The 111,733-nt window shown below is 71.5% G+C and carries 106 protein-coding genes and 2 pseudogenes (1 of these 108 cut by a window edge); 51 read left to right on the top strand and 57 right to left on the bottom strand.

The features are described 5' to 3' along the window. The 6 genes from D1369_RS38495 to D1369_RS38520 form a co-directional block, all read left to right on the top strand. Positions 1 to 344 carry the 3' portion of a YciI family protein gene (locus D1369_RS38495; RefSeq protein WP_037902977.1) on the top strand. It extends 13 nt beyond the left edge of the window, so the window shows 344 of its 357 coding nt (coding positions 14–357); the start codon falls outside the window, past its left edge; its stop codon occupies positions 342 to 344. Further along, entirely contained in the window at positions 344 to 1,513 is a 1,170-nt protein-coding gene (locus D1369_RS38500; RefSeq protein ID WP_118082946.1) for an RNA polymerase sigma factor, read from the top strand. Before D1369_RS38495 ends, D1369_RS38500 begins: the two co-directional genes overlap by 1 nt. Before the next feature lie 120 nt (positions 1,514 to 1,633). Continuing rightward, a complete protein-coding gene (locus tag D1369_RS38505) occupies positions 1,634 to 2,956 on the top strand; it encodes an aldehyde dehydrogenase family protein (protein ID WP_007379824.1) in 1,323 nt (440 codons plus the stop codon). 176 nt (positions 2,957 to 3,132) lie between these two features. Next, the gene (locus D1369_RS38510) at positions 3,133 to 3,873 is read left to right on the top strand and encodes a tRNA-dependent cyclodipeptide synthase (RefSeq protein WP_007379823.1); all 741 of its coding nucleotides are present in this window, start codon (positions 3,133 to 3,135) and stop codon (positions 3,871 to 3,873) included. Positions 3,874 to 3,960: 87 nt separating this feature from the next. Next, complete coding sequence (locus D1369_RS38515; protein WP_118082948.1) at positions 3,961 to 4,845, top strand: NAD(P)-dependent oxidoreductase; 885 nt, start codon at positions 3,961 to 3,963, stop codon at positions 4,843 to 4,845. A gap of 39 nt (positions 4,846 to 4,884) precedes the next feature. Next, positions 4,885 to 5,307 carry a PPOX class F420-dependent oxidoreductase gene (locus D1369_RS38520; RefSeq protein ID WP_007379821.1) on the top strand — a complete coding sequence of 141 codons (423 nt, stop codon included), beginning with the start codon at positions 4,885 to 4,887 and terminating at the stop codon, positions 5,305 to 5,307. Positions 5,308 to 5,378: 71 nt separating this feature from the next. On the opposite strand, the gene D1369_RS38525 is transcribed toward D1369_RS38520, so the two are convergent. Next, complete coding sequence (locus D1369_RS38525) at positions 5,379 to 6,173, bottom strand: IclR family transcriptional regulator (RefSeq protein ID WP_007379820.1); 795 nt, start codon at positions 6,171 to 6,173, stop codon at positions 5,379 to 5,381. Positions 6,174 to 6,398: 225 nt separating this feature from the next. Between D1369_RS38525 and D1369_RS38530 the strand changes: the two genes are divergently transcribed. After that, a complete protein-coding gene (locus tag D1369_RS38530; protein ID WP_007379819.1) occupies positions 6,399 to 8,177 on the top strand; it encodes a sugar phosphate isomerase/epimerase and 4-hydroxyphenylpyruvate domain-containing protein in 1,779 nt (592 codons plus the stop codon). A gap of 54 nt (positions 8,178 to 8,231) precedes the next feature. Continuing rightward, entirely contained in the window at positions 8,232 to 9,137 is a 906-nt protein-coding gene (locus tag D1369_RS38535) for an oxidoreductase (protein WP_037898854.1), read from the top strand. Between the two features lie 13 nt (positions 9,138 to 9,150). Here D1369_RS38535 and D1369_RS38540 read toward each other — a convergent pair whose 3' ends face one another. Continuing rightward, complete coding sequence (locus D1369_RS38540) at positions 9,151 to 9,597, bottom strand: pyridoxamine 5'-phosphate oxidase family protein (RefSeq protein WP_037898852.1); 447 nt, start codon at positions 9,595 to 9,597, stop codon at positions 9,151 to 9,153. Positions 9,598 to 10,449: 852 nt separating this feature from the next. Continuing rightward, positions 10,450 to 11,160 carry a dienelactone hydrolase family protein gene (locus D1369_RS38545; RefSeq protein WP_007379816.1) on the bottom strand — a complete coding sequence of 237 codons (711 nt, stop codon included), beginning with the start codon at positions 11,158 to 11,160 and terminating at the stop codon, positions 10,450 to 10,452. A gap of 178 nt (positions 11,161 to 11,338) precedes the next feature. Between D1369_RS38545 and D1369_RS38550 the strand changes: the two genes are divergently transcribed. Together D1369_RS38550 and D1369_RS38555 are read left to right on the top strand one after the other, a co-directional pair. Then, the gene (locus tag D1369_RS38550) at positions 11,339 to 11,731 is read left to right on the top strand and encodes a VOC family protein (RefSeq protein WP_007379815.1); all 393 of its coding nucleotides are present in this window, start codon (positions 11,339 to 11,341) and stop codon (positions 11,729 to 11,731) included. 43 nt (positions 11,732 to 11,774) lie between these two features. Further along, entirely contained in the window at positions 11,775 to 12,854 is a 1,080-nt protein-coding gene (locus tag D1369_RS38555) for an adenosine deaminase (protein ID WP_118082950.1), read from the top strand. On the opposite strand, the gene D1369_RS38560 is transcribed toward D1369_RS38555, so the two are convergent. The 3 genes from D1369_RS38560 to D1369_RS38570 form a co-directional block, all read right to left on the bottom strand. Then, positions 12,836 to 13,351, bottom strand: coding sequence for a DUF664 domain-containing protein (locus tag D1369_RS38560; RefSeq protein WP_007379813.1), 516 nt, complete (start codon positions 13,349 to 13,351; stop codon positions 12,836 to 12,838). The genes D1369_RS38555 and D1369_RS38560 overlap by 19 nt on opposite strands. A 28-nt stretch (positions 13,352 to 13,379) precedes the next feature. Continuing rightward, positions 13,380 to 14,939, bottom strand: a complete 1,560-nt coding sequence (locus tag D1369_RS38565) for a carotenoid oxygenase family protein (protein ID WP_118082952.1) — start codon at positions 14,937 to 14,939, stop codon at positions 13,380 to 13,382. Positions 14,940 to 15,067: 128 nt separating this feature from the next. Next, a complete protein-coding gene (locus tag D1369_RS38570) occupies positions 15,068 to 15,946 on the bottom strand; it encodes a LysR substrate-binding domain-containing protein (RefSeq protein ID WP_007379811.1) in 879 nt (292 codons plus the stop codon). A 124-nt stretch (positions 15,947 to 16,070) separates the two neighbouring features. Here D1369_RS38570 and mgrA point away from each other — a divergent pair, with 124 nt between their 5' ends. Then, positions 16,071 to 17,066 carry an L-glyceraldehyde 3-phosphate reductase gene (mgrA, locus tag D1369_RS38575; RefSeq protein ID WP_118082954.1) on the top strand — a complete coding sequence of 332 codons (996 nt, stop codon included), beginning with the start codon at positions 16,071 to 16,073 and terminating at the stop codon, positions 17,064 to 17,066. A 114-nt stretch (positions 17,067 to 17,180) separates the two neighbouring features. Here mgrA and D1369_RS38580 read toward each other — a convergent pair whose 3' ends face one another. Beyond that, positions 17,181 to 17,465, bottom strand: a complete 285-nt coding sequence (locus tag D1369_RS38580) for a DUF1905 domain-containing protein (RefSeq protein WP_007379809.1) — start codon at positions 17,463 to 17,465, stop codon at positions 17,181 to 17,183. A gap of 72 nt (positions 17,466 to 17,537) precedes the next feature. Continuing rightward, a complete protein-coding gene (locus D1369_RS38585) occupies positions 17,538 to 17,918 on the bottom strand; it encodes a nuclear transport factor 2 family protein (protein ID WP_007379808.1) in 381 nt (126 codons plus the stop codon). A gap of 332 nt (positions 17,919 to 18,250) precedes the next feature. Between D1369_RS38585 and D1369_RS38590 the strand changes: the two genes are divergently transcribed. The 4 genes from D1369_RS38590 to D1369_RS38605 all read left to right on the top strand — a co-directional run bounded on the left by D1369_RS38590 (position 18,251) and on the right by D1369_RS38605 (position 22,602). Then, positions 18,251 to 18,661: a hypothetical protein gene (locus tag D1369_RS38590; protein WP_007379807.1), complete on the top strand. Its 411-nt coding sequence runs from the start codon at positions 18,251 to 18,253 to the stop codon at positions 18,659 to 18,661. Between the two features lie 87 nt (positions 18,662 to 18,748). Further along, positions 18,749 to 21,082 carry an FHA domain-containing protein gene (locus D1369_RS38595; protein WP_007379806.1) on the top strand — a complete coding sequence of 778 codons (2,334 nt, stop codon included), beginning with the start codon at positions 18,749 to 18,751 and terminating at the stop codon, positions 21,080 to 21,082. Positions 21,083 to 21,089: 7 nt separating this feature from the next. Beyond that, a complete protein-coding gene (locus D1369_RS38600) occupies positions 21,090 to 21,635 on the top strand; it encodes a hypothetical protein (protein ID WP_007379805.1) in 546 nt (181 codons plus the stop codon). Continuing rightward, positions 21,625 to 22,602, top strand: a complete 978-nt coding sequence (locus D1369_RS38605; RefSeq protein WP_007379804.1) for a serine/threonine-protein kinase — start codon at positions 21,625 to 21,627, stop codon at positions 22,600 to 22,602. The genes D1369_RS38600 and D1369_RS38605 overlap by 11 nt, the downstream gene beginning before the upstream one ends. A 232-nt stretch (positions 22,603 to 22,834) precedes the next feature. Here D1369_RS38605 and D1369_RS38610 read toward each other — a convergent pair whose 3' ends face one another. After that, complete coding sequence (locus D1369_RS38610; protein ID WP_007379803.1) at positions 22,835 to 24,112, bottom strand: streptophobe family protein; 1,278 nt, start codon at positions 24,110 to 24,112, stop codon at positions 22,835 to 22,837. A 170-nt stretch (positions 24,113 to 24,282) separates the two neighbouring features. Here D1369_RS38610 and D1369_RS38615 point away from each other — a divergent pair, with 170 nt between their 5' ends. Further along, on the top strand, positions 24,283 to 25,533 hold the full coding sequence (locus D1369_RS38615; protein WP_007379802.1) for a DUF6777 domain-containing protein: 1,251 nt from the start codon (positions 24,283 to 24,285) through the stop codon (positions 25,531 to 25,533). An 87-nt stretch (positions 25,534 to 25,620) separates the two neighbouring features. Beyond that, positions 25,621 to 26,082, top strand: coding sequence for an ATP-binding protein (locus D1369_RS38620; RefSeq protein ID WP_007379801.1), 462 nt, complete (start codon positions 25,621 to 25,623; stop codon positions 26,080 to 26,082). 116 nt (positions 26,083 to 26,198) lie between these two features. On the opposite strand, the gene D1369_RS38625 is transcribed toward D1369_RS38620, so the two are convergent. Further along, positions 26,199 to 27,095, bottom strand: a complete 897-nt coding sequence (locus D1369_RS38625; protein ID WP_007379800.1) for an RNA polymerase sigma factor SigF — start codon at positions 27,093 to 27,095, stop codon at positions 26,199 to 26,201. A gap of 218 nt (positions 27,096 to 27,313) precedes the next feature. After that, on the bottom strand, positions 27,314 to 28,093 hold the full coding sequence (locus tag D1369_RS38630) for a class I SAM-dependent methyltransferase (protein WP_037898848.1): 780 nt from the start codon (positions 28,091 to 28,093) through the stop codon (positions 27,314 to 27,316). 88 nt (positions 28,094 to 28,181) lie between these two features. On the opposite strand from D1369_RS38630, the gene D1369_RS44630 reads away from it, so the two are divergent. Continuing rightward, positions 28,182 to 28,610, top strand: a complete 429-nt coding sequence (locus tag D1369_RS44630; protein ID WP_007379798.1) for a helix-turn-helix transcriptional regulator — start codon at positions 28,182 to 28,184, stop codon at positions 28,608 to 28,610. Positions 28,611 to 28,628: 18 nt separating this feature from the next. Here D1369_RS44630 and D1369_RS38640 read toward each other — a convergent pair whose 3' ends face one another. The 3 genes from D1369_RS38640 to D1369_RS38650 form a co-directional block, all read right to left on the bottom strand. Further along, positions 28,629 to 29,231, bottom strand: a complete 603-nt coding sequence (locus tag D1369_RS38640; RefSeq protein ID WP_007379797.1) for an ATP-dependent Clp protease proteolytic subunit — start codon at positions 29,229 to 29,231, stop codon at positions 28,629 to 28,631. A gap of 1 nt (position 29,232) precedes the next feature. Further along, positions 29,233 to 29,856 (bottom strand): ATP-dependent Clp protease proteolytic subunit, encoded by a 624-nt coding sequence (locus D1369_RS38645; RefSeq protein WP_037718662.1) that lies wholly within the window; start codon positions 29,854 to 29,856, stop codon positions 29,233 to 29,235. A gap of 123 nt (positions 29,857 to 29,979) precedes the next feature. Continuing rightward, positions 29,980 to 31,176, bottom strand: a complete 1,197-nt coding sequence (locus tag D1369_RS38650; RefSeq protein ID WP_007379795.1) for an epoxide hydrolase family protein — start codon at positions 31,174 to 31,176, stop codon at positions 29,980 to 29,982. A gap of 123 nt (positions 31,177 to 31,299) precedes the next feature. On the opposite strand from D1369_RS38650, the gene D1369_RS38655 reads away from it, so the two are divergent. After that, the gene (locus D1369_RS38655) at positions 31,300 to 31,782 is read left to right on the top strand and encodes a VOC family protein (RefSeq protein WP_007379794.1); all 483 of its coding nucleotides are present in this window, start codon (positions 31,300 to 31,302) and stop codon (positions 31,780 to 31,782) included. Positions 31,783 to 31,785: 3 nt separating this feature from the next. Here D1369_RS38655 and D1369_RS38660 read toward each other — a convergent pair whose 3' ends face one another. Then, the gene (locus D1369_RS38660; protein ID WP_007379793.1) at positions 31,786 to 32,694 is read right to left on the bottom strand and encodes a hypothetical protein; all 909 of its coding nucleotides are present in this window, start codon (positions 32,692 to 32,694) and stop codon (positions 31,786 to 31,788) included. 233 nt (positions 32,695 to 32,927) lie between these two features. Between D1369_RS38660 and D1369_RS38665 the strand changes: the two genes are divergently transcribed. Beyond that, entirely contained in the window at positions 32,928 to 33,728 is an 801-nt protein-coding gene (locus tag D1369_RS38665; RefSeq protein ID WP_007379792.1) for a VOC family protein, read from the top strand. On the opposite strand, the gene D1369_RS38670 is transcribed toward D1369_RS38665, so the two are convergent. Then, a complete protein-coding gene (locus D1369_RS38670; protein ID WP_118082956.1) occupies positions 33,725 to 34,510 on the bottom strand; it encodes a class I SAM-dependent methyltransferase in 786 nt (261 codons plus the stop codon). The two genes, D1369_RS38665 and D1369_RS38670, sit on opposite strands and share 4 nt — an antisense overlap. Positions 34,511 to 34,584: 74 nt before the next feature. On the opposite strand from D1369_RS38670, the gene D1369_RS38675 reads away from it, so the two are divergent. Further along, a complete protein-coding gene (locus D1369_RS38675) occupies positions 34,585 to 35,166 on the top strand; it encodes a TetR/AcrR family transcriptional regulator (protein ID WP_007379790.1) in 582 nt (193 codons plus the stop codon). A 23-nt stretch (positions 35,167 to 35,189) separates the two neighbouring features. Continuing rightward, positions 35,190 to 35,888 (top strand): ribonuclease H, encoded by a 699-nt coding sequence (locus D1369_RS38680; protein WP_007379789.1) that lies wholly within the window; start codon positions 35,190 to 35,192, stop codon positions 35,886 to 35,888. 21 nt (positions 35,889 to 35,909) lie between these two features. Here D1369_RS38680 and D1369_RS38685 read toward each other — a convergent pair whose 3' ends face one another. The 3 genes from D1369_RS38685 to D1369_RS38695 all read right to left on the bottom strand — a co-directional run bounded on the left by D1369_RS38685 (position 35,910) and on the right by D1369_RS38695 (position 37,645). Next, positions 35,910 to 36,362 carry an SRPBCC family protein gene (locus tag D1369_RS38685; protein WP_007379788.1) on the bottom strand — a complete coding sequence of 151 codons (453 nt, stop codon included), beginning with the start codon at positions 36,360 to 36,362 and terminating at the stop codon, positions 35,910 to 35,912. Between the two features lie 81 nt (positions 36,363 to 36,443). Beyond that, a complete protein-coding gene (locus tag D1369_RS38690; RefSeq protein WP_007379787.1) occupies positions 36,444 to 37,268 on the bottom strand; it encodes a tyrosinase family protein in 825 nt (274 codons plus the stop codon). Between the two features lie 32 nt (positions 37,269 to 37,300). Further along, entirely contained in the window at positions 37,301 to 37,645 is a 345-nt protein-coding gene (locus D1369_RS38695; protein WP_037898841.1) for a tyrosinase cofactor, read from the bottom strand. A gap of 333 nt (positions 37,646 to 37,978) precedes the next feature. Between D1369_RS38695 and D1369_RS38700 the strand changes: the two genes are divergently transcribed. The 3 genes from D1369_RS38700 to D1369_RS38710 all read left to right on the top strand — a co-directional run bounded on the left by D1369_RS38700 (position 37,979) and on the right by D1369_RS38710 (position 41,378). After that, a complete protein-coding gene (locus D1369_RS38700) occupies positions 37,979 to 39,196 on the top strand; it encodes an FAD-dependent monooxygenase (protein WP_007379785.1) in 1,218 nt (405 codons plus the stop codon). A 92-nt stretch (positions 39,197 to 39,288) separates the two neighbouring features. After that, entirely contained in the window at positions 39,289 to 40,767 is a 1,479-nt protein-coding gene (locus D1369_RS38705) for an MFS transporter (RefSeq protein WP_037898838.1), read from the top strand. Next, positions 40,764 to 41,378, top strand: a complete 615-nt coding sequence (locus tag D1369_RS38710) for a TetR family transcriptional regulator (RefSeq protein ID WP_205574502.1) — start codon at positions 40,764 to 40,766, stop codon at positions 41,376 to 41,378. Before D1369_RS38705 ends, D1369_RS38710 begins: the two co-directional genes overlap by 4 nt. On the opposite strand, the gene D1369_RS38715 is transcribed toward D1369_RS38710, so the two are convergent. Continuing rightward, positions 41,375 to 43,072: a cholesterol oxidase substrate-binding domain-containing protein gene (locus D1369_RS38715; protein WP_037898836.1), complete on the bottom strand. Its 1,698-nt coding sequence runs from the start codon at positions 43,070 to 43,072 to the stop codon at positions 41,375 to 41,377. The two genes, D1369_RS38710 and D1369_RS38715, sit on opposite strands and share 4 nt — an antisense overlap. A gap of 152 nt (positions 43,073 to 43,224) precedes the next feature. Here D1369_RS38715 and D1369_RS38720 point away from each other — a divergent pair, with 152 nt between their 5' ends. Continuing rightward, positions 43,225 to 44,208: an aldo/keto reductase gene (locus tag D1369_RS38720; RefSeq protein WP_007379781.1), complete on the top strand. Its 984-nt coding sequence runs from the start codon at positions 43,225 to 43,227 to the stop codon at positions 44,206 to 44,208. A gap of 76 nt (positions 44,209 to 44,284) precedes the next feature. Then, on the top strand, positions 44,285 to 44,770 hold the full coding sequence (locus D1369_RS38725) for a DUF6328 family protein (protein WP_037898833.1): 486 nt from the start codon (positions 44,285 to 44,287) through the stop codon (positions 44,768 to 44,770). Here D1369_RS38725 and D1369_RS38730 read toward each other — a convergent pair. The 4 genes from D1369_RS38730 to D1369_RS38745 form a co-directional block, all read right to left on the bottom strand. After that, positions 44,691 to 45,383: a DUF2238 domain-containing protein gene (locus D1369_RS38730; RefSeq protein ID WP_037898830.1), complete on the bottom strand. Its 693-nt coding sequence runs from the start codon at positions 45,381 to 45,383 to the stop codon at positions 44,691 to 44,693. The genes D1369_RS38725 and D1369_RS38730 overlap by 80 nt on opposite strands. 94 nt (positions 45,384 to 45,477) lie before the next feature. After that, on the bottom strand, positions 45,478 to 45,915 hold the full coding sequence (locus tag D1369_RS38735) for an SsgA family sporulation/cell division regulator (RefSeq protein WP_007379778.1): 438 nt from the start codon (positions 45,913 to 45,915) through the stop codon (positions 45,478 to 45,480). Between the two features lie 61 nt (positions 45,916 to 45,976). Then, entirely contained in the window at positions 45,977 to 47,032 is a 1,056-nt protein-coding gene (locus D1369_RS38740) for a hypothetical protein (RefSeq protein WP_037898827.1), read from the bottom strand. A gap of 94 nt (positions 47,033 to 47,126) precedes the next feature. After that, the gene (locus D1369_RS38745; RefSeq protein WP_007379776.1) at positions 47,127 to 48,098 is read right to left on the bottom strand and encodes an LLM class F420-dependent oxidoreductase; all 972 of its coding nucleotides are present in this window, start codon (positions 48,096 to 48,098) and stop codon (positions 47,127 to 47,129) included. An 86-nt stretch (positions 48,099 to 48,184) separates the two neighbouring features. Between D1369_RS38745 and D1369_RS38750 the strand changes: the two genes are divergently transcribed. Next, entirely contained in the window at positions 48,185 to 49,600 is a 1,416-nt protein-coding gene (locus D1369_RS38750) for a serine hydrolase domain-containing protein (protein ID WP_007379775.1), read from the top strand. Between the two features lie 7 nt (positions 49,601 to 49,607). On the opposite strand, the gene D1369_RS38755 is transcribed toward D1369_RS38750, so the two are convergent. The 7 genes from D1369_RS38755 to D1369_RS38785 form a co-directional block, all read right to left on the bottom strand. Continuing rightward, positions 49,608 to 51,248, bottom strand: a complete 1,641-nt coding sequence (locus D1369_RS38755; RefSeq protein ID WP_118082958.1) for a serine/threonine-protein kinase — start codon at positions 51,246 to 51,248, stop codon at positions 49,608 to 49,610. Positions 51,249 to 51,400: 152 nt separating this feature from the next. Continuing rightward, positions 51,401 to 52,360: a threonine/serine dehydratase gene (locus tag D1369_RS38760; RefSeq protein WP_007379773.1), complete on the bottom strand. Its 960-nt coding sequence runs from the start codon at positions 52,358 to 52,360 to the stop codon at positions 51,401 to 51,403. A 71-nt stretch (positions 52,361 to 52,431) separates the two neighbouring features. After that, the gene (locus tag D1369_RS38765; RefSeq protein WP_118082960.1) at positions 52,432 to 53,406 is read right to left on the bottom strand and encodes a polyprenyl synthetase family protein; all 975 of its coding nucleotides are present in this window, start codon (positions 53,404 to 53,406) and stop codon (positions 52,432 to 52,434) included. Then, the gene (locus D1369_RS38770; RefSeq protein ID WP_118082962.1) at positions 53,403 to 54,443 is read right to left on the bottom strand and encodes a tetratricopeptide repeat protein; all 1,041 of its coding nucleotides are present in this window, start codon (positions 54,441 to 54,443) and stop codon (positions 53,403 to 53,405) included. Before D1369_RS38770 ends, D1369_RS38765 begins: the two co-directional genes overlap by 4 nt. Before the next feature lie 171 nt (positions 54,444 to 54,614). Further along, positions 54,615 to 55,292: an AIM24 family protein gene (locus D1369_RS38775; RefSeq protein ID WP_007379771.1), complete on the bottom strand. Its 678-nt coding sequence runs from the start codon at positions 55,290 to 55,292 to the stop codon at positions 54,615 to 54,617. A 56-nt stretch (positions 55,293 to 55,348) separates the two neighbouring features. Continuing rightward, the gene (locus D1369_RS38780) at positions 55,349 to 56,728 is read right to left on the bottom strand and encodes a CAP domain-containing protein (protein WP_118082964.1); all 1,380 of its coding nucleotides are present in this window, start codon (positions 56,726 to 56,728) and stop codon (positions 55,349 to 55,351) included. 68 nt (positions 56,729 to 56,796) lie between these two features. Beyond that, entirely contained in the window at positions 56,797 to 58,005 is a 1,209-nt protein-coding gene (locus tag D1369_RS38785) for a serine hydrolase domain-containing protein (protein WP_162951048.1), read from the bottom strand. 175 nt (positions 58,006 to 58,180) lie between these two features. On the opposite strand from D1369_RS38785, the gene D1369_RS38790 reads away from it, so the two are divergent. From D1369_RS38790 to D1369_RS38805, 4 genes are all read left to right on the top strand, one after another. Beyond that, on the top strand, positions 58,181 to 59,356 hold the full coding sequence (locus D1369_RS38790) for an ROK family transcriptional regulator (protein WP_118082966.1): 1,176 nt from the start codon (positions 58,181 to 58,183) through the stop codon (positions 59,354 to 59,356). Between the two features lie 65 nt (positions 59,357 to 59,421). Then, complete coding sequence (locus tag D1369_RS38795; protein ID WP_007379766.1) at positions 59,422 to 61,200, top strand: carbohydrate-binding protein; 1,779 nt, start codon at positions 59,422 to 59,424, stop codon at positions 61,198 to 61,200. 20 nt (positions 61,201 to 61,220) lie between these two features. Continuing rightward, positions 61,221 to 63,563 (top strand): glycoside hydrolase N-terminal domain-containing protein, encoded by a 2,343-nt coding sequence (locus D1369_RS38800; RefSeq protein WP_007379765.1) that lies wholly within the window; start codon positions 61,221 to 61,223, stop codon positions 63,561 to 63,563. Next, positions 63,560 to 64,765, top strand: a complete 1,206-nt coding sequence (locus D1369_RS38805) for an SGNH/GDSL hydrolase family protein (RefSeq protein ID WP_007379764.1) — start codon at positions 63,560 to 63,562, stop codon at positions 64,763 to 64,765. Before D1369_RS38800 ends, D1369_RS38805 begins: the two co-directional genes overlap by 4 nt. 7 nt (positions 64,766 to 64,772) lie before the next feature. Here D1369_RS38805 and D1369_RS38810 read toward each other — a convergent pair whose 3' ends face one another. The 5 genes from D1369_RS38810 to D1369_RS38830 all read right to left on the bottom strand — a co-directional run bounded on the left by D1369_RS38810 (position 64,773) and on the right by D1369_RS38830 (position 71,783). Further along, positions 64,773 to 67,715, bottom strand: coding sequence for a helix-turn-helix transcriptional regulator (locus tag D1369_RS38810; RefSeq protein WP_037898821.1), 2,943 nt, complete (start codon positions 67,713 to 67,715; stop codon positions 64,773 to 64,775). A gap of 113 nt (positions 67,716 to 67,828) precedes the next feature. After that, positions 67,829 to 68,182, bottom strand: coding sequence for a UBP-type zinc finger domain-containing protein (locus D1369_RS38815; protein WP_007379762.1), 354 nt, complete (start codon positions 68,180 to 68,182; stop codon positions 67,829 to 67,831). After that, a complete protein-coding gene (locus tag D1369_RS38820; RefSeq protein WP_007379761.1) occupies positions 68,179 to 69,636 on the bottom strand; it encodes an ATP-binding protein in 1,458 nt (485 codons plus the stop codon). The genes D1369_RS38815 and D1369_RS38820 overlap by 4 nt, the downstream gene beginning before the upstream one ends. Continuing rightward, positions 69,633 to 71,309, bottom strand: a complete 1,677-nt coding sequence (locus D1369_RS38825) for an FAD-dependent oxidoreductase (protein ID WP_118082968.1) — start codon at positions 71,307 to 71,309, stop codon at positions 69,633 to 69,635. The genes D1369_RS38820 and D1369_RS38825 overlap by 4 nt, the downstream gene beginning before the upstream one ends. A gap of 120 nt (positions 71,310 to 71,429) precedes the next feature. After that, the gene (locus D1369_RS38830) at positions 71,430 to 71,783 is read right to left on the bottom strand and encodes a VOC family protein (RefSeq protein WP_037898818.1); all 354 of its coding nucleotides are present in this window, start codon (positions 71,781 to 71,783) and stop codon (positions 71,430 to 71,432) included. A gap of 67 nt (positions 71,784 to 71,850) precedes the next feature. On the opposite strand from D1369_RS38830, the gene D1369_RS38835 reads away from it, so the two are divergent. After that, positions 71,851 to 72,723 (top strand): universal stress protein, encoded by an 873-nt coding sequence (locus tag D1369_RS38835; RefSeq protein WP_037898816.1) that lies wholly within the window; start codon positions 71,851 to 71,853, stop codon positions 72,721 to 72,723. Between the two features lie 2 nt (positions 72,724 to 72,725). Here the strand turns inward: D1369_RS38835 and D1369_RS38840 are convergent, their stop codons facing one another. The 3 genes from D1369_RS38840 to D1369_RS38850 form a co-directional block, all read right to left on the bottom strand. Continuing rightward, on the bottom strand, positions 72,726 to 73,967 hold the full coding sequence (locus tag D1369_RS38840; protein WP_007379758.1) for a DUF4032 domain-containing protein: 1,242 nt from the start codon (positions 73,965 to 73,967) through the stop codon (positions 72,726 to 72,728). A gap of 41 nt (positions 73,968 to 74,008) precedes the next feature. Then, positions 74,009 to 74,755: an MBL fold metallo-hydrolase gene (locus D1369_RS38845; RefSeq protein ID WP_007379757.1), complete on the bottom strand. Its 747-nt coding sequence runs from the start codon at positions 74,753 to 74,755 to the stop codon at positions 74,009 to 74,011. A gap of 474 nt (positions 74,756 to 75,229) precedes the next feature. Beyond that, positions 75,230 to 75,859, bottom strand: coding sequence for an alpha-ketoglutarate-dependent dioxygenase AlkB (locus D1369_RS38850; protein WP_118082971.1), 630 nt, complete (start codon positions 75,857 to 75,859; stop codon positions 75,230 to 75,232). Positions 75,860 to 75,973: 114 nt separating this feature from the next. On the opposite strand from D1369_RS38850, the gene D1369_RS38855 reads away from it, so the two are divergent. Beyond that, complete coding sequence (locus D1369_RS38855; protein ID WP_037898814.1) at positions 75,974 to 76,600, top strand: TetR/AcrR family transcriptional regulator; 627 nt, start codon at positions 75,974 to 75,976, stop codon at positions 76,598 to 76,600. A 17-nt stretch (positions 76,601 to 76,617) separates the two neighbouring features. Continuing rightward, positions 76,618 to 78,291 (top strand): FAD-binding dehydrogenase, encoded by a 1,674-nt coding sequence (locus D1369_RS38860; RefSeq protein ID WP_118082972.1) that lies wholly within the window; start codon positions 76,618 to 76,620, stop codon positions 78,289 to 78,291. Between the two features lie 201 nt (positions 78,292 to 78,492). On the opposite strand, the gene D1369_RS38865 is transcribed toward D1369_RS38860, so the two are convergent. Then, positions 78,493 to 78,843, bottom strand: a complete 351-nt coding sequence (locus D1369_RS38865) for a DUF488 family protein (protein WP_118082973.1) — start codon at positions 78,841 to 78,843, stop codon at positions 78,493 to 78,495. A 140-nt stretch (positions 78,844 to 78,983) separates the two neighbouring features. On the opposite strand from D1369_RS38865, the gene D1369_RS38870 reads away from it, so the two are divergent. Genes D1369_RS38870 through D1369_RS38890 form a run of 5 tightly spaced genes read left to right on the top strand, consistent with a single transcriptional unit; the run spans position 78,984 to position 84,197 of the window. After that, complete coding sequence (locus D1369_RS38870) at positions 78,984 to 80,369, top strand: M1 family metallopeptidase (RefSeq protein WP_037898811.1); 1,386 nt, start codon at positions 78,984 to 78,986, stop codon at positions 80,367 to 80,369. Between the two features lie 41 nt (positions 80,370 to 80,410). Continuing rightward, complete coding sequence (locus tag D1369_RS38875; protein WP_007379752.1) at positions 80,411 to 81,154, top strand: L,D-transpeptidase family protein; 744 nt, start codon at positions 80,411 to 80,413, stop codon at positions 81,152 to 81,154. 19 nt (positions 81,155 to 81,173) lie between these two features. After that, on the top strand, positions 81,174 to 81,875 hold the full coding sequence (locus D1369_RS38880) for a response regulator transcription factor (RefSeq protein ID WP_007379751.1): 702 nt from the start codon (positions 81,174 to 81,176) through the stop codon (positions 81,873 to 81,875). Beyond that, positions 81,872 to 83,689: a HAMP domain-containing sensor histidine kinase gene (locus D1369_RS38885; RefSeq protein ID WP_007379750.1), complete on the top strand. Its 1,818-nt coding sequence runs from the start codon at positions 81,872 to 81,874 to the stop codon at positions 83,687 to 83,689. The genes D1369_RS38880 and D1369_RS38885 overlap by 4 nt, the downstream gene beginning before the upstream one ends. Positions 83,690 to 83,747: 58 nt before the next feature. After that, complete coding sequence (locus tag D1369_RS38890; protein WP_007379749.1) at positions 83,748 to 84,197, top strand: DUF6098 family protein; 450 nt, start codon at positions 83,748 to 83,750, stop codon at positions 84,195 to 84,197. Between the two features lie 37 nt (positions 84,198 to 84,234). Here D1369_RS38890 and D1369_RS38895 read toward each other — a convergent pair whose 3' ends face one another. Both D1369_RS38895 and D1369_RS38900 read right to left on the bottom strand, forming a co-directional pair. Further along, on the bottom strand, positions 84,235 to 84,489 hold the full coding sequence (locus D1369_RS38895; protein ID WP_007379748.1) for a WhiB family transcriptional regulator: 255 nt from the start codon (positions 84,487 to 84,489) through the stop codon (positions 84,235 to 84,237). A gap of 110 nt (positions 84,490 to 84,599) precedes the next feature. Next, positions 84,600 to 85,820 (bottom strand): saccharopine dehydrogenase C-terminal domain-containing protein, encoded by a 1,221-nt coding sequence (locus tag D1369_RS38900; RefSeq protein WP_118082975.1) that lies wholly within the window; start codon positions 85,818 to 85,820, stop codon positions 84,600 to 84,602. A 106-nt stretch (positions 85,821 to 85,926) separates the two neighbouring features. Here D1369_RS38900 and D1369_RS38905 point away from each other — a divergent pair. Further along, positions 85,927 to 86,644: pseudogene (locus D1369_RS38905) on the top strand (TetR/AcrR family transcriptional regulator). On the opposite strand, the gene D1369_RS38910 reads toward D1369_RS38905, so the two are convergent. Beyond that, positions 86,627 to 87,520 carry a LysR family transcriptional regulator ArgP gene (locus D1369_RS38910; RefSeq protein ID WP_037902969.1) on the bottom strand — a complete coding sequence of 298 codons (894 nt, stop codon included), beginning with the start codon at positions 87,518 to 87,520 and terminating at the stop codon, positions 86,627 to 86,629. The pseudogene D1369_RS38905 and the gene D1369_RS38910 sit on opposite strands and share 18 nt — an antisense overlap. Before the next feature lie 68 nt (positions 87,521 to 87,588). Between D1369_RS38910 and D1369_RS38915 the strand changes: the two genes are divergently transcribed. Further along, positions 87,589 to 88,206 carry a LysE/ArgO family amino acid transporter gene (locus D1369_RS38915; RefSeq protein WP_007379744.1) on the top strand — a complete coding sequence of 206 codons (618 nt, stop codon included), beginning with the start codon at positions 87,589 to 87,591 and terminating at the stop codon, positions 88,204 to 88,206. Positions 88,207 to 88,314: 108 nt separating this feature from the next. After that, the gene (locus D1369_RS38920) at positions 88,315 to 89,643 is read left to right on the top strand and encodes an MFS transporter (protein WP_007379743.1); all 1,329 of its coding nucleotides are present in this window, start codon (positions 88,315 to 88,317) and stop codon (positions 89,641 to 89,643) included. A 74-nt stretch (positions 89,644 to 89,717) separates the two neighbouring features. Here the strand turns inward: D1369_RS38920 and D1369_RS38925 are convergent, their stop codons facing one another. The 3 genes and pseudogenes from D1369_RS38925 to D1369_RS38935 form a co-directional block, all read right to left on the bottom strand. Beyond that, positions 89,718 to 90,173 (bottom strand): cyclic nucleotide-binding domain-containing protein, encoded by a 456-nt coding sequence (locus D1369_RS38925; RefSeq protein ID WP_007379742.1) that lies wholly within the window; start codon positions 90,171 to 90,173, stop codon positions 89,718 to 89,720. Between the two features lie 311 nt (positions 90,174 to 90,484). Continuing rightward, a pseudogene (locus tag D1369_RS38930) lies at positions 90,485 to 90,974 on the bottom strand (ornithine decarboxylase); the annotation flags it as partial. A 59-nt stretch (positions 90,975 to 91,033) separates the two neighbouring features. Continuing rightward, positions 91,034 to 91,243 (bottom strand): hypothetical protein, encoded by a 210-nt coding sequence (locus D1369_RS38935; RefSeq protein WP_007379740.1) that lies wholly within the window; start codon positions 91,241 to 91,243, stop codon positions 91,034 to 91,036. A gap of 217 nt (positions 91,244 to 91,460) precedes the next feature. Between D1369_RS38935 and D1369_RS38940 the strand changes: the two genes are divergently transcribed. The 5 genes from D1369_RS38940 (at position 91,461) to D1369_RS38960 (ending at position 94,560) form a co-directional block, all read left to right on the top strand. Further along, complete coding sequence (locus D1369_RS38940) at positions 91,461 to 91,904, top strand: ATP-binding protein (protein WP_007379739.1); 444 nt, start codon at positions 91,461 to 91,463, stop codon at positions 91,902 to 91,904. A 204-nt stretch (positions 91,905 to 92,108) separates the two neighbouring features. Next, entirely contained in the window at positions 92,109 to 92,966 is an 858-nt protein-coding gene (locus D1369_RS38945; RefSeq protein WP_118082977.1) for a SigB/SigF/SigG family RNA polymerase sigma factor, read from the top strand. A gap of 19 nt (positions 92,967 to 92,985) precedes the next feature. Next, a complete protein-coding gene (locus D1369_RS38950; protein ID WP_007379737.1) occupies positions 92,986 to 93,204 on the top strand; it encodes a DUF5133 domain-containing protein in 219 nt (72 codons plus the stop codon). Between the two features lie 62 nt (positions 93,205 to 93,266). Further along, positions 93,267 to 94,097, top strand: coding sequence for a DUF1206 domain-containing protein (locus tag D1369_RS38955; RefSeq protein ID WP_007379736.1), 831 nt, complete (start codon positions 93,267 to 93,269; stop codon positions 94,095 to 94,097). A 28-nt stretch (positions 94,098 to 94,125) separates the two neighbouring features. Continuing rightward, positions 94,126 to 94,560, top strand: coding sequence for a hypothetical protein (locus D1369_RS38960; protein WP_007379735.1), 435 nt, complete (start codon positions 94,126 to 94,128; stop codon positions 94,558 to 94,560). A gap of 10 nt (positions 94,561 to 94,570) precedes the next feature. On the opposite strand, the gene D1369_RS38965 is transcribed toward D1369_RS38960, so the two are convergent. The 3 genes from D1369_RS38965 to D1369_RS38975 all read right to left on the bottom strand — a co-directional run bounded on the left by D1369_RS38965 (position 94,571) and on the right by D1369_RS38975 (position 98,537). After that, positions 94,571 to 96,784 (bottom strand): FUSC family protein, encoded by a 2,214-nt coding sequence (locus D1369_RS38965; protein WP_240436129.1) that lies wholly within the window; start codon positions 96,782 to 96,784, stop codon positions 94,571 to 94,573. Positions 96,785 to 96,862: 78 nt separating this feature from the next. After that, positions 96,863 to 97,075: a DUF4287 domain-containing protein gene (locus tag D1369_RS38970; RefSeq protein ID WP_007379733.1), complete on the bottom strand. Its 213-nt coding sequence runs from the start codon at positions 97,073 to 97,075 to the stop codon at positions 96,863 to 96,865. Between the two features lie 94 nt (positions 97,076 to 97,169). Then, positions 97,170 to 98,537 (bottom strand): NAD(P)/FAD-dependent oxidoreductase, encoded by a 1,368-nt coding sequence (locus D1369_RS38975; protein ID WP_037898798.1) that lies wholly within the window; start codon positions 98,535 to 98,537, stop codon positions 97,170 to 97,172. A 277-nt stretch (positions 98,538 to 98,814) separates the two neighbouring features. On the opposite strand from D1369_RS38975, the gene D1369_RS38980 reads away from it, so the two are divergent. Further along, on the top strand, positions 98,815 to 99,174 hold the full coding sequence (locus D1369_RS38980) for a hypothetical protein (RefSeq protein ID WP_037898797.1): 360 nt from the start codon (positions 98,815 to 98,817) through the stop codon (positions 99,172 to 99,174). 21 nt (positions 99,175 to 99,195) lie between these two features. On the opposite strand, the gene D1369_RS38985 is transcribed toward D1369_RS38980, so the two are convergent. Together D1369_RS38985 and D1369_RS38990 are read right to left on the bottom strand one after the other, a co-directional pair. After that, positions 99,196 to 99,600: an ATP-binding protein gene (locus D1369_RS38985; RefSeq protein WP_037898793.1), complete on the bottom strand. Its 405-nt coding sequence runs from the start codon at positions 99,598 to 99,600 to the stop codon at positions 99,196 to 99,198. Between the two features lie 151 nt (positions 99,601 to 99,751). Next, on the bottom strand, positions 99,752 to 101,656 hold the full coding sequence (locus tag D1369_RS38990; RefSeq protein ID WP_118083179.1) for an AMP-dependent synthetase/ligase: 1,905 nt from the start codon (positions 101,654 to 101,656) through the stop codon (positions 99,752 to 99,754). Positions 101,657 to 101,808: 152 nt separating this feature from the next. Here D1369_RS38990 and D1369_RS38995 point away from each other — a divergent pair, with 152 nt between their 5' ends. Then, a complete protein-coding gene (locus tag D1369_RS38995; protein ID WP_037898791.1) occupies positions 101,809 to 102,042 on the top strand; it encodes a DUF6480 family protein in 234 nt (77 codons plus the stop codon). A 3-nt stretch (positions 102,043 to 102,045) separates the two neighbouring features. On the opposite strand, the gene D1369_RS39000 is transcribed toward D1369_RS38995, so the two are convergent. The 6 genes from D1369_RS39000 to D1369_RS39025 all read right to left on the bottom strand — a co-directional run bounded on the left by D1369_RS39000 (position 102,046) and on the right by D1369_RS39025 (position 110,900). Beyond that, positions 102,046 to 103,134: a glutamate--cysteine ligase gene (locus tag D1369_RS39000; RefSeq protein ID WP_007379727.1), complete on the bottom strand. Its 1,089-nt coding sequence runs from the start codon at positions 103,132 to 103,134 to the stop codon at positions 102,046 to 102,048. 100 nt (positions 103,135 to 103,234) lie between these two features. Then, positions 103,235 to 105,442, bottom strand: coding sequence for a 1,4-alpha-glucan branching enzyme (gene glgB / locus D1369_RS39005; RefSeq protein WP_118082981.1), 2,208 nt, complete (start codon positions 105,440 to 105,442; stop codon positions 103,235 to 103,237). Positions 105,443 to 105,445: 3 nt separating this feature from the next. After that, positions 105,446 to 106,807, bottom strand: coding sequence for a maltokinase (locus D1369_RS39010; RefSeq protein WP_037898788.1), 1,362 nt, complete (start codon positions 106,805 to 106,807; stop codon positions 105,446 to 105,448). A gap of 26 nt (positions 106,808 to 106,833) precedes the next feature. Next, entirely contained in the window at positions 106,834 to 108,552 is a 1,719-nt protein-coding gene (gene treS, locus D1369_RS39015; RefSeq protein ID WP_007379724.1) for a maltose alpha-D-glucosyltransferase, read from the bottom strand. Continuing rightward, a complete protein-coding gene (locus D1369_RS39020) occupies positions 108,549 to 110,525 on the bottom strand; it encodes an alpha-1,4-glucan--maltose-1-phosphate maltosyltransferase (RefSeq protein WP_007379723.1) in 1,977 nt (658 codons plus the stop codon). Before D1369_RS39020 ends, treS begins: the two co-directional genes overlap by 4 nt. A 75-nt stretch (positions 110,526 to 110,600) precedes the next feature. Next, positions 110,601 to 110,900, bottom strand: coding sequence for a DUF5133 domain-containing protein (locus D1369_RS39025; protein WP_007379722.1), 300 nt, complete (start codon positions 110,898 to 110,900; stop codon positions 110,601 to 110,603). A 315-nt stretch (positions 110,901 to 111,215) separates the two neighbouring features. Between D1369_RS39025 and D1369_RS39030 the strand changes: the two genes are divergently transcribed. After that, complete coding sequence (locus D1369_RS39030; RefSeq protein WP_007379721.1) at positions 111,216 to 111,710, top strand: hypothetical protein; 495 nt, start codon at positions 111,216 to 111,218, stop codon at positions 111,708 to 111,710. Positions 111,711 to 111,733: the final 23 nt, after the last annotated feature.

A 111,733-nucleotide genomic window follows, 5' to 3' on the forward strand; every position in this document is an offset into this window, starting at 1 on the left:
TGCTCAACGTCATGCAGCCCGGCTGGGACGAGGTGCCCGCCCCCGAGGAGCTGGCCGAGATCGGCAAGCGGCTCGACGCCTTCCACCAGGAGCTGCGCGAGGCCGGGGCCTGGGTCTTCGCCGGGGGACTGCACAACCCCGACTCCTCGACCGTGCTGCGGCCCCGCGACGGCGACGTGCTCATCACCGACGGCCCGTACGCCGAGGGCAAGGAACAGCTCGGCGGCCTGTGCATCGTGAAGGCGCCCGACCTGGACGCGGCCCTGGAGTGGGGGCGCAAGGCGGCCCTGGCCACCACCCTGCCCATCGAGGTACGCCCCTTCCAGCACCAGTCCGAGGACTGATGACCCTGGACATCGAGGGCGTCTTCCGCGAGGAGTACGGCCGTGCGGTCGCCGTCCTCGTACGCTTCCTCGGCGACATCGACCTCGCCGAGGAAGCGGTCCAGGACGCCTTCACCACGGCCGTGCGGCGCTGGCCCGAGACCGGTGTGCCGCCGAGCCCGGCCGGCTGGATCATCACCACCGCCCGCAACGCCGCGATCGACCGGCTGCGCCGCGAGTCCACCAGGCAGGCCCGCCACGCCGAGGCCGCCCTGCTGCACGCCCCCGACGCACCGCCCGAGGAGGGCCCCGTGCGCGACGAACGGCTCCGCCTCGTCTTCACCTGCTGCCACCCCGCACTCGCCCCGCAGGCCCGGGTCGCCCTCACCCTCCGGCTGCTCGGCGGCCTCACCACCGGGCAGATCGCCCGTGCCTTCCTGGTCCCCGAGCCGACGATGGCCCAGCGTCTCGTCCGCGCCAAGGCCAAGATCCGCGACGCCCGCATCCCCTACCGCGTCCCCCGCGACGCCGACCTCCCCGACCGGCTCAACGGAGTGCTCGCGGTCGTCTACCTCGTCTTCAACGAGGGCTACGGCGGCACACCCGAACTGTGCGCCGAAGCCGTCCGCCTGGGCCGGCTGCTGACCGAGCTGATGCCGGACGAGCCCGAGGCCACCGGACTGCTCGCCCTGATGCTGCTCATCGAGTCCCGCCGGGCCGCCCGCACCGACGACCGCGGCGAACTCGTACCGCTGTCCGAGCAGGACCCGGCCCGCTGGGACCGCGCGCTCGTCGCCGAGGGACAGTCACTCGTACGGCGGTGTCTGCGCCGGAACCAGCCGGGGCAGTACCAGATCCAGGCGGCCATCCAGGCCGTGCACAGCGACGCGCCCACCGACTGGGGACAGGTCCGCCGGCTGTACGACCAGCTCATGGCCGTGGCGCCCAGCCCAGTCGTGGCCCTGAACCGGGCGGTCGCCGTGGCCGAGACCGAGGGACCCGCGCGGGCCCTCGCCCTGGTGGACGCGCTGGACCTGGACGGCTACCACGTCCTCCACGCGGTCCGGGCCGACCTGCTGCGCCGCCTCGGACGCGACACGGAAGCCGCGGACGCCTACGCGAAGGCGGCGGAACTCACCGAGAACCCGGCGGAGCGCACCTATCTCGAGCACCGTCGCCGGTCGCTGTGACCCCCGTCGCGCAAAGTACCGGCCGCGGCCCGGAATTTACCCGACCGGGAAAAGGTTGCAATATACATCTGACCGTCGAGACCCAGGCCGCAAGGCCCGCGCACCCCCAGCGAGGCATCCGTGAACCACCCCGTCCCCGAGCAGCCCGCCGACGTCGTCGCCCGACTGCGCGCCACCTTCCGCAGCGGCCGCACCAAGCCCGTCGAGTGGCGTACGACCCAGCTGCGCCGCCTGCGCGAGCTGCTCACGGAGAACGGCACAGAGCTGGCCGCCGCCCTCCACGCCGACCTGGGCAAGAGCTCCACCGAGGCCTTCCGTACCGAGATCGACTTCACCGTCCGCGAGATCGACCACACCCTGGACCACCTCGCCGACTGGCTGCGCCCCGAGTCCGCCCCGGTCCCGGCCCACCTCGGCGCCGACGCGAGCGCCTGGACGCAGTACGACCCCCTCGGCGTCGTGCTCGTCATCGCCCCGTGGAACTACCCGGCCCAGCTGCTGCTCGCCCCGGTGGTCGGCGCCCTCGCCGCGGGCAACGCGGTGGTCGCCAAGCCGAGCGAACTGGCCCCGGCCACCTCCGCCGCCGTGGCCCGGCTGCTCCCCGCCTACCTGGACACCGACGCGGTGGCCGTCGTCGAGGGCGGCATCCCCGAGACCACCGCCCTGCTCGCCGAGCGCTTCGACCACATCTTCTACACCGGCAACGGCACGGTCGGCCGCGTCGTCCTGCGCGCCGCCGCCGAGCACCTGACCCCGGTCACCCTCGAACTGGGCGGCAAGTCCCCGGCGTTCGTCGACCGCGACGCCGACCTCACCGTCGTCGCCGACCGCCTGGCCCGCGGCAAGTTCCTCAACGCCGGGCAGACCTGCGTCGCCCCCGACTACGTCCTGACCGACCCGGAGACGGCTTCCGCCCTGGAGCCCCTGCTGAAGGACGCCGTCGACGCGCTGTACGGCAGCGACCCCGCCGACTCCGGCGAGTACGGCCGCATCATCAACGAACGGCACTTCGACCGGCTCACCGGACTCCTGGACTCGGGCCGCACGGTCGTGGGCGGCACGAGCGACCGTACGACCAAGTACATCGCGCCCACCGTCCTCGCCGATGTGGACCCCGAGTCCCCGGTGATGCAGGAGGAGATCTTCGGCCCGATCCTGCCGATCGTGACCGTGCCCGGCCTCGACGAGGCCATCGACTTCATCACCGACCGGGACAAGCCCCTGGCCCTGTACGTCTTCACCGACTCCGACACGACACGGCGCCGCATCGCCGACGAGACCTCCTCCGGCGGCCTCGGCTACGGCCTGCCCCTCGCCCATCTCACCGTCTCCGACCTGCCGTTCGGCGGGGTCGGGGAGAGCGGCATGGGCAACTACCACGGCCGCTACTCCATCGAGACCTTCAGCCACCGCAAGGCGATCCTGGAGAAGCCGCTCGGCTAGTCGCCCCACGCAGTGCGAGGCGCGGCACGGCCCGGCAGGCTCCCGAGACCCTGCTGGGCCATCTGCGCGAGTTCCGCATCGACGGGCCGACAGGGCCACCGGCTGCTTCTAGTGTCGATGGCGACGACCGGACAACCAACGGCGCACGGACCGCGCGCAGGACGGGGGACGTATCGATGCACGACTGGGCGATGCCGGCGGCCTGGGCCCCCTCGACCGAAGCCCGCTCGGGGGACGGCTTCCTCGCCACCCCCTTCTCCGAGCGCTGCGCCGGCCTCGTCGACGCCGGACACCACGTGTTCCTCGGAATCAGCCCCGGCAACGGCTACTTCTCCGAGGACCGGCTCCTCGCGCTGCTGCGCTGGGCCGCCGCCCGCTTCACCCGGATCGAGATCGCCCACCCCGACACCGACACCGTCGCCTGCACCTACCTCGGCCGCGGCTACGAACCCCGGCACGCCCGCGCCCGCGCTCACCGCGACGTACGCCAGACCGCCAACCGGATCTCCCGCGCCGTGACCAGCGCGCGGATCGAACCGCCGCGGCTGCGTGTCGCGCGGTTCTCCGACTTCTACGACACCCCGGCCTACCGCACCGCTCTCGAGCGCGTCACCCGCGCGCACCGGGAGCAGCCCGCGTTCCGCACCACCCACACCCGCATGGTCACCGGCGTCCTGCGCACCACGATGCCCGCCGACTGGACCCCGAGCGCCGGCCAACTGGCCGCCGGCGCGGAGTACTTGGACCGCGAACTGCCCTTCCTCCTCGACACCCCGGCCATCCTCGGGGTACCGGCGTCGGTCTTCGCCTACCGCGCCACCCCGGCCCTCGCCGGTTTCCTCTACGGCCCGGACGCGCCGCTCCCGGCCGTCGAGACGCAGGGATTCGTCACCGTGGAACCTCTCCCGGCGACGTGACCGCCCACCCGCCCGGGCTCCTCGGGACCGTATCCGGCAAGCTCGGTGCCCGACAGAACATCCGCACCCCCGCAGGGAGTTGACGTCATGACCGACAAGCTCACCGTGAGCGTCCTGGGCACCGGCATCATGGGTGCCGCGATGGCCCGCAACCTCGCCCGCGCAGGACACACCGTCCGCGCCTGGAACCGCAGCGAGGCCAAGGCGCGGCCGCTGGCCGCGGACGGCGTCGAGATCGCCGCCAGCCCCGCCGAGGCCGTGCGCGGCGCCGGTGTCGTCCTGACCATGCTGTACGACGGCCCCGCGGCCCTGGACGTCATGCGCCAGGCCGCCGAGGGACTCCGCCCGGGCGTCGCCTGGGTGCAGTCGACCACCGCCGGCGTCGAGGCGATCGCCGACCTGGCCGCCTTCGCCCGCGAGCACGGGCTGGTCTTCTTCGACGCGCCCGTCCTGGGTACCCGACAGCCCGCCGAGGCCGGCCAGCTGCTGGTCCTCGCGGCCGGACCGGTCGAGGGGCGCGGCGCCGTGAGCCCCGTCCTCGACGCGGTCGGCGCCCGCACGGTGTGGACCGGCGAGGACGGTGCCGAGGGCAGCGCGACCCGGCTGAAGCTGGTCGCCAACAGCTGGGTGCTCGCGGTGACCAACGCGGCCGGAGAGGCCCTCGCCCTCGCGAAGGCCCTCGGTGTGGACCCGCAGGGCTTCTTCGACGCCATCGACGGCGGCCCCCTCGACATGGGCTATCTGCGGGCCAAGTCGGGGCTGATCCTCGACGACCGGTTGTCACCGGCCCAGTTCGCGGTCTCCACCGCCGCCAAGGACGCCCGGCTGATCGTCGAGGCCGGTGAGCGGGGCGGGGTGCGCCTGGACGTGGCCGCCGCGAGCGCCGAGCGGTTCGAACGCGCAGCCGCCCAGGGCCACGGCGACGAGGACATGGCCGCCGCCTATTTCGCGAGCTTCGACGAGAAGGCCTGACCCCGACACCGCAACACCCGACCCCGAGGAGGACCCCGCATGTCCAAGCCCCCGCTGCCGCCCGAGGCCGTCGACCTGCTGCGCCGCCCCAACCCCTGCGTGATGGCCACCCTGCGCTCCGACGGAACGCCGGTGTCGACCCCCACCTGGTACCTCTGGGAGGACGGCCGTGTCCTGATCAACCTGGACGAGGGCCGCATCCGGCTGAAGCACCTGCGCCGCGACCCCCGTGTCACGCTCACCGTCCTGGACGGCGACAACTGGTACACGCACATCACGCTCATCGGCCGCGTGATCGAGACGTACGCGGACGAGGACCTCGCCGACATCGACCGCCTCTCCATCCACTACGGCGGCCGTCCCTATCCGAACCGGGTCCGGGGCCGCGTGAGCGCCTGGATCGAGGTCGAGCGCTGGCACGGCTGGGGCGAGATGAAGGACAACGACCAGGCCTCCGGCTGACGGCACGACGGTGGGGGAGGGTGAGGGCACCGACCGGGCCCTCACCCTCTCGCGCGCCCGCGTCCCGTGCGTCAGGCGTCACTGCTCAGGGGGTGGCTGAAGCCCTGGTCGGAGATGAGGCGGGCACCCTCGGCGAGCTCCGTGGCGAAGCGCTCGACGGCCTCGTAGGGGAAGCGGTGGCTGGGGCCGCTCAGGGAAAGGGAGGCGACGATCCTGCCGATGCGGCCCGTGACCGGGACCGCCACCGCGGTGAGCCCCTCGTCGAACTCGCTGCTGCTGACGGCGTAGCCGCGCTCGGCCGCCTCCGTGACCCACGCCCGCAGCCGCTCGACCTGTGCCTCGCCCTGCGGTGAGGCGGCCGCGACCCGGCGCAGGAAGGCCTCTGAGGCGCCCCGCAGCAGGATCTTCGAGGAGGCGCCGGCCCACAGCGGCTGCTCGTCGCCGACGTCGACGACATGGCGCAGCGGATGCGGACTCTCCTCGTGGGCGACGCAGATGCGGTGGACACCCCGGGCGACGAACAGGTTGACGGTCTCGCCGAGCCGGTCCGCGAGCTCACGCATGACCTTCCGGGTCTCCTGCGGCACCTCCCACTGGCCGCGCGCGAGATACGCCCAGCGCCACAGCGCGGGCCCCGCGGTGTAACCCGACGGGTGCGAGCCCAGCAGGCCGGTCTCCTCCAGCGTCTGCACCAGCCGCAGCGCGGTCGTCTTGGCGAGCCCGGTCGCGCCGGTGATCTCCCGCAGAGTGATCACCGGCCGGTCCGCGCTGAGGAGGGCGAGGATGTCGAAGGCCCGCCGCACACTGCGCACCCCGCCCACGTGCTGGTCGGCGTCGCCCCCCGCCGACGTCTGTCCGTCGCTCACCCGCTGCCTCCCGTACGGTCCCCACGGCCCTCGGCCGATGCTGCTGCCTCCGACCGTAGTCCGCTCTGCGGACCGAGAAAACCGACCGCGCCCTTGGATGGAGGAGGTGTGGGCACCTAGGCTGACCGCACAGTGGACCAGTTGGACCATCTGCTGGTCCTACTGACATCTTCTCCGTGACCGCCGGACGGGCCGGGAAGACCTGGATCGACCTCAGGAGCGAGCATGCGCAAGTCCATCGCGACCGTCTGCCTCAGCGGCACCCTCACCGAGAAACTGACGGCCGCCGCACGGGCCGGCTTCGACGGCGTCGAGATCTTCGAGAACGACCTCCTCGCCAGCCCCCTCGCCCCCGAGGAGATCGCCGCCCGCACTGCCGACCTGGGCCTGCGCATCGACCTCTACCAGCCCATGCGGGACATCGAGGCCGTCCCTGAGGAGCTCTTCGCCCGCAACCTGAGGCGTGCCCGGCACAAGTTCGAGCTGATGCGCAGGCTCGGCGCCGACACCGTCCTCGTCTGTTCCAGCGTCTGCGAGCAGGCCGTGGACGACGACGCCCTCGCGGCCGAGCAACTGGGCCGACTCGCCGACCTGGCCCAGGAGTCCGGCATCCGGGTGGCCTACGAGGCACTGGCGTGGGGACGGCACGTCAGCACGTACGACCATGCCTGGCGGATCGTCGAGGCCGCGGACCATCCGGCGCTCGGCACCTGCCTGGACAGCTTCCACATCCTCTCCAGGGGCTCCGATCCCAAGGGCGTCGAGGACATCCCCGGCGACAAGATCTTCTTCCTCCAGCTCGCGGACGCCCCGCTCATGGCCATGGACGTCCTGCAGTGGAGCCGCCACTACCGCTGCTTCCCCGGTCAGGGCGGATTCGACGTCGCCGGACTCCTGCGGCACGTCCTGAACGCCGGATACGACGGCCCGCTGTCCCTGGAGGTCTTCAACGACGTCTTCCGCCAGGCGGACGCGGGCCGCACGGCCCTGGACGGAATGCGCTCCCTGCTCGCCCTGGAGGAGAACGCCGGAGTATCCCCGCTTCCGGCCCCGGTGATCCCCTCGGGCGTCGCCTTCGCCGAACTCGCCACCAGCGACCCCGAACCCGTCGGCGAACTCCTCACGGCTCTCGGCTTCACCCGCACCGCCCGCCATCACGGCAAGCCGGTCGACCTCTGGGCACAGGGCGAGGCCCGCGTCCTGGTCAACGCGGGCACCGTCGGCCGCCGTACCGACACCACCCTGGCCGCCGTAGGACTGGAGACAGCGGATCCGGCCGCCTCCGCGCGACGGGCGGAAGCCCTGCTCGCGCCCGCCCTGCCCAAGCACCGCACCGCCCAGGACGTCCCGCTGGAGTCGATCGCGGCCCCGGACGGCACCGAAGTACTGTTCTGTGCCACCGGTCGGCCCGAACTCCCCAGCTGGACCGACGACTTCGCGGCCACGGCCGAGAGCGCGGGCGCGACCGCCCTCACCATCGACCACCTCGCGCTGACCCAGCCCTGGCACCACTTCGACGAGTCCGTGCTCTTCCACCGCACGGTGCTGGGCCTCAGCCCGCACGACACCGTCGAGCTCGCCGACCCCTACGGCCTGTTCCGCAGCCGTGCCCTGTCCGCCCCCTCCGACGGGCCCCGGCTGGTCCTCAACCTCGCGCCCAGTCCTGAGGAGGGCGGTGAGACACGGGCCAGGCACGTGGCGTTCGCCGTCGACGACATCGTCGCCGCCGTCCACCGCTTCCGGGCGGCCGGGGCAGCGCTGCTGCGCGTCCCGGCGAACTACTACGACGACCTGGAGGCCCGTTTCGACTTCGCCGAGGGGGAGTTGGAGACGTATCGCGAGCTCGGCATCCTCTACGACCGCGACGAGCGGGGCGGCGAGTTCCGGCACTGCTACACCGAGACCGTCGGCCACGTCTTCTTCGAGTTCGTGCAGCGATCCGGCGGCTACGCCGGGTTCGGAGCGGCCAACGCGCCCATCCGGCTGGCCGCGCAGCGCAGGTAGGAGTTCGGGAAGCGCCTTCAGGGGGGCGGGCCGGAGGTGTGTCATCATCCGCCGATGACCTCCGAAACGATCACCGCTGACGCGGCAGGCACCTGGACCCTCGGTGATCTCACCGTCAACCGCGTCGGCTTCGGCGCGATGCGGCTGACCGGCAGCGCGGCCTTCCACCTGGGCGCCCCGAGCGACCGGAAGCGGTCGATCGCCGTACTGCGCAGGGCGATGGAGCTCGGCGTCAACCACATCGACACCGCGGCCTTCTACTTCTCCTCGCTGCGCTCCGCCAACGAGCTCATCAACAGCGCGCTGTCCCCGTACTCCGACGACCTCGTCATCGTCACCAAGGTCGGGCCGTTCCGTGACTACTCGGGGGAGTGGGCCACTTCGGCCCGCCCGGACGACCTGCGCGGCCATGTCGAGGAGAACCTGCGGCAGTTGGGCCGCGACCACCTGGACGTCGTGAACCTGCGGCGGATGCGCCAGGACTCGATCGCCGAGCACTTCGGGGCCCTGGCCGAACTGCGCGAGGAGGGCCTGATCCGGCATCTCGGCGTGTCGGACGTCGAGCCCCGCCACCTCGCCGAGGCACAGGCGATCGCACCGGTGGTGTGTGTGCAGAACCGGTTCGGGCTCGACTCCCGCAACCCCGGCACCAACGAGATCCTGCGGATCTGCGGCGAACAGGGCATCGCGTTCGTGCCGTTCTTCGCCATCGCGGGCGAGGGCGGCTCCCACGGTGCCACCGACGGCCACGACGAGGAGGTCCTGGCCGTCGCGCGGGCGCACGGCGCGACTCCCGCGCAGGTCCGGCTCGCCTGGACCCTGGCCCAGGGCCCGCACGTCCTCGCCATCCCCGGCACCGGCAACCCCGACCACCTCGCCGAGAACATCGCGGCGGGCGCCCTCCGGCTCACCGACCAGGAACGGGACATGCTCGACTCACTGCGTCAGAAAGCCGGTTGAAAGGTCAGACGACCTACACGCCGTCCTCCATGACATGCCGCCCACGCATCTCGTGCACGCCGTTGAGGGCCTGCACGGTGTGCGGGCGCACCTGGAAGAACGCGTAGGAGGCGCTGTCCTCACGCGGATCCCAGCCCGTCTTCGCCCGGAAAGCCTCGATCGCCGCGGCCGGCACGTCCGTCCCGCCGTAGGTCCGCACCTCCCCGTCGATGAGCACGACGTCCTGCGTGTCCCCGAAGGCCAGCCGGGTGCGGCCGCCGTCGCGCAGGTTGCGGCCCGTGGGATTGGTGATCCTGGTGGACAGCCAGACCGACTCCCCGTCCCAGACGAACCACAGCGCGACCAGACACGGCAGCCCGTCGGCATCCGCCGAGGCCACCCAGATGTCCCTCTCCCGCTCCAGACGGGCCAGTACGTCCCGCTTGCGCTCCACGGCGGTCCGGCTCTCGGTGATCGTCATGACCGGGACGCTACCGCCCACCTCTCCCCGCCGCCTCGGTCCGTGGCCCTACGACCACGGACCGAGGCGCGGACCCATCCTGGATCCGTACGGCGGACCATGCCGACGGCCACCCTCGGCGCATACGCGGTTAGGCGGCGGGGCCGGACGGCGGCCCCGGGAGCCCCGAGCGGCTGCACGCCCCAGGGGCGGTCGTCCGCCGCGCAGGGCCCACGGCAGGTCTCTCGCCACCTGTCGTCCAGCCCCGCAGGGGTCCGTCCGGCGTCGAGGCTCTACGTGCCCGTCGAGCCCCGGGCGTGTGCTGCGGACCATGCCGACGGCCGCCCTCGGCGCATACGCGGTTAGGCGGCGGGGCCGGACGGCGGCCCCGGGAGCCCCGAGCGGCTGCACGCCCCAGGGGCGGTCGTCCGCCGCGCAGGGGCCCACGGCAGGTCTCTCGCCACCTGCCGCCCAGCCCCGCGGGCGCCCGCAACCGTGCGGTTCCCCTGCGGACCAGGCCGACGTCGAGGGCTTGACGTGCGTACCGAGGCGCGTCCGGGTTGTCGTAACCGTCCCCGGCAAGGCCCGCCGCGCAGCTGTCGAGCACACGGCCGCCTTCTCCACGCGGCCGGCAGTGCCTCGCAGGCGCCGGCAGCCCCGGCGGCCCATCCGGCCGACCATGTCGGCAATGAAGCCCTGACGTGCCCAACGAGGTCCCCGGCCGGGCTTGCCGTCGCCGCCCGACAAGGCCCCGCCGCCGTGGCGCGCAGGGGAGCCCCGCTCACCTGCGCCGACAGGCCACCCCTGCTCGCGGCCGACCCGCTCCGCCACGCGGTACGCGTCATGCCTCCGGCCCGATCCGCAGGGCAGGCCCTACCCCAGCCGTTCGTGCAGGAAGGGCACGGTCCTCTCCCAGGCGCGGGTGGCGGACTCGGGGTCGTGGGCCTCGGGGCGGCCGTCGTTGAAGAAGGCGTGGTTCGCCGGGTACAGGCGCAGGTCCGGGGTGATTCCGGACTGCTCGTGGACGGCCTCGCGCAGGGCGTCGAGGCTTTCGGCCGGGATGCTCTGGTCGAGTTCGCCGTAGTGGCCCAGGATCTCCGCCCTGAGGTGGGAGAAGTCGGGCAACTCGCCCTGGATCACGCCGTAGAACGGCACCGCGGCGCTCACCCGCGGGTCCGCCGCCGCAAGGTACAGGACGAATCCGCCGCCCATGCAGAAGCCGACCGCGCCCACGGTGTCCGAGGTGACCTCGTCCAGCGACAGCAGGTGGTCGACCGCGCCGGACAGCAGCTCCACGCCCCGCGCGACCGGCAGCGCCTGCATCATCCGCAGGGCCTCCGCGCTCTCGTGGGCGACATTGCCGCCGTACAGGTCGGGAGCGAGCGCGACGAAGCCCTCCGCCGCCAGCCGGTCGGCGACGTCGGCGATGTGGTCGGTCAGACCCCACCACTCCTGGATCACGATGACCCCCGGCCCGCTCCCGGACGGCGGCAGCGCCAGATAGCCGTGCGCGGTGGTGCCGCCGCTCGGGAAGGTGACGTTCTGGTGGGCGGGTGCTCCGGTCGACTTCGGCAGTTCGGCCATGGTGCTCGACTCCTGTGCGGTCCGGCGGAAGGGGGCGCCGGAGCCGTGACCCCGGCGGTGATCACCAGCCTGCCACGCACGGTACGGCCCGACGACAGGTGCCCCCGGGGACCGGACTGGCGCCGCCGAAGTTTTACGTATAACCTCTCCCGTCAACCACCCGTCCCGAGAGGCTCCGATGAGACGCGTCGCCCTGGTCACCCTCGTCGTCGACGACTACGACGAGGCGATCCGCTTCTACACCGAAGCCCTCGGCTTCCGGCTCGTCGAGGACGCCCCCCGCCCCGACGGCTCCCGCTGGGTCGTCGTTCGGCCGGACGAGCGCGAGGGCGGCACCGACCTGCTGCTCGCCCGCGCCAAGGACGAGGCCCAGCAGGGCCGGGTGGGCAACCAGACCGGCGGCCGCGTCGGCTTCTTCCTGCACACCGACGACTTCGCCGGCGACCACGCCCGCATGCTCGCCGCGGGCGTGACCTTCCTGGAGGAGCCCCGCCACGAGCCCTACGGCTCGGTCGCCGTCTTCCAGGACCTCTACGGAAACCGCTGGGACCTGCTCCAGCCCGCCGACTGACCCTCCCCGCCACCCCGTTCGACGTTCGAAGAAAGACCTCGCCATGACCGCTACGCGCGTAGACGCCGACCTGATCCGCCGCCTCCCCAAGGCCGTCCTGCACGACCACCTCGACGGCGGCCTGCGCCCCGCCACCGTGGTGGAGCTCGCGGCCGAGGTCGGCCACACCCTGCCCACCACCGACCCGGACGAGCTCGCCGCCTGGTACTTCGAGGCCGCCAACTCCGGCGACCTGGTGCGCTACATAGCCACCTTCGAGCACACCCTCGCCGTCATGCAGACCCGCGAGGGCCTGCTGCGCACGGCCGAGGAGTACGTCCTCGACCTGGCCGCCGACGGCGTCGTGTACGGCGAGGTGCGCTACGCCCCCGAGCTGAACACCAACGGCGGACTGGCCATGGCCGAGGTCGTCGAGACCGTCCAGGAGGGCCTGGCCGCCGGCATGGCGAAGGCCGCCGCCGCGGGCACCCCGGTGCGTGTCGGCACCCTGCTGTGCGGAATGCGGATGTTCGACCGGGTGCGCGAGGCCGCCGACCTGGCCGTGGCCTTCCGGGACGCCGGTGTCGTCGGCTTCGACATCGCGGGCGCGGAGGACGGCTTCCCGGCCGCCGACCACCTGGACGCCTTCGAGTACCTGCGCCGCGAGAGCGTGCCCTTCACGATCCACGCCGGTGAGGCCCACGGCCTGCCCAGCATCCACCAGGCCGTGCAGGTGTGCGGCGCCCAGCGTCTCGGCCACGGCGTACGGATCACCGAGGACATCCCCGACCTCGCGGGGGGCAAGCTCGGCCGGCTCGCCGGCTGGGTCCGGGACCGCCGTATCGCCCTGGAGATGTGCCCGACCTCCAACCTCCAGACCGGCGCGGCCACCTCGATCGCCGAGCACCCGATCACGGCTCTGAAGGACCTCGGCTTCCGGGTCACCCTCAACACCGACAACCGGCTGGTGTCGGGGACGACGATGACCCGGGAGATGTCCCTGCTGGTCGAGGAGGCGGGCTGGACGGTCGAGGACCTGCGCACAGTCACGGTGAACGCTCTCAAGAGCGCCTTCATCCCGTTCGACGAGCGCAAGGCCCTCATCGAGGACGTCGTCCTGCCGGGCTACGACGCCGCGCTCTGAAGCAGACCCCGTAGATAGGCGGCCTGTCCGACGTGCTGCAGATCGTCGGACAGGACGCTGACCAGTCGCACCCCCAGGGTGACCGGCGGATCCCAGTTCTCGTCCACGACGCGCTCCAGGTCCCCGGCCGACAGGCCGCGCAGGGCTTCGAGACTCTGCGTGTGCACGGCGTCGTAGTAGCCGGTGAGCAGGTCCGCGGAGTCGACCCGCACCTTGGCGACCTGTGCGGAGGTGTGGCCGTAGCCGATGTCACGCGGCTTCAGGTCGAGGCCGAACCGCTTCTCCCAGTCCTGTGTGAGCCACACCTGGTCGAGGCCGAAGGCGCCGGCGACATGGTCGTCCTGGACGCGGGTGAGATGCCAGACCAGCCAGGCGAGGGAGTTGGCGTCGGGGCCGGGACGGTGGTTGAGGTCGTCGGGGCCCAGGCCTTCGACGGCGGCGTGGACTTCTTCCTGGATGCGGCTGTAGCCGTCGATGAGGATGTCCTTTGCATGCATGACATCCACCATCGCGCATCGCGCCGCGTCAGGCGTCGGGAATCCAGCTCCCGTGGAAGCCCAGGGGCACCCGTCCCGGCAGATGGATCCGGGCCACCGGCTCGCCCGTGAAGTCCTGGGCCGCGAGAATCACCAGGTCCGAGGCCCCGCGCTCGGGGTTGTGGACATACGCGATCGCGTACCCGTCGTCCTCGGCGGCCCTGGGGTCGCAGGGGTCGGACGGCACGAACACGGCCTCGCTCGCCGCCGCCCCCCGGGGCAGCCGGTGCACCTGCGAGGTGCCCCTCAGCAGATCGTGCTTGATGAGCGCGTTGCTGAACGCCCGGTCGGGAGGCGGGTTGCCGTCGACCGCCTGATAGGCCACCGCCATCTCGGCGGCCGCCGCCGAGTAGCCGTAGCGGTGTCGGCGGGACACCAGACCCTCGTTGACCCGCGGGAACTCCTGCGGGCGGTCGTCGAGGGTCCGGACCCGCACCCGCCCCTGCCGCAGGTCCACCGTCCACCGGTCGAGCCGTGGGGTGCCCGCCCCGTACGGCCCGCCCGAGCCGTTGCCCGCCACGAGGAAGGGTGCGTCGAAGTTGGTCGTGTCGATGACCAGGTTCGGGCCCTCCTCGTACGCGTTGAGGGTGTGCGAGTAGTAGACCGGGTCCACCTCGAACCAGCGGACCGCACCGCCCTTGCGTGGCAGTACACCGATCCGCGCCGGATGCCGGTCGTTCCAGACGTACGGCACGATGTCGCCGCGCTCGGCGCCCGCCGGGTCGAAGGTGACCGGCATGTCGAGGATGATCACGTACCGCTCGGTGAGCGCGAAGTCATGGATCATCGGGGCGTCGGTCACCGGGATCCGCGTGCTGCGCGAGACGCGTCCCGCCGGGTCCACGACCAGGTGCCGCACATGGTCCCAGGTCGGGTAGTAGGCGATCGCGTGCAGCTCGCCGGCGTGGACGTCGAACTTGGTGTGCGCGGTGAACGCGCCCTCCAGGGTGCCCCGGAAGTCGTAGGTGCCCACGGTGTTCAGCTCGTCGTCGAGCTCGTACGGCAGAGGTCCGCTCTCCTGGAGCGCCAGGATGCGTCCCCGGTGGGGGATCACATGGGTGTTGCACGGGAAGTCGTCCGGCGGCACCGGACCCGGGTAGGGCTCGCCGAGTTTCTTCGCCACCTGGGAGGAGCGAACCCAGCGGTTGCGGTACCACTCGGCGCGTCCCTCGCCCAGCCGGACGCCGTGCACCATGCCGTCGCCGAGCATCCAGTGGTGGGCTCGGGGGTCCTCCAGGCCCAGCACATTGGGGCCGGTGCGCAGATAGCGGCCGTTCAGCTCGCGCGGGACCCGCCCGGTGACCGGCAGGTCGAAGGCCGTCAGTTCCTCGGTGACCGGCTTGAAGGCCCCCTCCAGAAAGGGGAAGTGGCGCGTCGGCGCCGGGCGGGGCACCGCGGAGGCGGGTCCCGCGCCCACTCCCGTGCCGGCCAGTCCGCCCGCGGCCGCGACCGCCGCCGCGCCACGCAGCACGTTCCGGCGGGTGGGGTTCGTCGTCCGTGCGGGGTGCGTCGTCTGTGCGGGGTTCGTCGTCTGTGTGGAGTCCGTCATCTTCCCTGCTCCTGACCGCGGTTGTCATCGGGGACGGTCATGAGTCTGGGGTGTGCGGCGGGTCGGGTCAGGAGGGGTGGACCCCGTCCTGGGGGTGGTGCCAGGCCCCCTCTTTCGCGCGGGGCGGCTCAGCTGTCCAGCAGCGCCATCAACGCCCGCGCCGCCGGACTGGTGGCCTGCGGGGGCGGCAGCAGGGCGACCGTCTCGTACACGGTCTCCCCGGTGCCCTTGACGGGCAGAGCCGTCAGCGACGGCCGCTTGTGCCGGAAGTGCTGCGGAACGACCGCCACCCCGAGGTTCTCGTCCACCAGGTCGAGAAGGCTGTGCACGTCGTTCACCTCCAGGGCGACCGACCGGCGCACGCCCGCCTCGGCGAAGACGGTGTCGGTGGTGCGGCGCGGCCCCCAGTCCGGGTGGAAGTCGACGAAGACCTCACCGCCCAGGTCCTCCGGGGTCACGGCCACGCCGGCCGCCGCGAGCGGATGACTCGGATGGCACAGCACGGTCATCGGCTCGCTGGTCAGCGGTACGGCCCGCAGCTGGTCGCTCTCCTCCCGCGTCCCCCGCACGGCGAACGCCAGGTCCAGCCGCCCGGCGGCGACCTCCTCGGCCAGTGCGCCCGAGCCCGCCTGCCGCAGAGAGATCTCCACGTCCGGGTGCTGGCGCCGGAACGCGGCCAGCAGCCCCGCCACATGCACCCCGGCGATGCACTGCTCGGAGCCCAGCGCGAGCATCCCGCGCAGCACTCCCTGCACCGCGGCCACCGCCTCGTGGGCCGAACGCACCTGCGCGAGGATCCGCTCGGCCTCCCCGAGCAGGGCCCGCCCGGCCGGGGTGAGCGTCACCCGGCGGGTGGTCCGCACGAACAGCGGGGTCTGCAGCTCCCGCTCCAGCGCCCGGATCGACGCGGACAGCCCGGACTGGGACACCAGGAGCCGTTCGGCGGCCCGGGTGAAGTGCTGGTCCTCGGCTACTGCCACGAAGTGCTGGAGATGGCGCAGTTCCATGATTGAGAAGCCTATCCGCTGAATTCCATCGGATTCTTCTGTTGGACCGATGCCCCCAGGTCGCGAAAGAGTGGACTTGGATTCACGACTTTGGTTCCACCGTGCCAACCCCTCTGGAGTCGCGTTGTACACCGCACACCCCGACCGCTACGCGGAGATGCCCTACCGGCGCACCGGACGCAGCGGTCTGAAGCTTCCCGCGATCTCGCTCGGTCTGTGGCACAACTTCGGCCCGGCGGACCGCACGGTCGAGACCCAGCGGGCCATCCTGCGCCGCGCCTTCGACCTCGGTGTCACCCACTTCGACCTCGCCAACAACTACGGCCCGCCGCCCGGCGCCGCCGAGGCCGCGTTCGGTGAGGCCCTCAAGGCCGACCTCGCGGCCTACCGCGACGAGCTGATCATCTCGACCAAGGCCGGCTATCTGATGTGGCCCGGTCCGTACGGCGAGTGGGGCTCCCGCAAGTACCTGCTGTCCTCGCTGGACCAGAGCCTGACCCGGATGGGCCTGGACTACGTCGACATCTTCTACTCGCACCGCCCCGACCCGGACACCCCCCTCGAAGAGACGATGGGCGCCCTGCACACCGCGGTCCAGCAGGGCAAGGCGCTGTACGTCGGCATCTCCAACTACTCCGCCGAGCAGACCCGTGAGGCCGCCCGCATCCTCGGCGAGCTCGGCACCCCGCTCCTCATCCACCAGCCGCGCTACTCGATGCTGGACCGGCGCCCCGAGGACGGCGGCCTGCTGGACGCGCTCGACGAGCTCCAGGTCGGCTCGATCGTCTTCTCCCCGCTGGAGCAGGGCCTGCTCACCGGCCGCTACCTCGATGGCATCCCCGAGGACTCCCGGGCCGCGAGCGACAGCCCCTTCCTGAACTCCGACGCGGTCACCGAGGACCTGGTCCAGCAGCTCCGCGAGCTCAACGACATCGCCAAGGGCCGCGGTCAGACCCTCGCCCAGCTGGCCCTTGCCTGGGTCCTGCGCGGCGGCCGGGTCACCTCGGCCCTCGTCGGCGCGAGCAGCCCGAAGCAGATCGAGGACAGCGTGGGCACGATCGCCAACCTGGACTTCGCCCCGGAGGAACTGGCGAGGATCGACGCGATCGTCAAGGCGTGACCGACGCGGCCCTCACAGCCGCGGGCAGTCGAACGGACCGGGCGCCGGCCTCAGAGGCCGGCGCCCGGTCCGTCTCGGTTCGGCGCGAAGGTGATCACGGGAGGTGAAGCCCGCTCAGCCGGTCCGCTCCTCGATGCGCACGGTCACCGTGTCGCCCGCGTCCTTGCCGATGGCCTTCCGCACCTCGGCCTTGACGGGCAGCATGTGGGTGCCGTCCCCGAGGGCCATGAAGGAGCTCTGGAAAGGGTGGCCGTCGATCGTGCCGCGGACCTTGACGAGACCCCGGGTGCCGAAGAACTCCACCGAGGCGGGCCAGCGGACACAGGTCCAGCCACCCTTCCCCGGGTTCCTGCTGAGGACGGCGGTGAATTCCGCGTCCACCTTTCCGGGCGTGGCCATGATGTTCTCCCTCGCTGACGGCTTCCTCTTCAAGAGACCGCCGGCGAGGGGAAAACTCATCGTGGCCCTCCCTCACGCCCCCGCGGGCACCCGGTCCAGGAAGCCGTGCACCGTCCTGATCCTGCCGTCCTCGTCGAGCGTGATCACGTCGGATCCGGCGACGGGGGCCGATCCGTCCTCGCCCACGAGCTCCCAGGAGAAGCGCGCGGTGTCGTGATGCCCGTCGACGGGGCCGCTGATCCGGAAGGTGAAACCGGGGAACTGCTCGTGGGCCGCCGCGATCACCGCGGTGATCCCGTCGTGGCCCACCACGTCGGCGAGAGGGTCGGTGTACCCGCCGTCCGCCGCCCAGGCGGCTGCCACGGCCTTGGCGCGGGCCTCCGGCTCACGCGTGTTCCAGGCTTCGAAGTAGCGGGCGACGGCACTCTCGTAGCGGTCGGTGTTCGCGGACATGGGAAATCAGCCTCCATCGAGGTCGTCTGTGCTGGTGGGACCTGGTGAGACAACCTTGCCCGCGGCGCCGGGAACCGTCGATTACTTCCCGGGTCATGGCGTTTGACCGTGTACCCGTCAGGTTTCGGCCAGGAGGTGGGGCGAATATGCCAGGAGACTGGCCAAAAAGACGTGGTGACAGTGTTTCAGTAGTGAACATACTCGACTGACAGGACCTTCACATCGAGCGAAGTGCCCGTCACGCACAGCAGCAAAGACACGCGTACCGCACGAGAAGCGCACGGAAAGCGAGGCCCTGCAGGCAGGCGAACGAGCAAGCGGGGGAGTGGATCGTGCACGACGAATTCCTGTGCCACGTCACGGGTTACGGCATCTGCGACGGACGGCGCATCGGCGTACCCCTCGGTACCTACCGCGCGCCCACTCTCGCCCTCGCCCTGTGGTGGCTGCGCGACCGGGCCTCGTGGATCGCCGACCGATTAGACCCCCAGCCCGAGGCCCCGTACTTCCCGGTGGGCGCCCTCGCCCCCGTCGCCGCCACCGTGCTGGACGTGCCCGCCGTGATGCGGGCCTGGTGCGCCGACCTGTACCAACAGGATCTGGTCGCCGACGAGTTGGCCGCCGGCCGGCTGGTCCGGATCGCCGCGAGCGACGACACCACGGAGTACGAACTGCTCGCCGAGTCCGTGGACGCCGTGAGAATGCACCGGATGGCCTCGGCGCTCTTCACCCCCGTGGCGTGAGCCGCCCCCGCCCCCGCGCTCCGCACCCGTGCCGCCGCCGATCCGCGCCACCAGGCGGCCAAAGGGGTGAATCGGTAGAATTCTGGCATGGCGGACCGGTCGATCGCACCGACGGCGCCCGAGCTCGTCCTGGAGACCGACACCGGCTCCACGGTGATGAGTCCGGGCCACGACTACCACGTCGGGCGCGACCCGCTGAGCGACATCGTCATCGACGATGCCCGGGTCTCGTGGCACCACGCGGTACTGCGACCCGAGGCCGACCATTGGACCCTCGAGGACGAGAACAGCACCAACGGCACCTATGCCGACGGCCGCCGCGTCCACGAGTGGGACGTCGGCCCCGGCAGCGTCATCCGCTTCGGCAGCCCCTCCGACGGCCCCTGCGCGGTCCTGCTGGGCATCCCCACCCCCGAGCGCCCCTCGGCGGTCTCGATGCCCGGTCTCACGGGCACCTTCCGCCGGCCCACGGCGGTACGCCCACTGCCCACCCGCACGGTCCGGATCGGCCGCGCCGACGACAACGACCTCGTCATCGACGACCTGGTCGTCTCCCGCCACCACGCTGAGCTGCGCGCCCTGCCCGACGGCAGCTACGACATCGCCGACCTGGGCAGTCACAACGGCACCTACCTCAACGGCCGGCCCGTCACGAGCGCCCCCCTCGGCCCCGGTGACATCGTCGGCATCGGCCACTCGGCGTTCTGCCTGGTCGGCGACACGCTCCAGGAGTACGTCGACACCGGCGAGGTCTCCCTCGACGTCCAGGACCTCACGGTCGCCGTCGACCGCGGCCGCAAGACCCTGCTCGACCACGTGTCCTTCCCGGTGGGGGAGAAGTGCCTGCTCGCGGTCGTCGGCCCGAGCGGCGCCGGCAAGTCCACGCTCCTGAACGCCCTCACCGGCCAGCGCCCCGCCGACCACGGCACGGTCCTGTACGACGGCCGCGACCTGTACCGCGACTACGCCGAGCTGCGCCAGCGCATCGGCCTGGTCCCGCAGGACGACATCCTGCACGCCCAGCTGACCGTCCGCAGCGCCCTGTCCTACGCCGCAGAGCTGCGCTTCCCACAGGACACCGCGAAGTCCGAACGCCGCGAACGGGTCGACGAGGTGATCCGCGAGCTCGGCCTGGAACAGCGCGCCCGGCAGCCCGTGCACAGCCTGTCGGGCGGACAGCGCAAGCGGGTCAGCGTGGCCCTGGAACTGCTCACCAAACCGTCCCTGCTCTTCCTGGACGAACCGACCTCCGGCCTGGACCCCGGCATGGACCGCTCCGTGATGCACATGCTGCGCGGCCTCGCCGACGACGGGCGCACGGTCATCGTGGTCACCCACAGCGTCCTGAGCCTCGACGTCTGCGACCGCCTCCTGGTCCTCGCGCCAGGCGGGAGGATCGCCTACTACGGTCCGCCCGAGGACGCTCTCGCCTACTTCGGCTTCACCCAGTGGCCCGAGGCCTTCGAGGCGTTCGAACGGGACCAGGACCGCGACTGGGCCGGCGACTTCCGCGGCTCGGCCTTCCAGCACCAGTACGTCACCGAGGCCACCGCACAGCCCCGGACGCCCCGCTCCGAACCGGTCATCATCGCGCCCCCGCCCAGGCCCCGCAGTCGTGGCGCCCAGCTCGGCACCCTGATCCGCCGCTACACCGCCGCCCTCGGCGCCGACCGCACCTTCCTCGCCATCATGATCGCCCTCCCCTTCGTCATGGGCGCCATGGCCCGGGCCCTCGCGGGCAGCCGACTCACCCGGGACACCGCCATGAACGCCCTGCTCATCCTGTGCGTCGGAGGCGTCCTCACCGGCGCCGCGAACGCCGTGCGCGAGCTGGTGAAGGAGCGGGTCATCTACCAACGGGAGCGAGCCGTCGGCCTGTCCAGATCGGCGTACCTGATGTCCAAGGTCGTCGTCCTGGGCACGATCACCGTCGTACAGGCGGTGGTCCTGACCCTGGTCGCCCTCCTCGGCGTCGATCTCAACGCGCCCGGCGGCGAAGGCGTGCTGATGCCGCCCCTTGTGGAGATCACGCTCGCCGTCGCCCTGCTGGCGTTCACCGCGATGATGCTCGGCCTGCTCGTGTCCGCCTTGGTGCGCAAGGAGGAGGTGACGATGCCGCTGCTCGTGCTGCTGGCCATCGTCCAGGTCGTCTTCTGCGGCGCCCTGCTGAAGCTCGACGGCGTGCCCGGCCTGGAACAGCTGTCCTGGCTGGTGCCCTCGCGGTGGGCGCTCGGCGCGATGGCAGGGACCATCGGCCTCGCCCGGATCGTGCCCGGCGACCTCACCGGCGATCCGCTGTTCAAGCACTCGGCGGGCGTGTGGCTGCTGAACATCGGCATGCTGGTCGTCCTCTCGGTGTTCTTCGGATACCTCGTCTCCCGACTGCTGCGCCGCCACGAACCCGCCGTCATGCGGAAGTAGGCCGCCGATGACGACCCCTGGCTTCCGGCCCACCCATGTCGTCCCCGGGTACGGCATGCCCGCCTGGGAGGCCCCCGACCCCGCCCGCCCCACCGTCCCCCTCGACCCGCTCCTGCCCGTCCAGCTCGTCGAGCGGCGCGGCGACTGGGCGTACGTCCTGTGCGCCAACGGCTGGTCCGCCTGGGTCGACGGCCGCCACCTGGTCGCCGTACCGCAGGATCCCCCCGCCCCCGAAAGCCCGCTCACCCGCGCCGCCGACCCGCGCCCCCTGCTGGCCCGCGCCGACGAGACCCTCGCCCGCTACCGGGCCGCCGTCGAGGAGCTGGCCGGCGGGGGTCTCGACGGGGAGGCCTTCCGCGGCCGCACCCGGGGACTGCGGATCGGGGTGGTCGTCGACGGAGAGCACGTGTGGCTGTACGACGCCCAGCACGGACGCTGGGTCTACGCGGACGGGACCCGGCTCAGCACCTACGCCACCGACGAGGCACCCCGCGCGACCGCCGACAGCCCCGGGCACGCCCCCACCCAGGTGGTGACCCCCGATGGCTCGTGAGACCAGCCTCTTCTCCGGCAGCCCCTCCGAACTGGTCGGCCGGCAGATCGCGAGCTACCGCATCGAGCAGGAGATCGGGCGAGGCGGCATGGCCGTCGTCTACCGGGCCCGGGACCTGCGCCTGGACCGCACGGTGGCGCTGAAGCTGCTGGCCCCGGAGCTCGCCCGCAACGACACCTTCCGCAACCGCTTCAGTCACGAGTCCCGGGTGGCCGCGGCGCTCGACCACCCGCACATCGTCCCCGTCTTCGAGGCCGGCGAGACGGACGGCGTGCTGTACATCGCCATGCGCTACGTCGCCGGCAGCGATCTGCGTCATCTCCTCGACCGCCAGGGGCCGTTGCCGCTCCCGACGGCGCTGCGGATCGCCGCCCAGGTCGCCTCCGCGCTCGACGCGGCCCACGAGCACGGCCTGGTCCACCGGGACGTGAAGCCCGGCAACATCCTGGTCTCCCGGGGCACCGACAGCGACCATCCGGAGCACGTCTACCTCACCGACTTCGGTCTCACTAAGAAGTCCCTGTCGCTGACCGGGTTCACGACGGTCGGCCAGTTCGTCGGCACCCTCGACTACGTGGCCCCGGAGCAGATCTCCGGCCGCCCGGTCGATGGCCGCTGCGACGTCTACGGCTTTGCGTGCGTGGTCTACGAGTCCCTCACGGGCCATCCGCCCTTCCGCCGCGACGACGACATGGCCCTGCTGTGGGCCCACCAGTACGACGCGCCCCCGGCGTTGACGGAGTGCCGCCCCGAACTCCCCTCCGGGCTCGACGGCGTGTTCACCAAGGGCCTGGCCAAGAGTCCGGACGACCGCCACGACTCGTGTCTGGCCTTCGTCGCGGGCCTTCGCTCGGCCGCGACCGGCGGTCACGCGCCGACGGAGGTCGCCTTCGGGCCCGTAGCACCAGAGGAGACCAGGCCGAAGCTTCCGCCGCGGTGGGCCGAGCCGATGTTCCGAGGAGGTTAGCGGCATCGTGCTGGGCCGCGGCGGCGCCCCTTCACCCGCTGCTGCCCAGGCCGCTCAGCGGCACCCGGCGAGCCAGTACCCTGCGGTGGCGGATGCGCCGGCCGCCTCCTTGCGGTCGAGCTCCCCGGCGTCCACTAGATGGCCGTCCACTCGGTGACGGCCAAGCGGTCTTCCAGAGCCGGCGCCATGCGGTGCCCTCTCCTCGGCTGAGCGCACCCTGTCACGCCCCGCGTCACACGTCAGCCGGTGTGATCTCCCCTTGGCGCCGCACCGGCCGTGCCGACAGCGCGCCCAGGAAGCCGGTGACCAGGCCCCACAGCGCGCCGAGGCCCACCGCCGGCCAGAGTTCCGGCTCGAGGAACAGTTCGCCGCTCAGACCGCCGCCGAGGTCGCCGATGCCGAGGACCGACAGGCCGTAGTGGGCGGAGATCCGGCCCATGAGGCAGATCATCAGGACCGTCAGGGCGAGCGCGACCGCCAGGCGCACGGCGTGCTGCCAGGCGCGGACGTGGGCGGGGGAGCGGGCCGCCATCAGGAACGCGACCGAGAGCAGCAGGACCGCGTCGACGACGACCAGCCACCAGACCCGGCCGTCGTGCTCGGCGAGGGTGTGAAGATTGAGCGTGGCGGTGTCCTTGGAGCGCAGGACCTCGTCGAGGAGGTGCGGCATGGGCAGTCCGAAAGGGCCCTCCACCCGGCCGTTCCAGGTGGCGCCGAGACCGATGGTCAGGGCGAGCCAGACCAGGTTCGGCAGGCCCAGCAGGATCACCGCGAGTGTCTCGGGCGCATGACCGCGGGTCACTGCGACCACCAGGGCGACGAGGGTCCCGAGGGCGACGTACGCGAGGAGGAGCACGACCATGGCGTGCGCGGCGGGTCGCACCGACTCCTGGAGCGGCAGCAGTCGCCCCGGCAGGGGGGCCCGGCGCGAGACCAGCAGGGCCAGCACCAGGACGCCGGCCAGCCACAGCAGGCCGAACAGGACGGTCTGCGGCACGTCCGTGGTGAAGCCGACCTCGGGGGAGACGCCGAAGAGATCACCCAGGTCGCTCAGCGAGTCGTCGCCGAGGGAGAGCTTGAACGTCTGTCGGGCCGCGTAGGCCAGGGCGAGGAGCGCGAGCAGCCACAGGACGGCGATGCGGGCGGCCCATGCGGCCAGTTCCCGGCTGCCGGCGACGGCCCGGTGCCGCAGCGGCCGCAGGAAGCCCGCCCCGAGCACCAGCGCACCGGTCAGCGTGACGGAGAGGGGGATCACCGTGAGCCCGGCCCTGCTGTCGGCGAGTCCTCCCGCACTGCCCGAAAGCTTGACCGTGCCGCCCACGGCCGTGACGACACTCGCCGCCACGACCCGGGGGAAAGCCTGGTCCGGGAGGTCGACCGCGCCCGCCGCCCACAGCCCGAGCGCTGCCACCACCCCCATGGCGACCAGCGCGACCAGGACCGTCGTCACGGCCTGGGGCCAGCCGTGGCGAGCGACGACTGCCTGGTCGGAGCGGGTGTGCGGGATCACCCTGCCACGCTAAGCAGCCCAGGGGCGGCGCGCCTGCCGGGAGGTCCGTCCGCGTCCGCTTGCGGGCGGCACCGGACCGGAGCAGACAATGGAATGTCGCGGAAGAATGCGGCTGAATCGGGGCAATCGGATCGCACGTCGCAGGAGTCCCGCGTCGGGAAGAAGAACTCGTGAGCGTCGAACCGCCGTCGTCGGGCCGCCCCACCGGGCCGCCCTCCGGCCCGCTGTCGGGCCCGTCCTCGGGCCCCTCGCAGCCGCCTTCGGGCCCGCCCTCGCAGCCCCCGGGCAGCAGTGGCGGAGCGCCCGCGCCCCCACCCCGCCGTCCCTGGTGGAGGTCGGCGCCCCGAGTCGCGCTGATCGCCATCGCGGTGGTCGCCGCGGTGGTCCTCGCGGTCGTCTTCACCCGCTCCGGCGGCGGTTCCGGCTCGGCCGGCGGCAACGGCGAGGTCTTTCTGCAGGCCGCCGCGAAGACGGGCCCCGAGCCCTTCACCGAGTCGACCGCGAAGGACAGCTCCGTGCCGCCGGTCGCCGCCTCCCCGACCGGCTCCTCCGAGCCCGCGAACGCCGTACGGGGCGTGGACGGCTCAGCTCCCGGTCTCTACGGCGGCACCCGCAACGTCTCCAGCTGCGACGTCGAGAAGCAGGTCAAGGCACTCCAGGCGGACCCGGCGAAGAACAAGGTGTTCGCCTCGGTCGCCGGGGTCCCGCCGTCCGGGGTCCCGGCCTTCCTGCGCTCGCTCACACCCGTCCAGCTGCGCATGGACACCCGCGTCACCAACCACGGCTACCGTGACGGCGCCGCCACCACCTACCAGGCCGTCCTCCAGGCCGGCACCGCCGTGCTCGTCGACGACCGCGGAGTGCCCCGCACACGCTGCGCCTGCGGCAACCCGCTCACCCCGCCGATCGCCCAGCAGACCACGCCGAAGCGCACCGGCGACACCTGGGCGTCGTACAACCCCTCGAACGTGGTCGTGGTCGCGCCCTCCACGACGGTCATCAACATCTTCGTGATCTACGACCCCGACCACCACGACTGGATCGCCCGCCACCGCGGCGACACCGGGGGCAAGGACCACAAGACCCACCCGCCGGCCCGGCCCTCCCCGCCGGTGAGCGTGTCGTCGCCGACGACACCGAGCACCCCGTCGTCCCCGGCCTCCCCGTCGCCCTGCGTTTCCACGTCGGCCGGAGCCACCCCCTCCGGATCGTCGAGTCCGTGTCCGCCGGCCCTCGTCGCCCCGTCCCCGAGCTCGCCGTCCCCGAACTCGTCCTCCCCACCGCCGCCCAGCAGCGAATCCTCGGATGAGACCCTGACACCGGGCTCCTCGGCACCGGAGCCGCCCCTCGCCTCCGACACCACCTCGGACACGAATCAGTCGGCGCCCCTGTCCGGCGCCGTGGCGTTCTGGTCGGTGTGACGCGTCACCTGGACTGCGTCGCGCGGCTCGGGGTATCAGCACTGATGCAGCAGCGTCCGGCCAGTCCGGCATCCGAGAGAGAAACGCATGATCGATCACCTGGACGGGGCAGTGATACCGACTGGTTTCGACGTGCCCGTGGAACCCCTACGGCGGGCGGCGCACTACACCGGTGAGCCAGGCAGCATCGCCGAGGCGCGGTCGTTCGCCGCGGACTTCCTGGGCAGGCTCCGAACCGAGTGGTGTGCCGCCATCGGGGACCGTGCCGAGGAGGAGGTGCTCCTCGTGGTGAGCGAACTCGTCACCAACGCCGACCGGCACAGCAACGGGCCGTACATCCTTGAGCTGGAGGGCACCGACGTCTCGGTCGCCGTCACGGTCTACGACAGCAGCGCGGCCCTGCCCCGCAGGTTCCCGCGGGATCCCGAGCGCGTCGGCCGGCACGGCCTGGAGATCGTGCACGTCCTGGCGCAGGAGGTCGCGGCGGAGCGCGTACCGGTGGGCAAGCGGGTACGGGCCGTGCTGGGCTTCGGCGGCAAGAAGGAGTGAGCGCACGCTTGAGGCGCTTCTACGGTGTCGCGCTTTACGGCGTCCGGTGAACTCGCCGGATCATGCAGCGGGTGCCGTCCGGAGGCGGCACCCGCTCTTTTCGCTGTTCTTGTGGGTCAGGCGCAGCCCAGCTCGCCCAGCATGCCCTCACGCAGTCGCGTGATGATCCGCTTGATCAGCCGGGACACATGCATCTGCGAGCAGCCGAGCCGCTCACCGATCTCCGACTGGGTGGCCTCCTCCACGAACCGCATGTGGATGATCTGCCGATCGCGCTCGCTGAGCTCGGCCATCAGCGGGGCGAGAGAGTGGAAGTCCTCGACGAGTCGCAGCCCGTCCTCCTCCACACCGATGAAGTCGGCGAGCACCGCTTCGCCGCCCTCGGGGCCGTCGCCGGTCAGGGCGGCGTCCAGGGACGAGGAGTTGTAGCCGTTCGAGGCGATCTGCGCCTCGATCACCTCCTTCTCGGAGATGTTCATCAGGGTGGCGAGCTCGGCCACCGTCGGGTCGCGGTCCAGCCGGCTGGCGAGTTCCTCACGCGCCTTGGCCAGCTCGACGCGCAGCTCCTGAAGACGCCGCGGGACGTGCACCGCCCAGGTGGTGTCCCGGAAGAAGCGCTTGATCTCGCCGACGATGTACGGCAGCGCGAACGACGTGAACTCGACCTCGCGGGAGATCTCGAACCGGTCGATCGCCTTGATCAGGCCGATCATGCCGGTCTGGACGATGTCCTCCATGTCGTCGCCGCGGCCCCGGAACCTTCCGGCCGCGAAGCGTACGAGCGACATGTTCATCTCAATGAGGGTGTTGCGCGCGTACTGGTACTCGTGCGTCCCCTCCTCGAGCTCGGTCAGGCGCTGGAAGAACTGGCGGGACAGCTCGCGTGCGTCCCGCGGTGCGACGGAGCGCGGTTCCGCGACTCCCGGCAGGGGTGTCCCACCCGTCCTGGTCCCGCTGGCGAGCTCGGTGACCTGTGCCTCCGAACGATTCACGGCGGTGACGACGGTATGCATTACCTCTCCCACGAAAGTCACGGCTCGACGTCTGCCTCTTCGGCCTGGGTTGTCTCGGGTCCTGCAGGTGTGGCCTGCCGTGTACCCGGAACGCGACAACATATGCGTCCCCGGACCACCGGCTCGACCAATTGCCCGCAGTTCCCTCGAGCTGCGCGTACCCGGGGAGTGAGAACCCATGCCCATGAAATGTTCTGCTGGCGTGAAATCGCCGGTCCTCAGGGCGTGACCCGGGTCGCGACGGTCAGTTCGTGGAGGTAGCGCTTGGTGATCCTGCCGCCGTGGCCCTTTTCGATCAGGTCCCGGACGCAGGCCAGCAGGGCCGCGCGGCGGGTGCTGTCGAGAGCCCGGTGGCCCGAGTAGGTGCACAGGACGTCGAGGTACTGGTCGGCCGTGTAGGTGATGTCCTGCTCGCAACGGGTCACCGTGACGTCGCCGAAGCGCGGACAGTCCTCGATCTCCTGCGTGTCCGAGCAGATCTCGGAGGACGGCCGGAGCCGCAGTCCGGGAGGTGTGGCCGGATCATGGCGTTCGTAGCAGTCCTGGACCCGGGTGAAGAAGTCGGTCGTGCCCCCCGCCACATGGTGAGTGACCACGACAGCGAGCCGGCCCCCGGCGCGCAGGGCGTCCGCCGCCTTCTCCAGCCGGACGGCCGGGTCGATCCAGTGGAAGGCGGTGGCGCAGGCCACCAGGTCGAACGGCTCCTCCGGCAGCGGCCAGCGCTCGAACTCGGCGTGGCGCACGTCGACCCGGGGAAAGCGGGCCAGCCGCCTCCGGGCCACCGCGGCCATCGCGTCGCCCAGCTCCACCGCCGTGATGTGACAGCCGAACCCGGCCAGGGAGCGGGTGAGTTGTCCAGTGCCGGGGCCCACCTCCAGGACCCGGCTCTCAGGGCGCAGGCCCGTCAGCCGGGCCAACTCCGCGACCAGCGCGGGCGGATAGCCCGGACGCGCCTTGTCGTACAACTCCGCCGCCTCGTTGAACGTCTCGCGCAGCACCGGGTCCCGTACCTCTCCCGTCGTCGATTCCACCCAGGGCAGAATGCCGACCCCTTCCCCTGACGGCCACGGAATTTAGGCTGATCCGGTGAGCAACGAAGCGCCGAACCAAGCCCGCGTGATCCCCCTGCGCCCGCAGTCCGCGCGCCCGGGGTCCGTCCGCCCGCTGTCCGAACGCCCCGCCACCGCGCCACCCAAGGATCCCTCCGCCAGGGAGACCAGGGAACCCCTGTGGCGCGACCTCGTCGGAGACGTCCTGCGCCGCGAGCGCCTCGCCCAGGAGCGCACGCTCAAGGACGTGGCCGACGCGGCCCGGATCTCGATGCCCTACCTCTCGGAGGTGGAGCGCGGCCGCAAGGAGGCATCTTCGGAGGTCCTCGCGGCCGCCGCCCACGCCCTGGGCCTCGGCCTCGGCGATCTGCTCTCCCTGGCCCAGGGCGAGCTCACCCGGCACTCGGCGCGCAGCCGTCGCGCGGTGCCGGGGTCGCCGTACAACGGGATGTGCCTGGCGGCCTGAGGCGACGGGGCCGGTGCCTCAGACCGTCACGAGGCGCCGGCTCACCACCTCGTCGGCCAGCCCGTACTCCACCGCCTCCTCGGCGGTGAACACCTTGTCGCGGTCCATGTCCGCGCGCAGGGTCGCGATGTCGTGGTGGGTGTGACGGGCCAGCACCTCCTCGACCTGGGAGCGGATGCGGACCATCTCCTTGGCCTGCAGGGCGAGATCGGAGATGGCCCCGCGGCTGCCGCCGGCGGCGGGCTGGCCGAGCAGCACGCGCGCGTGCTCCAGTACGAGCCGCCGCCCGGGATCCCCGCCGGCCAGCAGGACGGCCGCCGTGGAGGCCGCCTGCCCCACACAGAGTGTCGAGATCGGCGCCTGTACGTAGGTCATCGTGTCGTAGATCGCCATCAGCGAGGTGAACGAGCCGCCGGGGGAGTTGATGTAGATCGAGATCTCGTTCTCCGGCGCCGCCGACTCCAGATGCAGGAGCTGCGCGATCACGACGTTGGCCACTCCGTCGTCGATCTCGGTGCCGAGGAAGATGATCCGCTCCGAGAGCAGCCGGCTGAACACGTCGGAGGACCGCTCGCCGTGCGCGGTCCGCTCGACGACGTACGGAATCGTGTAGTTCGCCATGTCACAGCCCCATCCGTCGCTTCGAGGCGGCCGGGCGGACGTCCGCGAGGGACTCCACGACCCGGTCCACCATGCCGTACTCCCTGGCCTCCTCGGCCGTGAACCAGCGGTCGCGGTCGCCGTCGCGGGCGATCGTCTCCGGCGTCTGGCCCGTGTTCTCGGCGAGGAGGCGCTCCATCGTCTGTTTGCTGTGGTCCAGGTTCTCCGCCTGGATCAGGATGTCGGCGGTGGTCCCGCCGATGCCCGCGGACCCCTGGTGCATCATGATCCGCGCGTTGGGCAGGGCGTACCGCTTGCCGGGCGTGCCCCCGCAGAGCAGGAACTGGCCCATGCTCGCCGCGAAGCCCATCGCGAGCGTCGAGACGTCGTTGGGGATGAGCCGCATGGTGTCGTAGATGGCGAGGCCCGCGTACACGGAGCCGCCCGGACTGTTGATGTACAGGCTGATGTCGGTGCGCGGGTCCTCCGCGGACAGGACAAGGAGCTGGGAGCAGACCCGGTTGGCGGAGACCTCGTCGACCTGGGTGCCCAGCAGCACGATGCGCTGGGCGAGGAGTTGGGCGGCCAGTTGGTCGTCGAAGCGGGTGGGAGGGGTGTCGCCCTCCTCGGCCCGGATGGAAGTCATGGGCGGTCCTCGTGGTCGTAGGGATGCCGTCGGCTCCACTCTTGACCTCGGACGATGCCCCGAAGCGGTTTCTCTGCCGGTGGCAGATTCGCCACCGGCAGAGCGCGGCCCCCGGGGAGGTGCTCAGCCCGTCTCGCGCAGTTGCCGGAAGAACGCCCGCACGTCGTCCACCAGCAGGTCCGGCTCCTCCATCGCCGCGAAGTGACCGCCCCGGTCGAACTCGGTCCAGCGCACGACCTTCTCGATGAGCTCCCCCTTGCGCCGCAGCGGGATCTGGATCTCGGCCGGGAAGACCGCGACGGCCGTGGGGACGGTCCCCGGCTCGCGGAGCCGCGACGCCCGGTCGCCCGTGGCGTGCGTGCGCTCGTAGTAGATGCGTGCGGCCGAACCGGCGGTCCCGGTCAGCCAGTACAGCATCACGTTGGTCAGCAGCCGGTCCCGGTCCACGGCCTCCTCGGGCAGCTCGACCGAGTCCGTCCACGCCTGGAACTTCTCCACGATCCAGGCGAGCTGGCCCACCGGGGAGTCGGCGAGCGCGTAGGCCAGGGTCTGCGGCCGGGAGGCCTGGATGATCGCGTATCCGGTGCCCTCCCGCGACCAGGTCTTCGAGCGGCGCCACGACTCCAGCGTGCGCTCCCGTTCCTCGGGGTCGAGCCCGGCCAGTTCCTCGGCCGTCGGTTCCTGGTTGGCCTCGGCGCCCGGCAGGAAGTTCAGGTGGACGCCGATGACCCGCTCAGGGTGGGCGCGGCCCAGCTCGCGGGAGATCGCCGCGCCCCAGTCCCCGCCCTGGGCGCCGAACCGGTCGTAGCCCAGGCGCCGCATGAGCTCGACCCAGGCGCCCGCGATCCGGACGGGCTCCCAACCGGTGTCCGCGGGCGGCCCGGACAGCCCGAAGCCGGGGATGCTCGGTACGACGACGTGGAACGCGTCGGCCGGGTCGCCGCCGTGGGCCGCCGGATCGGTCAACGGGCCCACCACGTCCAGGAACTCGACGATCGAGCCCGGCCAGCCGTGCGTGATGACCAGCGGGGTGGCGTCCGGCTCGGGGGAGCGGACGTGGGCGAAGTGAACGGTCGTCCCGTCGATGACGGTCGTGAACTGCGGCCACTCGTTGAGCCGTGCCTCGGCCGCGCGCCAGTCGTAGGTGTGCCGCCAGTGGTGCGCGAGTTCGCGCAGGTAGCCGGCCGGCACACCGTACGCCCAGCCCGTGGCCGAGAGGTCGTCGGGCCAGCGGGTGCGGTCGAGCCGGTCGTGGAGGTCGTCGAGGTCGCTCTGCGGAATGTCGACACGGAACGGCGTGATGGTGTCGGTTGACGTCATACGGGGATGCTAGGTCGCACCGGTTTATGAGCCACGTGGATTGACCGGCCGCCCGACCGATGAGTTCCGCGCCGAGGATCGGTCCACAGTGATGACCGCACCACGCCCCTTCGGGAGGAACCCATGGCGAGCAAGCCTTTCACCACGTGTCTCTGGTTCGACGGCCAGGCCGAGGAGGCCGCGCACTTCTACGTCTCGGTCTTCAAGGACTCCACCGTCGGGAGAGTCACCCACTATCCCGACGGCGCGATGCAGCCCGCGGGGTCCGTCCTGACGGTCGACTTCACGGCCAACGGGCAGCACTTCGTCGCCCTCAACGGCGGACCGCAGTTCAAGTTCACCGAAGCCGTCTCCTTCCAGATCTTCTGCGCGGACCAGGAGGAGATCGACTACTACTGGACCAAGCTCACCGAGAACGGCGGCGAGCCCGGACCCTGTGGCTGGCTCAAGGACCGTTACGGGCTGTCGTGGCAGGTCGTGCCCGAGGGGCTCGCGGACATGGTGGGCGACCCGGACCCGGAGAAGGCGGCCCGCGTCACCAAGGCGTTCATGGCGATGAGCAAGTTCGACGTCGCCGCCCTGGAGAAGGCGTACGCGGGAGAGTGAGCGTCAGCCGACGGGCGTCCGGCCGATCACCCGGGTGATCTCCCGGGCGATCCGCAGGATGCCGGGGGAGCGGACCGGGCACGGTTTGGGTTTGGACGTCGTCGGCGCCAGACAGAAGTGCAGATAGTCCTTGTCGAGGTGCAGGGCGGTGCGGTCGCGGTCCGGCTGGGTGCAGTAGCCGGGATGCTCGTGCTCGTAGGAGGTGCACGGCAGGTACTGCACCCAGGAGTAGCGGGATCCGGCGGGTGCCACCGTGGCGCCCGCGTCGGCGACCGCGTCGTCCGAGGCGGCCGCCTGCTCCTCGTACAGCTCGTTCACGCGCCGGACCCGGTCGGGGGTGATCGGGTCCGGGCCCTGCGCCACCCACACGATCCGCGGCCGATGCCCACCGCCCGCCATGGCGATCTGCTCGGTCAGCCGTCTCAGGTCCGCCCGGTACCTGCTGAAGTACTTCTGCGGCGAGGCGGCGTGGGTGATCCCGTCCATGCACCAGGTGTAGCCCCACGCGTTGCCCCAGAACTGCAGCACCACGAAGTCCGGGTGCAGCGCCCGGACCAGCGCGGCCGCCTTGTCCCGGTCGGGCACCAGCGACTTCTTCCCGGTGCCCTCCAGGTAGTCGCACGGCGTGGTCCCCGAGTACGGCGCGCTCGTGTACGACGCCCGCAGATCCCGGCGCAGCTCCTGCCCGAGGACCTGCTGGGCCTCCATGGCCAGGGAGTCGCCGAGATACAGCACACGCGGGGCGACCACGGCCGGGGAGGCGCTCGGGGAGGACTGGGCACGCTGATGGGTGGTGGCCGCACGGGAGACGTCCGGGGTGGGTGGCGCCGTCTCCGGCCCGTCCGTCGGGTCGCTGCAGGCACCGAGCAGCAGGACTGCGGTCACCAAGCCCACGATCCACGGTGTCCGCATGCGCGACTCCCGCCCCGGTCGCCGGAAAAACGGTTCCCCAGGCAAGCACAGCCGGGCCCAGGGGGGAAGACGCGCGGCACGGTTCAGTCGCCGCGAAACAGTGGAGCCCTCTGCTCGGAGAGTGTTCCTTCTGTCCGGTATGCGGCCGAATCATCCGTTCGGCGCGCGGTCGGGCGCTCCCCTGACTAGCGTGTGGAGACGGACCGACCACCGATTCGGGAGAGGCCGCGATCATGGCCGTACAACCTGAGGGAACCCCCTGCTGGGCCGATGCGATGTTCAGCGACGTCGAGGGAGCCAAGAGCTTCTACAGCGATGTCCTCGGCTGGACCTTCGGCGAGGCGTCGTCGCAGTACGGCAACTACACGCAGGCCTACGCGGACGGCAAGGCCGTCGCCGCCGTCGTTCCGCCGATGACCGGTCAGGAGGCTCAGTCGCAGTGGTGCCTGTACCTCGCGTCACCGGACGCGGCCGCCACGGCCGGCAAGATCCGTGACAACGGCGGCGAGGTGCTCATGGAACCGATGCAGGTCGGCGACTTCGGCACGATGTGCCTGGCGCGCGACCCGAGCGGAGTCGCCTTCGGAGTGTGGCAGGGCGGCACCCACGAGGGCTTCGAGGCGCCGCCCGAGCAGCCCGGCGCGTTCTGCTGGGCGGAGATCTACACCCGCGACCCCGGGAAATCCGACGCGTTCTTCCCGGCCGTCTTCGGCTACAGCGCCAAGCAGATGCAGGACGACGCCATCGACTTCCGCATGTTCAACCTGGGTGACCACACCGTCCTCGGCCGTATGAAGATGACTGACGACTTCCCGCCCGAGGTGCCGGCGTACATCAACGTCTACTTCTCGGTCCCGGACTGCGACGACGCCGTGGCCCGCGCCACCAAGCTCGGCGCCGTCCTGCGGTTCGGGCCGATGGACTCGCCCTTCGGCCGGTTCGCCGCGCTCAGTGACCCGCAGGGCGCGAGCTTCTCGGTCATCGACGTGACGACGACCCAGGGCGACATGCCCCAGATCTCCGACGTGCCCTAGCCGGTGCGCACCGCCGTGAGCACCACGGCGCAGTAGCGCATCGAGAAGCTGCCGCCCATCGCGTCCACGGCGTCCCCGACGCTGTCGAGCAGTGCGCCGAGCTTCCCGGCGGACAACTGTCCGTGGCCGCCGAAGGTGGGTACCTGGTCCAGCCACTCCTCGCGGGTGTAGACCCGGTCCCACTCGAAGCGCCACTCCTCCGGCTCGCCGAACGCGGCGGTCCCGCGGATCCCGTCGGCCGCCGGGACGAGGACGCTCGCGTAACTGTCCGGGCTGTTCAGCCGGCGCCAGTCGAACGGCAGGTCGGGCACCGCCCGGGCGTAGGCCCCGGTGAGCGCCTCGGCCACCTCCGGCGCGGGGTGGAAGGCGTTCCAGAAGAGGGCCAGCCGTCCTCGCGGCCGCAGCACCCGGGCCGCCTGGGCGGCACCGACGACGGGGTCGACCCAGTGCCAGACGGTACCCGCGACAACCGCGTCGAAGTCCCGGCCCGCCGGATCCCACTCCTCGAACCGGGCGATCTCGACGTCGAGTCCCTTCCGGCGGGCCAACGCGGCCATCCGCGCGTCGGGCTCGACCCCGAGGACCCGGCAGCCGCGCGCCCGGAACGCCAGCCCGGCGATACCGGTGCCCGCCCCCACGTCCAGGACGTCCCGGCCGGGACTCGCGGCGACGATCCGCTCCACCAGGGCCTCGGGGTACCGGGGGCGGGTCCGGTCGTAGCGCTCGGCGTCCGAGCCGTACGACTCCGCGATCTCGCGGTGGTCTCCAGCAGAAGTGGGCATGCGCCCACCATAAGTGGGCGCATGCCCACTCGACAAGAATCAGGGAGGATGTCCGAGGAAGAGCGAGGTGGGCCGTGCCGACAGGGATCGCCATCCGTGATGTGCGCCGGCAGTTGTTCGACGCCGCCGAGCGGATCCTGCTGAGGGACGGGGCGAACGCACTGACCAGCCGGGCGGTCACCACCGAGGCGGGGGTCGCCAAGGGGGTCCTGCACCGGCACTTCGAGGACTTCGACGCCTTCCTCGCCGACCTCGTGCTGGACCGCGTCGGGCGGCTCGAGGTGCGGTCCCGGGCCCTGCGCGAGTCGGCGGGGACCGGTGACGTCGTCGGCAACCTCGCCGCCGCCCTGACCGACCTCTTCGGGACCATCGCCCTGCGGATCGTCGGCCTGGTCATCGCCCGGGACGCCCTGCGGGCCCGGCTGCGCGAGGCCGGGGGCGGGGGAGTGCCGGTGCTGCGGGAGGCCACGGCGATGGTGGCCGGCTATCTCGCCGCCGAGCGTGCACTGGGGCGGGTCCGGGCCGATGCCGACGTGGACGTGCTCGCCCCCACGTTGATCGGGGCCGCGCATCTGCTCTTCGCCGACGCGGAAGGCCCGGCGCCCGGGGCCGAGGAGGTCCGCAGGGTCGTGGCCGCGGTGGTCCCGGTGGGGTGAACGGGTGCCCCTGCGCTCATGGCATGATCGAGCGCATGCGTGAACGACTGGTGGCCGCGTGCGACGGGGCTTCGAAGGGAAATCCGGGACCTGCGGCCTGGGCCTGGGTCATCGCCGACGAGTCGGAGACGCCGGACCGCTGGGAGGCCGGCCCCCTCGGCAAGGCCACCAACAACGTCGCCGAACTCACCGCGCTGGAACGGCTGCTCACCGCGACCGACCCGGATGTGCCGCTGGAGATCCGGATGGACTCCCAGTACGCCATGAAAGCCGTCACCACCTGGCTGCCCGGCTGGAAGCGCAACGGCTGGAAGACCTCCGCGGGCAAGCCGGTCGCCAACCAGGACCTCGTCGTGCGGATCGACGAACTGCTCGACGGGCGTTCGGTCGAGTTCCGCTACGTCCCCGCCCACCAGGTCGACGGCGACCCGCTCAACGACTTCGCCGACCGCGCGGCCAGCCAGGCGGCGATCGTCCAGGAACCCGCGAGCAGTGAACTGGGCTCCCCCCAGCCGCCACCCTCGCCGGACACCCCGAAAAAGAACGACCGCCCCGCCCGGGCCAAGTCGCCCAAGCGGAGCGGTGGTTCGTCTTCCCGTACGATCAAGGCCAAGTTCCCCGGCCGGTGTCTGTGCGGACGTCCTTACGCGGCGGGCGAGCCGATCGCGAAGAACGCCCAGGGCTGGGGGCACCCGGAGTGCCGTACGGAAGCGGCCGGTTAGCTACCGGTCCGGGCGCGTCGATCAGATGACCGCCCCGCGCCACTCGCCGGTCTCCTGACCGCGCTCCTCGATGAACGTCTTGAAGCGCTCCAGGTCGCCCTTGGTCTGCCGCTTCACGAACCCGAGCTTGTCGCCCACCTTCTCGGTGATGCTGTCCGGATGGAAGTCCATCTGGAGCATCACCTTGGTGTGGCCCTCGTCGAGCCGGTGGAAGGTCACCGCGCCGGCCTGCTTGGCCTCGCCGGCGATCGTGGTCCACGCGACCCGCTCGTCCGGGATCTGCTCGGTGATCTCCGCGTCGAACTCCCTGTGCACGCCGTTGACGTTGGTCACCCAGTGCGTGAGCGTGTCGGTGCGCTGTTCGATGCGCTCGACCCCGCTCATGAACTCGGGGAAGGTCTCGAACTGCGTCCACTGGTTGTAGGCGGTGTGCACCGGCACGCCGACCTCGATGGATTCCTCGACCTGCGACACGGGTGAATCCCTCCTTCGTCCTCTCGGTGTGTGCGGCGCGGGTACCGCGTGGCCCGGAGGGCAAACCGCCGTTTGTGACTCCTACGGGGTGTCGAAGGTGTAGTGGCGTGTGTGGTCCAGCAGATCGGCGGGCCGCACGTCGTTCCACGGCCTCATGGTCTCGTCGAGGTCGACGACCTCGGGCGTTCCGGCGGCCGGGACATAGCCGGAGTCCGGATGCCGCCGCTGCCACCGGGCCCACAGCTTGTCCACGAAGGCGTGGTGGAGCCAGAACACCGGATCGTTGGGGGAGACCCCGGTCGCCATCTGCCCGCCCACCCACACATGGACCCGGTTGTGCAGGTTGACCCCGCGCCAGCCCTCCAGATGGTTGCGGAAACCGTCCGACGCGCTGTTCCAGGGGGCCATGTCGTACGTCGCCATGGACAGCACCGACTCCACCTCGCCCGGGGTCGGCAACTCGCGTACGCCGCTCCCGAGCGCGCGCCGCAGATAGGTGCGGCCGTCGACCCGCACGGTGATCGGCCAGTCGCCGGTGTCCGCGGCGAACGGGCCGTCCATCACCCGCCCGTCCCGGCTGCGCCCGGTGCCGCCGAGGAAGTCGGGACCCCACAGCGCGGCGCGCGGGGAGCGGTCGGTGCTCCAGTCCCAGTAGGGGAGGGCCACCGAGTCGTCCACCGACTGCAGGGCGCGCTCGAAGTCGAGCAGGAATCTGCGGTGCCAGGGCAGGAAGGAGGGCGAACGGTGGCCGGTGCGCTCGCCGTTGTCGGTGTCGGACATGATGAAGCCGTTGTGCGTGGTGACGAACGCGTCGTAGCGGCCGCTGCGCTTCAGCTCCAGGACGGCGGCGACGAACCGGCGCTTCTCGTCGGCGGTCAGGGTGGCCTGGTTCTTGCGGACGGTCATGTGCGGATGCTCCAAGGAGGCGTACGGGGCGGTCAGTTGGCGGGGAACGGCAGCAGTTGTGCGCCCTGGAGCTCGTCCACGGCGGCCCGTGCGGCGGCGCGCGGGGTGGGCACCGGGTCGTAGTGGCTGACGACGCTGATCCAGGTGCCGTCGGCGTTGCGCATCACGTGCAGCTCCACGCCGTCGACCGTCACCCGGTAGCCGCCGTGGTGGCCCCCGGTGGACCGCCCCTGTATCCGGCGGCCCCGGTAGACCTCGTCGAAGGACTCGGGTGAGCCGTGGTGGTGCTCCTCGGCGGACGCGCGCGGAGCGGTGACGGCCCCTGCGGCGAGGGCGGCCGTCGCGGTGAGCGCGGTACGGCGGGTGAGTTCCGGCATGCGGTGTGCCTCCTGAGTTGACGGACTCCGCATGCCTATCGGCCCCGCCGAGAGCGGGAGAAATCGCTCGTGACCGGTTGGCTGTGATCCAGACAATTCCCTACATGTCGTACAGCGTTGAACAAAGATGATCTTGTTGTGGAGAGGGCTTCCATGAACCCGGACGGAGGAATTCCTTCGCTCGCGGGCCGCGAATCTGATGATCCTTTGCGGGCGAACCCGCAGGCAGTGGCCCGCCTCACGTGGCGAAAGTGACGTGATCCGAAGTGTGGCCCCCGGTCCCCCGGCTGCTACTCTGCGTTGCCAATTGACCGCTTTGGGTAATTCCTAGGGGTGCGTGTGAAGGTCGCCTGCGTCGGCGGCGGGCCCGCCGGCCTGTATCTCTCGATCCTGCTGAAACGGCAGGACCCGTCCCACGACATCACGGTCCACGAGCGCGACCCGGAGGGCTCGACCTACGGCTGGGGCGTGACCTACTGGCGCGGACTGCTCGACAAACTCCACGTCCACGACCCCGAGTCGGCCCGCGCGATCGAGGGCGCCTCGGTCACCTGGAACGAGGGCGAGGCCCGGGTGCGCGACCTGGTCACCCGGCGCGCCAGTGACGAGGGCTTCGGCATCGGCCGCCACCGCCTGCTGGAGATCCTCGCCGCACGGGCCCGCTCCCTGGGCGTGCGCCTGGAGTTCGAGCACGAGATCACCCCCGGGAGCCTCCCGGCGGCCGATCTCGTCGTGGCCGGCGACGGCGTGCGCAGCGCCCTGCGCACCGGGCATGCCGACCACTTCGGCGCCGAGACCGAAGAGGGCCGCAACCGCTACATCTGGCTCGGCACCAGCAAGGTCTTCGACGCCTTCACCTTCGCCTTCGTCGAGACCGACCACGGCTGGATCTGGTGCTACGGCTACGCCTTCAGCCCCGAGCGCAGCACCATCGTCGTCGAGTGCGCCCCGCGGACCTGGACCGGCCTCGGCCTCGACAGTGCCGACGAGGCCGAGGGGCTCGCCCTGCTGGAGAAGCTGTTCTCCGACATCCTCGAAGGCCACCCACTGATGGGGCGCTCCGCCGGCTCAGGCGGCGCCCAGTGGCTGACCTTCCGCACCCTCACCAACCGCACCTGGCACCGAGACAACCTCGTCCTGCTCGGCGATGCCGCCCACACCACGCACTATTCCGTCGGCGCCGGAACCACCCTCGCCCTGGAGGACGCCATCGCGCTGGCCGACGCCCTGCACGCGCACGGCGAGCTTCCGCAGGCACTCGCCCGCTACGAGCGGCAGCGCAAGTCGGAGCTGCTGTCCGTCCAGAGCGCGGCCCGCTACAGCGCCCAGTGGTACGAGAACCTGCCCCGCTACATCGGACTGCCCCCGGAGCAGATGTTCGCCCTGCTGGGCCAGCGGCACTCGCCCCTGCTGCCCTATGTCCCGCCCCAGCTGTACTACCGGCTCGACAAGGCCGCCGGGCAGCTGGAGGCACTGCGCAGGTTCAAGCGCTGGCTCGGACCCAAGGTGGCGCGCAGCGTGCACGCCCGGGAGCTGGCCTCCCGCAAGTAGCGCCCGGCCGGAAAAGTGTTGGGTGAATGGCGATTCACCGTTAAAGTGAATTGCCATTCACCCACTGTTCTCCTGTCGAATCCGGAGCGCCGATGGACCAGCAGGGCCCGATATCCCCGCCGCGCGGAGCACGTCTGCGGACCCGGCTCACCGTGCCGGTGCTGGCGATGTGCGGCACGCTCATGGCCGTCATGCAGACCGTGGTCGTCCCCCTGCTGCCGGACCTGCCCCGGCTCACGCACTCCTCGGCCGCCGCCGTCTCCTGGATGGTCACGGCGACCCTGCTGGCCGGAGCGGTCCTGACCCCGGTGCTCGGCCGCGCCGGTGACATGTACGGCAAGCGCAAGGTGCTGACGGGGTCCCTGGTCCTGATGACGGCCGGCTCGGTGATGTGCGCCCTGTCCTCCGACATCAGCGTGCTCATCGCGGCCCGCGCCCTCCAGGGTGCCGCCGCCTCCGTGGTGCCGTTGTCGATCAGCATCCTGCGCGACGAACTGCCGCCCGAGCGCCGGGGTTCCGCGGTCGCGATGATGAGTTCCACGGTCGGTGTCGGTGCCGCGCTCGGGCTGCCGCTGGCCGCGATGGTCGTCCAGTACGCCGACTGGCACACCATGTTCTGGATGACCAGCGGCCTCGGCGCCCTCGGGGTCGCGGCCGTGTCGTGGGCGGTCCGCGAGTCGCCGGTGCGACAGCCGGGCCGCTTCGACGTGGCGGGTGCCCTGGGACTGGCGGTGGGCCTGGTCAGTCTGCTGCTCGGGGTGTCCCAGGGCGGCCAGTGGGGCTGGGGCAGCCTCCGCGTCCTCGGCCTGTTCCTCCTGTCCGTCGCCGTCCTGGCCCTGTGGTGGTGGCGCCAACTGCGCACCGAGCAGCCCCTGGTCGACCTGCGGCTCGTCACCCGCCCGCGGGTGGGTCTGTCCCATGTGGCCGCCCTGCTCACCGGTTTCGCGTTCTACGCCAACTCCCTGGTGACGGCCCAGCTGGTCCAGGCACCGAAGGCCACCGGCTACGGGCTCGGCCTGTCGATCGTGGCCACCGGCCTGTGCCTGCTGCCGGGCGGTGTCACCATGCTGCTGTTCTCACCGCTCTCGGCCCGGATCTCCACGTCCCGCGGCCCGCGCGTCACGCTTGCCCTGGGCGCCGCGGTCATCGCGTGCGGCTACGCGGTACGCATCGCGGACAGCCGCGATCTGTGGATGGTCATCGTGGGCGCGACCGTGGTGTCCACCGGCACCACCCTCGCCTACTCGGCCCTGCCCACGCTGATCCTGCGTGCCGTCCCGGCCGAGCAGACGGCCTCCGCCAACGGCGTCAACGTCCTGATGCGCACCATCGGCCAGGCCACCTCCAGCGCGGCGGTCGCGGCGGTGCTGGTCCACCACACCAGCCTGGTCGGCGGCGCGCCCGTGCCCACCCTGCACGGCTACCTGCTGGCCTTCGCCATGGCGGGCGCGGTCGCCCTAGCGGCCTGCGCGGCGGCCCTGACCATCCCCGGCGACGCCACGCCCGAAGGCTCCCGCCGGGCCAGGGGCCGCACCCGGGGCGCGCGGGACGAGGCGATGGAGGGAGCATGAGTGCCGTGAGCACCACACCCTCAACCCCCACGGCCTCAACCCCCACGCCCCCCACCTCCGCACCCGCCCGCCGGGACGCCGAGGCGACCCGGGCCGCCATCCTCAGGGCGGCCCGCTACCTCCTGGCCCGCACCCCGCACGCCGACATCACCCTCAAGGCGGTCGCCGAACGAGCGGGCGTCAGCCCGCCGTTGATCGTGAAGTACTTCGGCAACAAGGACGCCTTGTTCGCTCGCGTCATGTCCTTCGAGTCCGACGCGACGGCCCTGCTCGACGCCCCCCTGGACGAACTGGGCCGCCACATGGTCCACCACGTCCTCACCGGCCAGATCGAACGCGGCGCCGACCCCCTGCTCCGGATCGCCTTCGCCCCCGTCCAGGGCGAGCACGGCGACATCCTGCGCGTCAACTTCCGCGCCCAGGTGGTGGATCGCCTCGCGCAGCGCCTGCACGGGCCCGACGCCGGCCTGCGCGCCGAACTCGCGGTGGGCACTCTCCTCGGCCTGGGCGTGATGTACGGCATCGCCCGGGGCACCGAGCTGAGGGCGACCGCCGTGGAGGACCTCGTGGACCGCTACGCCCCCACGGTGCAGGCCCACCTGACGCCCTAGCGGAACAGCCGGTCCAGGAAGGCGTTGCCGAACACGCCGTGCGGGTCGAGCCGGTCCAGAACGCCCGCCGCCTTCCCCCACACCGCCTCACCGAACGACCCGGGAATCGTCGTTCCGAGCACCTCCTCGTCCGCCCACACGGCGTCGTCCGTGTAGGCCCAGCCCTTGGACCACTCGACGCGCGTCCCCTCGTAGCCGTCGAACAGGAACTGCTCGATCTCCCGCAGGAAGGCCTCCGCGTACGGCGTCCCCGGCAGCGTCAGGATGTCCAGCCACACCGCGGTGTCCCACTCGGGACGCGTCCCCTCCGCCCGCAGCGCCGACAGCAGCGGGGCCCGCGCCCCGGCCAGCTCGGCCTCGGCCGGATCGTCGAGCCCGGTCACCCTGATCTCCACCGTCCCGTTGACCGGGAACTTCCCCTGAGCGGTGTAGGCGGCCAGCCGCTCCCGGTAGAAGTCCGCGAACTCGGAGACCACCCGTTGCACCTGGTCCCGGCCGGTCAGCACGGCGTACCCGTTCGCCGTCACCCGCAGCGTGGTCGGCTTGATGTACAGCAGCGTGTTCTTGGACGGCCCCCAGATGTCCGCCGACAGCGTCGCCGTGAGCCCCACGGTCGCCACGTCGAGCTGGGCGTTGCCGAGCACCGGCGCGAGATACCAGGCCGCGTCCGACACCATCCGCCCGGCCAGATCCGCCACCACGGTCGGGACGTTGTCGGAGAAGGGGTAGTTGTACGGCGAGGTCACGCGCCGTGAGGTCAGCGGCCTGGTCGGCGCCACGCTCCACACCTTCAGCCACGGGAACTCCGTGTAGGCGAACCAGATCGCCTCGACCCGCCCGGCCTGGTCCAGGAAGCTCGCGAAGGTCCGCCCGTCACCGCCGGGTGCCGCGAAGAGCTCCGCCGCCGGGATGTCGACCCGGCTCACACAGCGCAGATTGCTGTTGGCGCCCACCCGCAGGACGACCTCGGTGACGAAGGTCCGCCCGAGATGGGTGAGCAGGGCGGCGCTGTCGGCCTCGGCGCGGCTGAAGGTACGCAGGGTGTACGCCCCGCTGTCCTCGTCCCACACCACCGCCGTCAGCGACAGGATGCGATTGCTCAGCGAGCCGTACGTCTGTCCCGGCAGCCGCTGCTCCCCGGCGGCCGGAACCGCCGTGCCGTGCGCGTCGATCGCCAGCGCGCCGCCCAGGGTGAGGTCACCGGGCGCGGGCGCGGCGGTGACCCCGAGTCCGTGCCCCTCCAGATAGGTGAGCAGCGCCTCCAGCGTGACGCCGGTGCCGGCCCGCACGGCGGAGGCGGAGTCCAGGGACAGACCGGTGAGGTGGGAGGCGGTGTCGACGAGGAGGACGGGCGCGTCCGACGCCGTGCCCTCGGTGATGGTCAGGGGCGACCAGCCGTGCGAGGAGCCGCGGGCGCGGACCCGCCAGCCGTGCCGCCAGGCCCAGTTGACGACCTCGACCACCTGGTCCGGGCCGGTGGGCGCACAGGCCCACAGCCCGTCTGCGGTGATCTCGCCGACCCAGTTCCGGTACGCCGAGCGGTGCAGGGCCACACCAGCCGGGAAACCGGGCAGCTCCTCGGCCGCGGCCGTCGGATCGGCCGGCAGCAGAACCGGTACGGCGGCCAGGGCTGCGGCGCTGAGGAGGAAGCCGCGACGGGACCAGGACGAGTCTTCCTGCGGGTGGTGGCTCAATGAACGATCAGTCACGGGGTCACGCTAGGGCGGATGTTGACACGTGCATGCCCTGCGTCGAAACGTGTCACCCATGTGAGTGAACTATTCGCGGGTCCCACCCCGGAGCGACCCGTTCCGCGCAGGTCGGCGACAGATGACAGACTGACGCCATGGACGAGCGCACATTCGGCAGGTCGCAGCAGCACGCATCCGTCGTCGGACTCGGCACCTGGCAACTGGGAGCCGACTGGGGAGACGTCGACGACAAGGAAGCCCTCTCGGTACTGGAGGCGGCCGCCGAGTCGGGCGTCACCTTCTTCGACACCGCGGACGTGTACGGCGACGGACGCAGCGAGCAGACCATCGCCGCATTCCTCAGCGGCAGGCCCGACCTGCATGTGCTGGTCGCGACGAAGATGGGCCGCCGCGTCGACCAGATCCCCGAGAACTACGTCCTCGACAACTTCCGCGCCTGGAACGACCGTTCCCGCCGCAACCTCGGCGTCGACCGCATCGACCTGGTCCAGCTGCACTGCCCGCCGACGCCCGTCTACTCCACCGACGAGGTGTTCGACGCCCTCGACACCCTGGTCGAGGAGGAGCGCATCGCCCAGTACGGCGTCAGCGTGGAGACCTGCGAGGAGGCGCTGACCGCGATCGCCCGGCCCGGTGTGGCGAGCGTGCAGATCATCCTCAACGCCTTCCGCATGAAGCCGTTGCGCGAGGTGCTCCCCGCCGCGCAGGAGGCGGGCGTGGGCATCATCGCCCGGGTCCCGCTGGCCTCCGGCCTGCTGTCCGGCAAGTACACCCGGGACACCGTCTTCCCGGAGAACGACCACCGCGCCTACAACCGGCACGGCGAGGCCTTCGACGTGGGCGAGACCTTCTCCGGCGTGGACTACACGACCGGTGTCGAGGCCGCCGCCGAGTTCTCGGCGCTGGCACCCGAGGGCTACAGCCCGGCCCAGCTCGCCCTGCGCTGGATCATCGAGCAGCCCGGCGTCACCACCGTCATCCCCGGCGCCCGCAACCCCGACCAGGCCCGCGCCAACGCGGCCGCCGCCAAACTGCCGCCGCTGTCCGAGGAGACCCTCGCAGCGATCCGCGACCTCTACGACCGCCGGATCAAGGACCAGGTCGAGAACCGCTGGTGAACCCGCCCGGCTCCGGGACACGGCCGCTCCCGGAGCCGCGCTGTTTGAACGATCAGGCACCGGATACACGGACCGCATGGTCGATACGGTGAGACGGACAGGCCGCGACGAAACCGAGGAAGAGCGCGCGGACCGCATGTGGGGCGAACTCATCCAGGAGATCCGCGTCGCGCAGACAGGTGTGCAGATCCTGTTCGGCTTCCTGCTCACCGTGGTCTTCACCCCGAAGTACGCCCACCTGGCCCACACCGACCAGGTCATCTACATCGTGACCGTCGTCCTCGGCTCCTGCGCCACCGGAGCCCTCATAGGACCGGTCTCCCTGCACCGTCTCGTCTCGGGCCGGCGCATCAAACCCCAGGCCGTGCGGATCGCCTCCCGGCTGACCTTCGTCGGGCTGGTCCTCCTGCTGACGACGATGACGGCCGCCCTGCTGTTGGTTCTGCGCGTGGCGACCCACGACGACTGGGTGCCCTGGCTCGTCACCGCAGTCGTGGCCTGGTACCTGGCGTGCTGGTTCGGAGTGCCCCTGTGGACGCGTCGGCGTTACACGACGCGGTGAGGGCGAGCCGGTCCAACTGCCGGTCGTGCGGGCGTGACAGCACCAGTACCGAGACCGTGGCACCGATCAGCGCGCAGAACATGTCCCACTGGGTGTCCCACACATCGCCCTGCGTGGCCAGGAAGGCGTCCGCCGCCTGACCGCCGATCACCGCGGCCGCCCACTCCAGCATCTCGAAGACGGCGCTGAAGGCCAGACACGCGCACACCGTCAGCGGCGCCAGCCAGCGGCTGCCCCGCAGCGGCGAGGTACGGCCGAGCAGCTCCCGGACGAGGACCGCCGGCACGAACCCCTGCATGAGGTGGCCGAAACGGTCGTACGGATTGCGGTCGAGGCCGAACGTGTCACGCACCCAGTCGCCGAGCGGGACCTGCGCGTAGGTGTAGTGGCCGCCCACGATCAGTACGAGCGCGTGGACCGCCAGCAGACAGCACAGCAGGTCGGTCAGCGGGAAGCGGCGCCACGTCAGCACGATCAGCGGCAGCCCGACCAGGACCCACACGGTCTCCAGGAACCAGGTGGTGCGGTCGCGCGGGCCCCAGGCGGACAGGGCCAGCGCGGCGACCACGGCCCAGGCGAGCAGGACGGGCAGGCGCCGTCGCACAGCGGTCATGAGGCACTCCTTGTCGTAGGAGCCCTCATCGTCGGGCAGGGCTACGCCGGTGGCATGAGTACGGCTACTCAAGCCGCGTGCGCTGGGCCCCCTTTCAGCCGCCGGCGATCACCGAGGCCAGGAAGTCGTCCACTCTGACCTCTTCCCGGCCCGGCGGCACGATCTCGCGGGTCTCACGCAGGAAGGACGCCAGCGCCGGGGCCCACGCGAAGACCACGGCGTGCTGGCGGCCCCCGTCGGAGCGGGCGTCGCCGAGGAACTCCATGCGCACTTCCTCCCAGACCCCGGTCGAGACGGGGCTGAAGCGCACGTCCCCGACCCCGACCGGGCCGCGCAGGCCCTCGGCGAGCATCTCCCGGTCCAGCCGCCACCGCGCCAGCACCCGGCCGTCATGGCTGAACACCGCGGTGACGGCGAACGGGTCCGTCGCGTCGTACCCCAGGTGGGCGAGCACGGGGCACCGGCCCGTGCCGCCCGCCTGCAGTTGCACGACGAGGGTCTTGTGGGCGGTCCTGTGGACGAAGGAGTTCACCTGGGGGCCTCCGGGAAGAACGACGTAGAGCCCTCTAGTACCCCCTCTACGCCCAAGATGCTCAGCTGTCCGGGTGATTCCTCTTCGCGGTGCGCAAAGCCGTGATGCACGAGGCGATGGCCTGCTGGAGTTCCTCCAGTTGCTGGACCATGTCGTCCTCGTAGAAGTCCTGGGCGTCGTCGAAGGTCAGCTCCTCGAACACCTTGGTGGCCCTCTGGAGACTGTTGTAGAACTTCGTCCGCCGCTCCTGGACCCGGAGTTCCGGATCGGCCTCCACGGCCTCGGCGACGAGGGACTTCATGGTGTCGAACGCCTCGGCGGCCCACTCGCCGGTGTCCTCGTCCTCCTCCAGCTCCTCCAGGAGGGACAGATGCCGCTCGGCCTCCTGGCGCAGGTCGACCGGCGCGTCGATGGTCTGCCCGGCCGGGGTCTTGACCTGCCCGGACTCGGCGATCTGGCGGACGTAACCGATCCGGTCGGCCGCCCGGCTCTCGGTGGCCACGGCCTTCTTCAGGTCGTCCGTGCGCACCACGTCCCGGGCCAGGGAGGCCTGCAGTTCCGGGTCCTCCTTGATCCGGTCGAGCAGCGCGCTGCGCGCGGCCCGGGCGGTGGAGGGGTCGGCGAGGATCGCGGCGCGCAGCGCGGTCGGGTTCTCGGCGACCTCCAGGGCCTTCGTCGGCCGGATGCCCTCGGCCTCGGCGGCCTCGGCGATGGCGGTGCCGCGCTCGGAGCCGGCGCTGCTGCGGGAGACGTAGTAGCTGAGCCACACGTCCGCGTCCGGCAGCTCCACCTCCTGGCCCGGCGCGAGCGCCTCGAAGTGCGGGACCATGCCGTCGTCGGCGGCCCGGTCCCAGGCCTTGTAGTAGCGCATGACGCGCTCGGGTGAGCAGCCGGCGAGCTCGGCGAACTCCTTCGCGGACACCTTCGGGGTCTCGTCGGCGCTCTGGCCGCCGGGCCGCACACTGCGCGCCACCATCAGGCCGAAGGCCCATCCGCCGGTCCGCGCGTACACCCCGAACTCGCGGGCGTCCCGCGCGACGAGGTCGGACAAGGGCGCGCCGGACGTCTCGGCCGAGGCCTCGGAGGTCGTGTCGGACGGGTCGATCGCTAGGGTCACGGGTGCTTCTCCTGGGCAGGCTCGTTCGGACCGCACGGTGTGCGGCTCGGAAGCCTATTGCACCCCCGGTCGCCGCCCGGGCAGCACCGCCCGCTCAGGCGAAGGCGTCACGCAGCGCGGGCAGCAGCGTCTTCTCCGACCAGTCCAGGAACCCGTGCTGGGACTCGCCGCCGATCTGCACCAGTGCGACCTCGGTGAAGCCGGCTTCCGCGTACGGACGTACGGCCTCGACGAAGGCGTCGGGATCGTCGCCGCACGGGATCGACGCCGCCACGTCGTCGGGGGTGACGAACTGGGTGGCCGACTCGAAGGAATCGGGGTGCGGCAGCTCGGAGTTGACCTTCCAGCCGTTGCCGAACCAGCGGAACTGGGAGTGCGCCCGCTTGATCGCCGTGTCCCGGTCGGGGTCGTAGCAGACGGGCAGCTGTCCCACCCGCGGCTTGCCCTCACCGCCGTTGCGGTCGAACGCGTCGAGCAGGCCAGCCTTGGGCTCCGTGGCGATGACCAGGTCGGCGAGGCGGCCGGCCAGGGCGCACGACTGGTCGCCGGAGACCGCCAGCCCGATCTGCGGCGGCTCGTCCGGAAGGTCCCACAGCCGGGCCGACTCCACGTCGAAGTGGGTCCCGCGGTGGTTCACATGGCCGCCCTGGAACAGCGCACGGATGATCTCCACCGCCTCTTCCAGCATCTCGTGCCGCACGTCGGCCGACGGCCAGCCGCCGCCCACCACGTGCTCGTTGAGGTTCTCGCCCGAGCCCAGCCCCAGCCGGAACCGGCCCTCGGAGAGCAGCTGCATGGTCGCCGCCTTCTGCGCCACCACCGCCGGGTGGTAGCGGAAGGAAGGACACGTCACGTACGTCATCAGGGGAATGCGCGAGGTCGCCTGGGCGGCCGCCCCGAGCACGCTCCACGCGTACGGTGAGTGTCCCTGCGACCGCAGCCACGGGAAGTAGTGGTCCGAGGTCACCGAGAAGTCGTAACCCACCTCCTCGGCCCGCACCACATGGCCCACCAGCTCACGGGGGCCGGCCTGCTCGGTCATCATCGTGTATCCGATCTGCACCATGGGGTTCGAGTCCCCGGTGACCGGAGGGGAAAACGGGCTTCCGAGCCCCTCTCGATCAAGACCGGTGGACAGGGGAGGATGCGCCTATGAGTTCCCTGCCCACGAGCACCCCCGCCGCCCAAGGCGTCGACGCGGCCGGTATCCAGGCATTCCTCGACGCCCTCGAAGCCGAACCGCACCTGGAGCCGCACAGCCTGATGCTGCTGCGCCACGGACACGTCGTGGCCTCGGGCTGGTGGGCGCCGTACGCCCCGGACCGGCCCCACCTCCTCTACTCGCTCAGCAAGAGCTTCACGGCCACGGCCGCCGGGTTCGCCGTCGCCGAGGGACTGATCCGGCTGGACGACCCGGTGATCTCGTACTTCCCGGAGTTCGAGGCCGACATCACCGACCCGCGCAGCCGCGCGATGCTCGTCCGGCATGTGGCGTCGATGGCCAGCGGTCATGAGGAGGAGACCCTGGACCGGGCGCGCGCACAGGACCGCGACGAGCTCGTCCGGGGCTTCCTGCTGGTCCCGCCGGACCGGGACCCGGGCACCGTCTTCGCCTACAACCAGCCCGCCACCTACACCCTCGCCGCGATCGTCCAGCGGGTCACGGGCCAGAAGCTCACCGAGTACCTGCGGCCCCGGCTGTTCGAGCCGCTCGGTATCGGCGAGGTGGCCTGGATCGCCGACCGCAGGGGCCGCGAGCTCGGCTTCAGCGGGCTGCACGCCACGACCGACGCCGTCGCCCGGCTCGGCCAGCTGTATCTGCGGGGCGGGGAATGGGAGGGCGAGCGGCTGCTGGCCGAGTCGTGGGTGGCCGAGGCGACCCGGGTCCAGATCGCGCACGAGGCACCGCCGGTGGGTGACTGGGCGGATTGGCAGCAGGGCTACGGCTTCCAGTTCTGGATCGCCCGGCACGGCTACCGCGGGGACGGGGCGTACGGGCAGTTCTGTGTGGTGCTGCCCGAACAGGACGCGGTGCTCGCGATCACCTCCGAGACCCTGGACATGCAGAAGGTCCTGGACCTGGTGTGGGAGCATCTGCTCCCCGCCTTCGGCGCCGGCCCGCTGCCCGGCGACGGGGCGGCGGACGCGGCCCTGGCCGACCGGCTGGCCCGACTCGCCCTGCCCCCGGCGGAGGGCAAGACCGCCCCCGCGGGGAGCACCGGCGTGTTCACGCCCTCCGGCGGCACGTGTGCGGACCAGCCGACCCTGACCGCGATCGAGGTGGACCCGGGTGGCCGGGTGACCCTCATGGACGACGGCGACCGGCTGGAACTGGGGCTCGCAGCAGGGGACAGCGGCTGGACGGTCGTCGACGAGTCCGTGCCCGTCGCGGTGAGCGGCGGCTGGACCGACGAGGAGACCCTCGCCCTCGACCTGGCGTTCCTGGAAACACCGCACCACCTGCTGGTGACGTGCTCGCTCGGGGACCGGACGTTCACCGCGCGCTGGCGCACCCAGCCCCTGCACGGCGGTCCGCTGCGGCGGATGCGGGCGCCGCGCTCGGGCTGAGGGCAGCTCAGCCCGAAGGCACCCGGAAGGTGCTCAGGAAGGTGTCCAGCGCCTCCTGGTTCGCGTCGTCGTTCCAGTCGGCCGCCGGGGTCGTCCAGCGCAGCGAGTAGCCGCGGCCTCCGCCGATGAGGAAGCCGCGGCCGAAGGTGCGCACCCGGGTGCCGTCGACGTCCTCGACCCACTGCATGTCGGCGGCCTCGCGGCCCTGGTAGGTCGTCGCGCGGATGTCACCGAGACGCTCGTAGCCGGGGTTGTCCTGCAGCCCCGGTTCGACGTCGTCGCGCCAGACGGCCACGGGGTCCGTGCCGACGGCCTTGCTGTAGGTGACGGCGAGCGTACGCGGGTCACCGGAGGCGCCGAAGGTGACGCGGTACGCCAGATCCTCCTGACGCTGGGTCTCCAGGGGTTTCCAGCCCTTGGGCAGGGCGAGGGAGAAGCCCTCGGGGGAGCGGTACACGCGGTATCCGCTCGGCAGCCCCGTGCCCGCGGTGGGAGTGGCCGTCCTGCTCGGGCTACGGGTGGGCTTCGGCGACGCGGGCGGGCGGGAGGTCTCGTCGGTGCGGTTTCCCGGCGCGGTGACCGACGGGGAGGGAGCCGGGGGCGCCGGGGCGGGCGCGGAGGCCGAGGCCGACGCGGAGGGGGCGGGCGCCTCACCGGTCGTCGAACTGTCGCTGCCGGGCAGCGCCTTGGTGACCGTCAGGACCGCGGCGGCCACCGTGACGACGGCCAGGGCGGTCCCCGCGATGAGGAGCCGGCTGCCGCGGCCGGGGGCCACGCCGTGCAGGACGCGCCGCCGGGCCCTGGGCTCCTCCGGCAGGGTGGCCTCCGCATCCTCGTCGAGGACCCGGAGGAGCGCGCTGCGCACGGCCGCGCGGCTCAGCCGTTCGTGGGAGCTCTTGCGCAGCAGCCCCTGCACGGTCGGGGCGAGCGATCCGGCCCGCACCGGGGCCCGCAGCGGCAGCCGGTCGACCCCCTTCAGGGTGGCCGCGGGACGGTCGCGGTCACGGAACGGCGGACGCCCCTCGACCAGCGTGTAGAGGATCGCGCCGAGCGCCCACAGGTCGGCCGCCGGCCCGATGCGCTCGTCACGGGCCTGTTCGGGGGAGGCGTACGACGGTGCCGACAGCCTCGGGGCGAGGGTGGCGCCGGCCAGGCCGAAGCCGGTGACGACCACGGAACCCTGGTGGTGCACGAACACCTGGCCGGGGCTGAGTTCACCGTGGGTGATGCCCTCGGCGTGCGCCGCCTCCAGCACCTCCAGCAGCTCCAGACCGATCCGGGCAGCCCGCACGTGGTCGAACGTCCCCTGCCGGTCCAGGAGTTCGCCCAGCGGGATGCCGTCGACCGGCTCGGTGACGGTCCACAGGACACCCTCCTGCGCCACGGCGTCCACGACCGCGGCGATCCGGCCGGGGGACAGCACTCGCATGGTCTTGGACATCCGGACGACTCCCGCGGCGGTGCGCAGCGAGGTCTCCTCGTCGATGCCGGCCGGCAGCCCGATCTCGGTGAGCAGGCAGGGGCGTTCGGACGCGACGTCCTCGCCGTACCAGCAGGTCCGGTTGGTCTCGCGGTGCAGGACGTCCAGGGGCCGGTACCGTCCGGCGACCAACTCGTGTGTGGAGACGTGCGCCTTGACCATGGTCATCCCTCGCTGAACCCCTGGCTCTCACCTTTCACAGAGGTACGGGGGGTGCGGCGGGGTGTGTTCAACGAAATCGGCAACCGATGGAATCCGCTTTCCTGTTGCACGCTTTCTGACTCACAAGTCAGTAGAACGACCGCGGTCGAGCACCTTTCTCAGAGCAGCCCGAACCGCCCCGCCCAGGCCATGGCGTCCTTGGTGGTCGCGTTGCCGCCGCACACGACGAGGCCCAGTCGGCAGTCGTCGCCGACCCGCTCCAGCACCCTGCGGGCGGCGGGCAGAAGACACCCGGCCGCCGGTTCGCCCCACACCTTGGCGTGGTCGGCGAGATCCAGACAGCCCTGGACGGCCTCCCGGTCCGACACCACGAGGACCTCGGTGACCAGAGCCGCCGCATGGTCGTACGTCAGCTGCGAGACGGACGGGGCGCTCAGCGTGGACACGACGGAGGACAGCGCGACCGGCACCGGCCCGCCCGCGGCGAGTGCCCGGGACATGGCCTCGGCGCCCTCGGTCTCGACGCCCCAGACCCTGACACCCGGACGACGCGCCCGCAGGGCCGCCGCGACGCCCGCGATCAGGCCGCCGCCCCCGACGCTGACGAGGACGTCGGTGAGGTCGTCCGCGTCATCGGCGAACTCCAGTCCGACCGTCCCCTGCCCCGCGATCACCAGGGGGTCGTCGAAGGGATGGACCAGCGTCAGCCCCTCGTCCCGCAAACGCTCCACGAGCGAGAAGGCGCCGTCCATGTTGTCCGTCAGTCGCAGCGAGGCCCCGGCCGCCTCGACGATCTCCACGGACCGGGTCGGCGCCGAACGCGGCATGACCACCGTCGCCTTGACGTCGAGGGCCGCCGCCATGTGGGCGAGGGCGATCCCGTGGTTGCCGCCGCTGACCGCCACGACCCCGGCCGCCCGCTCCGCCTCGCTCAGCGACAGCAGCTTGGCCGTCGCCCCGCGCGCCTTGAACGAGCCGGTGCGCTGGAGCAGTTCGAGCTTGACGGTGACGGGAGCACCGAGAAGCGCGGACAGGCCGGGGCTGGGCAGGGTCGGTGTGCGGACGACATGTTCCGTGATCAGTCCGGCCTGCTGCTCGATGTCCGTGATCCCGATCAAGGCGGTTCCTTCCAGCTGGGGAGAGCTCCCTTCGAACCCTGTCCCCAGGGACGGCCCAGGTCAACTCGGTATCAGAGATCCCGCCGCAGGAGGTAGTCCAGCAGGGGCCGCAGCTCGTACGCCGTCTCCGCGCAAGCCATGCGACGGCGGGCCTCGGCGAGGGCGGCCGATCTTCCGCCGCACTCCTCGATCAGGGCCGCGATCTCCTGAGGGGCCCCGTCCGACTCCAGGAGCCGCGCCAGGCGCGCCGCGGCGGGAGTCGGCGAGTCGAGCGCGGTGAGTACCGGGAACGTCTTCTTCCGCTCCCGTAGATCGCCGTGCACGGGCTTGCCCGTGGTCAGGGGATCGCCCCAGATGCCCAGGACGTCGTCGACGATCTGGAAGGCGACCCCGAGATGCCGTCCGGCCCGGTCCAGCGCGGCCACCGTGGCCGGGGGCGCCCCGCCGAGCAGGGCGCCCAGCGCCGCCGCGCAGCCCAGCAGCGCCCCGGTCTTGTGCTCGGCCATGGCCCGGTACTCGTCCGGCCGCACCCGCTCGGGACCGGTCCAGGGGCGGGTGGCGAACAGGAGGTCGTCGGCCTGCCCCCGCACCAGGTCGGACAGGGCCGCGGACAGCAGACGCAGGGCGTCGGAGCCGGCGTCGGCCAGGGTCTCGACGGCGAGAGCGAACAGGGCGTCGCCCGCGAGGACGGCGGGTCCGGTGCCGTACGCCTTCCACACGGTGGGGCGGCCACGGCGGGCCGGGTCGCCGTCCATGATGTCGTCGTGGAGCAGCGAGAAGACGTGCACCAGCTCCACCGCGACCGCCGCGGGCACCCCGGCCCGTCCGGGCGCGCCGGCCGCCTCGGCACCCAGCACGGCGAGCGCCTGCCGCACGCCCTTGCCGCCGGACGCCACGGCCGGGGCGCCGCCGACCTCGCACCAGCCGAAGGAGTAGGCGGCCATCTCGCCCACCCAGGGGTGCAGTCGGCCGACCGCCTCCTGGAGTGCCGGTCGCACCAACGCGCGGCAGCGGGTGAGGACTTCGGGAGCGGCGAGTGTCGTCACCGTACCGCCTCCGTCCGCACGCCGAACTCCTCCTGGGCCCGGGTCACCATCTCCCGCGCGTGCCGCAGCCCGGTGCGCTCCAGCGTGCGGGCCAGATCGTCCAGCTCGGCCGCGGTCTCGGCACGGTCGCGGCCCAGGCGGGCCAGTGCCTTGGCGAGCCCGAGCCGGGCCAGGGCCTCGCCGCGCGGTTCGCTCATGGCGCGGAACTCGGCGAGCGCCTGCTCGTACAGGTCGCGGGCCTCGGAGTAACGTCCGGCCCGGTAGAAGACGTTGCCGCGCATCTTGTGGTTGTAGGCCAGCGCGCTGGACAGGTTCATCTCCCGGCACGTCGTCTCCGCCTCGGACAACAGGGCGAGGGCCCGTTCGGTGTCGCCGTCGCGGACGGAGGCGAGGTCGGCGAGCCCACGCAGCGCCCAGGCGTGACCGCGCCGGTCATCGGCGCCGGCGGCGATCTGGGCCGCCTCCTCGAACATGGCGAACGCGGTGTCGTAGGACCCGGTGTTGCGGTGCATCTGCGCGATGCCGGACAGCGCCCACACCGTGTGCCGTGCCTCGCCGCGCCGCCGGGCCTCGGCCAGCAGCTGCTCGTGCAGCCGGCCGACGGCCTCGTAGTCGCCCTGGATGCGACCGGTCTCGGCAAGGCCCGCCAGCGAGTAACCGCGCACGACGACGTCCCCGCCCCGCTCGCCGAGCTCGGCCGCGAGCCCCAACAGCCGCCGGGCCAGGGAGAACTGGCCCCGTTGCCGGGCCAGTGTGCCGCCGCTCCACAGTGCCCAGGCCATGGCCGCGGTGTCCTCGGCCCGACGGGCGGCCCGGTAACTCGCCTTCCAGGCGCGGTCGGCGTCGGTGACCCGGCCGAGCCTGCGCTGCGCCTCGGCGACCGCGAGTCCGGAGCGCGCGGCCTCCCCGTGCCGTGCGGCCCGCTCGGCCGCTCTCAACTGCTCGGTGCCGGCGGCCAGGACGTCGTCCAGTGAGGAGTTCACGGAGAGAGCGGTGAGCGCGCCCTGGTACTCCGGGGCGAATGCCTTGCCGTACATGTATGCCTTTCCGTCCGTATACACCTCATCTATAGATGCTGTGTATACATGGCGTGCATAGTGCCTTGAAAATGAGCCCCGACCCGCGGGTCGGGGCATCATCCGTTGCCGGTCAAGACGAGGACGGAGCCGGACGGGTTGCCTGTGAGGCGCAGATCACTGCCGGGGACCTCAGTGCTGTTGCGCCTTCTGCGGGGTCGCCTCGCTCGGCCGTACGACGACGTATCCCGAGCCCTGGAGCATCAGTTGCACCGCCTCCCCGGAGCCGCCGCGCAGCATCGACCCGATGGACTGCGAACGGTGCAGCGAGGTGTTCAGGCCGGCCGTCCAGCCGACGACCGCGTCCGTGTCGACGTACACCGGGAAGTCCGCCGAGACCGGGATGACCAGCGGGTTGCCCTCACAGACAAGGCCGAGCCTGCCGTGCCCCGTGAAGACACTGTTGAACAGACCGCCACCGGCGATGCCGGCGCCCTTCACGGTCGATATCCGGTACGCCAACGAGGCGTCGAAACACAGGACGTTGCGGCCGTTGACCGTGAACTCGTCGCCCGGCTCCACATCGACGATGAAGCAGTTCTGGGCCTCGTGCGCGAACCAGGCCTCGCCCTGGCCGCGCACCGCCATCAGCGGCAGCCCCTCGCCGGTGACGGCCCGCTTGAGCATGCCGCCCACGCCCTGGCCCTTGCGTTCGAACTGGAGATTGCCGCGGTAGGCGACCATCGCCCCCTGGCGGGCGAGCATCTCGCCGTGCACCGCGTACCTGATGCACTTGGAGTTCTCGACCGTCATGCCCGGCGCCGTGGCCGGCTGCACCATGTGCTCATTGGAAAACAGGTCACCCTTCATGGGTGCATCCTGGCCCGGAGGGATTCCTTCCGCCAAGATCCCTTCCGGTACGGGAATCAGGCGCCGAACAACTGGGTCCAGTACGTGCCCGCCGGGCCGCCGCCCGCGAAGCCGATCCCGATGTGGGTGAAGTCGGGTTTCAGGATGTTGGCGCGGTGGCCGGGGCTGTTCATCCAGCCCTCGACGACCTCGGCGGCGGAGCGCTGGCCGCACGCGATGTTCTCCCCGATCGAGCGCCGGGCGGAGCCCGCCGCGGCTGCCCGGTCCCAGGGCTGGGTGCCCTCGGGCGACGTGTGGGAGTAGAAGGCGCGCACCGCCATGTCGGTGCTGTACGCCTGCGCGGCGCGGGCCAGCAGGGGATCGACGGCGAGTGGCGGCAGGCCGGCCCGGGCGCGCTCGCGGTTGGTGAGGGCGACGACCTCGTCGGCGGTCCGCGTGAGGGCGTCGGGCGTGAGCGGGCTGGCCCACAGTGCCGTCCAGTACGTGTCCCCGGAGCGGCCGTCGGCGTGCGCCAGACCGACATGACTGAGGGCCGGGTCGTGCAGGGTCCGCCGGGGCTGCTCGGTGCGCAGACAGTACGCGACGAGCTCGGACGGGTCGCGGGGGCCGGAGACGAGGTGCTCGCCGACGGTGAGGTACGCGTAGCCGGTGGCGGTGAGCCGCTGGAAGACGGAGACGCCGTCCGCGCCCTCGACACCGAGCCGGCCCACGGAGGCCATGGCCGAGGCGTGGGCGCGGGCGGCTTCGGTGAGCCGGGGGTCGAGGGTGACGGGGGGTGAACCCGCTGTGGAGCGAGCCGAGTTGACGAGGGTGAGAAAGGCGGCCGCGTCGGGGGAGGGGGGCACCGCTGCCGGGTGTGCCGTGGTGGAGGCCGGTGCGGGCCGGAACGCGGGAGCAGGGGCAGGGCGGGTCCGTGATGCCGACGGTGGCGCGGAGGGCACCGTGGCCGTCGGCGTGTCGTCCACGACGTCCACACCGAAGTCCCGTGCCAGCCCCGCCAGTCCGTCCGCGTAGCCCTGCCCGAGCGCCCGCAGCTTCCAGCCGTCGCCCCGCCGGTAGATCTCCGCGAGCAGCAGCACGGTCTCCTGCCGTGGCCGCGGTGGCGCGAACCGGGCGAGCGGGCGGCCGCCCGCGCCCGTGACCTGGAGTACCGGGGCTGGCAGCCGGCCCAGGGGGGTACCGGGGTCGGCCGGACTGACGACCACCGTGATCCTGTCGGCACCCGCGCGCAGCCGCCGGGGATCGACGGTCAGCGTGTCGCCGGAGAGCCGGGCGCCGGGTGCGCACGGCTGGTTGTAGAACACGAAATCCGCGTCGCCCCGCACCTTGCCGTCCTCGTCAGTGACGAGGACGGACACGTCGAAGGGGCCGGGCACCCGCACGGTGACGGCCCCTTCGGGGAGGGGCAGATTGCCCCCGGGAACCAACTCGCTCATCGTGCCGCCCTGATGTCGTCGTTCGCCGGGAGAACGGACACCGGGGCACGGGGGTTCCCGGCCCGCGCTCAGTCCAGCGTGAGCGCCGGCGCCACGTCCTCGTGCCGCTCCACCGGGGCCTTGCCGCGCGGAGCCTTGACCGCCTTGACCGACTTGCCGCAGAACGCGGAGTCCAGGGTGCGCAGCATCGTGTTGAGGACCAGGCCGTTGTTGGACGTGTTGGCGACCGCGGCGAGAGCGCGCTTGCCGTCCTTCGAGGCGAACGCGTACGTGTAGAAGCCCTGTACGGCACCGGTGTGGCCGTACACCGAGATCCCGCACGACAGATCGCGTCGGCGCAGCCCGAGGCCGTACGCCTGACCGCTGCCCGACGCCGGCATCCACCGCTCCATCTGCGCCAGTTGCGCGGCCGAGGTGAGCCGGCCGCCGAGCAGAGCGGACAGGAAGGTGTTCAGGTCCCGGGTGCTGGAGAGGAGGGCGCCCGCGCTCTGCGCCCACGACACGGTCTGTTCGGTCGCGTCGACGAGCGGGGCGCCCGCCTGGTCCGGGGTGAGATAGCCCCGGGCGTGACGGCCGGGGATCTCCATGCCGGGGTGCACGTAGAACGTGTCGCGCAGCTTCAGCGGCCCGATGATCCGGTTCTCGTACTCGGTCCCCACCGGGTTCCCGGTCAGCTTCTCGATGAGCATCCCGGCGACGACGAAGTTGGTGTTCGAGTACGAGTACACCGCGCCCGGCGCGTTCGTGCGCGCTCGGCCGAGCGAGAGCTTCACCAGGTCCCGGGGTGTGAAGACCTTCGTGCGGACCGCCTCGAACCCGGTGACCGTCTTGGCGAACATGTCGTTCGTGTAGTCGTACAGACCACTGCGGTGGCCCAGGACGTGCCGCACCGTGATCCGGTCGTCCGGCAGCAGTCCGGGCAGATACCGGTTGACCGGCGCGTCCAGACTCAGCTTCTTCTCGTCGACCAGTTGGAGCAGTACGACGGCGGTGAAGGTCTTGGTGACGCTGCCGATGCGGAACCGGTCGGCGTCGCTCATCGCCCGCCCGTTTCCGCGGTCCGCGACACCGGCCGCCGCCTGGTACACCGTGCCCCCGTCGTCGATCCGGGCCATGGAACCCGGCGCGCCCTGGGCCAGCGCGGAACGCAACACGCCGCGCACACCTGCGAGATCCACCGCGGGCTCGGTGGGTGACCCGGCGTGGGCGGGGACCGCGAGAAGGGGCAGCAGAACCGCTCCGGCCACCGCCCCGACCACCACTCGTGCTGATGCCATCCGACTGATCTCCTGTCGCTTCGTCAGTTCCGGTACGGATGCGGAGAGTATGGCTGTGAAAAGTGCGAAAAGTGATGATTGGTTATCCGGTCGGCACAGGAGTCTCCTCGGGAACGCACAGCCGATCCTGTTTCTTTTATTGACGAAGGAAAAGAATCCCTCTAAGTTCCCGGCCATGCGCCCCACCCCTCGCGCCGAGACGTTTCCGGTCAACACCCCCGCCGCCTCACAGGTGTTCACCACCGTGCTGTCCCAGGGCCCGCTGCCCCGCCTGGAGGTGGCCCGGCGCGTGGGCCTGTCCCCGGCCGCCGTCACCAAGGCGGTCCGCCCGCTCATCGAGGCCGGATACCTGGTGGAGGGCGTGGACGAGGAGGCCCGTCCGGCGCTCGGGCGCCCCGCGAACCTCGTGCGGGTCGACGGAGGGCGGGCCCTGTTCATCGGCGTCAAGGTCACCGGCGACGAGATCATCGGGGTCCTCACCGACCTGTGCTGCCGGATCCGCGTCGCCCGGCACCTGCCGCTGCCCGGCCGCGACCCCAGGACGGTGCTGGCGGGCATCGCGGAGCTCACCCGGAAGCTGCTGGCCGAGACTAACGGCTCCACAGCCCCCGTCCTGGGCCTCGGCATCGCCGTCTCCGGCGATGTGGACCGGGCCGAGGGAACCGTCCGCTACTCGCCCTTCCTGGAGTGGCGCGACGTCCCGCTCGCCGAACTGGCCGCCATGACCACGGGGTTGCCCGTCACCGTCGACAACGACGTCCGCGCCCTGACCGTCGCCGAGCAGTGGTTCGGCGCCGGGGTGGGCCTGTCCGACTTCGCCGTGGTCACCGTCGGCGCGGGCATCGGCTGCGGCCTGGTGGTGCACGGACGGGTGGTCGCCGGGGCGCACGGAGTGGCCGGGGAGATCGGCCATGTGACCGTCGACCCGGCCGGCCCGCTCTGCCACTGCGGCAACCGCGGCTGCGTCGAGGCGATCGCGGGAGAGGCCGCGATCCTCCGGCAGATCCGCGAGGCCACCGGCGAACTCCCCGACGCCGAAGCGGCCCTGGCCCTGGCCCGCGAGGGCGTCGCCGCGGCCCGGGACGTGTACGCGCGGGCGGGCGAGGCGATCGGCCGGGGCATCGCCACCGTAGCCAACCTTCTCGGACCCGAACGCGTGATCATCTCCGGCGAGGGACTCGCCGCCTACGACCTGTTCGCCGAGCAGATCCGTGACGCCTTCGTCGCGGCCGCCTTCGGCTCCGCCGCCCAGTGCGACGTCCGCACCCACCCACTGCCCTTCGACGAGTGGGCTCGCGGAGCCGCCGCCACCGCCATCCAGTCCTTCATCGGCCCGGACACGAGCCGATAGGAACCCGTTCCCAAACCCGCACAAGAGCCCGCACAAGTACCCGCACCCCATTGGAGGTACGACCCATGCGGTCATCCTCGTACTTCGCCATGCCCGCCAGAGCGCTGCTGGTGCTCGCCCTCACCGCGGTCGCCGTCCCCACCGCGCACGCCGCCGACACCCCCGCGCCCGCTCTCGCCGCCAAGCCCTACATGGGCTGGTCCAGCTGGAGCATGCAGTCCTCCAAGTACCCCGGCCTCAACCCGGACGGCGACTACAGCTATCTCACCGAGGCCAACGTCCTCAAGCAGACCGACGCCCTGGCCGCCAAGCTGAAGAAGTACGGCTACGCGTACGTCAACATCGACGCCGGCTGGTGGATGGACAAGACCTGGAAGTCCGGGTTCGACCAGTACGGCCGCCAGAAGCCCGACCCGGTCCGATTCCCCCACGGCATGAAGGCCGTCGCCGACCGCATCCACGCCAAGGGCCTCAAGGCCGGCATCTACCTCCCGGCCGGCCTGGAGAAGGGGGCCTACGGCGACGGGAAGACCCCGGTCTGGAACGCCGAGGGCTGCACCACCGCCGACATCGTCTACGACGACCTGCGCACCACCAACGGCTGGGACAGCGCCTACAAGCTCGACTTCTCCAAACCGTGCGCCGGCAAGTACATCGACTCCCAGGCCCAGTTGATCGCCGACTGGGGCTTCGACTTCCTCAAGCTCGACGGCGTCGGCCCCGGTTCCGGCAAGAGCGGCGACCAGTACGACAACGTTGCCGACGTGACCGCCTGGCACCAGGCGATAGCCGGCACCGGCCGCCCGATCCACCTCGAACTCTCCTGGTCCCTCGACATCGGCCATGCCGCCGACTGGAAGAAGTACTCCCAGGGCTGGCGCATCGACACCGACGTCGAGTGCTACTGCAACACCCTCGTCAGCTGGGAGAACTCCGTCGACGACCGCTGGGACGACACCCCGGCCTGGACCCGGCACGCCGGACCCGGAGGCTGGAACGACCTCGACTCCCTCGACGTCGGCAACGGGCGGATGGACGGCCTCACCAAGGCCGAACGGCAGAGCTACGCCACCCTGTGGGCCATCGCCAAGTCCCCCCTGTACACCGGCGACGACCTCACCCGCCTCGACTCCTACGGCCTCTCCCTGCTGACCAACCGCGAGGTCATCGCGCTCGACCAGGGCCCCAACCCGCCCGCGCAGCCGGTCACCCCGTCCGACCCGCAGCAGGTCTGGGCCGCGAAGAACCCCGACGGCACCTACACCGTCGCCCTGTTCAACCTCGCCGACGCCCCCGCCGCCGTCACCGCCGACTGGACCACCCTCGGCTTCACCGGCAAGGCCGCCGTCCGTGACCTGTGGAACCACGAGAACCTCGGCACCTACCAGAACAGGATCACCCAGGCCCTGCCCGCCCACGGCTCGCGCCTGTTCACGGTCACCCCGCACGGCACCGCGGTCACCCGCACGGGATACGAGGCCGAGTCCGCCGCCAACACCCTCGGCGGCAACGCCTCCGTCGCCGACTGTTCCGCCTGCTCCGACGGAAAGAAGGTCGGCAACTTGTACCTCGGCGGCCGCCTGACCTTCAACGACGTGGTTGTCGCGAAGGCCGGCACCTACCAGATCAAGGTCTCCTACATCAGCGGTGACGCCCGCTCGGTGGACATCTCGGCGAACGGCGGCGGCGCCACCCGCCACAAGCTCCCCGCCACCGGCGACTGGGGGACGGTGGCGAGCGTGTACGTGCCCGTGACGCTCAAGGCCGGCGCCAACACGATCACCTTCGACAGCGGCACCGGCTACGCGCCGGACATCGACCGGATCGACGTACCGAAGTCCTGACCGAGCCACCAGGAGCCGCCATGACCCCCGCCCCCTCCAGACGCGGTGTCCTCGCGATGACCGCCGCGCTCGCCGCCCTGCCCACGTTCACGGCGACCGCAGCGCCGCGGAGACCCGCCGACGCACCCGCCCCCGGCACCGACGCCCGCCACCGGCTGTGGTGGCAGGCCCCCGCCGACGAGCACTCGATGATCGAACAGGGCCTGCCCGTCGGCAACGGCCGCCTCGGCGCCCTCGTGAGCAACGACCCCGGCCGTGAACTCCTCCTCGTCACCGACGCCACCCTGTGGACCGGCGGCCTCAACGACACCCTCGACGCCGACGGCCAGTTCCCCTACGGCCGCCAGGACTTCGGCTCCTTCACCCTGCTGGCCCGGCTCGCCGTGGACATCCCCGACCACGACCTGTCCGCCGTCTCCGGCTACCGCCGCACCCTCGACCTCGCCCGGGGCGTGAACGAGACGTTGTACGTCCGATCGGCGGTGACCTACCGACGCCAGATCTTCGCCAGCCACCCCGACGACGTCATCGTCCTGCACTTCACCCAGAGCGGGGGAGGCCGCTACACCGGCACGATCACGCTGGAGGGCACGCACGGCGAGGAGCCCGCGGTCTCCTTCGGGGCCACCCTCCCGAACGGTCTGCGCTACGGAGCCGCGATCACCGCGTACGGCTCCGGCGGCACCGTCACCGTCAAGGGCCCGCACATCGACTTCACCGGGTGCAGGGAACTCACCGTCGTCCTGAGCGGCGGCACCAACTACACACCCGACGCCGCCGCCCACTTCCGCGACCCCTCCCTCGACCCGCAGAAACTCGCGCGCACCAAGGTCCGCGCGGCCGCCCGGCACTCCGCGAGCACCCTGCTGGCCACCCACACCGCCGACCACCACGCCCTGTTCGGGCGGTTGGACGTCTCGCTCGGCGCCTCCTCGGCCGAGCAGCGCTCCCTCGACACCTGGGAGCGCCTGCGCGCCCGCGTCCGGGACGGGGTGCCCGACCCCGAACTGGAGGCGCAGTACCTGCAGTTCGGCCGCTACCTGACGATCGCGGCCTCACGCGGCAGTCTGCCGCTGGGCCTGCAGGGGTTGTGGCTCGACGGCAACGACCCCGACTGGATGGGCGATTACCACACCGACATCAACCTCCAGATGAACTACTGGGCGACCGACCGGGCCGGTCTGTCCCCGTGCTTCGACGCGTTCACGGACTACTGCGTCGCCCAGCTCCCGTCCTGGACCGACCTCACCCGCAGGTTGTTCAACGACCCCCGCAACCGCTACCGCAACTCGACGGGCAAGAACGCCGGCTGGACGGTCGCCATCTCCACCAACCCCTTCGGCGGGGGCGGCTGGTGGTGGCACCCGGCGGGCAACGCCTGGCTGTGCAACTCCCTGTACGAGCACTATGAGTTCACGGCCTCCCGCGCCCATCTGGAGAAGATCTATCCCCTTCTGAAGGGTGCCTGCGAGTTCTGGGAGGCACGGCTGCTGACCATGACCCTCCCGGGCACCTCACGGGAGGTCCTCGTCGCCGACAGCGACTGGTCGCCCGAACACGGCCCCCTCGACGCCAAGGGCATCACCTACGCCCAGGAACTCGTGTGGGCCCTGTTCGGCAACTACTGCACGGCCGCGGCCGAGCTGAAGAAGGACGCCGGCTTCGCCGCCACGATCGCCGGCCTGCGCAAACGCCTCCACCTTCCGCAGGTCAGCCCCACCACGGGCTGGCTGGAGGAGTGGATGTCCCCCGACAACCTCGGCGAGACCACCCACCGCCACCTGTCCCCGCTCGTCGGACTCTTCCCCGGCGACCGCATCCGCCCCGACGGCTCCACCCCGGCCGAGATCGTCCAGGGTGCCACCGCCCTGCTCACCGCCCGCGGCATGGAGAGCTTCGGCTGGGCCAACGCCTGGCGCGCTCTGTGCTGGGCCCGCCTCAAGCAGGCCGACAACGCCTACCAGCTGGTGGTCAACAACCTCCGGCCCTCCAACGACGGCAGCAACGGCACCGCCTTCAACCTCTTCGACATCTACCAGGTGGAACAGGGCCGCGGAATCTTTCAGATCGACGCGAATCTGGGTACCCCTGCAGCGATGATCGAGATGCTGCTCTACTCCCGCCCCGGCCACCTGGAACTTCTGCCCGCCCTGCCCGACGCCTGGGCCGCCTCCGGCTCCCTCAGCGGAGCGAACGCCCGCGGCGGCTTCGTCGTCGACCTACGCTGGCGGGATGGGACACCGACCGAAGCCCGGATCCGCAGTACCGGCGGCCGTACCACGACGGTCGCCCACGCGGGAAGCACCCGCACCGTGACACTCAGGCCCGGAGACACGGTCACCCTGAAGGGCTTCGACCGATGAGCCGCCGGACAGCCCGCCGGGCCCGGCTCGTCGCCGTCACGGTCGCGGCGGCAGCCCTCCAGGCCACGCCCGCACCGGCCGCCGTCGGCCCACCAGACGGGGTGATCACCTGGGGCGCGAGCGCCTACTCCATCGGCGACTCGGCCGCCGACCGCGGCTACCGCATGGTCGTCCACACCAGCGTCGGCGGCCGGGACGCCCGCATCCGGCTCTCCAACGCGTTCGGCCACCAGCCGGTCACCTTCGACAGCGTCTACGCCGGCCTCCAGCTCAAGGACGCCGCGCTGGTGCGCGGCACCAACAGGCGGCTCACCTTCGACGGCTCGTCGTCGGCCACCGTGGAACCCGGCGCCACGGTGTACAGCGACCCGCTGCCCGGCACCCTGGCCGCCGGATCGGACCTGGTCGTCAGCCTCCACACCCCCGACGCCGCCGGCCCGGCCACCGGCCACTGGATGGCCCTGCAAACGTCGTACGCCACCCGGGGCGACCACACCGCCGAGGAGAGCGGCGCCCACTGGACGGAGACCATCGGGTCGTGGTTCTACCTCGACGCGGTCTCGGTGCGCCCGCCCGCGGCCACCGGTGCCGTCGTCGCGCTCGGGGACTCCATCACCGACGGCTGGCAGTCCACCAGCGACCGCAACCGCCGCTGGCCCGACTACCTCGCCCGCCGTCTGCAGAAGGCGCACACCACGGTCAAGGGTGTGGCCGACGAGGGGATCTCCGGCAACAAGGTGCTGGCCGACGGGGCCGGGCCGAGCGCCCTGACCAGGCTGGACCGGGACGTGCTCTCCCAGCCGGGCGTGCGCACCGTGTTCCTCTTCGAAGGCGTCAACGACCTCAAGGCCCACAGCGGTGTCACCTCGGCGGATCTGATCTCCGGCTACCGTGAGATCGTCGACCGGTCCCACGACGCCGGCAAGTGCGTGGTTGTCTCCACCATCGCCCCCTTCAAGGGCTGGCCGGAATGGGACCCGGCCGCCGAGGCCGTACGACAGGAGGTCAACGACTTCGTCCGGAGCCACGCCGACGATTTCGACGCCGTCACCGACTTCGACCGCGTCCTGCGCAGCCCCTACGACCACGAGCGGATGCTCCCCGTCTTCGACGGCGGCGACCACATCCACCCGAACGACAAGGGCATGCAGGCCATGGCGGACTCCGTCGAGCTGAACAGCCTCGACTGCGCCCGCCGCTGAGGGCCCGTCAGCCGGGGGTCGTCGTCTCCGGGGCGATCAGCCCCTCGCGGTAGGCGACGGCCACGGCCTCGGTGCGGCTCGCCGCGCCCAGCTTGGCCAGGATGTTGGAGACATGCACACTCGCCGTCTTGCCGGTGATGAACAGCTCCTCGCCGATCTGGCGGTTGCTGCGCCCCCGGGCGAGCAGCCGCAGCACGTCCTGCTCACGGGCCGTGAGCGGCGACGCGGTGGGCGCCGCCTCGGTGAGTCTGCCGCGCCGGATCAGTTCGTCCGCCTGCTCCAGCAGCACCGTGGCGCCGAGCCGGGCGAACACCTCACGCGCCGCCTGCGCCTCGGTCGCGGCCTCCTCACGCCGGTCGGCGGCGAGCAGGGCCTCGGCGTACCGCAGGCGACAGCGCGCCGGTTCGTACACGTCACCGAAGTCGAACGCGGCGACCGCCTTCGCCCAGGCCTCGGCATCCGGTCCCGACGCGGCCCGGGTCCACTCCGCCTCGGCCCGGGCCAGCCAGGCCTGTCCCTCCGGGCCCTGCGGTATCCCGCCCTCGCCGTGCGCGGCGGTGGTCCTGGCCAGCTCCACCAGCTCGGTCGCGGTCTCCGCCCAGCGACTCGCCCCGGCCCGGTCCCCCTTCAGACGCAGATCGGTGGCCCGGTCGGAGACCGCGGACAAGGCGAGCGTGGCCAGCCGGACGGTGACGTGCGGAGGTGTCCCCATCTCGTCGGTCAGCGTCGTGACAGTCGACCGCATCCGCGCCACGGCCTCCTCGGCGTCGCCCCGCAGCGCCGCCGCGTCGGTCAGCGCGATGCCCGCGACGAGCGTGGCCATCCAGTCGAACGGCCCCTCCAGCAACGCCCGGGCCCGGTCGACGGCACTGAAGTCGCCGCGCGCGAGCGCCACGTAGAGCGCGGGCGCCATCGTGTACCCGCCGGCCGCGGGCAGCACGTCGGCATCCGCGTTCGCCGCACGGACGCAGTCGTCCCAGCGCCCCAGGGTGTACAGCACCAGCAGGTGCAGGTAGCGCATCTCCATCGGATACGGCGACGACAGCAGCCCGGCGCGACGCGCCCGGTCCAGGCCCTCGGTGACCCAGGGCAGACACTCGTCGAGCTGCCCGGACTCGAAGCAGCCGATGGCTAGATTGAACAGCGCGCGCATCTCCACGGGCGTGTTACACGCCTCGCGGGCCAGCTCCCGCGCCTGACGCAGCCGCTCCCGCCCCGCCGGGGTACGGCGGCCGCCGCCCTCCAGGACGGCCAGGGAGATCAGCAGATCCGCCTGGGCGTCCGGGACCCCCAACCGCTCGGCGGTGCCGAGGGCCTGCCGGGCGACCCGCAGCGCCACCTCGTTCTCCCCGACCTGCCGGGCCGCGAGCACATGGGTCGCGGCGGCCCACACCCAGGTACGGGACGGGGGCTCGGCGGGGATCATGGCGAGCGCCTCGCTGCTGTAGGCGAAGGCGGCGGTGAGATTGTCGACGCTCATCAGGTTCCCGGCGAGCGTGTAGCGCACCCGGGCGGCCAGTTCCGAGTCGGCCTCCTGACCGACGCCGACGAGCGCGGCACGCGTGAGCGAGACCGCCCGGTGCAGTTCGCCGGCGTGCGCGGCCGCCGAGGACGCCCGCAGCATCAGCCGGACCCGGTCGACCCCCTCGCCCGAGGGCCGCGCGGACGACTCCACCGCCGACCACAGGTCGAGGGCCGCCTCCAGATGGCGTAGCTCCTCGGCGGGTGCCCCCACCCGCTCGGCGTGGTCCGCGGCCTCCAGGGAGGCGGCGAGCGCGGGGGCGAGGTCATGGCTCTCGCGGTAGTGATGGGCCCGCTCCGCCGCGCTCTCGGCCCGGTTCCCCCGCCCCTCCAGCAGCCGGGCGAACGCGCCGTGCAGCCGCGCCCGCTCACCCGGGAGCAGATCGGCGTACACGGCCTCACGGGCGAGGGCGTGCCGGAACGTGTAGGTGTCGCCCTCGCCCGGCACCAGGACCTGCCGCCCGACGGCCTCGCGCAGCGCCGTCTCCAGCTCATCCTCGGGCAGTCGTACGGCGTCCCGCAGCACGTCGTGCTCGACGCGCCGCCCGGCCACGGCGGCGGTACGCAGTACCTGCTGAGCGGTGTCGGACAGCTGCTCGAACCGGATCAGCAGCACATCGGCGAGCCCACTGGGCACCCCGCCCTCGCCACTCCCCGTGGCGGCGAGCAGTTCCTCGGCGTAGAAGGCGTTGCCCTCGGCCCGCTCGACGATCCGCCGCACCGTGGTGTCCGGCAGCGGCCCCTCGCGCAGGGCCCGCACCAGCCGGGCCACCTCGCCGTCCGCCATCGGCCGCAACTCCAGGCGCTCCACGGCGGGCAGCCGCACGAGCTCGGCGAGCAGGGGCCGCAACGGGTGCCGCCGGTGCAGGTCGTCGGCCCGGTACGAGGCGAGAACGGCCAGCCGGTGGGTGGGTGTGCCGCCTGCCGAGCGCTGCAGGATCCCGCGGCTGAGCAGGAACCGCAGCAGATCCCTGGACGACTGGTCGGCCCAGTGGAGATCCTCCAGGACCAGCAGCAGGGGGGCGATGTCCGAGAGATCGGCCAGCAGCCCGGCGATCGACTCGAACAACCGCAGCCGCCCGCCGGAGTCCCCGGATCCCCCTCCCAGCAACCGCTCCAGCACCGGGTAGGCGGCGAACGCCCCGGCGAACCGTTCGTCCTGCGAGACCGCCCCCAGCACCTCGGTGAACGGCAGATACGGCAACCCGACGTCCCCGAGATCAACACAGTGCCCGGTGAGCACGGTCATTTCCGCCCGCGCAGCCCTCCCAGCCACCTCGTCGAGCACCCGAGTCTTCCCGACCCCGGCGTCCCCCGCGACGAGCACCGCCCGAGCCTCCCCACCTCGGGCACGCTCCAGCACATCGGACAGGAGGGTCAGCTCGTTTTCCCGCCCGACAAGCGGAGTACTGATAGAGATCTGCGGCACAAAGACATCCTGGCACTTCGCACTGACAGCCGGTCGACCTACCAAGGGGCGCGGGGAACTGCGCGACCAGCCTCTACGTACCCGCAGCCGCCATCAGACAGGTCCCCCCGAGCTCATCTGCGCAACGTCCGAGCCCAATCAGCCGGTACACGCCCCGCAGGGCCGGGCGCCGGCTGCGACTGAGGATGACTCACCGGCGGGGCCAGTTCCGGCCCCGCCTCGAACATCTCCTCCGTCTCGAAGTTCCAGAACCACTCCTCACCCGGCTCGAAGCTCCGCGCCAACGGATGCCCGGTCTCCCGGAAGTGCCCGCTCGCGTGCTGACCCGGAGAGGAGTCACAACACCCCACGTGCCCGCACTGCGCACACCGCCGCAGATGGAACCACCAGCCACCGGCCGCGTCGCACTCCACGCACCCGTCCCCGCTGGGCGGCACGCTCGGGTCGATGCCCTTGACGTCGGTCATTCCGGCTCCTCGGTCGTGTCGTTGTCCACGGCGGTCAGGGGAAGCAGCACCTGGAAGCGGGTGTCGCCGGGCGACGACTCCACCTGGAGCGTCCCGTGGTGCTTGTTGACCACGATCCGCCAGGAGATGTCGAGCCCGAGGCCCGTCCCCTCGCCCACGGGCTTGGTGGTGAAGAAGGGATCGAAGATCCGCCCGCGGATGTCCGCCGGCACCCCGGGTCCGGTGTCCCGGAACTCCACCAGCAGCCGGTCGTGTTCGAGCGCGGTCCGGACGGTCAACGTCCCCTCACCGCCGACGCTGTTGATGGCCTGCACCGCGTTGTCGATCAGGTTGGTCCACACCTGGTTGAGCTCGGCGGGGTAGGCCGGGATCCGCGGCAGGGTCCGGTCGTACTCCTTGACGACCTTGATCTGCTGTCCGATCTTCCCCGACAGCATCAGCAGCGTGCTGTCGAGGAGTTCGTGCACGTCGGCCACCTGGTAGGGCGCCCGGTCCAGCTGGGAGTACTGCTTGGCCGCGTCGACGAGGTGGGAGATCCGGGCCGTGGAGTCGTTGATCTCGTCCATCAACAGCTCGGTCTCGACGGTGTAGTTGAGCCAGCCGATCGCGTTCGGCAGGATCTCCTCGCCCACGGTCGCCGCGACCTGGTCGAGCCAGTCCACGTCGAGCCCGCCCTGCACGAAGGTGGGCGCGATCCGCCAGCCCTCCTGGATGCCGTGGTCGTCGAGCCAGTCGGCGAGGGTGTCCTCCCGGTCGGACGCCTCCAGGGGGCTCAACACAGGTGCCTTGGCGACGCGTTCGGCGGTGCGCTCCTGGATGTCGATGAGGTTCGCCATGACCTCGGGGGAGTAGGAGCCCTGGGCGATGATGCCGAGCTTGTGCCGCATCTTGCCCACGCGCTCGCGCAGCGTCGACGTGGCCCGTACGGCAGCCGCCGCGGGGTTGTTGAGCTCATGGGTGAGACCGGCGGACAACGAGCCGAGCGCCAGCAGCCGTTCACGCTGTCCGATGGCACGCTGGGTGTTCTTCGAACCGAAGAAGAGCCCCTCCAGCAGATGGACCGCCATCGGGAACCACTCCTGCATGAAGGCCGAGAACGTCTCCGCGGGCAGCACGAAGAACCGTGAGGGCTCGGTGACCCGCATGGAGTTGTTGTAGGTCTGCTGCACCCGGTCGCCGAGGTAGGCCTGCATGGACCCCGAGTACACCCCACGCTGCGAGGTGCGGTTGACCTCCACGTCGTCGCCGCCGACCCGGCGCGAGAGCACGACCGTGCCCTCGATCATCACGTAGAAGCAGGTGGCGGGCTCACCCTCGGTGTAGACGGGCCCGGGTTCGAACCTCTCCACCCGGCCCGCGCTGCACAGCTGGCCGAGCTGTTCGGGGGAGAGCTTCTCGAACAGGAACAGCGACCCGATCTCCCCGGGGCTGCACGGCATCAACTGCCCGCTCACGACTGCTCCAGGTACCGGTGGACGAGCATCACGGCCATGGCTCCCTCTCCGACTGCGGACGCGACCCGCTTCGCGGACTCGGCGCGCGCGTCACCCGCGACGAACACGCCCGGAATGTTGGTCTCCAGGTGGTACGGCGGCCGGTCCAGCTCCCAGTCCGCCGGCGGCCGCCCGTCCGGGGTGAGGTCGGGCCCGGCCAGGATGAACCCGTGCTCGTCGCGCAGCACGGTGCCGTCCAGCCAGCCGGTCAGCGGGGCCGCGCCGATGAACACGAACATCCACTGCGCGTCGACGAGTTCGGTCTCGCCGGTCTCGGTGTCGCGCAGGGTCAGCTGCTCCAGGTGGTCCGAGCCGTGCGCGGACTCGACGACGGTACGCGCGCGAACCGAGATGTTCGGCGCCTCCTCGATCTGCTGGATCAGGTAGTGCGACATCGACGCGGCGAGGTCGGGGCCGCGCACCAGCAGGGTCACCGACTTGGCGCCCCGGGACAGGTACATGGCCGCCTGCCCCGCCGAGTTGGCGCCGCCGACGATGTACACGTCCTGCCCCTGGCAGGAGGCCGCCTCGGTCAGCGCCGAGCCGTAGAACACCCCGCACCCGGTCAGATCCGTGCAGCCGGGCGCCTCCAGCTGCCGGTACGACACGCCGGTCGCCAGGATCACGCTGTGCGCGGCCACCGCGGACCCGTCGGAGAACCGCACGGTGCGGGCCGCGCCGTTGACCTCCAGGCCCGCCACCTCACGGGCGGTGAGGATCTCGGCGCCGAACTTCGTCGCCTGACGGCGGGCCCGGTCGGTGAGCTGGGCGCCCGACACACCGTCGGGGAAGCCCAGGTAGTTCTCGATCCGCGAGCTCTGTCCGGCCTGGCCGCCGGTCGCCGACCGCTCCACGAGCACGGTCCGTAGCCCCTCCGAGGCCCCGTACACCGCCGCGCCGAGCCCGGCCGGGCCGCCGCCGATGACCACGAGGTCGTAGAAGTCGGCGGTCGGGGTCGTGGCGAGACCCACGTGGGCGGCCAGGTCCGGGGCCTCCGGCTTGACCAGGGGAGTGCCGTCCGGGGTGATCACCACCGGCAGCCGCTGCCCGTCCTGGCCCGCGGCGGCCAGCAGCCGCTGTCCCTCGGGCTCGTCGGTGGAGTACCACCGGTACGGCACCTGGTTGCGGGCCAGGAACTCCCGCACGTCCGAGGAGCGCGCCGACCAGCGGTGCCCGATCACCTTGGTGGCGGGCACCGGCCGGTAGTCGCTGCAGCGCCACGCCTCCAGGAGGTCGTCGAGCACCGGGTACAGCTTCTCCTCGGGCGGGTCCCACGGCTTGAGGAGGTAGTGGTCGAGGTCGACGACGTTGATCGCGTCGATCGCCGCGCTGGTGTCCGCGTACGCCGTCAGCAGCACGCGGCGGGCGCCCGGATACACGTCCAGGGCCTGTTCGAGGAACTCGATGCCGTTCATCTGCGGCATGCGGTAGTCGGCCAGGATCACCGCCACGAGGTCGCCGCGCAGCTTCAGCTCCCGCAGCGCCTCCAGCGCGGACTCACCGGACTCCGCGCGCACGATCCGGTACGACTCGCCGTAGCGCCGCCGCAGGTCGCGGGCGACGGCGCGGGAGACCCCCGGGTCGTCGTCCACGGTCAGAATGACGGTCCGCGCCGATTCGGCGGCCTGTGCCATGCGTCTCCCCACGCCGGGCGGTCGGTCGGGGCACGGCGCCCCCCGTGGTCACCGGCCCGGTCCCGCCCATCGTATGTTCGATCGCCCGGCTACGCGCAGGTATGCGTGACCCTGCCGGTGTCAGGCTCGGCGCTGCCCCAGCACACAGAACTCGTTGCCCTCGGGGTCCACGAGCGTCACCCAGGACTGCTCGCCCTGCCCGATGTCCGTGTGCCGCGCGCCCAGGGCGAGGAGGCGGGTGACCTCGGCGTCCCGGTCGTCCGGCCGGAAGTCGAGGTGGAGCCGGTTCTTGACGGTCTTCGCCTCCGGCACCGGCACGAACAGCAGCCCCGGGATCCGGTCCTTCTCGGGACGGATCTCGAACTCGTCCGGTGAGTCCTCGACCACCACCCAGCCCAGGGCCTCGGCCCACCAGCGCCCGAGGGCGGCGGGATCGGCGGCGTCCACGATGACTTGCTCCCATTCCAGTGCCATGCGGGGAGCGTAGTGAAGACTGAGGATCAGGGTCCACCGCATTGATCAAGAACGAGGAGGCCGGCGTATGACACGCCCGATCACCGCAGGGATCGACGGAACCGAGGAGTCCCTCGCCGCACTGGGCTGGGCCGCCCGGGAGGCGGTCCGGCGCGGAACGGGGCTGCGGGTGGTGCACGCCTGGCGGTTCCAGCCGTACGAGGGGATCGACGCGGGGGACCGGGACACCCAGGCGGGCTGGGCGCGGGACGCCATGGCCGAGGCCGTCCGAGCCGTCACCGGACGGCACACCGGGCTCGACGTGGACACCGACCTCGTGGAGGGAGGCAGCGTCGACGTGCTGGTCGCCGCCGCGTCCGACGCCGAACTGCTGGTCCTGGGCTCCCGTGGACACGGGCCGGTGGTGGGCTTCCTGCTGGGCTCGGTGGGCCAGCAGGTGATCGCCGAGGCCACGCGGCCCGTGGTCCTGGTGCGGGCCGGGGACCAGGCCGGCGCGGAGGTCTCGGGGCGCGAGATCGTCGTGGGCCAGGAGGGCGACCCGGAGGACAGCGCCGAGGTCATGCGGTTCGCCTTCGAGACGGCGGCGGCACGGGGAGCGGCCGTGCGTGCCGTACGGGCCTGGACGCTGCCGCCGGTGTTCGCCTACAGCCCGGGTTCGCTGAAGCTCCTCGACGAGGCCGGCGGGCTGGAGCCGTACGAGAAGAAGGCCCTGGCCTCGGCGCTCCAGCCGTGGCGGGAGCGCTTCCCGGACGTGCCGGTCGTCGAGCACGTGGAGATGGGCAGCGCGGGCCAGGTGCTGCTGTCGATGACCGCCAGGGCTCAGCTGATGGTCGTGGGCCGTCGGGCCCGTCGTACCGCGGTGGGCGCCCGGATCGGATCGGTCGCGCACGGTGTGCTGCACCACGCGGACTGCCCGGTGGCCGTGGTCCCGCACGCCTGAGGTCAGTCGGCGGTGGCCGGAGTGGGCTGGAGCGTCTCGCGGGCCTTGGGGAGGATGTTCGTGATGTAGTCGTCCACCGCGGTGTCCAGGCCGATGTCGTGCTGGGCCCGCTCGGACAGGTACCAGCGGTGCTCCAGGAGCTCGTGGTAGATCTCGGCCGGGTCCATCGACCCGCGCATCTCCGGCGGCACGGCCCGTACCGTGGGCCGGAAGACGTCCCGCACCCAGCGGTGGGCGAGTACCTCCGGACGAGCGCCGAGCGGGTCGCCGGGGGCGTAGTCCTCCTGGGTGGCCATCCAGCTCTCCAGGTCGTTCAGCAGCCGTCGGGCCTGGTTCTCCTCGGCGTCCAGGCCCGTCAGGCGCAGGAGCTGGCGCTGGTGGTGACCGGCGTCCACGACCTTCGGGACGAACGTGACCTCGTCGCCGTTCGGCGCGTGCTCGATCTGCATCTCGGCCACGTCGAAACCGAGGTCGTTGAGCCGGCGGATCCGGCGCTCGATGTAGTGGTACTTGCCCGCCGGGTAGACGGACCTGCGGGTCAGCTCCTCCCACAGGCTGCCGTATCGCGAGCAGATCTCCATGCCGAACTCGATCGCGTCCACCGAGGGGTGCAGCGCCCCGGAGGCCTCCAGATCGAGCAGCTCACCGCTGATGTTGACGCGGGCGAGGTCGAGGTCGTAGTCCCGCTGCCCGGGGCTGAGCTGCGGATGCAGGTCGCCGGTCTCGGCGTCGACGAGGTAGGCGGCGTAGGCGCCCGCGTCCCGGCGGAACAGGGTGTTGGACAGGGAGCAGTCGCCCCAGGCGAACCCGGCCAGGTGCAGGCGGACCAGAAGGACCGCCAGGGCGTCCATCAGGCGGTGCATGGTGGCGGGCCGCATGGTCGTCTCGAACATCGAGCGGTACGGCATCGAGCCGCCCAGATGCCGGGTGACCAGCACCGGCTCCAGCGGGGCGTCCTCGGCGTCGGTGCGCCCGGTGACCACGGCGAGCGGGTCGACGGCGGGGATGCCGAGCCGGTCCAGGTCGCGCAGCAGCTCGTACTCGCGCAGCGCCGGGCGCTCGGCGAGTTCCTTCACGGCGATGACCTCGTCGCCGGCGCGGGCGTAGCGCACCACGTGGCGGGATATGCCGCGCGGCAGCGGGACCAGGACCTCCTCCGGCCACTGCTCCAGCGGCAGCTGCCACGGCAGTTCGAGCAGGAGCGCGGGGTGCTCCGGGTTCGTCGCGCTGATCTGCAGTGCCATCGGTGCTCTGTCCTCGCCTGGTCGGTGATCGTCACCTCACCTTAGAGCGCGCGGTCCCTGGCCTGAAGTGCCGCTTCACGGACCGGACCGCGGTACACCGGGCCGTGCCCCGGCAGCAACACCTCACCCTCCAGCTGCGCGAACACGTCCAGCGACGCCACGGCACGCGCGCGCTCGTGGTGGAACATGTCCGGCAGCAGCTGGGGCCCCTTGACCCGTGAGGTGGGGTGACCGCTCACGAGGCCGTCGCCCGAGATCACCACGCCGCGGTCGGGGAGGTGGAAGGCGCAGTGTCCGTCGGTGTGGCCCGGTGTGTGGACGGGCACCGGGCGGCCGGGCAGATCGAGGGCGCCCTCCGCCGGGAACGGCTGCGGGGAGGTGACGGGCACATGGGCCGTGCCGCCCACGCGGATCGCGTGCACCGCCCACGGCAGCACACCGGGGCGCCAGCCGTTCTTCAGGACCGTCCCGACGGAGACCTGGTGCAGGAACTCACGCCGGGCGTGCGGGACTTCGGCCTCGTGCAGGTAGACCGGCGTGCCGTAGGCGCTGCGCAGGTACTCGGCGGAGCCCAGGTGGTCGTTGTGGGCGTGCGTGATGAGCACCGCCGTGAGCGCCTCCGGTGAACTGCCCACCTCCGCGAGGGAGGCGAGCACCTGGTCCCGGTCGCCCGGGTAGCCGGTGTCGACCAGCGTGGCGGAGCTTCCCTCGGTCAGGATCACCCAGTTGGTGTTGCTGCCGTGCACCAGATAGGTGCCGTCCGCGACTTGCTGCACGCCTGCGCTCATGATCGCCCCGCCCGGTGAGTCCCTGCCCGACGGCACACAGCAAAGCAGACGCTCAGGCGATCCGGAGCGGCGGGTACCGGTCTTCCATCCGTCAACTTCCGGCGGCCGATTCCAGCGGTGGACCTGCCCGTTGACGAGGCTGCCTACGGCGCCGGGGCGCACCCCGGGCGGGCACGCTCACAGAGACCTGCGCCCCCCGGACTCCGGGCCCGCCCGCGCCACGGTGTCGTCCTCGCGGCCCGCCGCCGCGGTGGCTTGTGCTGGTCCTTCCCGTCCCACCTCCGGAGGGGCGAGGCTGCCTCCGGTGCCGAGCTCCCGGGCCGCCACGCCGCGCCACGGTGTCGTCCTCGCGGCCCGCCGCCGCGGTGGCTTGTGCTGGTCCTCCTCGTCCGGCCCCCGGAGGGACGAGGCTGCCTCCGGCACCGTCCGCCGGAGGCAGCCCCCGCGTGCGGCCGAAGCAGCCGCCTCTCTGCCTCAGTGCACGCCGTGCGGGCGGAACTGGATGCTGATGCGCGGTCCCGTCGCGCGCGTCGACTTCGGTACGGCGTGCTCCCAGGTGCGCTGGCAGGAGCCGCCCATCACGATCAGGTCGCCGTGGCCCAGCGGCCGCCGCAGCGTCTCGCCGCCGCCACGCGCCGGCCGCAGCACGAGGTCGCGCGGCGCGCCCACGGAGAGGATCGCGACCATGGTGTCGTGGCTGCCCCCTCGCCCGCCCCGGTCGCCGTGCCAGGCGACGCTGTCGCGGCCGTCGCGGTAGTAGCAGAGCCCGGCCGTCGTGAACGGCTCGCCGAGCTCGTCGGCGTAGTGCGCGGTGAGCGCCTCGCGGGCCTCGGTGACCACGGGATGCGGCAGCTCGTCGTCCACGCCGTAGAAGGCGAGCAGCCGCGGGACGTCGACGACGTGGTCGTACATCGTGCGGCGCTCCGCACGCCAGGGCACCTCTGCGGCCAGCCGTTCGAACAGGACGTCCGAGCCGCCGAGCCATCCGGGGAGTACGTCGATCCAGGCGCCGTGGGCGAGCACGGTACGGCGGATCCCGTCGAGGGGGCCGAGCCGGAGCTGGTCGGTCTGGTCGAAGAGGGAGCCCTGGAGGTGCGCGGTCATGAATCCAGCGTACTCCTTATTCGAAAATCTGTTCCCATGAAGTTCGCTGAGGCGTTCGACTCTTTCGATACATCGACGTATCGGATACATTCATGTATCGAACGGAGGACCGACATGGTGGTGGAGGACACGACCAGGCGTGTGACCAGGCGCCGGGTCCGCACGCGTGCCAACCTCCTGGACGCGGCCTTCTCGGTGTTCGCCGCCAAGGGCTTCGGACGGGTGTCGATCGAGGAGGTCTGCGAGGCCGCCGGGTACAGCCGAGGCGCCTTCTACTCGAACTTCGACAGTCTCGACGAGCTGTTCTTCGCGCTCTACCAGCAGCGCGCCGACCTCATCGCCGACCAGGTCTCCGGCGCCCTCGCCCTCGACGGCCCCGGCCTCGACGTGCCGGCCGCCGTCGACCGGGTCACCGACGTGCTGCTCCTGGACCGGGACTGGCTCCTGGTGAAGACCGACTTCCTGGTGCACGCCGCCCGCGCGCCCGAGGTCGCCCGGACCCTGCTCGAACACCGGGCCCGGCTCCGGAGCGCCATCGCCGACCGGCTGGCACGCACGCGTGGGCACGCCGAACTGCCCGCCGTGCTGGTCGACGTCGAGGGCGCCGCCCATGCCGTGGTCGCCGCCTACGACGGGGTCACCGTCCAACTGCTCCTGGACGGGGACCTGGAGCGGGCCCGGGTCTGGCTCAAGCAACTGCTCACCGCGCTGCTCACCGACGGCAGCGACACCACCGTATGAGGGAAGGGACGGTCGCCATGGATGCCGACGTCATCGTCGTCGGAGCGGGGCTCGCGGGCCTGGTCGCCGCGCACGAACTCACCAGCCGCGGCAGAAGGGTCGCGCTGGTGGACCAGGAGAACGCCGCGAACCTCGGCGGCCAGGCCTTCTGGTCCTTCGGCGGGCTCTTCCTCGTCGACTCCCCGGAACAGCGGCGCCTGGGCATCAAGGACTCCTTCGACCTCGCCTGGAACGACTGGCAGGGCAGCGCGCAGTTCGACCGGGTCGAGGACGAGGACTCCTGGGCGGTGCGCTGGGCGCGCGCCTACGTCGAGTTCGCGGCCGGCGAGAAGCGGTCCTGGCTGGAGGGGCACGGCATCACGTTCCTGCCCACCGTCGGCTGGGCCGAGCGCGGCGACCTCACCGCCCACGGGCACGGCAACTCCGTACCCCGCTTCCATGTCGCCTGGGGCACCGGCACCGGAGTGGTCGAGCCCTTCGTCCGATACGCCAGGCAGGCCGCGCGCGACGGACTGCTGACGTTCTACCACCGCCACCAGGTCGACGAGCTCGTCGTCGAGGAGGGCACCGCCCGCGGGGTGCGCGGCACGGTCCTGGCCGAGGACAACTCCGCGCGCGGGGTGGCCTCCAACCGCGATCGGGTCGGCGACTTCGAACTCACCGCCCGAGCCGTCGTCGTCACCACCGGCGGCATCGGCGCCAACCACGACATCGTCCGCCGTTACTGGCCCGAGCGGCTCGGCACCCCGCCCACCGAGATGGTCACCGGCGTCCCCGCCCACGTCGACGGCCGGATGCTCGACATCAGCGAGGGCGCGGGCGTCCGCCTGGTCAACCGCGACCGCATGTGGCACTACACCGAGGGCATCCAGAACTGGGACCCGATCTGGCCCGGCCACGGCATCCGCATCCTGCCCGGCCCGTCCTCGATGTGGTTCGACGCCCTGGGCCGCCGACTGCCCGAACCCTGCCTGCCCGGCTACGACACCCTCGGCACCCTCAGGCACCTGCGCACCACCGAGGACATCGCGGAGCACGACCACTCCTGGTTCATCCTCACCCAGAAGATCATCGAGAAGGAGTTCGCGCTCTCGGGCTCCGAGCAGAACCCCGACATCACCGCCAAGGACCGCGCGGGCTTCCTCAAGGAGCGCATCCTCGGCAAGGGCGCGCCGGGACCGGTGGACGCGTTCCTGCGCAAGGGCGCGGACTTCGTGACCGCCCCGAACCTGGAACAGCTCGTCGAGAAGATGAACGGACTCACCGACAAGGCACTCCTCGACGCCGCCGACCTCCGCCGCCAGATCGAGGCCCGCGACCTCCAGATCGCCAACTCCTACAGCAAGGACGCCCAGGTGCAGGGCATCCGCAACGCCCGCCGCTACATCGGCGACCGCCTCGGCCGCGTCGCCACCCCGCACCGCATCCTCGACCCGGCCGCCGGCCCCCTGATCGGCGTCAAGCTGCACATCCTGACCCGCAAGACCCTCGGCGGCATCCAGACCGACCTCGACTCCCGCGCTCTGGGCACCGACGGCAAGCCCCTGGAAGGGCTGTACGCGGCGGGCGAGGTCGCCGGCTTCGGCGGGGGCGGTGTCCACGGCTACAACGCGTTGGAGGGCACCTTCCTCGGCGGCTGCCTGTTCTCCGGGCGCGCCGCGGGGCGGGCGGCGGCCAAGCAGGTCGGCTAGGGCTCCAGGGGACCCGGACCAGGTGATCCGGACCAGGGGACCCGGAACGGGTCGGCCGGGGCCGGTCGCCCGGCGGGTCCGGCGGCCTGCGACGCGTGGCGGCGCGGGACCCCGGAGCGCACGGGAGCGGGTGGTCGGGTCCGGTGCGGCGCAGGTCGGCGTATTCCAGCACGGGACGCCGACCTGATCCGTCGGGCAGACCTACGCTCGCAACAGCCGTACCAACACAGTGGCGTGGCTCTGCTCCGGCGTCTTCGACGCGGTCAGCAGGGTCACGTCACCCCTGGCCGCCAACTCCCGGATCCTGTCGAGCAGTCCGGCCGCCTCGGGATCGGCCAGCTCCGCCTCGTACCGCTCGGCGAACTCCTCGTACGAGCCCTCGCCGGCGTGGTACCAGCGGCGCAGCTCGGTCGACGGGGTGAGCGCCTTCGGCCACTCGTCGACGCGGGCCGCGTCCTTGGACAGACCCCGCGGCCACAACCTGTCGACCAGGACGCGGACACCGTCGTCGGGCTCGGGCGGTTCGTAGACACGGCGGATGCGCACGCTCACGGGCGGCCTCTCGACGAAGGACGGCTGCGTCGGGAGCGTACTGCGGAGCCCGTCGTGACTTGACCTGATCAAGGGTGAGTTGCGGGGGAGGGGGCCTTTAGTGTGAAGCGTTGTCCACCCCCCGACCTGTAGGAGAGCACGTGTCGACGGCCGTCAGACGCATCTTCGTCCTCGTCACCACCCCCCTTGCCCTCACCGCTCTGCTCGGGGCCGCCGCTCCTTCGTCGACGGGCTCGTCCGGCGCAGGCGACCCCTACTTCCCGCTCGCCGGAAACGGCGGATACCACGTCGGCCACTACGACCTGACACTCCGTTACGACCCCAGCAGCCGCCATCTCGAGGGGAAGGCGGTTCTCACCGCCCGCGCCACCGAGCGCCTGACGCGCTTCGACCTCGACTTCAAGGGGCTCACCGTCACGGGCCTGACCGTCGGTCACGCCAAGGCCGGGTTCCGCCGCTCCGGACAGGAACTCGTCGTCACCCCGCAGCGCGCCCTGCGCAAGGGGGAACGGTTCACCATCACCGTCACCTACAAGGGGAAGCCGGCCCCGGTCACCGACCCGGACGGCTCGCTCGACGGCTGGATCCCCACCGACGACGGAGCCTTCGTCGCCGGGGAACCGCAGGGCGCGATGACCTGGTTCCCGGCGAACAACCACCCCAAGGACAAGTCGTCGTACGACTTCACGATCACCGTCCCCCAGGGCCGCACCGCCGTCGCCAACGGCGTCCTCCTCTCCCAGCGGACCACGCACGGCAGGACCACGTTCCGCTGGCACCAGAGCGAGCCCATGGCCGCCTACCTGGCCACTGCGACCGTCGGGAAGTTCAAGGTGGAGCAGTTCACCACCAGCAACGGCATCCGCGTCTACAACGCGGTCGACGCGCGCGAGGCCGCCGCCGCGGCGCCCGTCCTCAAGAAGCTGCCCTCCGTCCTGGAGTGGGAGAGCAAGCTCTTCGGGCCCTACCCCTTCCGTGCCGCCGGATCGATCGTGGACCACGCCCCGAACGTGGGCTACGCGCTGGAGACCCAGAGCCGTCCGGTCTACGACCGCGCGCCCGACCTGAGCACCCTCGTCCACGAGAACGCCCACCAGTGGTTCGGCGACTCCGTCTCGCTCACCTCCTGGAAGGACATCTGGCTCAACGAGGGCTTCGCGACCTACGCGGAGTGGCTCTACACCGAGCAGCACGGCGGCGACAGCGCCCAGAAGACCTTCGACCACCTCTACGCGAAACCCGCGAGCGACGAGCTGTGGGAGTTCCCGCCCGGCAACCCCGGCAGCGGCGCCAACATCTTCGGCACCCCCGTCTACGCCCGTGGCGCCATGACCCTGCACGCCCTGCGCACGGCCGTCGGCGACCGGGCGTTCTTCCTGATCCTGCGCGCCTGGGCGTCCGGGCACCGCTACGGCCTCGGCACCACCGCGCAGTTCGAGCGCCTCGCGGAACGGGTCTCGGGCAAGGACCTGGACAGCCTGTTCCGGACCTGGCTGGACACGCCGGGCAAGCCCAACCAGCCCTAGAAGCTGACGAGTTTCTTACAACTGTCGGTCACAGTCGCCTCATGATCACACGCAGAACCCACGTCGCCCTGCTCGCCGCGTCCCTGTTTCTCAGCGGATGCGGCGGCGGTGCCGTGGCCAGTACGGAAAGCGCGCCCCCGCCGTCCCGGGAGCCTTCACGGACCCCTGCCTCGCCGGAGATCTCCGTCGAGGTCGCTCCCCAGCAGATACCCGGCCTGGGACCGAGGACAAGGGCGAAGATACCGGCCGACGCCCGGCAGGCCGTCGTGGTCACCGGGCGGGGCCGTGACTCGCCGGTCTCGACCGTGGTGCTCTACGAGCGCACGGCGGCCGGCTGGCGGGCCGGCGCGAGCTGGCCCGCGCACAACGCCCTCAAGGGCTGGTCAGACCACCACCTGGCCGGCGACCTGCGCTCGCCGATCGGCGTGTACACCCTCACGGACGCCGGAGGACTGCTGAAGGACCCCGGCACCAAGCTGCCGTACGACCGCGGTGTCGGCTTCACCTCGCCCGGCACCGGCTTCGAGGGCGAACCGCTCGCCGGGTCCTTCGACTACGTCATCGCCATCAACTACAACCGGCAGCCCGGCACGTCACCGCTGGACTGGACACGGCCGCTGGGCGCGGGGCGCGGCGGCGGGATATGGCTGCACGTCGACCACGGCGGGCCCACCCACGGGTGCGTGAGCATCGCCGAGAAGCACATGAAGGAGCTGCTTCTCACCCTGGACCCGGACCTTCGTCCCGTCGTCGTCATGGGCGACGCCAAGTCCCTCGCCGGCTGAAGCGCTTAGGATCCGCCGGGTGTGCGCACATGTGCTGGTCGCCGAGGACGACGAGATGCAGGCCGAACTCATACGGCGGTCCCTGCTCGCGGAGGGCCACACCGCCACCGTGGTCCACGACGGGCGGGCCGCTCTGGACGCGGCCCGGCGGGTCGCCCCCGACCTCGTCGTCCTGGACCTGATGCTGCCGGTGATCGACGGCTTCGGCGTGTGCCGGGTGCTGCGCCGCGACGCGGACATCCCCGTCGTGATGCTCACCGCACGCTCCGACGAGGACGACGTCCTGCTGGGCCTGGAACTGGGCGCCGACGACTACATGACCAAGCCGTACAGCCCCCGGGAGCTGATGGCCCGCATCCGGACGGTCCTGCGCCGCAGCGGACGCGGTGGCGTGGCCGACCGGCGGGAGGATCCCGTCGTACGGGCCGCGGGCCTCGCCGTCGATCCCGTACGGCACGAGGTGCGGTGCGACGGGGCGCCGGTGGAGTGCACCCCCGCCGAGTTCGAGATTCTGCTGGCCATGGTCGCCGAGCCCGAACGGGTCTTCTCCCGGCGGCAGTTGCTGGAGGTCACCCGGGGCACCGACCGGGCCTCCACCGAACGGGCCGTGGACGTCCACATCATGAACCTGCGCCGCAAGATCGAGGCCGATCCGCGCCGCCCGGTGCGGCTGCTGACCGTGTTCGGCGTGGGCTACAAGCTCAGCGGCGGCCGCGGATGACCGCGCGGATACCGCTGCACAAGCGCCTGCTGGTCCGTCTGCTGATCACGTCCGGGCTGATCGCCGTGTGCTCGGTGGCCGCCACTGCCTGGCTGGCCGTGGCGACCACCACCCAGGCCCTGCGCGAGGAACAGGGACAGGCACTCGCCGACGACATGGACGTCCTCGCCGAACTCAGCGGGTACGCGGCGACCCACCCCGACTGGACCGAAGTGGCCGCCACCGTACGGGAGTTGTCGGCGAGGACCGGCCGGCGCATCGCGCTGACCGCCGCGGACCGCCGGGTCATCGCCGACTCCGCGCCGCCCGGCACCTCCCTGCCCCCGAGCGCGGCCGCCGCCGTCGACCCGCTGCACACCGACACCTACAGCGAGCGCGGCGCCCAGCTCTCGGGCATCGACCCGCGAGCGGTGGGCCCGTACCGGCTCACCGAGGCGGAACGCCTCAAGGTCGCCGCCCTGGCCCGCAAGCGGCAGCTCTGCTTCTCCCGGTTCGGTGTGGAGACCAGCCTGAGCCGTACGCCGAGCGGACGAACCGTCCTCACCGACGACGACAGCGGCTCCGAGCCCGACTACGTGCCCGACGCCTGCGCCGACGGACTGCTCAACACGCCCACGCCGACCGAGGAGAAGGCGGTCAGGGCGCTCCAGGGGCTCGCCCGCGACTGCCTGACCAAGGCGGGCCTCGACCCCCGGTCCACCGCGCTGCTGGGGACCCCACCGACCGGCCTTGACCTGCGCACTCCCGCCCCCGGCAAGCTCGCCGCCAAGGAGGCGCGCCTGGTCCAGCCCTGCCTCGACCAGGCCCGCCGGGCGCAGCTCGACCCGTACGTGGCACCGGTGGCCGAACTCTTCCTGGGCACGGGGGACACTCCCGCCGTGCTGTTCGACATGTCCCCGGCCAACAAGGCCAAGGTCGTCGGCACCGCGTCTCTCGTGCTCGCCGTCACCGTCGCCGCCACCGCCCTGGTCGCCACCCGGCTGGTGCGGCCGCTGCGCGCGCTCACCGCGGCGGCCCAGCAACCGCCCGAACTCCATGTGCGCGTCCCCGTCACCACCCGGGACGAGACCGGCATCCTCGCCGTCGCCTTCAACGACCTCACCGAGCGCCGTGAGCGCCTGGAAGCCCAGCGCAAGGCGATGGTCAGCGACATCGCCCACGAACTGCGCAGCCCGCTCACCAACATCCGTGGCTGGCTGGAGGTGACCCGGGACGGCGTCGTCGACCCCGACCCCGTCCTGCTCGCCTCCCTGCACGACGAGGCCCTGGTCCTGCAGCGGGTCATCGACGACCTCCAGGACCTCGCGGACGCCGACGCGGGCACCCTGCGCCTGCACCGGGAGCCCGTCCGCTGCGACGAACTCCTCCAGCAGGTCGCCGCGGCCCACCGCGTCGCCGCCGACGCGGCCCGGGTCGGGCTGCGCACCGATGTCGAGGGTGAGCCCTGGCTGGACGCCGACCCGGTCCGTATGCGGCAGGCGCTCGGCAACCTGGTGTCCAACGCGCTGCGCCACACCCCGGCAGGCGGCACCGTCACCCTGTCCGCGCGCCGGGACGGCGACGACAGCGTCCTGGAGGTGGCCGACACCGGCACCGGCATCGCGCCCGACGACCTCCCGCACGTCTTCGACCGGTTCTGGCGCGCGGAGAAGTCCCGCAGCCGTCGTACCGGGGGCTCGGGCCTGGGTCTGCCCATCGTCCGGCACCTGGTCGCGGCCCACGACGGAACGGTCGCCGCGGCGAGCGAGCCCGGCACCGGCAGCGTCTTCACGCTCAGGATGCCGTGGGGCCCGGCACCCCGGCCGGACGCCTGATTCCGCGCGTGACCTGCGGGTACCCCGTAGGCCCGTAAACGGAAAGGGAGGCCGGGAGATGAGCGTGTCGGACGGGCTGCCGGTGGTGCGGACCCTCGCCGAACTGGCAGGCCTGGCCGAACGGCACGAGCGCCTGTACGTCCGCTGGTCGCGCGGTCCCGAGATCGATCTGACCCGCGCGTCCAGCACCGACGAACTCACCGGACTGTCCCTGCCGGGACTGTCGGCCAACCCGCTCGACGTCGAGGACTGGTGGCAGGGACGTCCCGGACAGCTGTGGGTGGCCCGGCGGCTGTACGACTACTCCCATCTGCCGCACGAGAAAGGCCCCGGCGTACGTCCCTGGATCCTCCAGGGCCGCGAGCGGGGCCGGGGGCCGGACAACGAACCGCTTGTCGCAGAGGTGCGGCCGATGTGCTGGATCGATCCCCAGGTGATCGAGGAGGCGCGGGTCGCGGTGGAGCGGCTGGAGAACCCCTGGGGTCCGCTGCGCCGCACGGGCCGCTGAACGGGTCCGGTCGCCCGGACCCGTTCAGGTTCGCCCGTCAGCCGGACCTTCTCCGCGCGGTGGCCGCGCGCCGGGCGAGTGCCCGGCGTTCCGTCTCACTGGTGCCGCCCCAGACGCCGATGCCCTGCCCCGTGTCCAGCGCCCACTGAAGACACTGCTCCTGGACGGGGCAGCGCCGGCAGACGGACTTGGCCTGCTCCGTCTGGACCAGTGCCGGACCGGTGGTGCCGATCGGGAAGAAGAGGTCCGGGTCCTCGCGGCGGCACGCGGCATGGGTTCGCCAGTTGTCCATCAAAGTCACCTGCGATCGAAGTCGTACGTGCCCTCGTGCTTGGCTTACTCGCTTTCGGGTGACCTGTCGATGCGCCGTGAAACCACCGGGCCCCGTGGGACCTTGCCCGGTCACTGCTCCCGAAGGCCCCACGGGGAGCCGTACGCGGTCAGCAGCTCCAGGAACGGCCGGGCCGGGAACGCCTCCGGGCCGAGGACACCCGTGCCGGTCCAGGCGCCGGTGGCGAGGAGTTCGAGGGCGACGACCGGGTTCACCGCGGTCTGCCACACCACGGCCTGGCAGCCGTACTCCGCCATGGACCACTGGTTGTCGACCACGTGGTAGAGGTACACCTCGCGCGGCGCCCCGTCCTTGGCGCCCTTCACCCAGGTGCCCGCGCAGGTCTTGCCGTGCATCCGGTCGCCCAGGGTGGCCGGGTCGGGCAGGCACGCGGCCACCACGTCCCGCGGTGAGACCGCGACCGGGCCCGCGGGGCTCGGCACGGTCACCTGCTCGGTGCGGTCCAGGCCCAGCAGGTGCAGGGTCTTCAGCGTCTCGACGAACTCGCGGCCCAGACCGTACTTGAAGGTGACCCGGCGGGCACCGACCCAGCGGGGGACGAGCAGCACCTCCTCGTGCTCCACGTTCACGCACTCGACCGGGCCGATGCCCTCGGGGAAGTCGAAGACCTCCGGTTCGCTGAAGGGCTCCGTCGTGAACCAGCCGCGGTCGGCCTCGTACACCACCGGCGGGTTCAGGCACTCCTCGATGGTGGTCCAGATGCTGAAGGAGGGGGCGAAGTCGTAGCCGTCGACGGTGAGGTTCGCTCCGTCGCGGACACCGATCTCCTCGATCTCGTCGAAGAGTTCGTCGGCCGCGTACCGGGCGAAGACGTCCGAGAGGCCCGGTTCCACGCCCATGCCGACGACGGCCAGCGCGCCCGCCTTCTCCCACTCCTCGGCCTGCGCGAACTGCTCGTCGCCGAGCTTGATCCCGCACTGCGCGTACGGCCGCTCGGGATGCGGACGGGACAGGGACATCGCCATGTCGACATAGGTCGCCCCGGCGGAGCGCGCGGCCCGGAACAGCGGCATCACGAACCGCGGATCGGTGGCGTTGAGGAGGACGTCGCAGGCGTGCCGCTTGAGCAGGGCTGTCACGGCCGACTCGTCGCTCGCGTCCACGCGCTCGGCGCGGAACCGGCCGGCCCGCTCGCCGAGCGCGGCCACCGCGGCCTCGGCGCGGGCCGGGTCGTAGTCGGCGACGACCATGGTGTCGAGGAACGGCCGCCGGGCGGCGATCCGGGTGACAGCGGTGCCGACGCCCCCGGCGCCCACGAGCAGTACACGCATGACAAACACTTCCTGACGGGTCGAGATCGCGGATACAGGGGCCCTGGCGGTGATACAACGCCGTGCGCTCGCATAAGGTCAATGGCGTTGGCATAAGGAGGCCACCATGCCGAAGCCCGTGGTTCCCGAGGAGAGACGCCGCCGGCGCCGCCCCACGAGGAGCGGAACCGTTGCTGTCCGAGGCGCTGATCGTCGAGACGGCTCTGCGCATGCTCCGCGAACACGGCAGCACGGGTCTCACCGCCCGCCGCCTGGGGCTGGCCCTGGACGCCGACCCGAGCACGCTCTACCGCTACTTCCGCGGCATGGACGACCTGACGCTGGCCATCGGCGACGCCCTGATCGGCCAGGCGCTGGAGGGCTGGGCGCCGACGGGGGAGTGGCGGCGGGACCTGCGCGAGGTGGGGCTCCGCATCCACGCCGCGTACGTGGCTCACCCCCAGGCCGCGGTGCTGACCACGAGCAGGGTCACGGGCCGGGCGAACGAACTGGCGGCCGACGAGGCGGTCCTGGACATCCTGCGCACGGCCGGTCTGCCACTGCCCGACACCGCCCGCGTCTACCACGTCTTCATCGACCAGACGCTGGCCTTCGCGGCTCTGGACGCGGCGTCCCTGGCCCTGCCGAGCGCGGCGCTCCGCGCGGACGAGAACCAGTGGCGCTCGACCTACGCCCACCTGCCGGACGACCGCTACCCGCGGATCGCGGAGGCGGCATCCCTGCTGGCGTCCCGCATGGTCACCAGTGCCTATCCGACGGCCCTGGACATGTTCCTGGACAGCGTGGAGAAACAGCTCCGCGCCCTGTCATCGCAAGCTCCCTGACGCCGCGGCGGCCACCGCCTCCGCGACCGCGGCCAACGCGGGTGAGTTCAACTTCCACTGCTGCCAGTACAACGGCACGTCGACCGGCCTGTCCGGTGCCAGCGAGATCAGCCGCCCCTCGCGCAGCAACGTCCCTGCCTGAATCTCCGGCACCATCCCCCACCCCAGTCCCAGAACGACCGCCTCCACGAACCCCTCCGAGGCCGGCACCGCGTGCCGCACCGGACTCGCCCCACCGCGGCCCAGCTGCCGGAGGAACCCGTCCTGGATGTCGTCGCTCCGGTCGAACGTCACCACGGGCGCGTCTGCCAGCCGGTCCCGCAACGACGCCCCTTCGAGGCAGCGTCCGACGAACTCCGGGCTGGCGGCCGCGAGATACCGCATGCGCCCCAGGGCCCGCACGGAACACCCCGCCACGGCTTCGGGAGAAGACGTCACCGCCGCCATCACCAGCCCCTCGCGCAGCAGTTCCGCGGTACGGGTCTCGTCCTCGCGCCGGAGTTCGAAGCACAGCCGCTCCCGCTCCGGAACCCGGGTGAGCGCTCCCAGGAACCAGGTCGCCAGGGAGTCGGCGTTCACCGCGACCGAGACCGGGGTCACCTCGCCCTCGCCCGGCAGGCCCAGCTCGGCCAGAGCGTCCCGCTCCAGGCGGGCCAGCTGCCGCGCGAACCGCACCACCACGTCGCCCGACTCGGTCGGGCGCACCGGCTTCGTGCGCACCAGCAGCACCCGCCCCGTGCGCTGCTCCAGCGCCTTCACCCGCTGGCTCACCGCCGAAGGCGTCACGTGCAGGGCGGCCGCCGCGGCGTCGAAGGTGCCCTCGTCGACCACGGCGAGCAGCGTCCGCACCTGATCCAGGGGGAGTTCGGTCATCATCACGGCAGCTAATGATACGTAAGAATCTTTAGCTGTACGTCCGGTGATCGTCTCCGTACCGTCGAAGCATGCCCGCTTCACTGTCCGCCGCTGCCGCAGGTTTCGGCACCGGTCTCTCCCTGATCGTCGCCATCGGCGCCCAGAACGCCTTCGTCCTGCGCCAGGGGATCCGCCGCGACGCGGTTCTCGCCGTCGTCGGCATCTGCGCCCTGTCCGACGCCCTCCTCATCGCTCTCGGCGTCGGCGGGGTCGGTGCCGTGGTGGTGGCCTGGCCGGACGCGCTGACCCTGGTCGGCTGGATCGGCGGCGGATTCCTGCTCTGCTACGGCGCCCTCGCCGCCCGCCGGGTCCTGCGGCCCGGGGAGTCGGGCCTGCGGGCGGAGGGCGAGGTGACGGGCTCCCGGAGGCGAGCGGTGCTGACCTGCCTGGCGATGACCTGGCTCAACCCGCACGTCTACCTGGACACCGTCTTCCTGCTCGGCTCGGTGGCCGCCGACCGCGGTCCGCTGCGCTGGACCTTCGGGCTGGGTGCCGTGCTCGCCAGCCTGTGCTGGTTCGCAGCGCTCGGCTTCGGGGCCCGGCTGCTCAGCCGTTTCCTGGCCCGGCCGACCGCCTGGCGGGTGCTCGACGGACTGGTCGCCACGACCATGATCGCCATGGGCGTCATGCTCGTGGCCGGAGCGTGAAGTCCTTCGAGCGGTCCACAACTTGAGACCTCGCGTCCCGAACGCCTGGACGATGCTGCGATAGTGAACCCTGGATCCCGTTAGATGTATCGAGCAACCAGGAATCGCGTGGACACCGGCGAGAGCAGCACCGAACCCAGGAGCACCGAACCCGGGAGCACCGAACCCGGGACACCGGCCGCGGACGAGACCCCGCCACCCCGGCGCGGCTGGCGTCGCTGGGCGATGGACACCCGCCCGCTGCGCATCCCCGCCTACCGCCGGCTGTGGAGCTCGACCATCGTCACGGCCGTCGGCAGCCAGCTCACCGCGGTCGCGGTGCCCAAGCAGATCTACGACATCACGGGCTCCTCGGCCTGGGTCGGCGCCGCGAGCATGGCCGGACTGCTGCCGCTGATCGTGTTCGCGCTGTGGGGCGGCGCGGTCGCCGACACCATGGACCGCCGCAAGCTGCTCCTCATCACCAACAGCGGCATCGCCGTCACCTCGGTCCTGTTCTGGCTCCAGGCGGTCAGCGGGCTCGACTCGGTGGCCGCCCTCATGGTCCTGCTCGCGGTGCAGCAGGCGTTCTGGGGTCTGAACGCCCCCGCCCGCAACGCCTCCATCGCCCGTCTGGTCCCCGAGGGACAGTTGCCCGCCGCGAACGCCCTGGGCTCGACCGTCATGCAGACCGGGCAGGTGGTCGGCCCGCTGCTCGCGGGTGTGCTGATCCCGGTGATCGGTCTGCCGGAGCTGTATCTCATCGACGCCCTGGCGCTGTGCGTCACCGTGTGGGCGGTGTACCGGCTGCCCTCCCTGCCGCCTCTTGCGAGCGCGGTGGCGCGGCGGGCCGGTGTGCGGGAGATCGCGGAGGGCTTCCGGTACATCTCGGCGCACAAGGTGCTGCTGCTGTCCTTCCTCGCGGACATCGTCGCCATGGTCTTCGGCATGCCCCGGGCCCTGTTCCCGCAGCTCGCCTCCGAGACCTACGCGCCGTACGGCGAGGGACTCGCGCTGGGCCTGCTGTTCGCCGCGATCCCGATCGGCGCGGTCCTCGGCGGGCTGTTCTCCGGCACGTTCTCCCGGGCCCGCAGACACGGCTGGATGGTCATCGGCGCGGTCGTGGCGTGGGGCGTGGCCATCACCGGCTTCGGACTGAGCGGCAGTCTGTGGCTCGCCGTGGTGTTCCTGGCCGCGGCCGGGGTCGCCGACATGGTCTCGATGGTCTTCCGCGGGGCGATCCTGCTCTCCGCCGCCACCGACGAGATGCGCGGCCGGATGCAGGGCGTCTTCACCGTCGTCGTCGCGGGTGGTCCCCGCCTCGCCGACGTCCTGCACGGCACCGCCGGCTCGGTCTTCGGCGCCCGCGCCGCGGTGGCCGGCGGCGGCCTCCTGGTGGTCACCGTCATGCTGACCCTGGCGTTCGCCGTACCGGCCCTGCGCCGCTACCGGATCTGAGAACCGGGGGTGCACTCCCTGCGAGGGAGGGCGCAGCAGCCCTCGCGACGCCGGCAAGACCGGCCCCGTACGCCCTAGAGCGCCCCCCTGCGGTGCGAACCGTACTGCTCGATGAGCTTGCCCCGGGTCGTCTCCAGGCGGTGGGCGAGGATCTCGGCGACGCTGCGGACCAGGATCATGCCGAGCCGGCGATCCTCCTCGCACAGCCGGAGCACCGCCGCCGCGTCGAACTCGTGGGCGCGCACGGGACTGAAGGCCTCCGCGCCGAAGTCCCACCGGTACGGCGGGAACAACCAGGACCAGCCGAGCAGGTCGCCGGAGCCGAGCGCGGCGACGGTGACCGTGTGCTGCGTGGTCACCTGCTGGGTCAGTGAGACCGCTCCGGAGCGGATGACCCAGAAGCGGTCGGCCGTACCGCCCGCCTCGAAGATGTGGAAGTCCTCGGGGAAGGAGACCTCCTTGGCGAGCGTCATCAGGCTCTGGCGCTGCGGCTGCGGTAGTGCGGTCAGCAGTTTTATCGCTTTGGTCATGACGCGGGGCTCCTCGCCGGCGGTGGATTCCGGTGTTGTGCCTACGCCCATTTCAGCGGCTGCCGGCGTCCGGGGCACCTCGGCGAATGTGAGGATCTGCGCGGGACGTGAAAAGCCCTGGCTGGACGGGGGAGGCCAGCCAGGGCAGTCAGAGGTGGTGTCGGAGGACGGTGTGTCGACCCCGTCACCACGTATGGATGAACCGTAAACCATCCATGGCGATTTCGCGCAATCTCATACGGGGTGGGTGACCTGTTTCACTCGGCGGACGCGTTTACCACCCAGAGCGTCCCCAGCTTCGCGTCGGCGGCCAGGGCGCCCTTCGCGTCGGGATGGGCCTCGAAGGCCTGCTCGTACTCCGCGGCGGACGGCGGGTGCGCGAGGTGACGTTCGGCGTCCCAGCGCGGCTCGACCCACACCGGCTCGATCCCGGACAGGATCAGCCCGGACACCACCGACTTGTGCGCGTCCCGTCCGACCAGCAGCTTCTCGTGCGGGCCCGCGACGGCCGGCATCGCCGCCTTCACGGACAGGGAACTCCCGCACGTGGTGAAGAAGGTGTGGTCGGCGTGCACGGCGTCGGCCATCAGCTCCTCGGCCCGCTCCAGCACCCGGCCCCGGGTCAGCCGGTCGTCCAGACCGCCCGTCTCCCGGGAAGACCGCGTCGCCCAGCACTTCCCGCACCGCGGGATCGGCCCCTCGCGCCTGCTTGTGTCCCGGCGGCGCGAAGGACAGCTGTCCTCGCCGGTGGTAGTCGGCCAGGGCTTCCACAACCGGTGCTCGGGTGTGGTCCACAGTCATGGCCCCCGGGTGCCCGGCCCGGAAGTCCGTCAATCGGTCCCGGCCGGAACACCCCGCCGTCAGCGGCTGCCCGGCCTGATCACCTCGTCCAGCACCCTGGTCACCGCCTCGTAGGCCAGGGTGCGTACGGCGGCGTCCCGGGCGGCTTCGGGATCGGAGGGTTCCAGCTCGTCGCTCCGCGCCCGCCAGGACCGCTCCTCCTCGGCGGCACAGGCCCGGGCGCGCTGGATTCGGCGTAGCAGTTCATCTGAGTCCACGACATCCGTCATGCGGTTCGCGTACCCCGGTAACGCGATCGAATGGCCGGGTGTCCCGCCCCGAAACGGGGAGGTTTGACCCGGCGCGCAGAGGTCAGCCGATGAGTGGAGGCCTACGGAGGGCGCGCACCGTACATCACGGTCACCGTGTCCGTGGGTCCGGCCGGGCCCGGCTTCTGCTTCACCGACCCGAGAACCACCCGTCGATTTACTGATCAGGAGCCACGTCATGTGCGACGAGCACAGGACCGAAGCCGCCCCCGAACTGTCCGTCGCGCGTCGGCGCGTACGTCCCCGGCCGTCCAGGCCGGCCGAGGCCCGCCAGGCGGTGGAGCGGGCGGTGTCCGAACGCTGCCGCGCCACCCACACCCCGTGCGACGCGCAGGCACTCTCGGACGCGTTGCTCGTCGCCTCGGAACTCACCACCAACGCCATCCTGCACGGCGGCGGCATGACCGACTTCCGCGTCACCGTCGAGGGCCGGGGCGTGTGCGTCTCCGTCAGCGACCGCAGTGCCGCGCTGCCGGTCGCCAAGGCGCCCGTCGACCCGCAGGGCAGGTGGCGGCCCGGCGGCCACGGCTGGCCGATCGTGTGCCGGCTGGCCCGTGACGTCCGCGTGACCGACCTGCCCTCGGGCGGGAAGTGCATCACCGCCGTGGTGCCCCTGAGCTAGTCCGACACCTGTGGGGAAGCCACCGGAAAACGGAGTTTCGCCGACGGAGTTTGGGCCCCATGGAGCAGGGCAGACGCAGTTTCGTGCTTCGGACCGGAGGCGCCCCAGCGGGAGCGGTATGGCTGCTGCGGGCCCCTTCCGGCGGTCCCGGCGTCATTCCTCCCGCGGTCAGACCCTGAACCCGTTCTTCAGGAGCGAATCCGTATGCTCACCGACACGTCGACCAGCCGTCCCACCACCCAGGACCGTCCCTCCAATTCCGGCAGGCGGCGACACGACGACGCCCCTGACACCATGGCCCTCTTCGCCCGTCTGTCCGGGCTGGAGGACGGCCCCGAGCGCGACGCCCTGCGCGACGAACTCGTCAGCGCCTGGCTGCCCATGGCCCACCGCATCGCGGGCCGGTTCCGCGACCGCGGCGAGTCCCTCGAAGACCTGCGCCAGGTCGCGGCCCTCGGGCTCGTGAAGGCCATCGACCGGTTCGAACCGGAACGAGGGGCCTTCGAGAGCTACGCCGTGCCCACCATCACCGGCGAGGTCAAGCGCCACTTCCGCGACCGCATGTGGGCCCTGCGGGTGCCCCGCCGCGTGCAGGAACTGCGCAACAAGGTGCGGGTGGCCCGGCGCGAACTCACCCAGAACCCCGGTTCCCCCGAACCGACCACCGCCGACCTCGCCGCTCACACCGGCCTGACCGAGGAAGAGGTCACTACCGGCCTGGAGGCCCTCGAAAGCTTCAGCACGCTCTCCCTGGACGCCGAACTCTCGGCCGGCGACGACGGCTACAGCCTCGCCGACACGCTGGGCGGCCCGGACACGTCGTTCGACGTCGTCGTCGACCGCGAGTCCGCCAAGGAGGGCCTGCGCCGACTGCCCGAGCGCGAGCGCGCCATCCTCTACATGCGTTTCTTCGAGGACATGACACAGAGCCGTATCGCCGACCAGCTGGGCATCTCGCAGATGCACGTCTCCCGGCTCATCAGCCGCAGTTGCGCCCGGGTGCGCGACGAGGCGCTGGCCGACCGGTCGAGGCGGCAGGCCGACGGACCGGCCGAGGCCTGAGAGGACGAGAGGGAACCAGATGCTGATACCCGATCGCACCTTCCTGCGGCGGCTCGTCCAGGAGTACGAGGCGCTGCGGGCCGAGGAGTCCGCGACAGCGGCCGAACCGAGCCCGCGGGCCCGGGACCTCGCCTACACGCTCTGTGTATCCACCGGCACGCGCGATGTGCGGCTGGCCCTGGAGACGGCTCACCGCCTGCTCACGGCCATGCCCGAACCCGCGCGACTGGCCGACTGAGACTGACCGCACTCCGTGTGACCGCCCGCAACGACGGCATCCGGACTTCCAGAAGGGTCGACATGACCACGAGCTCCACGGCACCGGCCGGCCGGATCCAGGCCAGACGCGCGCGCGGTTCCGTCATGGAGGGCGCCGCTCGCGCGGGATTCACCGCCCGCGGAGTGATCTACCTGCTGGTCGGTGTGCTGGCGCTGCAGATCGCCTTCGGTGACAGCAAGCGCCAGGCCGACCGCGGCGGCGCCCTCGCCGCCCTCGCCGACAAACCGTTCGGCTCCGTCGTCCTGTGGGCGCTGGGGATCGGTCTGGTCGGCATGGCCCTGTGGCGGCTGTCCGAGGTGGTGTTCGGCGCGGTCGGTCCCGACGGCGACAAAGCCACGAAACGACTGCTGTCGGCGGCCCGCTGCGTCTTCTACGGGTTCGTCGCCTATTCCGTGCTGTCCTTCGCCGCCGGTTCCGGCAGCGGAGGATCCAGTGACAAGCAGTCCAAGGACGTCACTGCCCGCGTCCTGGAGTGGCCCGGCGGGCAGTGGCTGGTGGGCGCGGCGGGCATAGGCGTCGCGGTGGCCGGTGTGTGGATCGCCTTTCAGGCGCTGCGCAGGTCCTTCCACGACAAGCTCAAGCTCGGCGAGATGAGCCCGCGGGTCAGGAAGCTGGTCGACGTGACGGGGGTCGGCGGTGGGGTCGCGCGGGGCGCGGTGTTCACCGTGGCGGGCGCGTTCGCCGTACGCGCCGCGGTCGACTACGAGCCCAAGAAGACGAAGGGCCTCGACGACACGCTCCGTTCGTTCGCCGACACCCCGCTGGGGCCGTGGCTGCTCGTCCTGATCGCCGCCGGTTTCGTACTGTTCGGCGTGTTCTCGTTCGCGATGGCCCGCTGGCGGCGGGTCTAAGGGGCGGATCACGGGGAACCCGAGGTTCATGAACGAACCCGAGCTTCCGCCCGACGGTAGGCCCGTGGACGTCTACCTGGACCTTCTGCGCATCCGTATGGCCTCGGAGGACTACGAGCTCCTGCTCAGCGTGGTCCGCCCGGCCCTGCGGGCGATCGACGAACACCAATTGCCCGCCCTGGACTTCGCGCTGGAGGACAGCCGGCAGGACGGGCTGCCCCAGGAGATCCGCGACGAGGCCGCCCTGGTCATCGCCACGGCGGTGACCGGCCGAATGGACAACCAGGTGGTCGAACTCCATGTCGATGACAGCACCAGCCCGATCCGGGTGGTCACCGACGCGGACACGGCCTCAGATCCGGTCCGCCTCGGTGAGATCGCCGACTACATCCGTGAACGCCGAGAGCTCGACGACGAGTTGCGCGGCATCGCCGAGGTGAGCGGTCTGCCCACGGATCTCTGAACGTCGCGCCCTATCGCCTGGGCGCCGCCACCGGCACGTGCAGCGGCCGGGCCAGACCGACCACGGTCTCGTCCAGCCGCTGCACGTGCCGCAGCACGCGGTCGGTGACCCGGCCGAAGCGGGGCGTGCCGGGGACCTCGGTCTCCAGCAGGGACGCGATGCTCGGCCCGGTCTCCACCGCTGCCGTGGAGCGTTCGTCGGCGACATGCGCGGCGATGGCCGCGATGTTGTCCCCGATGCGCCGGCCGGCCCGGCGCAGCCGGGGATCCGCCGCGATCGAGGGGTGGGTGGGCAGCAGTTCGGCCGTGGCCGCCAGTGAGCGCGCGTGGTACGCACAGGTCTCCAGGAGCGCCACGACATAGCGCGCGGTGTCGCGCCGGGCCCGCAGCGGGGTGATCGGGTGGGTGAGCGGCTTGGTCGCCGCCCGCAGGTCCGCCAGCGCCTGGTCCAGATCGCGCGCCTGGTCGAGCAGGTCCTCGGGGGAGCCGCCGCTGAGCTGGTCCACGGCGGCCTCGGTGACCTCGTCCAGCCGCTCCAGCACGGTGACGAGCAGTTCGTTCGTACGGCGGTCCGTGCGCACCGGCAGGACGAACGCCGCCGCGATGACCCCGCAGGCCGCGCCGAGCGCGGTCTCCTCCACGCGCAGCACCAGCACCGAGAGGCTGTAGGTGTGCAGCAGCGTGTAGAGCAGCCCCAGGGCCGCAGTGACGAAGAACGACATCAGGGTGTAGGAGAGCGGCGCGGAGTAGAACATCGCGAACACCAGCACCAGCACCAGGGCGAACGCCGTCCAGGTGTGCTGCCCGACCGCCCCCGCCAGCACGATCCCGGCCAGCACGCCGAGGACGGTGCCCAGCAGCCGGCGGTAGCCCTTGACCAGGATCTCGCCCGTGGACGCGGTGTTGATGAACACGATCCAGCAGGTGAGCACGGCCCAGTACCAGCGCTGGCTGGAGAGGAACTCGCCGCCGACGATGGCGAGCGAGGATCCCACGGCGACCTGCACGGCGGCCCGGGTCGTGGGCCGCCTGAGCCCCGTGAGCTCCTCCTGCTCGCCGTCCTCCTCGCGGGCGTCGATGACGGCGTCCTCGGCGTCCAGCTCCTCACGCGAGCGGGCCGTCGCGGGGGAGTCGTCCGACTCGTCCTGCGGACCGTCCAGAGCGATCCTGAGGCCCAGCACCGCGCGGGCGGCCTCGCCGACGCCCCGGAAGACGTCCTGGACGGCGGGCGGCGCGGGCGGCAGGTTCTCCTCCTCGCGGTAGCCGAGCAGCCGGTTGCGGACCTGGGACAGGGCCGTGCCGGACCTGGCGGCGACCGGGCGCAGCACCAGCAGCCGCAGGGCCTCCAGATCGCGGCGCACCCTGGCCATCGCCTCGTCCCGGCCGGGCATCCGGCCGGCCCGCGGGGCCGGCGCACCGGGCAGATGCAGGGTGAGGGTGTCCGCGCGCTCGGCGCTGCGGGCCGACAGCAGCAGCAGGCCGAGCCGCTCGGCGGTGATCTCGGCGTCCGCGACACGCCGCTGCACGAGCCGGGCCGCGGCCGCGTCGGAGGTCCCCTCCTCCAGCCGCCCCTGGATCATCAGCGCCGTCTCGTGCAGCCGCGCGGTCCCCTCGCGTACGCCCTTCAGCGCCTCGTCGATCTCCTCCGGCCCGGCGTCCAGCAGTTGGATCTGCGCGGACACCAGTTGGGCCAGCCGGACCCGGAAGGCCTCCCGTAGGCGTTCGAGGAGGCCCGCGGGGGTCTCCGGCACCAGCAGGAAGCGTGCCACCGCGCTGCCCAGGAAGGCGACGCCGAGGACGCCGTACAGCTCGGGCAGGCCGGAGACGGTGGCGCCGACGAACAGGGAGACGAAGTAGACCTGGAAGCCGATCAGGCCGAGCGCGGTGCCCCGGTCGCCGAAGCGGCGGCTGTAGACGGCGCAGAAGATCAGCGCGACGAAGAACAGGTCACCGGCCAGCACACGGGAGCTCAGCAGCGCGCCCAGCGACAGGGAGGCCAGGGCCACCGGGAGGCCCAGGGCGAGCGTCACGGCCTGGGCGGAGCGCTGCTTCTCCCGGATGGCGAAGGTCGCGACCATCGCCGCGATGGCGCCCGCCACCAGATGCGGGACGCTCGCCCCCAGCAGACCGAGCACGGCCAGCGTGAGGGCGATCGCCCCCACCGTGCGCAGACCCGCGGCCAGCCGGAGCAGCCCCGGGTCCGACGCCGCGACCCGATCGCGCACCCTCGCTGTGTTCACTCCGACGTACTCACTCCCGTGTCATGTCATGATCCGTTTCCAGCATGGCACGGCGGGGTCGGATCACCTGCCCCCGGGCTCTGCGAGGGTGTGGGCTACCAGCGCGTTGGCGTGACCGTGTCCCAGCCCGTGCTCGGTCTTCAGCCAGGCGACCAGCTCCATGTGCCGGGTCAGCGGCGAGGAGCGGATGAGTTCCTGCCACTCGGCGATCGGGCGGCCGTACTTCTTCTCGATCGAGGGGAAGTAGCTCGCGGGGCCCTTCACGGTCTCGGCCATGACGATGTCCTTTCGGAGGAACGCTGTGCTGTCCCTCCTATGACCGCCGGCCGGCGGGAAACCGACCGGCGATCCGGAGTGATCCGCATCACGCCTACGGGTCCAGCCGTGGGGTCCCCTCGACCTGCGCCCGGACCTGTTCCGGCGTCAGGTACGCGTCGGTGTACTCGAAGTCCTTCAGCTTGGCGGGCTTACGGGCCTGGAAGCCGGTACGGACGAAGTCGTCGCCCGCGAGGGCGTTGAGCGTCCAGTTCGTCGCCACGCGAACCTTGGCGACGTTGGTGCGCAGCGCCATCCAGTGGTAGCCGCGGGCGGCGAACTGGGCGGGCAGGCCGCGCAGTTCGATGCCGAGCGGCTTGGAGACGGCGTCCTTGCCGCCGAGGTCGACGACCAGGCCGAGGTCCTTGTGGACGTACGGCTTCAGGGCCTGACCCCGCAGCGTCGCGATGACGTTGTCGGCGACGACCTTGCCCTGGCGCATGGCGTGCTGGGCCGTGGGCGGGCAGACCGCGCTGTCGTCGTCCTTGGCCTTGTCGGGCACGGCGGCGGAGTCGCCGAGCGCGAAGACGCCGTCCTGGCCCGGCAGGGTCATCTCGGCGGTCACCGCGAGCCGCCCGCGAATCGTTTCGGCGCCGAGCGTGGCGATGAGCGGGCTGGCGACCACCCCGGCCGTCCAGATCAGGGTCCGGGTCGGGACCACCCGGCCGTCGGTGAAGGTGACCTCGTCGGGGCCCGCCTTCTCGATGGACACGCCCAGCGACACGTCGATGCCGCGCCGGCGCAGGATCTCCTGCGCGCTGCGGCCGAGCTTGTCGCCCAGCTCCGGCATCAGCTTCGGCGCGATGTCGATGAGATGCCACTTGATCAGCGACGGGTCGATGCGCGGGTAGCGCTTGACCGCCGCGTGGGTGAGCTTCTGCAGACAGGCGGCGGTCTCGGTGCCGGCGTATCCGCCACCCACGACCACGAACTGGAGCCGGGCGGCGCGCTCGGCCGGGTCCTGGCTGGCGTCCGCGAGGTCGAGCTGGGAGATGACGTGGTCGCGGATGTAGGCGGCCTCGGCGAGGGTCTTCATGCCGAAGGCGTGCTCGGTGAGGCCGGGGATGTCGAAGGTGCGGGTGATGCTGCCGGGAGCCAGCACGATGTAGTCGTACGGTTCGTTGACGATCTCGTCTGTGATGGTGCGGATCACGCAGACCTTGGACTTGAGGTCCACGCCGATCGCGCCGCCCGGGATGATCCGGGTGCGGTACTTCTTGCTGCGGCGCAGGGAGACGGCGATCGACTGCGGCGTCAGCACGCCGGAGGCGACCTGGGGCAGCAACGGGAGATAGAGCTGGTAGGCGAACGGCGTCACCAGAGTGACGTCGGCTTCGTCCGGGGAGAGTTTCCGCTCCAGCCGGCGCACGCATTCGACTCCGGCGAAGCCGGCGCCAACCACCAGGATCCTGGGTCGTGTCACGGTGTGTTCATCCCTTTCTGCGGCTCCAGGCGGTCTGCCTTGAACGCCCTTCGTCTGCCCGTGCGGGCGCGACGAATGCGTCGAGGACCACCATGCCCGTCCCGGCCTGAAAGTGCACCGGGAGAAAGGTGAAGGAGGTGCGCGGACCGGACGCGGGGAAACCGCTGTGAGGGTGCCGGTCGCCGAATGCGTGTGCGGCAGAAGGGTATGGGGTGCTGTGGGCCCGCTCGCAGCCGGGAGCAGGGCTCCGTGCAGCACTCGGGAGGAAAGGAGCAGTGTGACCATCGACAGAATCTGGTCGTACGCGCCGGACAGCGGATACGTCGAGGGACAGGACCTGACGGGCTTCAGCGTCGTAGCGAGCGACGGCACGATCGGACACGTGGACCGGCAGGCCGCTCCCCACGGCATGGCACACCTCGTCGTCGACACCGGCGTCTGGATCTTCGGCCGCAGCGTCCTGGTCCCGGTGGGCGTCGTCACCCAGGTCGACACCCGCGACCAACGGGTCACGGTGGCCTGCAGCGGGGCGGAGGTGAAGGCGGCCCCCCGCTTCCGCACCGACAGCGAGACCCGGGACGGTGAGTACCTCGCGGCGGTCGGCGCCTACTATCTGCGGCTCACGGCCACCGCCTGACCGGGCCGGACCGGGGGAGCGTCACCAGGGCAGGAAGACGTGCACGTCCTTGCCGCGCTCGTCCGACACTACGCTGACCTGGTCGCACAGGGCGTGCACCAGGTGCCAGCCGATGCCGCCGCCACCCGTGCGCGGATCGAAGGAACGCGGGGCCGGCGGCGTCGGGTTGGTGTCGCGCAGCGTCACGTGCACGCCGTCGAAGGTGCGGCGCAGGCGCAGCACGAAGGGTCCCGGAGCGTACTGGACGGCGTTGGCGGCGAGTTCCGTGACCACCAGCAGGATGTCGTCCCAGTGCTCGGGGGTCGCGGGTGGCACGCTCTGGCCCAGGTCGTCCAGGAATTCCTCAGCGGCGAGCCGCGCACCCGTCACGCAATGCGGCTCGCCCGCGAAACGGGTGGTGCGGCTCGGAATCGCCTCGGAAGTCAGTGTCTCGTCCCAACGCGGCTCGGTGCCGTGCCGCTCTCACGGCCCGGCGTCAGCGGGTGGTCGTACTCTCTCATGTCGCCACTGAGCCGTGTTCCCGAGGGCAGGCGACCCAATCGTCCTCACCATCGGGAACGCGGCCGCCGGGCGGGTCTCAGCGGAACACGTTGTCCGAGTCGTCCCAGTTCAGCAGGTCCTCCGCCGGGGTGTGCCGGGCGCCGGCCGAGCGGGCCTGGTACATCGCGTCGATCTCCATCGCGTAGCGCCGCACGATCTCGTCCCTGCGCAGCTTCATCGACGGCGTCAGAAGACCGTTGGCCAGGTCGAACGGCTCCGGCAGCACCCGGAACACCCGGATCGACTCCGAGCGCGAGACCGTGCTGTTGGCGGCGGCCACGGCCCGCGCGATCTCCTCCCGCAACGCGTTCTCCTCCCGGGCCTCGCGCACCGAGGGATCCTGCTGGGCCAGCAGGACCCCTCGCCAGTGCGCCAGGAACTGCGGGTCCAGGGTGAGCAGGGCGCCCACACAGGGCCGGTTGTCGCCGACCACCACGGCCTGGTGGATCAGCGGATGCATCCTCAGCCGGTGCTCCAGGGCGGCCGGAGCCACGCTCTTGCCGCTCGCGGTGACGATGATGTCCTTCTTGCGGCCGGTGATCGTCAGATAGCCGTCGGCGTCCAGCTGTCCGAGGTCCCCGGTGGCCAGCCAGCCGCCGTGCAGCGCGGCCCGTGACGCGGCCTCGTCGTTGACGTAGCCCTGGAAGACCGAGGACCCCCGCACCAGGATCTCCCCGTCGTCCGCCACCCGGAGATCCACGCCCGGCAAGGGCCGGCCCACGGTTCCGGACTTCTCCCGGCCCAGCGGCTGCATGGTGATCCCGCCGCTGGTCTCCGTGAGGCCGTACCCGTCGTGGACGTACATGCCGATGCCCTCGTAGAACAGGGACAGCTCACGGCCCAGGGTGGAGCCGCCCGAGGTGGCACGGCGGGCCCGGCCGCCGAGCGCGGCCCGCAGTCTGCGGTAGACCGTGCGCTCGTACAGGGCGTGCTGGAGCCGCAGGTCGAACCCCGGGCCGGGACCCTCGCCCAGCCGCTGCCGCTCGCAGGCCAGGGCGAAGTCCCGGGCGGTGTCGGCGGCCCGCTCGAACAGGGCGCCGCGGCCCGACTGCTGGGCGGCGCGCAGGAAGTTCTTGTAGATCTTCTCGAAGACCGAGGGGACGGCGTAGAAGTAGGTGGGGCGGAAGGACTGCAGGGCGGCCGCCAGCGCCTCCTCGCCCAGGTCGGGCTCGTGGGCCATGAGCAGACCGCCGCGGATGCACAGGCACTGGATCATGAGGCCGTACACATGGGAGAAGGGCAGGAAGGCGAGGACGGACGGCTGCTCTCCCGGGGCTGCCGTGATCTGGCGCCAGCCTTCGAGGAGGGTGTCGACGGGGCTCGCGAGGCCGCGGTGACTGAGCGCGCAGCCCAGCGGACGGCCTGTGGTGCCGGAGGTGTAGGCGACGACCGCCGTGGAGTCCGGCAGCACGATCCGGCGCAGTGACTCGACCGTGGCGAGCGGGATCATCCGGCCCCGCTCCCTCAGGTCCTCCAGTGCGTCCGCGTCCAGCTGCCAGACATGGCGCAGCCGGGGCAGCGAGGCGCACACCGAGCCGACTGTCATCACCGCCTGCTCGTCCTCCACCACCACGGCCACACAGGCGGCGTCGCGCAGGATCCACTCGACCTGCTCGCGGGAGGACGTCGGATAGATCGGTACGACCTCGGCGCCGACCGTCCACAGCGCGTAGCTGAGGACCGTCCACTCGTACCGGGTGCGCGCCATGACGGCCACCCGGTGTCCGGGCGAGATCCCGGAGGCCACCAGTCCCTTCGCGAGGTCCACCACCTCGTCCCGCAGCTCCACGGCCGTGACCTCCTGCCAGCGTCCCGAGGAGCCCTCGGGACGGCGGGCGAGCACCGGCAGGGTGGGATCGAGCTCCGCCCGCTCGAACACGCTGTCGGCCAGACCACCGCTGGAGCGTGAGATGGTTCGGGGAGCGAGGGCGAAGTCGCGCATGCGCTGCTCCTGACGTGTACGGACTGTGACGGTGCCGACGAGCTCGGTCATCCGCGGTGCTCGAATGTAGCCCAGGCGCGAGCGAGTGGTACCTGGAATACGGAAGTAACCGGTCAGCCGTGATCTGGTCGAGATCGGGGCACTCGGACCGCATGAGCTACACGAACCCCGACCCCGAACCCGAGCGCACCACCGGGCTGGAACCGGGCGGCGGCGTACCGCCGGGCGAGACCCCGCCCGCCGAGAGCAGCCTGCCCGAGGCCGGCCCCCGGGAGACGCACAACCCGACCAGAGGCTGGGCCAAGGGCCCGCTGGCCCTGATCCTGCTCCTGGTCGTCCTCGTCGCCGCCTTCTTCCTGGTGTACGCGGTCGTCCTGGCCCTGTGAGACCTACGCCTGGGTCAGCCGCACGCACTCGGTGACCACGCTCCGCAGGCTCCCGGTGCGCTCCAGCAGCTCACGCTGCACCCGGGCGCCGTTGCCGTGCCGCAGCAGTTCGGCGCAGGACTCGCGGGCCCGGTCCAGGTCGCCGCTGTCGGCGAGCGCGTCTTCGACGTGCTCCAGCAGGGCCCGCACCACCGTCTCGGCGGGCATGCGGTGCATGGTCTCCGGGTGGAGCAGCTCCTCCGTCAGGCCGGAGCGCGCGGCCCGCCAGGCCGCCAGCCGCAGCAGGCTCACACTGTGCGTCACCGGCTCCTTGTCCGCCCGCCACTCGCGCGCGGCCGTCTCCACGAGCCCCCGGGCGAGGGTCGCGAGCAGGGCGGCGGTGTCCGCCTGCAGACAGACGTCCGAGACCCGGATCTCCACCGTCGGATAGGTACGGGACAGCCGGGCGTCGAAGTAGATCATCCCCTCGTCCAGGATGACGCCGGTCGCCACCATGTCCGCGACCCGCTGGTGATAGCGCTCCGCCGAGCGGAACGGCTCGGTCGGGCCGGCCGAGGGCCAGCGCTGCCACACCCGGCTGCGGTAACTGCTGTAGCCGGTGTCCTTGCCCTGCCAGAAGGGCGAGTTGGCGCTGATCGCGGCCAGCACGGTCAGCCAGGGCTGGATCCGGTCGACGATCGCGACGGCCTCCTCGTCGGAGTCCACGGACACATGGACATGACAGCCCATGACGAGCTGCTCCCGGGTGGCGATGCCGTACTGCTCCGCCATCCACTGGTAGCGGCGGCCGATGCCGATGGAGGGGCTGACCGGCAGTGGCGAGGTGGCCAGGGAGGCCACGGCACAGCCACTGTCGCCGGCGAGCCGGGCGGCCTCCTTGCGGCAGCGCACGATCTCCGCGTGGAGTTCGTCCATGCCCGACTGCGGGTGGGTGGCGAACTCCAGCATCTGGTTGTGCAGTTCCTTCTCGAAGACGTCCTGGTCCGGCTCGTCCTGCGCGGCCCGCGCGAGTACGGCCGCGGACAGCGCCTGCGGCTCGCCGGTCTCGGGGTCGACCAGGAGGAGTTCTTCCTCCACTCCCACGGTGCGCACGTGACATAGCCCTTTCTGTGACCCTCGGCGACGAGGATGTTCTCGTACGACCCCGACTGCCCCTTCGGGACGGTCGGACACCTCCGCGTCGCCTGCGGGCTCAGTCGGGCATCGGGACCAGCCACACCGTCGCGAGCGGCGGCAGGGTGAGCCGCAGCGCCCCGTCCTCCGCCTTGACCGGGTCGGGCCGCACGATGTCGCCGCCGCCGTACCGGGCGGCGTCGGTGTTGAGGGACTCCTGCCACAGGGGGTGACCGTCGGGGACGGTGAGGCGGTAGTCCTCGCGCACGACGGGGGAGAAGTTGGAGACCGCGAGCAGCGGACCGCCCGCCGCGTCGAACCGCAGGAAGGCGAAGACGTTGTCCTCGGCCGCGTCCCCGACCACCCACCGGAAGCCTCCGGGGTCGGTGTCGCGCTCCCACAGGGCGGGGGTCGCGCCGTAGACGGCGTTCAGGTCGCGCACGAGATCGCGCACGCCCCGGTGGTCGGGCTCGGCGGCGTACGCCGGGTCGAGCAGCCACCAGTCGGGGCCGTGGGACTCGGACCACTCGGCGCCCTGGGCGAACTCCTGGCCCATGAACAGGAGTTGCTTGCCGGGATGCGCCCACATGAAGCCGAAATACGCGCGATGGTTGGCACGCTGCTGCCACCAGTCGCCCGGCATCTTGGACACCAGCGCCTGCTTGCCGTGGACGACCTCGTCGTGGGAGATCGGCAGGACGTAGTTCTCGCTGTACGCGTACACCATCGAGAACGTCATCTCGTTGTGGTGGTACTTGCGGTGCACCGGCTCATGGCTGATGTAGCCGAGGGAGTCGTGCATCCAGCCCATGTTCCACTTCAGGCCGAAACCCAGCCCCCCGCTGTCCGTGGGGCGGGTCACGCCGTCCCAGGCCGTGGATTCCTCGGCGATCGTGACGACCCCCGGCGCCCGGCGGTACACGGTCGCGTTCATCTCCTGGAGGAAGGCCACCGCGTCGAGGTCCTCCCGGCCCCCGAACACATTGGGGCTCCACTGGCCGGAGTCGCGCGAGTAGTCCAGGTAGAGCATCGAGGCGACCGCGTCCACGCGCAGCCCGTCGATGTGGAACTCCTCGCACCAGTACACGGCGTTGGCGACCAGGAAGTTGCGCACCTCGACGCGTCCGAAGTCGAACTCGTACGTTCCCCAGTCCGGGTGCTCGGCACGCCGGGAGTCCCCGGGCTCGTACAGCGGGTCCCCGTCGAAGCGGGCCAGTGCCCAGTCGTCCTTGGGGAAGTGGGCCGGCACCCAGTCCATGATCACACCGATGCCGGCCCGGTGGAGGGCGTCGATCAGGTGCTTGAAGTCGTCAGGTGTGCCGAGCCGGGAGGTCGGCGCGTAGAAGCCGGTGACCTGGTAGCCCCAGGAGCCGCCGAAGGGGTGCTCGGCGACCGGCATCAGCTCGACGTGGGTGAAGCCCAGGTCCTTGACGTAGGCGGGCAGCTGCTCGGCGAGTTGACGGTACGTCAATCCCTTGCGCCAGGTCGGCAGATGAACCTCGTAGACGGAGAACGGCGCCTGGTGCACCGGCACTTCACCGCGGCGGGCCATCCACTCCTCGTCGCTCCACTCGAAGTGCGAGGAGGTCACCACCGACGCGGTCGCGGGAGGCACCTCGGTGCCGCGCGCCATCGGGTCGGACTTGAGGAACCGGTCGCCGTAGCGCGAGGTGATCTCGAACTTGTAGCGGGCCCCCTCGGCGATCCCCGGCAGGAACAGCTCCCACACCCCGGACGAGCCGAGCGAGCGCATCGGGAACGCCTGTCCGTCCCAGAAGGTGAACTCCCCGGCGACCCGGACCCCCTGGGCGTTGGGCGCCCACACCGTGAAGCGGGTGCCGGTCACGCCCTCGTGGGTCATCGGTTCGGCGCCGAGCGCCTTCCACAGCTGCTCGTGGCGGCCCTCGCGGATGAGATGGAGGTCGGTCTCGCCGAGCGCGGGCAGGAAGCGGTAGGGGTCGTGCACCTCCTGTTCGCCGTCCGCGTACGCCACCAGAAGGGTGTAGGCGGGGATCGCGTCGAGGGGCAGCAGACCGGAGAAGAGGCCGTCGCCCTCCGAGGTCAGCCGTCTGCGCTCGCCGTCGATCACCACGCTCACCGAGCGGGCGAAGGGCCGCAGGGCCCGGAAGGCGATCCCGCCCGGGACCGGGTGGGCGCCGAGCAGCGCGTGCGGGTCGTGGTGGGCGCCGGCCAGCAGCCGGGCTCGGTCCGCGGGGTCGAGTGCGGGGGCCGGGGCACAGCGCGCCGGTCCGGACGGCTCGGGCAGTGAGGTGTCGCGCAGGGCCACGGCTCAGTCTCCTCTCACGGCGAGTCGTTCGATCGCCGCCATGGGCACGGGCAACCAGTCGGGCCGGTGCCGTGCCTCGTACAGGACTTCGTAAACGGCCCGGTCGGTCTCGTAGGCGCGCAGCAGGCCGTGCTTCTTGCGCGGATCCCATCCGGCGAGGGCGGCATAGCCCCCGCAGAAGGCCTCCCGGCAGCGGCGGGCCCACTCGGGCCGCCAGGGCCGGCGCTGGCGGGCCGCGTAGTCGAAGGAGCGCAGCATGCCCGCGATGTCCCGCACCGGGGACTGGGCGGTGCACCGATCGGCGAGCGGGCGCGTGGGCTCGCCCTCGAAGTCGATGACGAACCACTCGCGGCCCGCCCGCAGCACCTGCCCCAGGTGCAGGTCACCGTGGACGCGCTGCGCGGGCGGCCCGGAGTCGCAGGTGGCGAGCGCGCCGAACGCGCTGCGCAGGCCGGGGACGAACGGCCGCAGCGCCGGCACGCTGTGCGCGGCGGAGTCGAGGCGTTCGGTCATCGCGGCCGCCGTGGAGCCGTTGTCCTCGTGGCCGGTGCCGGGGAAGGCCGCGGCCAGCGCGAGGTGTACCTCGGCCATGGCCCGCCCCAGCTCGTGCGCCTGCACGGTGAAGTCGTCACCCGAGGCGAGCGCCTGCAGGGCCAGTGCCCAGCCGTCGGACGCGTCGCGCAGATAAGGCTGGAGCACGCCGAGCGTGGCCTCCTGCGGATGTGTGGTCCGGAACCAGGCGACCGGCGCCGGCACCCGGCGGCAGCCCTGTGCGGCCAGCGCCACCGGCACCTCTAGGTCCGGATTGACCCCGGGTTGGATGCGGCGGAAGAGCTTCAGGATGAACTCGTCGCCGTACACCAGCGAGGTGTTCGACTGCTCGGCCTCCAGCAGCCGCGGCGGGAGCCCCGAGGGCACCGGCACCGAGGGAGCGCGTTCGAAGCGCAGCGGGCCGGCGGTGCCGGGATGCCGCAGCCGCTCCAGCAGCAGTTGTGCCGAGCGCGGGTCGTGCAGGGCGTCGTACACCGTGAGACCGGCCAGGGGGCCCTGCTCCGCACGGCCGATGAGGGCGCGCCCGAGACGCGGCAGGAGATGTTTGCGCACCACGAGCAGCAACTGGTAGCAGTCGCCCGCCGGGGCGCCGCCGCCGGGCGCGGGCACCCCGCCGTGACCGGTGTGGACCAGCAGATGCAGACAGCCCGGGAACAGCTCGGTCATCGACAGCAGACCGAGCTCGCTCACGGGCCGGTCCTTGCCCGCGAACCAGCGCTGCCGCGGCAGCCACTGGCGCAGCAGGTCGCCGAGCGAGGCCATGAGATCGGCCGCGGGCGCGGGTCTCGGGCTGAGGGGTGCGGTCTTCGGCATGGTGACGCGTCCTTTCGTCGGCACGCTCAAAGGCGTCGGCCGATGCGGGATGCGACTCGGGAGAGCCGGAACCAGTAGAAGCCGTGCCCGCCGAGGGTCAGCAGGTACGGCAGTTCACCGATGGCCGGGAAGCGCACCCCGCCGAACAGCTCGACCGGGTGCCGGCCGTCGAACTCGCGCAGATCCAGTTCTGTGGGCTGCGCGAACCTGGAGAAGTTGTTGACACACAGGACCAGGTCGTCCTCGTACTCCCGCAGGAAGGCCAGCACCGCGGGGTTGGAGGACTGCAGTTCGGTGAAGGTGCCGAGACCGAACGCCGGGTTCTGCTTGCGGATCTCGATCATCCGGCGGGTCCAGTGCAACAGGGAGGACGGCGAGGCCATCGACGCCTCGACGTTGGTGACCTGATGTCCGTAGACCGGGTCCATGATGATCGGCAGGTTGAGCCGCCCGGGGTCGGCCGCGGAGAAGCCCGCGTTGCGGTCGGGGGTCCACTGCATGGGGGTGCGGACGGCGTCCCGGTCGCCGAGCCAGATGTTGTCGCCCATGCCGATCTCGTCGCCGTAGTAGAGGATCGGCGAGCCGGGCAGGGACAGCAGCAGAGCGGTGAACAGCTCGATGGTGTCCCGGTCGTTGTCGAGCAGGGGAGCAAGGCGCCGCCGGATGCCGATGTTGGCCCGCATCCGTGGGTCCTTCGCGTACTCGGCCCACATGTAGTCGCGTTCCTCGTCGGTGACCATTTCGAGGGTCAGCTCGTCGTGGTTGCGCAGGAAGATGCCCCACTGGCAGTTCTGCGGGATGGCCGGGGTCTTGGCGAGAATCTCGGAGATCGGATAGCGCGACTCGCGGCGGACCGCCATGAAGATGCGGGGCATGACCGGGAAGTGGAAGGCCATGTGGCATTCGTCGCCGCCTGCCTGGTAGTCGCCGAAGTAGTCGACGACGTCCTCCGGCCACTGGTTCGCCTCCGCGAGGAGGACGGTGTCCGGGTACATCGCGTCGATCTCGCGGCGGACCCGCTTCAGGAACTGGTGCGTGGCGGGCAGGTTCTCGCAGTTGGTGCCCTCGGCCGCGTACAGATAGGGGACGGCGTCGAGGCGGAAGCCGTCGATGCCGAGGTCGAGCCAGAAGCGCAGGGCGGCCAGGATCTCCTCCTGGACGGCCGGGTTCTCGTAGTTCAGGTCCGGCTGGTGGGAGAAGAAGCGGTGGAAGTAGTACTGGCCTCGGACCGGGTCATGGGTCCAGTTGGAGACCTCGGTGTCGACGAAGATGATCCGCGCATCCTCGTACTGCTTGTCGTCGTCGGCCCACATGTAGTAGTCGCCGTAGGGGCCGTCGGGGTCCTTGCGGGACTCCTGGAACCACGGGTGCTGGTCGCTGGTGTGGTTCATGACGAAGTCGATGATCACGCGCATGCCGCGCTGGTGGGCGGCGTCGACGAACTCCACGAAGTCGGCGAGGTCACCGAACTCCGGCAGCACGGCGGTGTAGTCCGAGACGTCGTACCCGCCGTCCCTGAGCGGCGACTTGAAGAACGGTGGCAGCCACAGACAGTCGACACCGAGCCACTGGAGGTAGTCCAGCTTGGCGGTCAGGCCCTTGAGGTCGCCGACGCCGTCGCCGTTGCTGTCCTGGAAGGAACGGACGAGCACCTCGTAGAAGACCGCGCGTTTGAACCAGTCGGGGTCCCGGTCCTTCGCCGGGGTGTCCTCGAAGGTGTCGTGGACGGGCTCGTTGACAGTCACGCTGTGGATCCTCCGCTCTGCGGCGCCGACCTGCGGACCTGGAACAGATGCGCCGGTGCCCGGCCGGGCTCCAGGCGTACATAGCTGTTTCTGCGCCAGTGGTAGGTCTCGCCCGTCAGTTCGTCGTGCACGGACAGGGACTCGTGCCATTCCAGGCCGAGTTGCGGCATGTCCAACGAGACCGTGGCCTCCTGGGTGTGGTGCGGATCGAGGTTCACGACCACCAGAACCGTGTCGTCGCCGGTGCGCTTGCTGTAGGCGATGACGGCGTCGTTGTCGGTGTGGTGGAAGCGGATGTTCCGCAGACGCTGGAGAGCGGGGTGGCGGCGTCGGATGGTGTTGAGCTGGGTGATCAGGGGGGCGAGGCTGTCGGGGGCGTCCCAGTTCCTGGGCTTGAGCTGGTACTTCTCCGAGTCGAGGTATTCCTCGCTGCCCTCGCGCAGCGGGGTGCTCTCGGCGAGTTCGTAGCCGGAGTAGATGCCCCACGTGGGGGAGAGGGTGGCGGCCAGGACCGCGCGCAGCGCGAAGGCGGGGCGGCCGCCGTGCTGCAGGAAGGCGTGCAGGATGTCGGGGGTGTTGGCGAAGAAGTTCGGCCGCATGTAGGAGGCCGCCTCACCGGAGAGTTCCGTCAGGTACTCGGTGAGCTCTTCCTTGGTGTTGCGCCAGGTGAAGTAGGTGTAGGACTGCTGGAAGCCGATCTGGGCCAGGGTGTGCATCATCGCCGGCCGCGTGAACGCCTCCGCCAGGAAGATCACATCCGGGTCGGTGGCGTTGATGTCGGCGATCACCCGCTCCCAGAACACCACCGGCTTGGTGTGCGGGTTGTCCACCCGGAAGATCCGCACCCCGTGGCCCATCCAGTGCCGCAGCACCCGCAGCGTCTCCGCGACCAGCCCGTCCAGATCGGCGTCGAAGGCGATCGGGTAGATGTCCTGGTACTTCTTCGGCGGGTTCTCCGCATAGGCGATGGTGCCGTCGGGGCGGTGGTGGAACCACTCCGGATGCTTGTGCACCCACGGATGGTCCGGCGAGCACTGCAGGGCGAAGTCCAGCGCGACCTCCAGACCCTGCCGCCCGGCTTCCTTCACGAACCAGTCGAAGTCCTCGATCGTGCCCAGGTCCGGGTGGACCGCGTCATGGCCGCCCTCCGGCGAGCCGATCGCCCACGGCACGCCCACATCGTCCGGGCCGGCGGACAGGGTGTTGTTGCGGCCCTTGCGGAACGTCGTGCCGATCGGATGGATCGGCGGCAGGTAGACCACGTCGAAGCCCATCGCGGCGATCGCCGGCAGCCGGCGGGCCGCCGTACGGAACGTGCCGTGCGGACGCTCCGGGGTGCCCTCCGAGCGCGGGAAGAACTCGTACCACGACCCGAACAACGCCCGCTCCCGCTCCACCAGCAGCGGCAACGACTCCGACGCCGTGATCAACTCACGCAACGGATGGCGGGCGAGCACCGAGTCGACCTCCGGCGTCAGCGCACCCGCCAGACGGGTGGCGACCGGCAGCGTGTCGTCCGCGAGGGTCTGCGCCGCGGCCAGCAGCACCGCGTGCTGGGGTCCCTCCGGGACGCCTGCCGCCGCACGGGCGTACAGCTCGGCGCCCTCCTCCAGGACCAGACCGGTGTCGAGACCGGCAGGAACCTTTATGCGGGCGACGTGACGCCAGGTGCCGATCGGATCGCTCCAGGCCTCGACGCGGTACGTCCAGCGGCCCTCGACGTCCGGGGTGACCTCCGCGCCCCAGCGATCGCTGCCGGCGGCCAGCTCCCGCATCGGCGTCCACGGGCCGTGCCGCCCTTCCGGGTCGGTCAGGACGACGTTCGCGGCGACCGCGTCATGGCCCTCGCGGAACACCGTCGCGGTGACCTCGAAGGTCTCTCCCACGACCGCCTTCGCCGGGCGCCTGCCGGACTCGACGGCAGGGCGGACGTCCCGAACCGGGATGCGGCCGATGACCGGGGTGGAACTCATGCTCTCGCCTCCGCCGTGCTCGAGGCCGGGCGCTGACTGCGCCCGGCCGGGGATCGAAGCTGCGCCGGAAGGGGGCTACCTCCCTGCGGGGGAACGTTCCGTGGATCTCGGCGGACCGCGTCTGGCGACGGCACCCGCGCGGGGAAGGTCGCTCTGCTCCTGGAGGTAGGCCACCACGGTGCTGCGCAGATAGCGCTCGGCGGCCTCGGCGGCCTCACGCGCGCAGCGCTTGCCCATCAGCACGCACAGCGTGTAGCCCGAGTCCTCGAAGGTGGCCCGGACATCGCGGTCGGCGGGGGAGGCCAGCATGACGCGCTCCCAGGCGCGATAGCGCCGCAGGTGCCGGGCGACTTCGGCTTTGGCCGGTAGCAGCATGGCGCCGTTCACCTTTCGGGACTCGGGAGAATCCAGGGCGCGGAAGGGTCCGGGCTCGGGACGATCCAGGGCTCAGAAGATCCGGGATTCAAGAGATCTTCACTCATGGTGCACGCGCGGCGACTCAACGTCTTGTTGGTTCTTCAACTACTTCAACCCCTTCCGGTCTCGGTCGTCGCTCGTGTTGCACGAATGGCGTAGCACTCCCACTCTGGAGTGACTCTGAAGCGATCAGCGCTCACGCTCCGTGTTTCGGGGCCCGGTCCCGCGGGGGCCGGGAGGAGCGGGAGCTTCGCCGGTGAGGAGCGAGCGACGATGAAGACCGCAGTGCCCTGCTACTACCACCTCGACGTGGAGGTCAGCCCGGAACGGGTCGGGCAGGTCAGGCGCATCCTGGCCGCCCATCTACGGCTCTGGGACCTGGAGACCCTGGTCGAGCCCGTCTGCGGCGGTACCGAACTGCTGCTCAAGGCCATCGACGAGCACGCGACCGACAAGAACACCTCCATCGAGCTGTGGTGGAACGGTCAGCACCTCATCACCGCCGTAGCCGAGAACGACTGCGACCTGCGCCCGGACCTGGACCTGCGCGCATGCCTCGAACGCATCGCCGCGATGAGCGACGGCTGGGGCTGCTGCGCCACCGACACCGGCAGCAAGGTCATCTGGTTCTCGCAGCGGGCCCGCGCCGGCGAGCGCGTCCCGCTGGTGCCGACGGCTCCCGCCCCCAGCCTGCGGGAGGTGCTCCAGGTGCCGCGCGAGATGCCGGTCGCGGCCCTGGCCGCCACAGCCGCCGACGGCGGGTGCTGAGCGTGGCGTCGTCCAGGAAGAAG

It is taken from the genome of Streptomyces sp. CC0208, assembly GCF_003443735.1.
In the GTDB taxonomy this organism is placed as follows: Bacteria; Actinomycetota; Actinomycetes; order Streptomycetales; family Streptomycetaceae; genus Streptomyces; species Streptomyces sviceus.

What these genes read in the sequence shown, in the direction of transcription:
- D1369_RS38500 (WP_118082946.1), top strand. Translation starts at nt 344, where the DNA reads ATGACCCTGGACATCGAGGGCGTCTTCCGCGAGGAGTACGGCCGTGCG.
- D1369_RS38510 (WP_007379823.1), top strand. Translation starts at nt 3,133, where the DNA reads ATGCACGACTGGGCGATGCCGGCGGCCTGGGCCCCCTCGACCGAAGCC.
- D1369_RS38515 (WP_118082948.1), top strand. Translation starts at nt 3,961, where the DNA reads ATGACCGACAAGCTCACCGTGAGCGTCCTGGGCACCGGCATCATGGGT.
- D1369_RS38520 (WP_007379821.1), top strand. Translation starts at nt 4,885, where the DNA reads ATGTCCAAGCCCCCGCTGCCGCCCGAGGCCGTCGACCTGCTGCGCCGC.
- D1369_RS38530 (WP_007379819.1), top strand. Translation starts at nt 6,399, where the DNA reads ATGCGCAAGTCCATCGCGACCGTCTGCCTCAGCGGCACCCTCACCGAG.
- D1369_RS38535 (WP_037898854.1), top strand. Translation starts at nt 8,232, where the DNA reads ATGACCTCCGAAACGATCACCGCTGACGCGGCAGGCACCTGGACCCTC.
- D1369_RS38540 (WP_037898852.1), bottom strand. Translation starts at nt 9,597, where the DNA reads ATGACGATCACCGAGAGCCGGACCGCCGTGGAGCGCAAGCGGGACGTA.
- D1369_RS38545 (WP_007379816.1), bottom strand. Translation starts at nt 11,160, where the DNA reads ATGGCCGAACTGCCGAAGTCGACCGGAGCACCCGCCCACCAGAACGTC.
- D1369_RS38550 (WP_007379815.1), top strand. Translation starts at nt 11,339, where the DNA reads ATGAGACGCGTCGCCCTGGTCACCCTCGTCGTCGACGACTACGACGAG.
- D1369_RS38555 (WP_118082950.1), top strand. Translation starts at nt 11,775, where the DNA reads ATGACCGCTACGCGCGTAGACGCCGACCTGATCCGCCGCCTCCCCAAG.
- D1369_RS38560 (WP_007379813.1), bottom strand. Translation starts at nt 13,351, where the DNA reads ATGCATGCAAAGGACATCCTCATCGACGGCTACAGCCGCATCCAGGAA.
- D1369_RS38565 (WP_118082952.1), bottom strand. Translation starts at nt 14,939, where the DNA reads ATGACGGACTCCACACAGACGACGAACCCCGCACAGACGACGCACCCC.
- D1369_RS38570 (WP_007379811.1), bottom strand. Translation starts at nt 15,946, where the DNA reads ATGGAACTGCGCCATCTCCAGCACTTCGTGGCAGTAGCCGAGGACCAG.
- D1369_RS38580 (WP_007379809.1), bottom strand. Translation starts at nt 17,465, where the DNA reads ATGGCCACGCCCGGAAAGGTGGACGCGGAATTCACCGCCGTCCTCAGC.
- D1369_RS38585 (WP_007379808.1), bottom strand. Translation starts at nt 17,918, where the DNA reads ATGTCCGCGAACACCGACCGCTACGAGAGTGCCGTCGCCCGCTACTTC.
- D1369_RS38595 (WP_007379806.1), top strand. Translation starts at nt 18,749, where the DNA reads ATGGCGGACCGGTCGATCGCACCGACGGCGCCCGAGCTCGTCCTGGAG.
- D1369_RS38600 (WP_007379805.1), top strand. Translation starts at nt 21,090, where the DNA reads ATGACGACCCCTGGCTTCCGGCCCACCCATGTCGTCCCCGGGTACGGC.
- D1369_RS38605 (WP_007379804.1), top strand. Translation starts at nt 21,625, where the DNA reads ATGGCTCGTGAGACCAGCCTCTTCTCCGGCAGCCCCTCCGAACTGGTC.
- D1369_RS38620 (WP_007379801.1), top strand. Translation starts at nt 25,621, where the DNA reads ATGATCGATCACCTGGACGGGGCAGTGATACCGACTGGTTTCGACGTG.
- D1369_RS38625 (WP_007379800.1), bottom strand. Translation starts at nt 27,095, where the DNA reads ATGCATACCGTCGTCACCGCCGTGAATCGTTCGGAGGCACAGGTCACC.
- D1369_RS38640 (WP_007379797.1), bottom strand. Translation starts at nt 29,231, where the DNA reads ATGGCGAACTACACGATTCCGTACGTCGTCGAGCGGACCGCGCACGGC.
- D1369_RS38645 (WP_037718662.1), bottom strand. Translation starts at nt 29,856, where the DNA reads ATGACTTCCATCCGGGCCGAGGAGGGCGACACCCCTCCCACCCGCTTC.
- D1369_RS38650 (WP_007379795.1), bottom strand. Translation starts at nt 31,176, where the DNA reads ATGACGTCAACCGACACCATCACGCCGTTCCGTGTCGACATTCCGCAG.
- D1369_RS38655 (WP_007379794.1), top strand. Translation starts at nt 31,300, where the DNA reads ATGGCGAGCAAGCCTTTCACCACGTGTCTCTGGTTCGACGGCCAGGCC.
- D1369_RS38660 (WP_007379793.1), bottom strand. Translation starts at nt 32,694, where the DNA reads ATGCGGACACCGTGGATCGTGGGCTTGGTGACCGCAGTCCTGCTGCTC.
- D1369_RS38665 (WP_007379792.1), top strand. Translation starts at nt 32,928, where the DNA reads ATGGCCGTACAACCTGAGGGAACCCCCTGCTGGGCCGATGCGATGTTC.
- D1369_RS38670 (WP_118082956.1), bottom strand. Translation starts at nt 34,510, where the DNA reads ATGCCCACTTCTGCTGGAGACCACCGCGAGATCGCGGAGTCGTACGGC.
- D1369_RS38680 (WP_007379789.1), top strand. Translation starts at nt 35,190, where the DNA reads ATGATCGAGCGCATGCGTGAACGACTGGTGGCCGCGTGCGACGGGGCT.
- D1369_RS38690 (WP_007379787.1), bottom strand. Translation starts at nt 37,268, where the DNA reads ATGACCGTCCGCAAGAACCAGGCCACCCTGACCGCCGACGAGAAGCGC.
- D1369_RS38695 (WP_037898841.1), bottom strand. Translation starts at nt 37,645, where the DNA reads ATGCCGGAACTCACCCGCCGTACCGCGCTCACCGCGACGGCCGCCCTC.
- D1369_RS38705 (WP_037898838.1), top strand. Translation starts at nt 39,289, where the DNA reads ATGGACCAGCAGGGCCCGATATCCCCGCCGCGCGGAGCACGTCTGCGG.
- D1369_RS38710 (WP_205574502.1), top strand. Translation starts at nt 40,764, where the DNA reads ATGAGTGCCGTGAGCACCACACCCTCAACCCCCACGGCCTCAACCCCC.
- D1369_RS38720 (WP_007379781.1), top strand. Translation starts at nt 43,225, where the DNA reads ATGGACGAGCGCACATTCGGCAGGTCGCAGCAGCACGCATCCGTCGTC.
- D1369_RS38725 (WP_037898833.1), top strand. Translation starts at nt 44,285, where the DNA reads ATGGTCGATACGGTGAGACGGACAGGCCGCGACGAAACCGAGGAAGAG.
- D1369_RS38730 (WP_037898830.1), bottom strand. Translation starts at nt 45,383, where the DNA reads ATGACCGCTGTGCGACGGCGCCTGCCCGTCCTGCTCGCCTGGGCCGTG.
- D1369_RS38745 (WP_007379776.1), bottom strand. Translation starts at nt 48,098, where the DNA reads ATGGTGCAGATCGGATACACGATGATGACCGAGCAGGCCGGCCCCCGT.
- D1369_RS38750 (WP_007379775.1), top strand. Translation starts at nt 48,185, where the DNA reads ATGAGTTCCCTGCCCACGAGCACCCCCGCCGCCCAAGGCGTCGACGCG.
- D1369_RS38755 (WP_118082958.1), bottom strand. Translation starts at nt 51,248, where the DNA reads ATGACCATGGTCAAGGCGCACGTCTCCACACACGAGTTGGTCGCCGGA.
- D1369_RS38770 (WP_118082962.1), bottom strand. Translation starts at nt 54,443, where the DNA reads ATGTACGGCAAGGCATTCGCCCCGGAGTACCAGGGCGCGCTCACCGCT.
- D1369_RS38775 (WP_007379771.1), bottom strand. Translation starts at nt 55,292, where the DNA reads ATGAAGGGTGACCTGTTTTCCAATGAGCACATGGTGCAGCCGGCCACG.
- D1369_RS38780 (WP_118082964.1), bottom strand. Translation starts at nt 56,728, where the DNA reads ATGAGCGAGTTGGTTCCCGGGGGCAATCTGCCCCTCCCCGAAGGGGCC.
- D1369_RS38785 (WP_162951048.1), bottom strand. Translation starts at nt 58,005, where the DNA reads ATGGCATCAGCACGAGTGGTGGTCGGGGCGGTGGCCGGAGCGGTTCTG.
- D1369_RS38790 (WP_118082966.1), top strand. Translation starts at nt 58,181, where the DNA reads ATGCGCCCCACCCCTCGCGCCGAGACGTTTCCGGTCAACACCCCCGCC.
- D1369_RS38795 (WP_007379766.1), top strand. Translation starts at nt 59,422, where the DNA reads ATGCGGTCATCCTCGTACTTCGCCATGCCCGCCAGAGCGCTGCTGGTG.
- D1369_RS38800 (WP_007379765.1), top strand. Translation starts at nt 61,221, where the DNA reads ATGACCCCCGCCCCCTCCAGACGCGGTGTCCTCGCGATGACCGCCGCG.
- D1369_RS38805 (WP_007379764.1), top strand. Translation starts at nt 63,560, where the DNA reads ATGAGCCGCCGGACAGCCCGCCGGGCCCGGCTCGTCGCCGTCACGGTC.
- D1369_RS38815 (WP_007379762.1), bottom strand. Translation starts at nt 68,182, where the DNA reads ATGACCGACGTCAAGGGCATCGACCCGAGCGTGCCGCCCAGCGGGGAC.
- D1369_RS38825 (WP_118082968.1), bottom strand. Translation starts at nt 71,309, where the DNA reads ATGGCACAGGCCGCCGAATCGGCGCGGACCGTCATTCTGACCGTGGAC.
- D1369_RS38830 (WP_037898818.1), bottom strand. Translation starts at nt 71,783, where the DNA reads ATGGCACTGGAATGGGAGCAAGTCATCGTGGACGCCGCCGATCCCGCC.
- D1369_RS38835 (WP_037898816.1), top strand. Translation starts at nt 71,851, where the DNA reads ATGACACGCCCGATCACCGCAGGGATCGACGGAACCGAGGAGTCCCTC.
- D1369_RS38840 (WP_007379758.1), bottom strand. Translation starts at nt 73,967, where the DNA reads ATGGCACTGCAGATCAGCGCGACGAACCCGGAGCACCCCGCGCTCCTG.
- D1369_RS38845 (WP_007379757.1), bottom strand. Translation starts at nt 74,755, where the DNA reads ATGAGCGCAGGCGTGCAGCAAGTCGCGGACGGCACCTATCTGGTGCAC.
- D1369_RS38850 (WP_118082971.1), bottom strand. Translation starts at nt 75,859, where the DNA reads ATGACCGCGCACCTCCAGGGCTCCCTCTTCGACCAGACCGACCAGCTC.
- D1369_RS38855 (WP_037898814.1), top strand. Translation starts at nt 75,974, where the DNA reads ATGGTGGTGGAGGACACGACCAGGCGTGTGACCAGGCGCCGGGTCCGC.
- D1369_RS38860 (WP_118082972.1), top strand. Translation starts at nt 76,618, where the DNA reads ATGGATGCCGACGTCATCGTCGTCGGAGCGGGGCTCGCGGGCCTGGTC.
- D1369_RS38875 (WP_007379752.1), top strand. Translation starts at nt 80,411, where the DNA reads ATGATCACACGCAGAACCCACGTCGCCCTGCTCGCCGCGTCCCTGTTT.
- D1369_RS38885 (WP_007379750.1), top strand. Translation starts at nt 81,872, where the DNA reads ATGACCGCGCGGATACCGCTGCACAAGCGCCTGCTGGTCCGTCTGCTG.
- D1369_RS38890 (WP_007379749.1), top strand. Translation starts at nt 83,748, where the DNA reads ATGAGCGTGTCGGACGGGCTGCCGGTGGTGCGGACCCTCGCCGAACTG.
- D1369_RS38895 (WP_007379748.1), bottom strand. Translation starts at nt 84,489, where the DNA reads ATGGACAACTGGCGAACCCATGCCGCGTGCCGCCGCGAGGACCCGGAC.
- D1369_RS38900 (WP_118082975.1), bottom strand. Translation starts at nt 85,820, where the DNA reads ATGCGTGTACTGCTCGTGGGCGCCGGGGGCGTCGGCACCGCTGTCACC.
- D1369_RS38910 (WP_037902969.1), bottom strand. Translation starts at nt 87,520, where the DNA reads ATGATGACCGAACTCCCCCTGGATCAGGTGCGGACGCTGCTCGCCGTG.
- D1369_RS38915 (WP_007379744.1), top strand. Translation starts at nt 87,589, where the DNA reads ATGCCCGCTTCACTGTCCGCCGCTGCCGCAGGTTTCGGCACCGGTCTC.
- D1369_RS38925 (WP_007379742.1), bottom strand. Translation starts at nt 90,173, where the DNA reads ATGACCAAAGCGATAAAACTGCTGACCGCACTACCGCAGCCGCAGCGC.
- D1369_RS38935 (WP_007379740.1), bottom strand. Translation starts at nt 91,243, where the DNA reads ATGACGGATGTCGTGGACTCAGATGAACTGCTACGCCGAATCCAGCGC.
- D1369_RS38940 (WP_007379739.1), top strand. Translation starts at nt 91,461, where the DNA reads ATGTGCGACGAGCACAGGACCGAAGCCGCCCCCGAACTGTCCGTCGCG.
- D1369_RS38945 (WP_118082977.1), top strand. Translation starts at nt 92,109, where the DNA reads ATGCTCACCGACACGTCGACCAGCCGTCCCACCACCCAGGACCGTCCC.
- D1369_RS38950 (WP_007379737.1), top strand. Translation starts at nt 92,986, where the DNA reads ATGCTGATACCCGATCGCACCTTCCTGCGGCGGCTCGTCCAGGAGTAC.
- D1369_RS38955 (WP_007379736.1), top strand. Translation starts at nt 93,267, where the DNA reads ATGACCACGAGCTCCACGGCACCGGCCGGCCGGATCCAGGCCAGACGC.
- D1369_RS38960 (WP_007379735.1), top strand. Translation starts at nt 94,126, where the DNA reads ATGAACGAACCCGAGCTTCCGCCCGACGGTAGGCCCGTGGACGTCTAC.
- D1369_RS38970 (WP_007379733.1), bottom strand. Translation starts at nt 97,075, where the DNA reads ATGGCCGAGACCGTGAAGGGCCCCGCGAGCTACTTCCCCTCGATCGAG.
- D1369_RS38990 (WP_118083179.1), bottom strand. Translation starts at nt 101,656, where the DNA reads ATGCGCGACTTCGCCCTCGCTCCCCGAACCATCTCACGCTCCAGCGGT.
- D1369_RS38995 (WP_037898791.1), top strand. Translation starts at nt 101,809, where the DNA reads ATGAGCTACACGAACCCCGACCCCGAACCCGAGCGCACCACCGGGCTG.
- D1369_RS39010 (WP_037898788.1), bottom strand. Translation starts at nt 106,807, where the DNA reads ATGCCGAAGACCGCACCCCTCAGCCCGAGACCCGCGCCCGCGGCCGAT.
- D1369_RS39020 (WP_007379723.1), bottom strand. Translation starts at nt 110,525, where the DNA reads ATGAGTTCCACCCCGGTCATCGGCCGCATCCCGGTTCGGGACGTCCGC.
- D1369_RS39025 (WP_007379722.1), bottom strand. Translation starts at nt 110,900, where the DNA reads ATGCTGCTACCGGCCAAAGCCGAAGTCGCCCGGCACCTGCGGCGCTAT.
- D1369_RS39030 (WP_007379721.1), top strand. Translation starts at nt 111,216, where the DNA reads ATGAAGACCGCAGTGCCCTGCTACTACCACCTCGACGTGGAGGTCAGC.